Annotated in this window: 72 protein-coding genes and 1 pseudogene; 48 read left to right on the forward strand and 25 right to left on the reverse strand. The window is 73.0% G+C overall.

Features of this window, described 5'->3' with window-relative positions; translation table 11 throughout:
- Both ACIPYQ_RS34820 and ACIPYQ_RS34825 read left to right on the forward strand, forming a co-directional pair.
- Positions 1–331, forward strand: a 331-nt coding sequence (locus ACIPYQ_RS34820; protein ID WP_401258145.1) for a hypothetical protein, incomplete at its 5' end; no start/stop codon positions are given.
- Positions 313–1,158, forward strand: coding sequence for a hypothetical protein (locus tag ACIPYQ_RS34825; protein WP_401258146.1), 846 nt, complete (start codon positions 313–315; stop codon positions 1,156–1,158). The genes ACIPYQ_RS34820 and ACIPYQ_RS34825, both read left to right, overlap by 19 nt.
- A 71-nt stretch (positions 1,159–1,229) precedes the next feature.
- Here ACIPYQ_RS34825 and ACIPYQ_RS34830 read toward each other — a convergent pair whose 3' ends face one another.
- Positions 1,230–2,501, reverse strand: a complete 1,272-nt coding sequence (locus ACIPYQ_RS34830) for a DUF1015 domain-containing protein (protein ID WP_361769191.1) — start codon at positions 2,499–2,501, stop codon at positions 1,230–1,232.
- 113 nt (positions 2,502–2,614) lie between these two features.
- On the opposite strand from ACIPYQ_RS34830, the gene ACIPYQ_RS34835 reads away from it, so the two are divergent.
- Genes ACIPYQ_RS34835 through ACIPYQ_RS34850 form a run of 4 tightly spaced genes read left to right on the forward strand, consistent with a single transcriptional unit; the run spans position 2,615 to position 6,667 of the window.
- Positions 2,615–3,652: an HAD hydrolase-like protein gene (locus ACIPYQ_RS34835; protein ID WP_401258148.1), complete on the forward strand. Its 1,038-nt coding sequence runs from the start codon at positions 2,615–2,617 to the stop codon at positions 3,650–3,652.
- 50 nt (positions 3,653–3,702) lie between these two features.
- The gene (locus ACIPYQ_RS34840; protein WP_361769195.1) at positions 3,703–4,761 is read left to right on the forward strand and encodes an iron chelate uptake ABC transporter family permease subunit; all 1,059 of its coding nucleotides are present in this window, start codon (positions 3,703–3,705) and stop codon (positions 4,759–4,761) included.
- Between the two features lie 2 nt (positions 4,762–4,763).
- Complete coding sequence (locus ACIPYQ_RS34845; protein WP_401258288.1) at positions 4,764–5,837, forward strand: FecCD family ABC transporter permease; 1,074 nt, start codon at positions 4,764–4,766, stop codon at positions 5,835–5,837.
- A complete protein-coding gene (locus tag ACIPYQ_RS34850; protein ID WP_401258150.1) occupies positions 5,834–6,667 on the forward strand; it encodes an ABC transporter ATP-binding protein in 834 nt (277 codons plus the stop codon). The genes ACIPYQ_RS34845 and ACIPYQ_RS34850 overlap by 4 nt, the downstream gene beginning before the upstream one ends.
- A 171-nt stretch (positions 6,668–6,838) precedes the next feature.
- On the opposite strand, the gene ACIPYQ_RS34855 is transcribed toward ACIPYQ_RS34850, so the two are convergent.
- A complete protein-coding gene (locus tag ACIPYQ_RS34855) occupies positions 6,839–7,186 on the reverse strand; it encodes an SCP2 sterol-binding domain-containing protein (protein ID WP_361769199.1) in 348 nt (115 codons plus the stop codon).
- Positions 7,187–7,250: 64 nt separating this feature from the next.
- On the opposite strand from ACIPYQ_RS34855, the gene ACIPYQ_RS34860 reads away from it, so the two are divergent.
- The 5 genes from ACIPYQ_RS34860 to ACIPYQ_RS34880 all read left to right on the forward strand — a co-directional run bounded on the left by ACIPYQ_RS34860 (position 7,251) and on the right by ACIPYQ_RS34880 (position 12,478).
- Positions 7,251–7,511 (forward strand): hypothetical protein, encoded by a 261-nt coding sequence (locus ACIPYQ_RS34860; protein ID WP_351588206.1) that lies wholly within the window; start codon positions 7,251–7,253, stop codon positions 7,509–7,511.
- A gap of 7 nt (positions 7,512–7,518) precedes the next feature.
- Positions 7,519–8,334, forward strand: coding sequence for a TlyA family RNA methyltransferase (locus ACIPYQ_RS34865; protein WP_361769203.1), 816 nt, complete (start codon positions 7,519–7,521; stop codon positions 8,332–8,334).
- Complete coding sequence (locus ACIPYQ_RS34870; RefSeq protein ID WP_361769205.1) at positions 8,331–9,239, forward strand: NAD kinase; 909 nt, start codon at positions 8,331–8,333, stop codon at positions 9,237–9,239. Before ACIPYQ_RS34865 ends, ACIPYQ_RS34870 begins: the two co-directional genes overlap by 4 nt.
- Before the next feature lie 118 nt (positions 9,240–9,357).
- Positions 9,358–11,082 (forward strand): DNA repair protein RecN, encoded by a 1,725-nt coding sequence (recN, locus tag ACIPYQ_RS34875; RefSeq protein ID WP_362238508.1) that lies wholly within the window; start codon positions 9,358–9,360, stop codon positions 11,080–11,082.
- 265 nt (positions 11,083–11,347) lie between these two features.
- Positions 11,348–12,478 carry a glycosyltransferase family 4 protein gene (locus ACIPYQ_RS34880; RefSeq protein ID WP_401258153.1) on the forward strand — a complete coding sequence of 377 codons (1,131 nt, stop codon included), beginning with the start codon at positions 11,348–11,350 and terminating at the stop codon, positions 12,476–12,478.
- A 522-nt stretch (positions 12,479–13,000) separates the two neighbouring features.
- Here ACIPYQ_RS34880 and ACIPYQ_RS34885 read toward each other — a convergent pair.
- A complete protein-coding gene (locus tag ACIPYQ_RS34885; protein ID WP_401258154.1) occupies positions 13,001–14,626 on the reverse strand; it encodes a PucR family transcriptional regulator in 1,626 nt (541 codons plus the stop codon).
- A 184-nt stretch (positions 14,627–14,810) separates the two neighbouring features.
- Between ACIPYQ_RS34885 and ACIPYQ_RS34890 the strand changes: the two genes are divergently transcribed.
- Both ACIPYQ_RS34890 and ACIPYQ_RS34895 read left to right on the forward strand, forming a co-directional pair.
- A complete protein-coding gene (locus ACIPYQ_RS34890) occupies positions 14,811–16,388 on the forward strand; it encodes an APC family permease (protein ID WP_401258155.1) in 1,578 nt (525 codons plus the stop codon).
- A gap of 11 nt (positions 16,389–16,399) precedes the next feature.
- Entirely contained in the window at positions 16,400–18,031 is a 1,632-nt protein-coding gene (locus tag ACIPYQ_RS34895) for a flavin monoamine oxidase family protein (RefSeq protein ID WP_401258156.1), read from the forward strand.
- Between the two features lie 6 nt (positions 18,032–18,037).
- On the opposite strand, the gene ACIPYQ_RS34900 is transcribed toward ACIPYQ_RS34895, so the two are convergent.
- Both ACIPYQ_RS34900 and ACIPYQ_RS34905 read right to left on the reverse strand, forming a co-directional pair.
- Complete coding sequence (locus ACIPYQ_RS34900) at positions 18,038–19,420, reverse strand: FAD-binding protein (protein ID WP_401258157.1); 1,383 nt, start codon at positions 19,418–19,420, stop codon at positions 18,038–18,040.
- Positions 19,421–19,523: 103 nt separating this feature from the next.
- Positions 19,524–21,329, reverse strand: a complete 1,806-nt coding sequence (locus ACIPYQ_RS34905) for a glycoside hydrolase family 15 protein (protein ID WP_361769216.1) — start codon at positions 21,327–21,329, stop codon at positions 19,524–19,526.
- Positions 21,330–21,801: 472 nt separating this feature from the next.
- On the opposite strand from ACIPYQ_RS34905, the gene ACIPYQ_RS34910 reads away from it, so the two are divergent.
- The 14 genes and pseudogenes from ACIPYQ_RS34910 (at position 21,802) to ACIPYQ_RS34975 (ending at position 38,136) form a co-directional block, all read left to right on the forward strand.
- Positions 21,802–23,454 (forward strand): CTP synthase, encoded by a 1,653-nt coding sequence (locus ACIPYQ_RS34910; RefSeq protein ID WP_361769218.1) that lies wholly within the window; start codon positions 21,802–21,804, stop codon positions 23,452–23,454.
- A 76-nt stretch (positions 23,455–23,530) separates the two neighbouring features.
- Positions 23,531–24,181 (forward strand): NUDIX domain-containing protein, encoded by a 651-nt coding sequence (locus ACIPYQ_RS34915; RefSeq protein ID WP_401258159.1) that lies wholly within the window; start codon positions 23,531–23,533, stop codon positions 24,179–24,181.
- 482 nt (positions 24,182–24,663) lie between these two features.
- Positions 24,664–26,676 (forward strand): tetratricopeptide repeat protein, encoded by a 2,013-nt coding sequence (locus ACIPYQ_RS34920; protein WP_401258290.1) that lies wholly within the window; start codon positions 24,664–24,666, stop codon positions 26,674–26,676.
- 152 nt (positions 26,677–26,828) lie between these two features.
- A complete protein-coding gene (gene ald, locus ACIPYQ_RS34925) occupies positions 26,829–27,944 on the forward strand; it encodes an alanine dehydrogenase (RefSeq protein ID WP_361760342.1) in 1,116 nt (371 codons plus the stop codon).
- Between the two features lie 368 nt (positions 27,945–28,312).
- Positions 28,313–29,431 (forward strand): ParA family protein, encoded by a 1,119-nt coding sequence (locus tag ACIPYQ_RS34930; RefSeq protein ID WP_401258160.1) that lies wholly within the window; start codon positions 28,313–28,315, stop codon positions 29,429–29,431.
- Positions 29,416–29,955: a hypothetical protein gene (locus ACIPYQ_RS34935; protein WP_401258162.1), complete on the forward strand. Its 540-nt coding sequence runs from the start codon at positions 29,416–29,418 to the stop codon at positions 29,953–29,955. Before ACIPYQ_RS34930 ends, ACIPYQ_RS34935 begins: the two co-directional genes overlap by 16 nt.
- Positions 29,956–30,446: 491 nt before the next feature.
- A pseudogene (locus ACIPYQ_RS34940) lies at positions 30,447–31,810 on the forward strand (segregation/condensation protein A).
- A gap of 59 nt (positions 31,811–31,869) precedes the next feature.
- Positions 31,870–32,442, forward strand: a complete 573-nt coding sequence (scpB, locus tag ACIPYQ_RS34945; RefSeq protein ID WP_401258291.1) for an SMC-Scp complex subunit ScpB — start codon at positions 31,870–31,872, stop codon at positions 32,440–32,442.
- A complete protein-coding gene (locus ACIPYQ_RS34950) occupies positions 32,442–33,806 on the forward strand; it encodes a pseudouridine synthase (protein ID WP_401258163.1) in 1,365 nt (454 codons plus the stop codon). Before scpB ends, ACIPYQ_RS34950 begins: the two co-directional genes overlap by 1 nt.
- Positions 33,807–33,957: 151 nt before the next feature.
- On the forward strand, positions 33,958–34,566 hold the full coding sequence (gene pnuC, locus ACIPYQ_RS34955) for a nicotinamide riboside transporter PnuC (protein ID WP_401258165.1): 609 nt from the start codon (positions 33,958–33,960) through the stop codon (positions 34,564–34,566).
- Positions 34,563–35,642 (forward strand): AAA family ATPase, encoded by a 1,080-nt coding sequence (locus ACIPYQ_RS34960; protein WP_401258167.1) that lies wholly within the window; start codon positions 34,563–34,565, stop codon positions 35,640–35,642. The genes pnuC and ACIPYQ_RS34960 overlap by 4 nt, the downstream gene beginning before the upstream one ends.
- Positions 35,639–36,367 (forward strand): NUDIX domain-containing protein, encoded by a 729-nt coding sequence (locus tag ACIPYQ_RS34965; protein WP_361760324.1) that lies wholly within the window; start codon positions 35,639–35,641, stop codon positions 36,365–36,367. Before ACIPYQ_RS34960 ends, ACIPYQ_RS34965 begins: the two co-directional genes overlap by 4 nt.
- Positions 36,364–37,374, forward strand: a complete 1,011-nt coding sequence (locus ACIPYQ_RS34970; RefSeq protein WP_401258169.1) for an ADP-ribosylglycohydrolase family protein — start codon at positions 36,364–36,366, stop codon at positions 37,372–37,374. The genes ACIPYQ_RS34965 and ACIPYQ_RS34970 overlap by 4 nt, the downstream gene beginning before the upstream one ends.
- Before the next feature lie 3 nt (positions 37,375–37,377).
- The gene (locus tag ACIPYQ_RS34975) at positions 37,378–38,136 is read left to right on the forward strand and encodes a DNA polymerase beta superfamily protein (protein WP_361760318.1); all 759 of its coding nucleotides are present in this window, start codon (positions 37,378–37,380) and stop codon (positions 38,134–38,136) included.
- Here ACIPYQ_RS34975 and ACIPYQ_RS34980 read toward each other — a convergent pair.
- The 3 genes from ACIPYQ_RS34980 to ACIPYQ_RS34990 form a co-directional block, all read right to left on the reverse strand.
- Entirely contained in the window at positions 38,125–38,805 is a 681-nt protein-coding gene (locus ACIPYQ_RS34980; protein ID WP_361760315.1) for a DNA polymerase beta superfamily protein, read from the reverse strand. The genes ACIPYQ_RS34975 and ACIPYQ_RS34980 overlap by 12 nt on opposite strands.
- A 28-nt stretch (positions 38,806–38,833) precedes the next feature.
- The gene (locus ACIPYQ_RS34985; RefSeq protein ID WP_401258170.1) at positions 38,834–39,316 is read right to left on the reverse strand and encodes a Rieske (2Fe-2S) protein; all 483 of its coding nucleotides are present in this window, start codon (positions 39,314–39,316) and stop codon (positions 38,834–38,836) included.
- An 83-nt stretch (positions 39,317–39,399) separates the two neighbouring features.
- Positions 39,400–39,741 carry a DUF952 domain-containing protein gene (locus ACIPYQ_RS34990; protein ID WP_401258171.1) on the reverse strand — a complete coding sequence of 114 codons (342 nt, stop codon included), beginning with the start codon at positions 39,739–39,741 and terminating at the stop codon, positions 39,400–39,402.
- Between the two features lie 75 nt (positions 39,742–39,816).
- Here ACIPYQ_RS34990 and ACIPYQ_RS34995 point away from each other — a divergent pair, with 75 nt between their 5' ends.
- The 5 genes from ACIPYQ_RS34995 (at position 39,817) to der (ending at position 44,611) form a co-directional block, all read left to right on the forward strand.
- Positions 39,817–40,335 carry a YidB family protein gene (locus ACIPYQ_RS34995; RefSeq protein WP_401258173.1) on the forward strand — a complete coding sequence of 173 codons (519 nt, stop codon included), beginning with the start codon at positions 39,817–39,819 and terminating at the stop codon, positions 40,333–40,335.
- Between the two features lie 132 nt (positions 40,336–40,467).
- Positions 40,468–41,556 carry a prephenate dehydrogenase gene (locus ACIPYQ_RS35000; RefSeq protein WP_401258174.1) on the forward strand — a complete coding sequence of 363 codons (1,089 nt, stop codon included), beginning with the start codon at positions 40,468–40,470 and terminating at the stop codon, positions 41,554–41,556.
- A gap of 163 nt (positions 41,557–41,719) precedes the next feature.
- Positions 41,720–42,427, forward strand: coding sequence for a (d)CMP kinase (gene cmk / locus ACIPYQ_RS35005; RefSeq protein WP_361760300.1), 708 nt, complete (start codon positions 41,720–41,722; stop codon positions 42,425–42,427).
- A complete protein-coding gene (locus tag ACIPYQ_RS35010; protein ID WP_361760297.1) occupies positions 42,382–43,071 on the forward strand; it encodes a lysophospholipid acyltransferase family protein in 690 nt (229 codons plus the stop codon). Before cmk ends, ACIPYQ_RS35010 begins: the two co-directional genes overlap by 46 nt.
- Positions 43,072–43,147: 76 nt before the next feature.
- Positions 43,148–44,611, forward strand: coding sequence for a ribosome biogenesis GTPase Der (der, locus tag ACIPYQ_RS35015; protein WP_401258176.1), 1,464 nt, complete (start codon positions 43,148–43,150; stop codon positions 44,609–44,611).
- Positions 44,612–44,647: 36 nt separating this feature from the next.
- Here the strand turns inward: der and ACIPYQ_RS35020 are convergent, their stop codons facing one another.
- The gene (locus ACIPYQ_RS35020) at positions 44,648–45,016 is read right to left on the reverse strand and encodes a hypothetical protein (protein ID WP_401258178.1); all 369 of its coding nucleotides are present in this window, start codon (positions 45,014–45,016) and stop codon (positions 44,648–44,650) included.
- Positions 45,017–45,222: 206 nt separating this feature from the next.
- Positions 45,223–46,029 (reverse strand): hypothetical protein, encoded by an 807-nt coding sequence (locus tag ACIPYQ_RS35025; RefSeq protein WP_401258180.1) that lies wholly within the window; start codon positions 46,027–46,029, stop codon positions 45,223–45,225.
- Between the two features lie 297 nt (positions 46,030–46,326).
- On the opposite strand from ACIPYQ_RS35025, the gene ACIPYQ_RS35030 reads away from it, so the two are divergent.
- The 3 genes from ACIPYQ_RS35030 (at position 46,327) to ACIPYQ_RS35040 (ending at position 48,952) form a co-directional block, all read left to right on the forward strand.
- Positions 46,327–47,280 carry a transglycosylase family protein gene (locus tag ACIPYQ_RS35030; RefSeq protein ID WP_401258182.1) on the forward strand — a complete coding sequence of 318 codons (954 nt, stop codon included), beginning with the start codon at positions 46,327–46,329 and terminating at the stop codon, positions 47,278–47,280.
- Between the two features lie 101 nt (positions 47,281–47,381).
- Entirely contained in the window at positions 47,382–47,906 is a 525-nt protein-coding gene (locus tag ACIPYQ_RS35035) for a hypothetical protein (protein ID WP_362239666.1), read from the forward strand.
- 65 nt (positions 47,907–47,971) lie between these two features.
- Positions 47,972–48,952 (forward strand): helix-turn-helix transcriptional regulator, encoded by a 981-nt coding sequence (locus ACIPYQ_RS35040; RefSeq protein WP_401258183.1) that lies wholly within the window; start codon positions 47,972–47,974, stop codon positions 48,950–48,952.
- Positions 48,953–49,235: 283 nt separating this feature from the next.
- Here ACIPYQ_RS35040 and ACIPYQ_RS35045 read toward each other — a convergent pair whose 3' ends face one another.
- A complete protein-coding gene (locus ACIPYQ_RS35045) occupies positions 49,236–50,300 on the reverse strand; it encodes a phosphatase PAP2 family protein (protein ID WP_401258184.1) in 1,065 nt (354 codons plus the stop codon).
- A 249-nt stretch (positions 50,301–50,549) separates the two neighbouring features.
- Positions 50,550–51,665, reverse strand: coding sequence for a hypothetical protein (locus ACIPYQ_RS35050; RefSeq protein ID WP_401258186.1), 1,116 nt, complete (start codon positions 51,663–51,665; stop codon positions 50,550–50,552).
- Positions 51,666–51,947: 282 nt separating this feature from the next.
- Here ACIPYQ_RS35050 and ACIPYQ_RS35055 point away from each other — a divergent pair, with 282 nt between their 5' ends.
- Together ACIPYQ_RS35055 and ACIPYQ_RS35060 are read left to right on the forward strand one after the other, a co-directional pair.
- Complete coding sequence (locus ACIPYQ_RS35055) at positions 51,948–53,603, forward strand: MFS transporter (protein ID WP_401258187.1); 1,656 nt, start codon at positions 51,948–51,950, stop codon at positions 53,601–53,603.
- Positions 53,604–53,865: 262 nt separating this feature from the next.
- A complete protein-coding gene (locus ACIPYQ_RS35060) occupies positions 53,866–55,038 on the forward strand; it encodes an acyl-CoA dehydrogenase family protein (RefSeq protein WP_361760243.1) in 1,173 nt (390 codons plus the stop codon).
- Positions 55,039–55,047: 9 nt separating this feature from the next.
- Here ACIPYQ_RS35060 and ACIPYQ_RS35065 read toward each other — a convergent pair whose 3' ends face one another.
- A complete protein-coding gene (locus ACIPYQ_RS35065; protein WP_361760240.1) occupies positions 55,048–55,497 on the reverse strand; it encodes a cell division protein SepF in 450 nt (149 codons plus the stop codon).
- 285 nt (positions 55,498–55,782) lie between these two features.
- Between ACIPYQ_RS35065 and ACIPYQ_RS35070 the strand changes: the two genes are divergently transcribed.
- From ACIPYQ_RS35070 to ACIPYQ_RS35085, 4 genes are all read left to right on the forward strand, one after another.
- Positions 55,783–57,087, forward strand: coding sequence for a DUF5685 family protein (locus ACIPYQ_RS35070; protein ID WP_401258188.1), 1,305 nt, complete (start codon positions 55,783–55,785; stop codon positions 57,085–57,087).
- 77 nt (positions 57,088–57,164) lie between these two features.
- On the forward strand, positions 57,165–57,980 hold the full coding sequence (locus ACIPYQ_RS35075; RefSeq protein WP_401258190.1) for a DUF1684 domain-containing protein: 816 nt from the start codon (positions 57,165–57,167) through the stop codon (positions 57,978–57,980).
- Between the two features lie 135 nt (positions 57,981–58,115).
- Positions 58,116–59,003 carry a S1 family peptidase gene (locus ACIPYQ_RS35080; protein ID WP_401258192.1) on the forward strand — a complete coding sequence of 296 codons (888 nt, stop codon included), beginning with the start codon at positions 58,116–58,118 and terminating at the stop codon, positions 59,001–59,003.
- Positions 59,004–59,100: 97 nt separating this feature from the next.
- Positions 59,101–59,580, forward strand: a complete 480-nt coding sequence (locus ACIPYQ_RS35085) for a hypothetical protein (protein ID WP_361760228.1) — start codon at positions 59,101–59,103, stop codon at positions 59,578–59,580.
- A gap of 22 nt (positions 59,581–59,602) precedes the next feature.
- On the opposite strand, the gene ACIPYQ_RS35090 is transcribed toward ACIPYQ_RS35085, so the two are convergent.
- The 6 genes from ACIPYQ_RS35090 to fxsA form a co-directional block, all read right to left on the reverse strand.
- On the reverse strand, positions 59,603–60,499 hold the full coding sequence (locus tag ACIPYQ_RS35090) for a DUF4231 domain-containing protein (protein WP_401258194.1): 897 nt from the start codon (positions 60,497–60,499) through the stop codon (positions 59,603–59,605).
- 84 nt (positions 60,500–60,583) lie between these two features.
- A complete protein-coding gene (gene fxsT, locus ACIPYQ_RS35095; protein WP_401258196.1) occupies positions 60,584–64,576 on the reverse strand; it encodes an FxSxx-COOH system tetratricopeptide repeat protein in 3,993 nt (1,330 codons plus the stop codon).
- The gene (locus tag ACIPYQ_RS35100) at positions 64,560–65,942 is read right to left on the reverse strand and encodes a TIR-like protein FxsC (RefSeq protein ID WP_362236377.1); all 1,383 of its coding nucleotides are present in this window, start codon (positions 65,940–65,942) and stop codon (positions 64,560–64,562) included. The genes fxsT and ACIPYQ_RS35100 overlap by 17 nt, the downstream gene beginning before the upstream one ends.
- A 77-nt stretch (positions 65,943–66,019) precedes the next feature.
- Positions 66,020–66,862, reverse strand: a complete 843-nt coding sequence (locus tag ACIPYQ_RS35105; protein ID WP_401258198.1) for an aminoglycoside N(3)-acetyltransferase — start codon at positions 66,860–66,862, stop codon at positions 66,020–66,022.
- Positions 66,859–69,111, reverse strand: coding sequence for a radical SAM/SPASM protein FxsBH, inactivated beta-hydroxylase extension form (gene fxsBH / locus ACIPYQ_RS35110; RefSeq protein ID WP_401258199.1), 2,253 nt, complete (start codon positions 69,109–69,111; stop codon positions 66,859–66,861). Before fxsBH ends, ACIPYQ_RS35105 begins: the two co-directional genes overlap by 4 nt.
- A 29-nt stretch (positions 69,112–69,140) precedes the next feature.
- Entirely contained in the window at positions 69,141–69,305 is a 165-nt protein-coding gene (gene fxsA / locus ACIPYQ_RS35115; RefSeq protein WP_401258200.1) for an FxSxx-COOH cyclophane-containing RiPP peptide, read from the reverse strand.
- A gap of 314 nt (positions 69,306–69,619) precedes the next feature.
- On the opposite strand from fxsA, the gene ACIPYQ_RS35120 reads away from it, so the two are divergent.
- A complete protein-coding gene (locus tag ACIPYQ_RS35120) occupies positions 69,620–70,189 on the forward strand; it encodes an NADPH-dependent FMN reductase (protein ID WP_401258202.1) in 570 nt (189 codons plus the stop codon).
- Here ACIPYQ_RS35120 and ACIPYQ_RS35125 read toward each other — a convergent pair.
- Both ACIPYQ_RS35125 and ACIPYQ_RS35130 read right to left on the reverse strand, forming a co-directional pair.
- Positions 70,186–71,088, reverse strand: a complete 903-nt coding sequence (locus ACIPYQ_RS35125; RefSeq protein WP_361760209.1) for an alpha/beta hydrolase — start codon at positions 71,086–71,088, stop codon at positions 70,186–70,188. The genes ACIPYQ_RS35120 and ACIPYQ_RS35125 overlap by 4 nt on opposite strands.
- Before the next feature lie 343 nt (positions 71,089–71,431).
- Entirely contained in the window at positions 71,432–71,986 is a 555-nt protein-coding gene (locus tag ACIPYQ_RS35130; RefSeq protein ID WP_401258292.1) for a TetR/AcrR family transcriptional regulator, read from the reverse strand.
- A gap of 187 nt (positions 71,987–72,173) precedes the next feature.
- Between ACIPYQ_RS35130 and ACIPYQ_RS35135 the strand changes: the two genes are divergently transcribed.
- The 3 genes from ACIPYQ_RS35135 (at position 72,174) to ACIPYQ_RS35145 (ending at position 75,771) form a co-directional block, all read left to right on the forward strand.
- Entirely contained in the window at positions 72,174–73,562 is a 1,389-nt protein-coding gene (locus ACIPYQ_RS35135) for a cytosine permease (protein WP_361760206.1), read from the forward strand.
- Positions 73,563–73,641: 79 nt separating this feature from the next.
- Entirely contained in the window at positions 73,642–75,300 is a 1,659-nt protein-coding gene (locus ACIPYQ_RS35140; RefSeq protein ID WP_401258204.1) for an amidohydrolase, read from the forward strand.
- 54 nt (positions 75,301–75,354) lie between these two features.
- The gene (locus tag ACIPYQ_RS35145) at positions 75,355–75,771 is read left to right on the forward strand and encodes a hypothetical protein (protein ID WP_401258205.1); all 417 of its coding nucleotides are present in this window, start codon (positions 75,355–75,357) and stop codon (positions 75,769–75,771) included.
- Positions 75,772–76,383: 612 nt separating this feature from the next.
- On the opposite strand, the gene ACIPYQ_RS35150 is transcribed toward ACIPYQ_RS35145, so the two are convergent.
- Together ACIPYQ_RS35150 and ACIPYQ_RS35155 are read right to left on the reverse strand one after the other, a co-directional pair.
- Positions 76,384–77,568: an AAA family ATPase gene (locus ACIPYQ_RS35150; protein WP_361760197.1), complete on the reverse strand. Its 1,185-nt coding sequence runs from the start codon at positions 77,566–77,568 to the stop codon at positions 76,384–76,386.
- Positions 77,569–77,859: 291 nt separating this feature from the next.
- Positions 77,860–78,912 carry a DUF3533 domain-containing protein gene (locus ACIPYQ_RS35155; RefSeq protein WP_401258207.1) on the reverse strand — a complete coding sequence of 351 codons (1,053 nt, stop codon included), beginning with the start codon at positions 78,910–78,912 and terminating at the stop codon, positions 77,860–77,862.
- Between the two features lie 168 nt (positions 78,913–79,080).
- Here ACIPYQ_RS35155 and ACIPYQ_RS35160 point away from each other — a divergent pair, with 168 nt between their 5' ends.
- From ACIPYQ_RS35160 to ACIPYQ_RS35170, 3 genes are all read left to right on the forward strand, one after another.
- Positions 79,081–82,815 carry a DNA polymerase III subunit alpha gene (locus ACIPYQ_RS35160; RefSeq protein WP_401258208.1) on the forward strand — a complete coding sequence of 1,245 codons (3,735 nt, stop codon included), beginning with the start codon at positions 79,081–79,083 and terminating at the stop codon, positions 82,813–82,815.
- A 68-nt stretch (positions 82,816–82,883) separates the two neighbouring features.
- Positions 82,884–83,870 (forward strand): hypothetical protein, encoded by a 987-nt coding sequence (locus ACIPYQ_RS35165; RefSeq protein ID WP_401258294.1) that lies wholly within the window; start codon positions 82,884–82,886, stop codon positions 83,868–83,870.
- 158 nt (positions 83,871–84,028) lie between these two features.
- The gene (locus ACIPYQ_RS35170) at positions 84,029–84,889 is read left to right on the forward strand and encodes an esterase/lipase family protein (RefSeq protein ID WP_401258209.1); all 861 of its coding nucleotides are present in this window, start codon (positions 84,029–84,031) and stop codon (positions 84,887–84,889) included.
- A gap of 61 nt (positions 84,890–84,950) precedes the next feature.
- On the opposite strand, the gene ACIPYQ_RS35175 is transcribed toward ACIPYQ_RS35170, so the two are convergent.
- Entirely contained in the window at positions 84,951–86,012 is a 1,062-nt protein-coding gene (locus tag ACIPYQ_RS35175) for a lytic polysaccharide monooxygenase (protein ID WP_401258210.1), read from the reverse strand.
- 324 nt (positions 86,013–86,336) lie between these two features.
- The coding region (locus ACIPYQ_RS35180) for an FG-GAP-like repeat-containing protein (RefSeq protein ID WP_401258211.1) at positions 86,337–86,794 on the reverse strand (458 nt) is incomplete at its 5' end.

Genomic DNA, 86,794 nt, shown 5'->3' on the forward strand with positions numbered 1-86,794 from the left:
CGTCGCGATGACCGTGGTGGGGACCGTCCGTCCTACCCGCGTCGCGATGACCGTGGTGAGCGTCCCACCGGTGGTGGCGGCGGTTTCCGCCGTGACGACCGTGGTGGCGACCGTCCGTCGTACCCGCGTCGCGATGACCGCGGCGGCGACCGTGGCGGGTTCCGTGGTGGCCGTGACGATCGCGGTGGTGACCGTGGTGGCTACCGTGGTCGCGATGACCGTGGCGGCGACCGCGACTTCCGCTCCGACCGCGACCCGGTCAAGCGGCTTCCGATCGACGAGGACGTCACCGGCCTCGAGATTGACGCCGATGTGCGCCAGGAGCTGCTGAGCCTGCCCAAGGGTCTGGCCGAAGAGGTCTCGAAGAACCTGGTCATGGTCGCGCGCCTGATCGACGAGGACCCCGAGCAGGCGTACGCGTACTCGCGCATCGCCCTGCGGCTGGCCTCCCGTGTCGCCGCCGTCCGCGAGGCCGCCGGCTTCGCCGCGTACGCCACGCAGAAGTACAGCGAGGCCCTCGCCGAGTTCCGCGCCGCCAAGCGCATGACCGGCTCGGTCGAGCTGTGGCCCGTCATGGCCGACTGCGAGCGCGGCCTCGGCCGTCCGGAGCGGGCGCTGGCCATGGCCGGCGAGCCCGAGGTGCAGAAGCTGGACAAGGCCGGCCAGGTCGAGATGCGTCTGGTCGCGGCCGGTGCCCGGCGGGACCAGGGACAGCTCGAAGCGGCCATCGTGACGCTGCAGAGCCCGGAGCTGGCCTCCAGCTCCGTCCAGCCGTGGACCGCGCGCCTGCGGTACGCCTACGCCGACGCCCTGCTGGCGGCCGGTCGTGAGGACGAGGCGCGCGAGTGGTTCGGCAAGACGCTCGAAGCGGACAAGGACGGGGCCACCGACGCCTCGGACCGCCTCGCCGAGCTCGACGGTGTCGAGTTCGTCGACGCCGCGGTCGACCTGTCCGACGTCGATGTCGACGCTGACGCCGACCTCGAGGACGAGATCGACGACGAGGACGACGAGGACGAGGACGAGGCGGAGATCGCCGCGGCCGAGCGCGCCTCCGACGTCGCCGAGTACTACGACGAGGACGACGAGGAGTACGAGCCGCTGGAGCAGTCCGCGGCCGACGCCGACGCGCAGGACTCGGGCCGCGACAAGGCCTGAGGCAACGGTGAGTGAATGAGAAGGGCGGTACCCCCGGTGGGGTACCGCCCTTCTTCATGTCCGGAGGGGGTTCAGCCCAGGCCGCGCAGGACCAGGCCGGTGGCCGGTTTCGGTCCGAAGGAGGTGGACTTCCGGGGCATGGTGACGCCCTGGCGGGCCAGGTCCCGCACGACCTCCTCCCGTACGGGGTGCAGCAGGACGGCGGTGCCCCCGTGGCGTTCGGCCATGGCCACGGTGGACGCGGCGTCGTGGATGTACGTGATCTCCTCGGGGGCGTCAGGAACGTGCCAGAGCGCGTCGAGGAGGGTCGCGTGCAGGACGGTGGCGTCCAGCCGGCGCCAGGCCTCCGGGCGGTCGTGGCGGACCGTGCGGTCGAGGAGCGCCAGGTCGGGATCGGTGACCAGGTGGAAGGTGCCGTCACCGGTCAGGAGGAAGGCGTTGCCGCGCTCCGAGGCGTCCGCGAGGGCGTCCAGGGCCAGCGGGAGCGGCCCGTCGACCGTAGTGACGCGGAAGTGGCCGCCGAGGGCGGCGAGGGCGTCGGCGACCGGGAGGCGGCGCAGCATCCGGTGGATGGCGCGGACCTGGAGCGGGTAGCGGGCGGTGTCCACGAGGAGGACCAGGCCGAAGTCCCAGGCCGTCGGGGAGCCGTGCTCCTCCTGGAGGCGCAGGTAGGTCGCCCAGCGGTGGTGGCCGTCGGCGATGAGGGCCTGGCGGTGGCTGAGATCCGCCGTGACGGCGGCGAGCTCGGCCGGATCCGTGATGGCCCAGAGGCGGTGCTGGAAGCCGTCCTCGGTGGTGGTGGACAGCAGCGGCGCGCGCTGGGCGGTCCGCTCGACGACCGCGGCCGCGCCCGTGCCGGGGTCGTCGCCCCGGTAGGTGAGCAGGAGCGGTTCGAGATTGGCGGAGGTGGCCCGCATCAGGCCGGCCCGGTCGGTGACCACGTCGGGCATGACGTCCTCGTGGGGGAGGACGATCCCGGCGTCCGCGGTGGACAGGGCGAGGGCGCCGATGACGCCGCGCTGGAGCAGGCCGGCCTTGCGCTGCTCGTACACGTAGAGCGCGGGCTCGGGGTCGGCGCTGAGGATGCCCTCGGCGAGCCAGTCGTGCAGGGTGCGGGCGGCCTGTTCGTTGCGCGCGGCCGGGGTGCCGGCCTGCGGGAGGATCAGGCGGACGATGTTGTGCGGGTCGGCGGATTCGAGGTGGTCGACTCCGTCGGGGCGCACGACCACGTCGTACGGCGGGGACGTGACGGCCGCGAGGCTGCCGACACGCTCCGGGACGTAGCGCAGGCCATGGAACGGGATCAGTCGCAGCCCTTGGTCCGCGGTGCCAGGTGTGGTCATTGGTGCATGGTAAGTCGCGTCTCGCCATGCGGGATGATCGGGGCAGTGCAGAATCGGACAAGATCGATCTCCCCCGGCTGCCGCCGCGAGGGGCTCACAGAGGAGCGGAAGCGATGACCCGGCAGAGCAGGACCAGTCCCGCGGCGAGTGAGCAGAGTCTGCACCAGGCGTACGACACGGCCCTGCTGGACTTGGACGGGGTGGTGTACGCGGGCGGCGAGGCCATCGCGCACGCCGTGGAGTCCCTCGCCGTGGCCCGGGCCGACGGGATGCACCTCGCCTACGTCACCAACAACGCGCTGCGGACCCCGGACGCCGTCGCGGAGCACCTGAGCGAGATGGGCATCCCGACGGAGGCGGCCGAGGTCATCACCTCGGCGCAGGCGGTGGCCCGGCTGATCGCGGAGCAGGTGGAGCCGGCGTCGAAGGTGCTGGTGATCGGCGGGGAGGGGCTGCGGGTCGCGCTGCGCGAGCGCGGACTGGTGCCGGTGGACTCGGCGGATGAGGCGGGTCTGGCGGCGGTGGTGCAGGGGTACGGGGGGCCCGAACTGCCCTGGGGGCGGTTCGCGGAGGCCTCGTACGCGATCAACCGCGGGGTGCCGTGGTTCGCGTCGAACACCGACCTGACGATCCCCGGGGCGCGGGGGATCGGGCCGGGCAACGGGGCAGCCGTGGAGGTCGTACGGATCGCCACGGGCGCGGAGCCGCAGGTGGCGGGCAAGCCGCTGCCCCCGATGCACCGGGAGACGGTGCTGCGGACCGGGGCGGAGCGGCCGCTGGTGGTCGGGGACCGGCTGGACACCGACATCGAGGGCGCCTTCAACGGGGAGGTGGACTCGCTGCTGGTGCTGACCGGGGTGACGGACGCGGAGCAGCTGGTGCGGGCCGAGCCGAGGCACCGGCCCACGTACGTGGACCGGGACCTGCGCGGGTTGCTGACCGGGCAGCCGGAGGTGGAACCGGTCGCGGAGGGCTTCCACTGCGGAGGCTGGACCGCGGTCGCGCTGAACCGCGGCGTGCTGGAGCTGCGCGGGGAGGGCGGGGACCCGGTCGACGGGCTGCGGGCGCTGTGCGCGGCGGCCTGGACGGCCGCCGGGGACGGGGTCTGCACGCTGGACGCGGCGAAGGCGCTGGCCAGGCTGGGTCTTTAGGGCGCGAGGGGGGATCCGGCCGGGATGCAGGGTAGGTTAGCCTAACCTGCGTGTTGGTCGAGAGTCCCCCCGAATCCGAACCGAGCGCGGCGCCCGAACGGGCCGCCGCCGCCCGCCCGCGCCATGCCGCGCGCGCCGCCGGTCTGCTCGCCGCCCTCGTGGTGCTGGCGCTGATCGCCGTCGTGAGCATCGCCGTGGGCGCCAAGCAGATGCCACTCGACGAGGTCTGGCACGGCCTGTTCGCCTACGCGGGGACGACCTCCGACGTGGTGGTGCGGGACCTGCGCGTCCCGCGCACGCTCCTCGGCCTGATGGTCGGCCTCGGCCTCGGCCTGTCCGGTGCCGTGATGCAGGCGCTGACCCGCAACCCGCTGGCCGAGCCGGGCATCCTCGGCGTCAACGCCGGCGCCGCGGCCGCCGTGGTCTCCGCGATCAGCTTCTTCGGCGCGACGTCGATCCGTGAGTTCGTGTGGTGGGCCTTCCTCGGCGCCGCCGTCGTCTCGGTCGTCGTGTACGTGCTCGGAGGCAGCCGCAGCGCGACCCCGGTACGCCTCGCGCTCGCCGGTACGGCGGCCAGCGCGGCCCTGATCGGCTACATCAACGCCGTGCAGCTGATGGACAGCAAGGCGCTCGACAAGCTCCGCTTCTGGACGGTGGGTTCGCTGGCCTCGGCCAACATGGACACCGTCCGGCAGGTGGCCCCCTTCCTGATCGTCGGCGCGGTGCTCGCACTGTCGCTCGGCCGGCCGCTGAACGCGATGGCCATGGGCGACGACACGGCGCGGGCGCTCGGCGCGCACCTGACGCGCACCCGGATCGGCGCCATGGTCGCCATCACCCTGCTGTGCGGTGCGGCGACCGCCGCGTGCGGGCCCATCGTCTTCATCGGGCTGATGATCCCGCACCTCGTCCGGGCGTTCACCGGTCCCGACATGCGCTGGGTGCTCGCGTACTCGGCCGTCCTGTCACCCGCCCTGCTGCTCGGCGCCGACGTCGTCGGCCGTGTCGTCACCCGGCCCGCCGAACTGCAGGTCGGCGTCGTGACCGCGCTCATCGGCGGCCCAGTCTTCATCTACCTGGTTCGGCGCAAGAGGATGGCCCAGCTGTGACCGTGACCGCGACCGCGGACGACACCTCTCACAAGGGCCGGTCCGGGCCCCGTCCGCTGCACCTGCCCGGCGGGATCTCGCTGCGCGTCGAGGGGCGCGCGCTGGCCGTCGGGCTCCTGCTCGCCGCCGTGACGCTCGCGCTGGCCGTCCTGCTCATCGGCACCGGCGACTTCCAGATCGCACCGTGGGACGTCGTCCAGACCCTGCTGGGCAACGGCACCCCCGCCAACGACTTCATCGTCAACGACCTGCGGCTGCCGCGGGTCCTGGTCGCCCTGCTCGTCGGCGCCTCCCTCGGGATGGCCGGGGCGGTCTTCCAGTCGGTCTCCCGCAACCCGCTCGGCTCGCCGGACCTGCTCGGCTTCGGCTACGGCTCGGTGGTGGGCGCGCTCGTCGTCATCATCCTCTTCAAGGGCGATGCCAACGAGGTGGCCGTCGGCGCGCTGATCGGCGGCCTGCTGGCCGGAGCCGCCGTCTACCTGCTGGCGTACAAGCAGGGCATTCAGGGCTACCGGCTGGTGCTGGTCGGCATCGGCGCCTCCGCCATGCTCATCGCCGTGATCCAGTACCTGATCACGAAGGCCCAGATGATCGAGGCCACCCGCGCCACGGTCTGGCTGACCGGTTCGCTGGCCGGCCGCGACTGGGCGCAGGTGTGGCCGCTGCTCGCGGTCTGCGCGGTGCTCTTCCCGCTCGTCCTCGGGCAGGGCAGGGCCCTGCGGATGATGGAGATGGGCGACGACGCCGCGTACGCCCTCGGGGTGCGGGTCGAGCGGACGCGGCTGCTGCTGATGCTCGCGGCGATCCTGCTCACCACCGCGGCGAGCGCGGCGGCCGGGCCCATCAGCTTCGTCGCGCTGGCCGCGCCGCAGCTGGCCCGGCGGCTCACCCGCTCGCCCGGCGGGAACCTGCTGACGGCCGCGCTGATGGGCTCGGTGCTGCTGATGGTGTCCGACTGGGCCTCGCAGCGGGCCTTCGGCGCGGACCAGTTGCCGGTGGGCGTGGTGACCGGGCTGGTCGGCGGTGTCTACCTGCTCTGGCTGCTCGTCACCGAGCGCAAGGCGGGACGTATATGAACCTGATGAGGAGTACGCAAGTGCAGCGGCTGACCGCGGAGAACGTGACGCTCGGCTACGACCAGCGGGTCATCGCCGAGAACCTGTCGGTGGAGATCCCCGACAACTCCTTCACGGTGATCGTCGGCCCCAACGCCTGCGGCAAGTCCACGCTGCTGCGGGCCCTGTCGCGGATGCTGAAGCCGGCCGCCGGACGGGTGCTGCTGGACGGGCAGGTCATCGGCTCGATGCCGGCGAAGAAGGTCGCCAAGACCCTGGGGCTGCTCCCGCAGTCCTCGATCGCGCCGGACGGCATCACGGTGGCCGACCTGGTGGCGCGCGGCCGGTACCCGCACCAGGGGCTGCTGCGGCAGTGGTCGGCCGAGGACGAGCGGGTCGTGAACGAGTCGATGGCCTCGACCGGGGTCGCCGAACTCGCCGACCGGGCCGTCGACGAGCTGTCGGGCGGGCAGCGGCAGCGGGTGTGGATCGCGATGGCGCTGGCGCAGCAGACGCCGCTGCTGCTGCTCGACGAGCCGACGACGTACCTGGACATCCAGCACCAGATCGACGTGCTGGACCTGTGCGCGGAGCTGCACGAGAACCAGGGGCGGACGCTGGTCGCGGTGCTGCACGACCTGAACCACGCGGCCCGCTACGCGACGCACCTGATCGCGATGCGGGGCGGGAAGGTCGTGGCGGAGGGGCCGCCGGCGGAGGTGGTCACGGCGGAGCTGGTGGAGCAGGTGTTCGGCCTGAAGTGCCAGATCATCGACGATCCGGAGACGGGTACTCCGCTGGTGATTCCCGCGGCGCGGCGTTCCCGCGCGGGGGCCGACGCGGTGGTGTAGCGGGTGCGGCGCCGTTGCTCCCCCAGCTACCGCTGGGAGGTGCCCCCAGGGCTCCGCCCCGGACCCCGCTCCTCAAACGCCGGAGGGGCTGGATTGTGCGGGCGGGGCCGGATTGTCCCGGCGGGGCTGGATTGTGCCGGCGGGGCTGGATTGTGCCGGCGAGGCCGGAGATCAGAGCAGGCTCTTCAGGCGTAGGAGGTCGCGGAAGCCGGCTTCCAGTTTGACTCGGCCGGAGGCCCAGGCCTTGGCGAACTTGAGGTCGCCCGCGACCAGGGCGAGGAGGTCGTCGCCCGTCATCGCGAGGCGGATCTCGGCCTTCGAGGCCGGCGGGCCGGGGGCGACCGCGTCCACGCGGATGCTGCCTCCGTCGAGGCGGCCCGTGAACGTCTCGTCGAGGTCGGTGATGTGGCAGCTCAGGGAGCGGTCGAGCGCGGCCGCGCCGCGTACGCCGCCGTCGGCCCGGGCGAGATTGCCGGAGAGGGTGTCGAGTGCTTCGCGGCACTCCTGGATCGTAGCCATCGTGATCACGACCGTACCGCAGAGCCGTGCGTGGTCGCGGGGCGCTTCGGGGTAGCGTCGGGGCATGACCGACGAAGCCCAGGGCGCAGCAGAAGCCGACGGCGAAGCCTCCGCCGGGCCCGCGGGGCCCGTGGCGCTGGGCGTCGTACGCACTCCCACCGGACACGCCGGCGTGGACGCGCACCTGGCGCGGCTGGCGGATGCGGACCACCTCGCGGCGGACGGACACGTCGAGGTGTACGAGGATGTCCACCGGGGGCTGCGCGAGGCGCTGACGGCGCTGGACGCACCGCCCGTCCCTGGTCCGTACGAAAACAGGAGCTGAACCGAACGTGGCAGGAGTGGCACGCCGCCGCCTGGACGCCGAACTGGTACGCCGCAGCATGGCCCGCTCGCGCGAGCACGCCGCGCAGCTGATCGCCGCGGGCCGGGTGACCGTGGGCGGCACCACCGCGACGAAGGCCGCCACCCAGGTCGAGACGAGCGCGGCTCTGGTCGTCCTCAAGGACGACAGCGATCCCGACTACGTCTCGCGGGGCGGCCACAAACTCGCGGGCGCGCTGGCGGCCTTCCAGCCGCAGGGGCTGCGCGTGGAGGGCCGCCGCGCGCTGGACGCCGGGGCCTCCACGGGCGGGTTCACCGACGTGCTGCTGCGCGCGGGCGTCGCCCACGTGGTCGCCGTCGACGTCGGCTACGGGCAGCTCGCCTGGTCGCTGCAGAGCGACGACCGGGTGACGGTCAAGGACCGGACGAACGTGCGCGAGCTGACGGTCGAGCAGATCGACGGGGTCGCGGTGGACCTCGTCGTCGGTGACCTGTCCTTCATCTCCATCGGCCTGGTGCTGCCCGCGCTCGTACGGTGCTGCGCGCCCGACGCGGACCTGGTGCTGATGGTCAAGCCGCAGTTCGAGGTGGGCAAGGACCGGCTGGGCAGCGGCGGAGTGGTGCGCAGCCCGGAGCTCAGGGCGGAGGCCGTGCGCGAGGTCGCGGCGCAGGCGGCGAAGCTGGGGCTGGGCGTCGTCGGGGTGACGGCGAGTCCGCTGCCGGGGCCGTCGGGCAACGTCGAGTACTTTCTGTGGCTGAGGGCGGGGGCACCGGCACTCGACCCGGCGGATGTTGACCGTGCAGTGGCGGAGGGGCCGCAGTGACAGATTCAACGGGGGAACGCACCGTCTTCCTGCTCGCGCACACCGGGCGGCCAGCGGCCATCCGCAGCGCGGAGCTGGTCGTCAAGGGGCTGCTGCGCTGCGGGCTGGGCGTACGCGTCTTCGCGCACGAGGCGGTGGACCTGCCGCTGCCGCCCGAGGTGGAGCTCGTGACCGAGTCCACCCCGGGGGTGCTCGACGGGTGTGAGCTGCTGATCGTGCTGGGCGGGGACGGGACCCTGCTGCGGGGCGCGGAGTTCGCGCGCGCCTCGGGGGTGCCGATGCTGGGCGTCAACCTGGGCCGGGTGGGGTTCCTCGCCGAGGCCGAGCGCGACGACCTGGACAAGGTCGTGGACCGGGTGGTGTCGCGCTCGTACGAGGTCGAGGAGCGGATGACCCTCGACGTGGTCGTGCGCACGAACGGCGACGTGGTCCACCGGGACTGGGCGCTGAACGAGGCCGCGGTCCAGAAGGTGTCCCCGGAGCGGATGCTGGAAGTGGTCCTGGAGATCGACGGGCGCCCGGTGACCGGCTTCGGCTGTGACGGGATCGTCTGTGCGACTCCGACGGGCTCGACGGCCTACGCCTTCTCCGCGGGCGGGCCGGTGGTCTGGCCGGAGGTGGAGGCGCTGCTGATGGTGCCGATCAGCGCGCACGCGCTGTTCGCGAAGCCGCTGGTGACCTCGCCCACCTCGGTGCTGGCGGTGGAGGTGCAGGCCGGCACCCCGCACGGCGTGCTGTGGTGCGACGGCCGGCGGATGCTGGAGCTGCCGTCCGGGGCCCGTGTGGAGGTCCGGCGCGGGGCGGTGCCCGTGCGGCTCGCCCGGCTGCACCACGCGTCCTTCACGGACCGGCTCGTCGCGAAGTTCGCACTGCCCGTGTCCGGTTGGCGCGGGGCGCCCCACTAGCGCGTGTCCCGGCGTGTCGGTCTTCGCCCTTAATAGCACATCCGTTCGGAGAACTCGGGACGGGTGACGTCACATGGCACCGGTGAAACCTCGGTATCGTCGTCCCGTGCTTGAGGAGATGCGGATACGGTCGCTCGGGGTCATCGACGACGCGGTGGTCGAGCTGTCGCCCGGTTTCACCGCGGTGACCGGCGAGACCGGCGCGGGCAAGACGATGGTCGTCACCAGCCTCGGGCTGCTGCTCGGCGGTCGCGCCGACCCGGCCCTGGTGCGGATCGGGGCCAAGGCCGCGGTCGTCGAGGGCCGCATCGTCATGCGCCCCGGCGCGCCCGCCGCCGTACGCGCCGAGGAAGCCGGGGCGGAGCTCGACGACGGCGCCCTGCTGATCAGCCGGACCGTGTCCGCCGAAGGGCGCTCGCGCGCCCACGTCGGCGGCCGCTCCGTGCCCGTCGGCCTGCTCGGCGAGCTCGCGGACGACCTGGTCGCCGTCCACGGGCAGACCGACCAGCAGGGCCTGCTGCGCCCGGCCCGGCAGCGGCAGGCGCTCGACCGGTACGCCGGCGACGCCGTCGCCGTCCCGCTGGAGAAGTACGGCTCCGCCTACCGCAGGCTGCGCGCCGTCGCCGTCGAGCTGGAGGAGATCACCACCCGGGCCCGGGAACGGGCCCAGGAGGCGGACCTGCTGCGCTTCGGGCTGGACGAGATCGCGGCCGTGGAGCCGGTGGCCGGCGAGGACACCGAGCTGGCGGCCGAGGCCGAGCGGCTCGGGCACGCCGAATCGCTGGCCTCGGCTGCCCAGCTGGCCCACGCCGCGCTCGCCGGCAATCCCGAGGACCCGGAGGCCATCGACGCGAACATGCTCGTCGCCGGCGCCCACCGGGCCCTGGAATCCGTACGGTCGCACGACCCGGCGCTCGGCGCGCTCGCCGAGCGGATCGGGGAGCTGGGCATCCTGCTGTCCGACGTGGCCGGCGAGCTCGCGGGCTACGCCGACGACCTCGACGCCGACCCGCTGCGGCTGGCCGCGGTGGAGGAGCGGCGGGCGGCCCTGACCCAGCTGACCCGCAAGTACGGCTCCGACGGCACCGTGGACGCCGTACTGCAATGGGCCGAGCAGGGCGCGGCACGGCTGCTGGAACTGGACGGCGACGACGAGCGGATCACGGAGCTGACCGCCGAACGCGACGGACTGCGCTCCGAACTCTCGCTGCTGGCCCAGGCACTGACGGACGCCCGGGTGGAGGCGGCGACCCGCTTCGCCTCCGCCGTGACGGAGGAGCTGGCCTCGCTGGCGATGCCGCACGCCCGGGTGACCATCGACGTCCGGCAGGCCGAGGACCCCGAAGGGGTGGACGTGGACGGCCGCCCGGTCGCCTACGGACCTTCCGGCGCGGACGAGGTCGAACTGCTGCTGGCCCCGCACCCCGGCGCCCAGCCGCGGCCGATCGCCAAGGGTGCCTCGGGCGGTGAGCTGTCCCGGGTGATGCTCGCCGTGGAGGTCGTCTTCGCCGGCTCCGACCCGGTGCCGACCTACCTCTTCGACGAGGTCGACGCGGGAGTCGGCGGAAAGGCGGCCGTCGAGGTCGGCCGGCGCCTCGCGAAACTCGCCAAGTCGGCGCAGGTCGTGGTCGTCACGCACCTGCCCCAGGTGGCCGCCTTCGCCGACCGCCAGCTGCTCGTCGAGAAGACCAACGACGGGTCGGTCACCAGGAGCGGGGTCACCGTCCTGGAGGGCGAGGCCCGGATCCGCGAGCTGTCGCGCATGCTGGCGGGGCACGAGGACTCGGTCTCCGCGCGGGCACACGCCGAGGAACTGCTGGCGGCGGCGCGCGCGGACGCGTGAGCCGGCCCGGCGCGGCACGGACACAGGAGGGCCCGGCGCGCACCGCGCGGCGGGCCCTGCGCCGTGTCCGCCGCCGTTCCCGGGCGGCCGCGGCCCTCGCGGGCAGCCGCCGGGGTGACGCGACGCTAGGCCGTGTGGGTGAGGATGGCAGGCGTCCGGCGGTATCTCGTACGGGATCCGCACCCGTATGGTCCCGGAACGCGCGTGCGGACTGGCATCCTTGGCGACGTCTCTGACTCCCTCCCACACCCTGGAGCTTCGGCCCGTGAGCAGCTCCCCGGTCTCCACCTCCCTCCCGGCACAGCCCTACGGGCGCCAGCCGCTCCGCACCGTCCAGGTCCTCGGCGACGGCGCGGGCGCGGGCAGCTGCGCGCACGTACGGTCGCTCGCGACCGGGCTCGCCGCACGCGGCGTACGGGTCACGGTGTGCGCGCCCGTCCAGGCGGAGGGGGAGTACGACTTCACCGGCGCCGGGGCGCAGTTCGCGCCCGACGCCGTGAGCGTGCTGCGGGCCGCGTGCGCCGGAGCGGACGTCGTGCACGCCCACGGGGTGCGCGCCGGCATGCGCGCCGCGCTGGCCATACGGGGACGCCGGGTGCCGCTGGTGGTGAGCTGGCACGGCGACGGACCGGCGGCCGCGGGCGCGCTGGGACGGCTGAGCCGGATGCTGGAACGGCACGTGGCACGGGCCGCGGCCGTGGTCCTCGGCGCCTCCTCGGACCTGGTGGACCTCGCACGGCTGCGGGGCGCCCGGGACGCGCGGCTGTCGCCGGTGGCGGTACCGCCGTGCCCGGAGGGCCCGGACGGGCGGGGCGCGGCGGACCCGGGCAAGGTGCGGGCGGAACTCGGGGCGGTCGGACGGCCCTTGCTCATCACCGTCGGGAGCCTGGTCCCGCACCGCGGGTACTCCCTGCTGCTCGACGCGGCACGGGAGTGGCGGGCGCTGGACCCGGCCCCGCTGCTGGTGATCGCGGGCGAGGGGCCGCTACGGGCCGGACTGTCGCGGCGGATCGAGGCCGAGGGGCTCCCGGTACGGCTGCTGGGACGCCGCCGGGACGCGGCGCAGCTGCTGGCGGCGGCGGACCTGGCGGTGCTGCCGAGCCGGCGCGAGGCGCGGGCCCTGCTGGCGCAGGAGGCTCTGCGGGTGGGCGTGCCGCTGGTGGCCACGGCGGTGGGGGGCGTGCCGGAGCTGGTCGGGGAGGGCGCGGTCCTGGTCCCGCCGGGGGACGCGGCGGCACTCGCGTCGGCCGTGACCGGCCTGCTGGCGGATCCGGAGCGGAGGGCTGCGCTGGCCGTGGCGGGGCGGGTGCAGGCGGCGACGTGGCCGTCCGAGGACGACACTGTCGCGCAGGTCCTGTCCGTCTACGACGAACTGATGGAACGAGCCCGCCGCTAGCCTCCCGGCGGGGCCGCAGTCGCCTCCTGCGGCCCGTCTGCGGGGGCTCCGCCCCCGAGCCCCCGCGCCTCAAACGCCGGCGAGGCTGAAAGACCGGGGCTCCGCCCCGAACCCCGCGCCTCAAACGCCGGCGGGGCTGGGATTGCCCGGCGGGGCGGAAAGATCGGGGCTCCGCCCCGGACCCCGGTCCTCAAACGCCGGACGGGCTGAAAGATCGCCTCAAACGCCGGCGGGGCTGGAATGGCCCGGCGGGGCTGGATTTGGCGGAGCTGCGCTGAAAGGTGTCGCCCGGCGGGCTGGATTGGCGCGGAGCGGCAAGTTCAGCCTCGCCGGCGTTTGAGGCGCGGGCGCGGAGCGCCGTAGGGGGTCCGGGGCGGAGCCCCTGGGAACGGTGGAAGGGCGGGTAGGGGACAGCCCCCGCAGGGCCGCCTGCGCGTGCCGCCAAGGGGTCGACGGACAGAGTCCGGCGCAGCCGTCCGAAGCCCGGGAGGCGCCCCGGCGCCGAGCGGTGCGAGGAGGGCGTCAAGAAGGAGACGGGGCGTGGCGGCGGGCGCGGAGGGCCAGGCTCAGGGAGAGGACCGTCTCCGGGTCGTCCAGGTCCGTGCCCAGGAGTTCCGAGATGCGGGCCAGGCGGTTGTACAGGGTCTGGCGGTTGAGGTGGAGCTCGCGGGCCGTCTCCGCCTTGCGGCCCGCGTGGGCCAGGTACGTCTCCAGCGTGGGCAGCAGAGGGGGCCGCGACGTGGTGTCGTGGGTGCGGAGCGGGCCGATCGCCCGGTCCACGAAGGCCGCCAGGTCCGGGTGTTCGCGCAGCCGCCACAGGAGGAGGTCGATGTCCAGCCGCCGAGCGTCGTACCAGGGCCGGGCCGGCAGGCCGTGGGCCGCGGTGGCGGTCTCCGCGGCGTGCCGCAGGCCGGCCGAGGCGGCCGCCCAGCCGCCCGCGACGCCGACGACCACGGCCGGCGGCGCGGCGGCCCGGTCCAGGCCCGCGCGTTCGACGCCCGCCCGCAGCGCGGCCGAGACCCGGTCCGCCACCGCCGTGCGCTCCGACTCCGCCCGGAGGGACACGAGGAGGGGGACCCGGCCCTCGACCGGGCGGACGCCCAGCAGGACCGGCACGCCGACGGACGAGAGCTCCTCCAGGACCGCGCGGGCCAGGACGGCCCAGTTCCCGGACGGGCCGAGGTCCGAGGCGAGCCGCATGACCACCGGCAGCAGCGGCCCCGCGCCCGGCTTGAAGCCCAGGACGCGGGCCTGCGCCGGGGCGTCCTCCGCCGAGATGCGGCCCTCGGCCAGGTCCGTCAGGAAGTCGCCGCGGCCGCGCGCCGCCAGTTCCTCCTCCTGCCGTGCCTGCATCAGCACGACGGCGAGCACCCCGGCCGTGCGCTCCGCCGCCATCCGGTGCACCGGCAGCAGCGGCGCCGAGACCCCGACCAGGACGACACGGGCCCGGACCGATCCCGTGCCGTGGCCCCCGCCCGGTACGTCGACCACCACGGTGTTCGCCGACGGCTCGGCCTCGCGCTGGCCCCGTAGGCCCTCCCACACCTGCAGCGGGTCCGCGCCCGCGTCCCCGGCCGAGCTGCCCGCCGCGTACAGCAGCTGACCGTCGGGGGTCTCCAGGAAGACCGGGTTCCCGGTGAAGTCGGCCAGGATCCGCAGCACCTGCGGGATGCCACCACCGCCCAACAGGGCTTCCGTACAGCGCCGGTGGACCTCCTCGGCCCGCTGCAGGAGCGCGTAGTGGTGGTTGACGATCTCGGTGTGGACCTCCTCCGTGACAGTGACGAAGGGGACCTCCCGGTGGAGCTGGACCAGGGGCAGCCCCGCCGTGCGCGCGGTCTCCACGATCGTCGCCGGCAGCCGGGTGAAGCGCGGTCCAAGCTCCACCACCAGCGCGGCGATCCCGCGGTCCGCGAGGCGCCGTACGAAGGCGCGCTGCTCGGCGGGCCGGGTGCCCAGGCCGAGGCCGGTGGTCAGCAGCAGCTCGCCGCCCTTGAGCAGGGAGGCGATGTTCGGGACCTCGCCCGCGTGGACCCAGCGGACGGTGCGGCCGAGCCGGTCGGCGCAGGCCACCACCTCGGGCAGCCCGCTGCGCAGTCCCGGCAGCTCCAGTGCCCGCTGAACCGTGATCCCGCCCTGGTTGTCCATAGCGCGGGACGCTACCGGGCCGCATGTGCCGGGGACATCACCTGGCGGTTACAACGCCCGATCTGCCCCTCTTCTGGACCGACAACTCGTCTTCTCCGCAAGGGGATTATCGGACCGCGTGCCGATTGTGGTCTGCGTCACCCAGGTAGAGAGTGGCGGCCTCCCGACACAGGAAGAGGACTCCATGAGCAGAGGCACGACCAGCGGGGCGTCCCGGACGCCCGCGGCTCCGCAGGTGCAGCGACTCAAGGCCAACTCGGTCGGCCTCGTCGGCGTCGTCTTCATGGCCGTCGCCACCGCCGCCCCGATCACCGCCATGACGGGCAACCTGCCCATCGCCGTCGGCTTCGGCAACGGCACCGGAGCCCCGGCCGGATACCTCTTCGCCACCCTCGTCCTGACCGTCTTCGCGGTCGGCTACGTGGCGATGGCCAAGCGGATCACCGCCGCGGGGGCCTTCTACGGATACATCTCGCACGGCCTCGGCCGGATCGCGGGCATGGCCTCCGGCATGCTCGCCGTCCTCGCCTACATCGTCTTCGAGGCCTCGATCGTCGGCGTGTTCGCCTACTTCACGAAGACAACCGTCCACGACCAGCTGGGCGTCGACCTGCCCTGGATCGTCTACGCGGCCGCCATGCTGGCCGTCACCGCCGCCCTCGCGCACTTCGACATCAACCTCACCGCCAAGGCGCTCGGCGTGATGCTCGTCGCCGAGATCGCCGTGCTCTTCGCCGTGGCCACCGCCGTGCTGATCGCCGGCGGCGGACCGGAGGGGATCCCGCTCGAACCCGTCAACCCGAAGAACGCCTTCACCGGCACCTCAGCCGGCCTCGGCCTCTTCTTCGCCTTCTGGTCCTGGGTCGGCTTCGAGTCCACCGCCATGTACGGCGAGGAGTCCCGCGACCCCAAGCGGGTCATCCCCAAGGCCACCCTCATCTCCGTCGTCGGCGTCGGCCTCTTCTACATCTACGTCTCCTGGATGACCATCGCGGGCAACGGCCTGGCCGCGTCAGTCGAGCTGTCCGCGTCCGCCAGCCCACTCGACCTGTTCTTCGCCCCCACCCGGACCTTCATCGGCGCCTGGGCCGTGGACGCCTTCCAGTGGCTGCTGCTCACCGGCTCCTTCGCCTGCGGCATGGCCTTCCACCAGTGCGCCGCCCGGTACCTCTACGCCATCGGCCGCGAGGGCTTCCTGTCGCCGAAGCTCGGCCACACCCACCCCAAACACGGCTCCCCGTACCTCGCCTCGGTCGTGCAGACCGCCATCGCCACCGCGCTCGTCGCCGGCTTCTGGCTCACCGGGCAGGACCCGTACCTGCACCTCTACACGCTGCTCGCGATCCTCGGCACGATGGCGATCCTGATCGTCCAGACGCTGTGCTCCTTCGCCGTCATCGGCTACTTCCGCAAGAACCACCCCGAGGACCGGCACTGGTTCAAGACCTTCACCGCCCCGCTGCTCGGCGGCATCGGAATGACGGCCGTCGTGGTCCTGCTCGTCCTCAACATGGAGACCGCGGCCGGCAGCGCCGCCGGATCGATCTTCTTCAAGCTGATCCCGTGGATCGTCGGCGCGGTCTTCCTCGGCGGCCTCGGCCTCGGCTTCTGGCTCAAGGCGAAGGCCCCCGCGCGCTACGAGATCATCGGCCGGATCGTCCTGGAGGACGCCGCCGAGCGCCCCGGCGACGCCGACGGCCGGCCGGACCTGACCGTCCTGCCCGCACAGGGCAACCCCTCGTCCACCGCCGCGAACCTCTGAGGAGCCCCGCCATGGCCCGTACGCCCCTCATGCACGCCCTGCGCCGCCTCGCCGCCGAGCACGCCGCAGCAGCCCGCCTCGGCATGCCCGCCGCCGAGGTCCGCGGATCCACCCGCCGTGAACTCCTCGGGCGCGCCGCCGCCCTCGGCCTTGGCGCCGCCCTCGCCGGCTCCGCGGCCGGGGCCGCCCACGCCGCCGAGGCCACCCCCGACAAGAAGCCCGTCTCCCCGGCCCGCGTCGCCGTCATAGGCGCCGGCATCTCCGGCCTGACCGCCGCCCTCACCCTCAAGGACGCGGGCGTCGACTGCACCCTGTACGAGGCCGACCCGAGCCGCGTCGGCGGCCGGATGTGGACCCAGCGCGGCCACTGGGCGTACGGACAGACCTCCGAGATCGGCGGCGAGCTGATCGACACCAGCCACAAGAAGATCCTGGCGCTGTGCCGCCGCTTCGACATGCCCACCGAGGACTTCCTGGGCGGCGGCCCCAACGGGGCGGAGGAAGTGCTCTGGTTCAACGGGGAGTACTACTCCCGCACCCAGGCCGACGAGGACTTCAAGGCCGTCTACCAGGCCCTGCACCGGGACCTCTCCGACGCCGGCGAGGTCTCCTGGAACAGCAGCACGCCCGCCGGCACCGCCCTCGACAACATGACCCTGTACGAGTGGATCGAGAGCCGGATCCCCGGCGGCCACGGCTCGCAGCTCGGCCGCTTCATCGACGTGGCCTACAACGTCGAGTACGGCGCAGATACCAGCCGGCAGTCCGCGCTCGCCCTCGTCCTGCTGATGGGCTACCAGCCCAACCCGGGCAACTTCAACGTCTGGGGTCTGTCCAACGAGCGGTACCACATCACCGGCGGCAACGACCGGCTGCCGAACGCCATCGCCGCCGCCCTGCCCGCCGGCTCGATCGTGATGGGCCGTGAGCTGGTCGCCGTACGGGCCAACGCCGACGGCACCCAGACGCTGACCTTCAACGACTCCGGATCCGTGCGCACCACCGTCGCCGACCACACCATCCTGTGCCTGCCCCTGCCGATCCTCCAGCGCATCGACACCTCGCAGGCCGGGTTCGACCCGCTCATGCGGAACCTGCTGCGCGACGCCCGGATGGGCTACTGCACCAAGCTCAACATGCAGTTCACCGCCCGCCCCTGGCGCGGCACCGGCCCCTGGCCCGGCGTCTCCGCGGGCGACTGCTTCACCGACTCCGACGTCCAGCAGACCTGGGACACCACCAAGGTCCAGCCCGGCATGGGCGGCATCCTGCTCCAGTACGGCGGCGGCACCCTCGCCGGGTCGCTCACCCCCGCGACCCCCTTCGCCACCGAGACCGACCCGTACGTGCGCGCCCTCGCCGGCCGCATGCTGACCGGCATCGACGCCTTCTACCCGGGCACCAAGGCCGTCTGGACCGGCAAGGCCCAGCTCTCCGCCTGGCACCGCAACCCGTACGCGCTCGGCGCGTACTCGTACTGGCCGACCGGCTACCTGCACCGCTACGCCAAGTACGAGGGCACCGCCCAGGGCAACGTCCACATCGGCGGCGAGCACTGCAGCTACGACTTCCAAGGGTTCATGGAGGGCGGTGCGACCGAGGGCGAGAGGGCCGCGCGGGAGGTGATCGCCGCCCTCACCTGAGGGGCTTCAGGTCGGCCGGATGTTGTGGTTGAAGCGGAAGACGTTGTCCGGATCGTACTGCCGCTTCAGGTCGCCCAGCCGCTGCATGTTCGCGCTTCCGAGGCCGGAGACGACCCGGTCCCCGCCCTCGTCGCCGGTGAAGTTCAGGTACACCGCGCCGGTGCTCCACGGCTCCGCGTCGGCCCGGACGTCCTTGACCCACTGCCGGCACCTCTCGTCGTCGGCCGCGTCCTCCCAGATCCCGAACGGGTGCACCGCCCAGGGCGCGTCGCGGTACGGCACCGGGTAGTCCGCCGGGCCGGAGGCGATGGCGCCGCCCTGCGGGAAGACCAGGTGCTGGGTGCCGGTCGGCACCGGCATGGACTCGGCGCGGGCGCAGAAGGCGGTCACGAACTCGTCCGGGAGACCGGTGAGGTACTCCGCCGACCAGTAGTTCCGCATCCCCGGCGGGTCGTCGATCATGCACTGGAGGTCGGCGTAGGGGATGGCCGTGACGATCTCGGACTCGTGGGGGATCGCCAGCAGCGGCCGCGCCAGCTCGCGCATCTCCTCCTCCGGACCCGCGTACGTCAGCAGCGCGCCGGCCAGCAGCAGGCCGACCAGGTGCGGCGGTACGAACTCCTCGGGCGGGCCGGTGAGGTAGAGGGCGGCGCCGGAGGCCTCCGGCGGTCCGGCCTCGATGACCTCCCGGAACGCACGGACCACCTCGGGCCCGCGTTCGGGCAGGTACAGCACGAACGCGATCGACATGTGCGGCAGTTCGTGCAGGCGCAGGGTCAGCGAGGTGGCGATGCCGAAGTTCCCGCCGCCGCCGTGCAGCCCCCAGAACAGCTCGGGATGGTCCTCGGCGGTCGCGTGCAGCAGCTCGCCGTCCGCGGTGACCAGGTCCACGCCCAGCAGGTTGTCCACCGCCAGGCCGAACTTCCGGTCCAGCCAGCCGGTTCCGCCGCCCAGCACGAAGCCGCCGACGCCGGTGGTGGAGGCCCGGCCGCCGGTGGTCGCCAGCTCGTACGGCTGGCAGGCCCGGTCCAGGTGGCTCATCGTGGCCCCGCCCTCGACGTGCGCGGCCCTGGCCGCCGGGTGGACCGTCACCTCGTGCATCCGTCGCAGGTCCACGACGAGACCGCCGTCGTTGAGGGACATCCCCGCTACGCTGTGCCCGCCGCCGCGCACGGCGACGTGCAGGTCCAGGTCCCTCGCGAAACGCACGGCGGTCACCACGTCCGCCGCGCTCTCGCACTGGGCGATCACGGCGGGCCTGCGGTCGATCATCGCGTTGAAGACCGTCCGGGCCTCGTCGTACCCGGGGTCCTCCGGGGTGAACACGGCGCCGGACAGATCCTCGCGGAGCGCGGTCAGGGCCGCGCCCGCCTTCGAGAGGGGAGCCATGGCCGCCCCCTTCCACAGGAGGGCATAGGACCCTTCCAGCGTAGGGGGCGGGGATCAGCGGGGCGCGGCGAGCAGCCCGCGCCCCGTACGCCCGGGGAGGGGGCTAGCCCCCGTACGCCCCGCTCGCCGTCAGCCGCAGGGCCGTGTCGATCAGCGGAACGTGGCTGAAGGCCTGCGGGAAGTTCCCCACCTGCCGCTGGAGTCGCGGATCCCACTCCTCCGCCAGCAGACCCAGGTCGTTGCGGAGCGACAGCAGCCGCTCGAACAGCCGGCGCGCCTCGTCCACCCGGCCGATCATCGCCAGGTCGTCGGCCATCCAGAACGAGCAGGCCAGGAAGGCCCCCTCGTCGCCCTCCAGGCCGTCCACGCCGGCCTCCTCGCCCGCCGTCGGGTAGCGCAGGATGAAACCGTCGGGCGTGGACAGCTCGCGCTGGATCGCCTCGATGGTGCCGATGACCCGCTTGTCGTCCGGCGGCAGGAAGCCCATCTGCGGGATCAGCAGCAGGGAGGCGTCCAGCTCCTTCGACCCGTACGACTGGGTGAAGGTGTTGCGCTCCTTGTCGTAGCCCTTCTCGCACACGTCCTGGTGGATCTCGTCGCGCAGTTCGCGCCACCGCTCCAGCGGCCCGTCCGCGTCGCCGCTCTCGATCAGCTTGATCGTGCGGTCCACGGCCACCCAGGCCATCACCTTCGAGTGCACGAAGTGGCGGCGCGGGCCGCGCACCTCCCAGATGCCCTCGTCCGGCTGGTCCCAGTGGGTCTCCAGGTAGCGGATCAGCTTGAGCTGGAGCAGCGAGGCGTAGTCGCTGCGGGCGAGGCCCGTCATGTGGCCGAGGTGCAGGGCCTCGGTGACCTCGCCGTAGACGTCCAGCTGGAGCTGGCCCGCGGCGCCGTTGCCGACGCGGACCGGGCGGGAGTTCTCGTAGCCGGGCAGCCAGTCCAGTTCGGTCTCGCCGAGCTCCCGCTCGCCCGCGATCCCGTACATGATCTGCAGGTTCTCCGGGTCGCCGGCCACCGCGCGCAGCAGCCACTCGCGCCAGGCGCGGGCCTCCTCGCGGTAGCCGGTGCGCAGCAGCGAGGAGAGGGTGATGGCCGCGTCGCGCAGCCAGGTGTAGCGGTAGTCCCAGTTGCGGACCCCGCCGATCTCCTCCGGCAGGGAGGTGGTCGGCGCGGCGACGATCCCGCCCGTGGGCGCGTACGTGAGGGCCTTGAGGGTGATCAGGGAACGGACCACGGCCTCCCGGTAGGGCCCGTGGTACGTGCACTGCTCGACCCACTCGCGCCAGAAGTCGGTGGTCGAGTCCAGCGCGGCCTCGGCGTCCGGGGGATCCGGCGCGTCCTTGTGGGAGGGCTGCCAGCTGATGCAGAAGGCCATCCGGTCGCCGGGTCCGACCGTGAAGTCGGAGTACGTCGTCAGGTCCTTGCCGTACGTCTGGGCCTCGGTGTCCAGCCAGACCGAGTCGGGGCCGGCGACGGCGACGGTGCGCCCGTCGACCTTGTGCACCCAGGGCACGACCCGCCCGTAGCTGAAACGCATCCGCAGCGCCGAGCGCATAGGGACGCGCCCGCTGACGCCCTCCACGATGCGGACGAGCTGCGGCGCGTGGTCCTCGCGGGGCGGCATGAAGTCGATCACGCGGACCTTCCCGCGGGGCGTGTCCCACTCCGACTCCAGCACCAGCGAGTCACCGCGGTAGCGGCGGCGGTCGGCACGCGGGGCCTCGGAGCCGGCCGGATACGCCGGGCCGATCCGCCAGAACCCGTGATCCTCGGTGCCGAGAATGCTCGCGAACACGGCATGGGAGTCGAAGCGAGGCAGGCAGAGCCAGTCCACCGCCCCGTCCCGGCAGACCAGCGCCGCGGTCTGCATGTCCCCGATCAGTGCGTAATCCTCGATGCGCCCGGACACGTTGCATCTCCAGTCGAACGGCCACGTCCGCCCCGAAGGGCGCTTGCATTGCGCGGTTGCGCGGTCACCTGTGGGTGGGGATCTCCGCGTTGAGCCCATGATTCCGTATATCGGCTCGGTTAGGCCGTCTGACGGACTGCCCGGCGGTGATGTGTGCGATATCCGAGCAGGATATGACGGCACCCTAGTGATCTCCTTAAGCCGCGGAAGAATGGCGTTGGGCCGAACGGGTGACGAGGTGCCACGCCGGCCCGCCGCACTTCGGCGCCCTGCTACCAGCCGCTGACGCCGCGTGGCCGGAGGCGGACCGGCCCGGGCGCTGATAGGCTGGTACCCCGTGGACCGGTGGTCTGCCTGTGCGAATCAGGAGCCCCGAAACCGCAGCTTCGGCGCCCCCTGAGACCCTTCCGGATCGACGGTGGCCGGCGCCGGACGCACCTCACCTCGCGACCACGGGAGCCCCCTCTTGGCGATGCCGCCCAAATCCATGACGACCAAGCACATCTTCGTCACCGGGGGTGTCGCTTCCTCCCTCGGCAAGGGCCTGACGGCCTCCAGCCTGGGTGCGCTGCTGAAGGCGCGCGGTCTTCGGGTCACGATGCAGAAGCTCGACCCGTACCTGAACGTCGACCCCGGCACGATGAACCCGTTCCAGCACGGCGAGGTGTTCGTCACCAACGACGGCGCCGAGACCGACCTGGACATCGGCCACTACGAGCGCTTCCTCGACGTCGACCTCGACGGCTCGGCCAACGTCACCACCGGCCAGGTCTACTCGCAGGTCATCGCCAAGGAGCGGCGCGGCGAGTACCTCGGTGACACCGTGCAGGTCATCCCGCACATCACCAACGAGATCAAGCACCGCATCCGCCGCATGGCGACCGAGGACGTCGACGTCGTCATCACCGAGGTCGGCGGCACCGTCGGCGACATCGAGTCGCTGCCGTTCCTGGAGACCGTCCGCCAGGTCCGCCACGAGGTCGGCCGCGACAACGTCTTCGTCGTGCACATCTCGCTGCTTCCCTACATCGGCCCCTCCGGCGAGCTCAAGACCAAGCCGACCCAGCACTCGGTCGCGGCCCTGCGCAACATCGGCATCCAGCCCGACGCGATCGTGCTGCGCGCCGACCGCGAGGTCCCGACCTCGATCAAGCGCAAGATCTCGCTGATGTGCGACGTGGACGAGGCGGCCGTGGTCGCGGCCATCGACGCCAAGTCCATCTACGACATCCCGAAGGTGCTGCACACCGAGGGCCTGGACGCGTACGTCGTGCGCAAGCTCGACCTGCCCTTCCGCGACGTCGACTGGACGGTGTGGGAGGACCTGCTGGACCGCGTCCACAACCCCGACCACGAGGTCAAGGTCGCGCTCGTCGGCAAGTACATCGACCTGCCCGACGCCTACCTGTCGGTGACCGAGGCGCTGCGCGCCGGCGGTTTCGCCAACAAGGCCCGGGTCCAGATCAAGTGGGTCACCTCCGACGAGTGCAAGACCCCGGCCGGTGCCGCCGCGCAGCTGGCCGACGTGGACGCGATCTGCGTGCCCGGCGGCTTCGGCGACCGCGGTGTCAACGGCAAGGTCGGCGCGATCACCTTCGCCCGCGAGAACAAGATCCCGCTGCTCGGCCTCTGCCTGGGCCTGCAGTGCGTGGTCATCGAGGCCGCGCGCAACCTCGCGGGCATCGAGGACGCCAACTCCACCGAGTTCGACGCCTCCACCCCGCACCCGGTCATCTCGACCATGGAGGAGCAGCTGGCCTTCGTCGAGGGCGCGGGCGACCTGGGCGGCACCATGCGTCTGGGCATGTACCCGGCGAAGCTCGCCGAGGGCTCGATCGTCCGTGAGGTCTACGGCGACCAGGCGTACGTGGACGAGCGCCACCGGCACCGCTACGAGGTCAACAACTCCTACCGCGGCGAGCTGGAGAAGAAGGCCGGCCTGGTCTTCTCCGGCACCTCCCCGGACAACAAGCTCGTCGAGTACGTCGAGTACCCGCGCGAGGTGCACCCCTACCTGGTGGCCACCCAGGCCCACCCGGAGCTGCGCTCGCGCCCCACGCGCCCGCACCCGCTGTTCGCGGGCCTGGTCAAGGCGGCCGTGGAGCGGCAGCAGTCCGCGAAGTGAGGGCCTGACCGCATAACGTAGGCAGCCGGGGCACGGATCGTGCCCCGGCTGTCGCGTTCTCGGGAAGGTATCGGCCATGGCCATGGGCAACGACATCGGCAACGACATCGTGGACACACCGGAGTCGTGGGAGGTCGTCGCCTCGCGCACCCCGTTCGAGGGCGCGAAGACGTCCGTCAAGTCGGACCAGGTCCGGATGCCCGACCGTTCGGTGGTGCGCCGCGACTACCAGGTGCACCCGGGCTCGGTGTGCGTGCTCGCCCTCGACGAGCAGCAGCGGGTCCTGGTCCTGCGGCAGTTCCGCCACCCGGTGCGGCACCGGCTGTGGGAGCTGCCGGCCGGGCTCCTGGACGTGGCGGGGGAGAACCCGCTGCACGCGGCCCAGCGGGAGCTGTACGAGGAGGCGCACGTCAAGGCGGAGGACTGGCGCGTCCTGGCCGACTTCTTCACCTCCCCGGGAGGGTCGGACGAGGCGGTACGGGTCTTCCTGGCGCGGGACCTCGCGGACGCGGAGGGGGCGCGGTACGCGGTCTCCGACGAGGAGGCGGACATGGAACTCGCGCGGGTTCCTCTCGGGGACCTGGTGCGGGGGGTCCTCGCCGGTGAGCTGGGCAACCCGGGGCTGGTGACGGGGGTCCTGGCCGTTTCCGCTGCGCTGGCGGGGGAGGGGCTGGACGCGCTGCGCCCCGCCCTGGCCCCGTGGCGGGCCCGCCCGTACGAGGCATAGCCCGCACCCTGCGACGCCGCCGCGGGGGCGCCGCCCCCGAGCCCCGCGCCTCAATCGCCGGCGAGGCTGAAAGACCGGGGCTCCGCCCCGAACCCTCCCCCAGACTCCGTCCGGGGGGACCCCCAGTCCTCAAACGCCGGACGGGGTGAAAGATCGCCTCAAACGCCGGCGGGGCTGGATTTTCCAGCCCCGCCGGCGTTTGAGGCGCGGGCGCGGAGCGCCGTGATGTGAGCTCAGCCGGCGATGGAGGCGCGGGGTTCGGGGCTCGAGCCTCAGGTCTTCAGCCTCGCCGGCGTTTGAGGCGCGGGTCCGGGCGGCGCCCGGGGAACGGGGGAAGGGCGGGTAGGGGACGGCTTCGCGCAGCGGCGGGAAGCCGGTGAGGCGCCCCGGGGCCGAGGCGTGCGAGCGCTGCGTCGAAAAATGAGACCATCCGCTGATCCGATTGGGGGATTTGCCCGCCGCGCTCCACACGGGTCGTCGCTCTGCGTGAACTACGCTCGCCATCCGAAGGCAGGGAGAGGAGCGGATCCGTGACGGATTTCGTCGGGCGGCGGCGTGAGCTCAAGGAGCTGCGCGAGGACATCGCGCGGACCGGGCTCGACACCCTCTCCGGCCGGAAGGCCAAGGCGCCCCGGGCCAGGGTGCTGCTCGTCGCCGGGCGGCCCGGCTCCGGCCGGACGGCCCTCGCCGAGGAGTTCGTCCGCGAGGTCGCCGAGGAGTACCCCGACGGGGTGCTCCGGACCCGGCTCACCCGCCCCGGCGGGGACACGGTGGCCACCGAGCGCGCCGTCAGGGGCCTGCTGGAGGGGCTGGGACGGCCCACCCCGCCCGGCGCCGGCGAGGACGAGCTGAGCTCCGCCCTGCGCACCGCGCTCGACGGCCGCCGGGTGATCATCCTCGTCGACGACGCCGCCGATCCGCACCAGGTCGACGCCCTGCTCCCGGACACCCCCGAGTGCCTCGTCGTGGTCACCGCCGAGGGGCCCCTCACGGGGATCCCCGACGTGCGGCCCTGCACCCTCGGCGGGCTCGACACGCCTTCCGCCGTGGAGCTGCTCGTCCAGCACATCGGCGACACCCGGGTCACCGCCGACCCCCGGGCCGCCGACGCCCTCGCCGAGGAGTGCGGGGGCCAGCCCGCCGCGCTCGGCCTCGTCGGCGGATGGCTCGCCGCCCACCCCAAGGCCTCCGTCTCCGACGTGGCCAAGCAGCTGCACGAGATGCCGGCCAGTACCGGCGGCCCCCTCGCCCGGTGCTTCCGGCTCGTCTACGAGGCCCTGCCGCAGCCCGCCCAGCGGACCCTGCGGCTGCTGCCGCTGGCCCCCGCCGGCCTCGTCGACTCGCACACCGCCTCCGCCCTCGCCGGCTGCTCCGTGGCCGCGGCCCAGGCCACGCTGGACGATTTCGCCGGGCTGGGGCTCGTCCACCCGGCCCACGACGGGCTCTTCCTGCTGCCCGGCTGCCTCGCCCCCCTGCTGCAGTCCCTGCTGGAGGCCAAGGAGCGGCCGGCCGAGGTCCAGCTGGCCCGGGCCCGGATGCTGGAGCGCACCGTACGGCTGCTGCACTCCTGCCGGGCCATGGCCGCGACCGACGAGGAGGACGTGCGGGAGGTGCTGGACGGGCTGCCGCGCGCCCTGCGGTTCCCGGACCGGCGGGCCGCCGCCACCTGGCTGGACACCCGGCTGCCCGCGCTCGACGCGGCGGCCTCCCTGGCCGTGGCCGACGGGGAGCTGGACACCCTGGCCCGCCGGCTGGTCGCGGCCCTCGTACGGGCCCTGGCGGAGCACCGGGGCACGGCCGGGGCCGCCCCCGAGCTGTACGGGCTGCACCGGCTGGTCCTGGACGTGGCCGAGCGCCGGAACCTGCACCGGGAGCAGGCCGCCGCGCTGCTGAACCTGGCCGACCTGGACGCCGAGACCGGCCGGACCCAGGAGGCCCTGGAGCGCTACCGGGCCGCGCTGGACGCCGGAAGGGCGGCGAACGATCCCTACGCGACCGGCCGCGCGATGGAATCCGTAGGCGGCGCGTACCAGGAGCTGGCGGACTGGCACCGGGCCGCCGACTGGTTCGGCCGGGCGCTCTCCCAGGCCCTCGCGCGGGGGGAGCGCGCGGACGAGGCCCGGCTGTACGGGCGGCTCGGGAACGTGCACACGTACGCGGGCCGGTACGGGGACGCCCTGCGCAGCTGGCGGGCCGCCGCCGCGGGCTACCGGAAACTGGCCGATGTGCCGGGTCAGGCCAAGGCGTTGAGCGAGATGGCGCGGGTCCAGGAGTACGCCGGACGGCCCGAGGAATCGCTGCACACCTGCCGCGAGGCGGTGGAGCTCGCGCGCAAGGCCGGCGACCAGCGGCTTCAGGCCGCGCTGCAGGTCCGGCTGGCCGACACGCTCGACCGGCTGGGTGACCCCGCGGCCGCGAGGCTGCACCGCTCCGCAGCCGACAGATTGCTGGGAGACGACCCCGCAGCCTGCGAAATCCGCAGTGATATCGACTGAGATTATTTGTTTGCAAGGCTAGACAGCGCGTCGTCCTTCATTAGACTGGCTTCACCACGACATCCCGTGGTGCATCCCGTTGCGCGTTCTTGTGGGCGGGTATGTATGGAAGTGCCCCGAAAAATCCCCTGAGCCAAGGACCGTGATCGACGATGAAGGTCGGCATCCCCCGCGAGGTCAAGAACAACGAGTTCCGGGTCGCCATCACGCCCGCCGGCGTGCATGAGCTGGTCCGCAACGGCCACCAGGTCTTCATCGAGCAGAACGCCGGTGTCGGCTCCTCGATCACGGACGCCGAGTACGTCTCGGCCGGTGCGGAGATCCTCGGCACCGCCGACGAGGTCTGGGCCACCGCCGACCTGCTGCTGAAGGTCAAGGAGCCGATCGCGGAGGAGTACCACCGCCTCCGCAAGGACCAGACGCTCTTCACCTACCTGCACCTGGCGGCCTCCCGCGAGTGCACGGACGCCCTGCTGGAGTCCGGCACCACCGCCATCGCGTACGAGACGGTCGAGCTCGCGAACCGCGCGCTCCCGCTGCTCGCCCCGATGTCCGAGGTCGCGGGCCGGCTGGCCCCGCAGGTCGGCGCCTACCACCTGATGCGCTCGGCCGGCGGCCGCGGCGTCCTCCCGGGCGGTGTCCCCGGCACCCACGCCGGCGAGTGCGTGGTCATCGGCGGCGGCGTCTCCGGCTGGAACGCCGCGCAGATCGCCATCGGCATGGGCTTCCACGTGACCCTGCTCGACCGCGACATCAACAAGCTCCGCGAGGCCGACAAGATCTTCGGCACGAAGATCAAGACGATCGTCTCCAACGCCTTCGAGCTCGAGAAGGCCGTCGTCGAGGCCGACCTCGTCATCGGCGCGGTCCTGATCCCGGGTGCGAAGGCGCCGAAGCTGGTCACCAACGAGCTCGTCGCCAAGATGAAGCCCGGAAGTGTACTTGTCGACATTGCGATCGACCAGGGCGGCTGCTTCGAGGACTCCCGTCCGACCACTCACGCCGAGCCGACCTTCCAGGTCCACAACTCGGTCTTCTACTGCGTCGCCAACATGCCGGGCGCGGTGCCGAACACCTCCACCTACGCGCTGACGAACGCCACGCTGCCCTACATCGTGCAGCTCGCGAACCTCGGCTGGGTCGAGGCGCTGCGTCGTGACCCCGCGCTCGCGCTGGGCCTCAACACCCATGACGGTCAGGTCGTTTACGGTCCCGTTGCCGAGGCCCACGGCCTCGACACCCTCGAGCTGAGCACGCTGCTCGGCTGACGCGTCAACGACTGACGTCAATCTCACGTATCCGGCCGGACCTTGCCCGCAAGGTCCGGCCGGACGCGTTTGCGGCGTGCTCCGAGACCCCGCTCAACTCGCCTCGAACGTAACCCTTTAACCCTTTCGCGCACCCGCGAAACTTCGCAGCGACAGCTCGCACGCCCTTGACAGAGTGGTGTTCGGTTGCCGACACATCGTGCCGGGTCCGGCGGATTGTGTTGCCGCTGAGTGGTGACACGCCATAGAGTCGCCAACCGTCGGCATGGTGCCACGCTGACCTATCGATAAGTGTCCTGGTCACGTCCGAGGAGGTAAGACGACTTGTGAATGAGTCGACATTTGCCCCTGGGGGTGGTCGAGCAGGGATGCCCGAGCGGGGCCAAGGCCCTACCGGGCTCGAAGCCGTCGGCTCCGTCGCGGTACGCACCTTCGCAAACCACCAGCACATGACGACGCCCCAAAAGAGCATGGACGGCCTAGACGTGAACTCCAGGGCCGGCGACCTGAGCGGCGCAAAGCCCACTGGTTTCGCCGACTACGACAATGTGCCCGAAGGGCACTTCTACGACCCCGACGCGGAGTACGAACCGGACCCCGAGTACGCGGCCACCCTCGCCCCCGACGCTGCCCGCCAGCGTCGTGAGCGGATCGGCCCGACCGGACGCCCGCTCCCGTACTTCCCGATCCCGGGTCCGCTGACCGACCACGGTCCGGCGAAGATCATCGCGATGTGCAACCAGAAGGGCGGCGTGGGCAAGACCACGTCGACCATCAACCTGGGTGCCGCGCTCGCCGAGTACGGGCGCCGCGTGCTGCTCGTCGACTTCGACCCGCAGGGCGCACTGTCCGTGGGTCTCGGCGTGAACCCGATGGAGCTCGACCTGACGGTCTACAACCTGCTCATGGAGCGGGGCATGTCGGCCGACGAGGTGCTGCTCAAGACGGCGGTCCCCAACATGGACCTGCTGCCGAGCAACATCGACCTGTCCGCTGCGGAAGTGCAGTTGGTCAGCGAGGTCGCGCGCGAGTCCACCCTGCAGCGGGCCCTGAAGCCCCTGCTGGCCGACTACGACTACATCGTGATCGACTGTCAGCCCTCGCTCGGTCTGCTGACCGTGAACGCCCTGACGGCGGCTCACAAGGTCATCGTCCCGCTGGAGTGCGAGTTCTTCGCGCTGCGCGGCGTGGCGCTGCTGACCGAGACCATCGAGAAGGTGCAGGAGCGGCTCAACCCCGAGCTGGAGCTCGACGGCATCCTCGCCACGATGTACGACTCACGTACGGTGCACAGCCGTGAGGTGCTGGCGCGCGTCGTCGAGGCCTTCGACGACCACGTCTACCACACGGTCATCGGCCGTACGGTGCGCTTCCCGGAGACCACGGTCGCCGGTGAGCCGATCACGACGTACGCCTCCAACTCCGTCGGCGCCGCCGCCTACCGCCAGCTGGCCAGGGAGGTGCTCGCCCGGTGTCACGCCGAGTGAGTCTGCCCGGAGCCGACGAACTGTTCCGTACGACCGGGGGGATGGCGCTCCAGTCGTCCTCGCCGCGGCGCGGGGCCGAGGAGGCGCCCGTCGCCGAACACTCGGCCAGTTCGGCCGAGGGCACGGCGGGGGAGGGCCGCAGCCGGGAGGCTGAGGCCGGTACGGCGTCCGGCGGGCCCGTCGTGGGGCAGCCGCGGCGACCGCAGGAAGGTTCTGTCAGCCCCGCCGGCCCGGCCGGCGGGGCGGTCACCCCCCCGACCGGTGCGACCCGCCGGGGCAAGGGCCAGGGCCGCGGCGCGAACCGGCGGCCCAGCGGCCGCGAACGGCACGACGAGAAGATCACGGTCTACGTCTCCGCGGAGGAGCTCATGGACCTGGAGCACGCGCGGCTGGTGCTGCGCGGGGAGCACGGGCTCGCCGTCGACCGGGGCCGCATCGTCCGCGAGGCGGTGGCGGTGGTCCTCGCCGATCTCGAGTCCCGCGGCGACGCCAGCATCCTGGTCCGCCGCCTCCGCGGCCGCTAACCGGCCTCCGGGCCGCGCGGCCGGACGGCGAGGCCCGGCACCCCGCCGCGCGGCCGGCCGGCACAGTAGCCCCGTACGGGCCCCGGCCCTTCACCGTGAGCCCCGCCGCACCGCGCGGGACCTTCCATCCCGAGCACCGGCCGCTCTCCCCGACGCCGAAGCGCTGCGGCCCTCCACGGTGCGATGCGCCGCGTTGGACACCCTGCCCCGGCGGGACCTTCCAGTCACAGCGCCGGCGGCGTTCCAGGACGGGGAAGTCCTGACGCCCTCCGCGGTGCGATGCGCCGCACCGGACGCCGCGCCCCGGCGGGACTTCCCGGCCGCAGCACTAGGCTGCTCGTGGCGGTCACCCAGCCCGCCGCCGCTGCCCCTGCGCACCACCTGGACCGCGATGCCCTTCCCCGCCGAATCCGGCCGACCGCCCCGGCGACTGCTGGGCCGCGGCCCCGGCACCCACGACGCGGCCGACGGGGGAGCCCACCCCGAAGCCCCTGAGGCGCCCGCTACGGGGCCCACGACGGCGGAGCGCGCCCCGGAGCCCCGGCAGCCCCCCGGCCCCCCGCACGGCCCCACAGGCCCCCAGCAGGACCACCCCGGGGACGGCCTCCCAGCCGACATCCCCGCCGCAAGCACCCAGGCCGAGGCCGCCCCCACCGCCATCGGCCGGGCCGAGCCTGACGTCCCCGCTGCGCGGCACGCAGCGGTGGGGGGCGGCCCGGAGCCCCGGAAGACGTCCCGGCCCTCGGACGGCCCCGCAGAGCCGCAGCAGGACCACCTCGGGCCGGGGGAGGCCGACGCCGACGCGTCGTCGGCCGGCATCCCGGCCCGAGGTGGTCCTGCTACCGCGCTTCCCGCCGCAGGCGGCCCGACCGGGGCCGAGCACACATCGACCTCCGCCGGAGGCGACTCTGGCGGGGACGCCGCTGTTCCGGGCAGCCCGGCTGTGTCCGCGGAGGCTGCCGCCCCTGTCGTAGGCGGCGCGGGCGGGGCCGGGGGTGCCGTAGCCCCCGCCGCAGGCGGCTCGGACCGGGGTGGAGTGACTGCGGGCCCCGCCGGAGGCGATGGGCGGTTTACGTTGCGGCTTGAGAACTTTGAGGGGCCCTTTGACCTGCTGCTTCAGCTGATTTCGCGGCACAAGCTCGACGTCACCGAGGTGGCGCTGTCCAGGGTCACCGACGAGTTCATGGCCCACATCCGGGCCATGGGGCCGGACTGGGACCTCGACCAGACCACCGAGTTCCTCGTCGTCGCCGCCACCCTCCTCGATCTGAAGGCCGCCCGGCTGCTGCCGGCCGCCGAGGTCGAGGACGAGGGGGACCTCGCCCTCCTCGAAGCCCGGGACCTGCTCTTCGCGCGCCTGCTGCAGTACCGCGCGTACAAGCAGATCGCCGAGATCTTCGAACGGCGGGCCGAGGCCGAGGGGAGGCGGTACCCGAGGACCGTCGGGCTGGAGCCGCACCACGCGGACCTGCTGCCCGAGGTCGTCATCAGCATCGGGGCCGAAGGGTTCGCCCGGCTCGCCGTCAAGGCCATGCAGCCGAAGGCGAAGCCCCAGGTGTACGTGGACCACATCCACGCGCCCCTCGTCAGCGTGCGCGAGCAGGCCGGGCTCGTGGTGCGGATGCTGAAGGCGCGCGGGGAGGCCACCTTCCAGGAGCTCACCGAGGACGCCGGCGACACCCTCACCGTCGTCGCGCGCTTCCTGGCCCTCCTGGAGCTCTACCGGGAGAAGGCCGTGGTCCTCGACCAGGAGGAGGCCCTGCAGACCCTCACCGTGCGCTGGAGCGGCGGGGACGGCGACGGCATGCCGACGGTGACCGACGAGTTCGACCAGATCGTGGAGGCGAAGGATTGAGCAGCGAAGCGAGCGCGGTGGCCGCGCTGGAGCTGAAGCCGGCCCTGGAAGCCGTGCTCATGGTCGTGGACGAGCCCGCGACCGAGGCGCACCTCGCGAAGGTGCTGGAGCGGACCCCGCGCGAGGTCGCGCACGCGCTGCGCGAGCTCGCCGACGAGTACACGGCCGCGCGCCGGGGATTCGAGCTGCGGCTGGTCGCGGGCGGCTGGCGGTTCTACAGCCGGGCGGAGTACGCCCCGGCCGTAGAGGGCTTCGTACTGGACGGCCAGCAGGCCCGGCTCACCCAGGCGGCGCTGGAGACCCTGGCGGTCGTCGCGTACCGCCAGCCGGTGAGCCGGTCGCGGGTCTCGGCGGTGCGCGGAGTCAACTGCGACGGGGTCATGCGGACCCTCCTCCAGCGCGGTCTGGTGGAGGAGGCGGGGACGGAACCCGAAACAGGTGCGATCCTGTACAGGACGACGAACCACTTTTTGGAGCGGATGGGCCTACGAGGCCTGGACGAGCTCCCGGAGCTCGCGCCCTTCCTCCCCGAGGCGGACGCGATCGAAGCCGAGACGCAAGAAGGTGTGCCGTCGTTCGATCCGGACTCACCGGATACCGATGAAGACGACGACAAGACGACGGAACTTTGATGCGAAGCAGCGGCAACGGCAACGGTGGCGGCAACAGGAACAGCGGCGGCGGCGGTGGTGGCGGACGCGGCGGTAACCCCCGCGGCGGCTCCTCCTCCGGCGGCGGCAACTACCGCGGCGGTGGCTCCTCCGGCGGTGGCTCGCGCGGCGGCTCCTCCGGCGGTGGCGGCTCCCGAGGCGGCTCGTCCCGCGGAGGCTCCACCGGAGGCGGCGGCGGTTACCGCGGCGGCAGCTCCGGCGGCGGCTACCAGGGCGGTGGCGGCTACCAGGGCGGCGGCGGCTACCAGGGCGGCGGCTCCGACGCCCGCGACCGCGACCAGGCTCCGCCGCCGCGGATCCGCAACCCGCGCCCCGAGGAGCGCCGCTACGACGTGGGCCCCGAGGGCGAGCGCAGCGGTCGCAGCGGCCCCAAGGCCGGCGGCGGCGGTGCCCGTGGCGCTGCCGCGCGCGGTGGAGCCAAGGGCGGCCCCAAGACCTCCCGGACCCCCGGCATCGGCGGGGCCGGCGGCCCGCGCAGCGGCCCGGGCAGCCGCAGCGGCCAGTCCCGCCCGCGCGAGCTGGACGCGCGCATCGAGGAGCGCGTGCGCGACCGGTACGCCGACAAGCCCGTGATCAAGACCCCGAAGACCTTCCCGGGTGCCGAGGAGGAGGGCGAGCGTCTGCAGAAGGTGCTCGCCCGCGCCGGCATGGGTTCGCGCCGCGCCTGCGAGGAGCTCATCGAGCAGGCCCGCGTCGAGGTCAACGGCGAGATCGTGCTGGAGCAGGGCAAGCGCGTCCAGCCGAAGGACGAGATCAAGGTGGACGGCCTGACCGTCGCCACCCAGTCGTACCTGTTCTTCGCGCTGAACAAGCCCGCCGGTGTCGTCTCCACCATGGAGGACCCCGACGGCCGCCAGTGCCTGGGCGACTACGTCACCAACCGTGAGACGCGTCTCTTCCACGTCGGCCGGCTCGACACCGAGACCGAGGGCATCATCCTGCTCACCAACCACGGTGAGCTGGCCCACCGCCTCACGCACCCGAAGTACGGCGTGAAGAAGACCTACGTCGCCGCCATCACCGGCCCGCTGCCGCGCGAGATCGGCAAGCGCCTCAAGGACGGCATCGAGCTGGAGGACGGCTACGCCCGCGCCGACCACTTCCGCGTCGTCGACCAGGTCGGCAAGAACTACCTGGTCGAGGTCACCCTCCACGAGGGCCGCAAGCACATCGTCCGCCGCATGATGGCGGAGGCCGGCTTCCCGGTCGAGAAGCTCGTCCGGACCTCCTTCGGTCCGATCGAGCTGGGCGACCAGAAGTCCGGCTGGCTGCGCCGCCTGACCAACACCGAGGTCGGCATGCTGATGCGCGAGGTCGGCCTCTAGTCGGTACGCAGGCCGGTCGGTCGCCGTACAGGCGGCCGGCCCGGCCACGGAAAACCCGCGGTGCCCCAGGGCGCCGCGGGTTTCTGCTTGTCGGGGACCCCCACACCTGTTTATAGTCAACCTGACCATTAAAGGGAGTGAGGGGGTCGGCATGAGCTGGACCATGAGCTGGACCGAGGTGCTCGGTTTCGCCACCGGCGCCCTGTGCGTCTGGCTGGTCGCCCGGCAGCACGTCGCCAACTGGCCGATCGGCATCGCCAACAACGTCTTCTTCATCGTGCTCTTCGCCCAGGCCGGCCTCTACGCCGATGCCGGGCTGCAGATCGTCTTCATCGCCCTCGCCGCCTACGGCTGGTGGTCCTGGACCCACGGGGGTGGACCAGGATCCGCCGAGGCCCTGCCGGTGCGCCGCACCACGCGCACCGAATGGGCCGGGCTCGCCGCGGCGGGGGCGGTGGCGGTGCTCGGGCTCACGCTGCTGCTGAGCCGGGCCACCGACTCCACCGTCCCGTTCTGGGACGCGCTGACCACCGGGCTCTCGCTCGCAGCCACCTACGGGCAGTGCCGCAAGCTCGTCGAGTCCTGGTGGCTGTGGATCGCCGCCGACCTCGTCTACATCCCGCTCTACGCGCACAAGGGGCTCTACCTGACCTCCGCGCTCTACGTGGGCTTCCTCGCCCTGTGCGTGGCCGGACTCCTCGGCTGGCGGCGCACCCTGCCCGCGCGGGACGCCCGTACGGCGGCGGAGGCGACGGCATGAGGCGCCACGGGCACGGCCTGGTCCTCGGCAAGTTCTACCCGCCGCACGCCGGGCACCACCACCTCGTGCGCACCGCCCAGGACCAGTGCGAGCGGCTGACCGTGCTGGTGTGCGCGGCCTCGGTGGAGTCGGTCCCGCTCGCCGACCGGGTCGCCTGGATGCGCGAGGCGCACCCCGGGGCCGAGGTCGTCGGCGCGGTGGACGACATCCCCGTCGACCTGCACGACCCGCAGATCTGGGAGGCGCACATGGCGGTCTTCCGCCGCGCGGTCCCCGGGCGGGTGGACGCCGTGTTCACCTCGGAGGAGTACGGGAGCGAGCTCGCCCGGCGATTCGGCGCCGAGGAGGTCCTGGTGGACCGGGAGCGGACGCTGTTCCCGGTGTCCGGGACGGCGGTCCGCAAGGACCCGGCCGGCTCCTGGGAGTTCCTCGGGCCGGCCGTGCGCGCCGCGCTGACCCGGCGGGTCGTCGTCCTCGGCGCGGAGTCCACCGGGACCACCACGCTCTCGCAGGCCCTCGCGGACCACTACCGGCGGCGCGGCGGCGTCTGGGCCAAGACCGGCTGGGTCGCCGAGTACGGCCGCCGGTACAGCGAGGAGAAGCTGGCGGCGGCCCGCGCGGCCGACCCGGCGGCGTCCTGGGCGGACGTGTCCTTCACTTCGGAGGAGTTCCCGGTCATCGCGCGCCACCAGGACGCGGACGAGGAGCGGGCCGCCCGGCTCGGCTCCCCGGTGCTGTTCTGCGACACCGACTCCTTCGCGACCGGGATCTGGCACGAGCGGTACATGGGCGGCCGCAACCCCGAGGTCGAGCGCATCGCCGCCCTGACCCGACGGGACCTGTACCTGCTGACCGACCACGCCGACGTTCCCTTCGAGGACGACGGACTGCGGGACGGGGAGCACCTGCGGCCCTGGATGACCGGCCGGTTCCGGGCGGAACTGGAGCGCACCGGGAGGCGTTTCCTCGTCGTGCGCGGGGACCGGGCGGCCCGGCTGGAAACGGCCGCCCGGGCCGTGGACGAGCTGCTGGCCGAGGGCTGGCACTTCACCGACCCACTCCCGGAGAACCGATGACCGCCGGCTATGACCCCCACGCCTTCGAGCCGTTCGCGGTGACGGTCGACCTGGCCGTGTTCACCGTGCGCGACGCCGCCCTGCACGTGCTGCTGATCCGGCGCGGCCAGGAGCCGTACGCGGGGGCCTGGGCGCTGCCCGGGGGGTTCGTCCTGCCGCGGGAGTCCGCCGAGACCGCCGCCCGGCGCGAACTGGCCGAGGAGACCGGCCTGCCGGAGCGGGTGGTGGCGGCGCTCCACCTGGAGCAGCTGCGCACGTACAGCGAACCGGACAGGGACCCGCGGATGCGGGTGGTCTCGGTGGCCTTCACGGCCCTCGTCCCGGACCTGCCCGAGCCGGCGGCGGAGGGCGGCGGGGACGCGGCGCACGCCCGCTGGCTGCCGGTCGGGGAGGTCTCCGGCCTCGCCTTCGACCACGCCGTGATCCTGGCGGACGCACGCGAGCGGATCGGCTCGAAGCTGGAGTACACCTGCCTGGCCACCGGCTTCTGCCCGCCCGAGTTCACCCTCGGCGAGCTGCAGTCCGTCTACGAGACCGTCTGGAACACCGCCCTCGACCGCCCCAACTTCCGCCGCAAGGTCCTGACGACGCCCGGATTCGTCGAGGCCGTGCCGGGCGCCGCCCGGCTGACCGGCGGCCGCGGCAAACCGGCCGCCCTCTACCGGCCCGGCCCGGCGACCGCCCTCCATCCCCCTCTGCTCCGACCGGAAGGACCCACCCGATGACGAAGCGAGCCGCGACGGGCGCCCTGATAGGCCTCGCCCTGGGCGACGCCCTCGGCTTCCCGACCGAGTTCAACGACGTGCCCTCGATCCTGGCCAAGACGGGCCCCTGGCGGGAGATGGAGCTCCCCCGCCCGGCGATCGTCACGGACGACACCCAGATGACCCTCGCCCTCGCGCGCGGCATGCGCACCGCCACGGAGCGCGGCCCGATCGGCCCGCTGCGCCTGGCCCGCCCGGTCCGCGAGGAGTTCGTCGACTGGTACCACTCCCCGGAGAACAACCGGGCGCCGGGCAACACCTGCCTCAAGGCCTGCAGCCTCCTGAACCTGCCCGAACGGGACTGGCGGGACGCCAGCCAGGTCGGCTCCAAGGGCTGCGGCGCGAACATGCGCGTGGTCCCGGTCGGGCTGGTGCCGGGCTGGACGGACGAGGAACGGGCCGGCGCCGCCCAGCTCCAGTCCGCCCTCACCCACGGCCACCCGACGGCGCTCGCCGCCTCCGACCTGACGGCGCGGGCGGTGCACCTGCTGGCCGCGGGCACCGAGGTGACGGGCCTGGTCGGACGGCTGCGCTCGTACGCCCTGGAGAACCGCACCCGCTACCACGAGCGCTGGCTCGGCGACCTCTGGATGCGGACCCCCTCCGACGCGTCGCCGGAGTCCTTCATCGCGCGCGGCTGGGACGAGTGCCTGGCGGTCCTGGACCGGCTGGCGGCCGCCCTGCGGTCCCCCTCCCCGGAGACCGACCCCTGCCTGACCACCGGCGACGGCTGGATCGCCGAGGAGGCCCTCGCCACCGCCCTCCAGTGCTTCCTCCTCTTCCCCGACGAGCCCCTCCTGGCACTGCGCCGCGCGGCCTGCACGCGGGGCGACTCGGACTCCATCGCCTGCCTCGCCGGCGCCTTTGCCGGAGCCCACCTCGGCGCCGACGTCTGGCCCCGGGACTGGGAGGGCCGCATCGAGTACCGGGACGAACTCCTCGCCTTCGGAACCCTCTGGGATGCTTGATCCATGCTGGACGCACTGAGTCTCGACCTGACCCCCGTCGTGGCGGAGCAGCCCGATCCGCTGCTCTTCGCCACGGTGTCGGGTGCCCACCTGTACGGCTTCCCGTCCCGGGACTCCGACATCGACCTGCGGGGCGCCCACCTCCTGCCGGCGCAGGCCCTCCTCGGCCTGCGCGAACCGGAGGAGACCCGCACCCGCATGTGGGACCGGGACGACGTGGAGATGGACCTCGTCACGCACGACCTGCGCAAGTTCGTCCGCCTGATGCTGAACCGCAACGGCTACGTCCTGGAGCAGCTGCTCTCCCCGCTCGTGGTCCACACGACACCGGCGCACGAGGAGCTGATCGCGCTGGCCCCGGGCGTGCTGACCTCCCACCACGCCCACCACTACCGGGGGTTCGCCAACACGCAGTGGCGGCTCTTCGGGAAGGCCGCCGAACTCAAGCCGCTGCTCTACGCGTTCCGGGCGCTGCTCACCGGCATCCACCTGATGCGGTCGGGCGCGGTGCAGGCGCACCTGCCGACCCTGCTGGCCGAGGTGCCCGAGGCGCCCCCGTACCTCGCCGCCCTGATCGAGGCGAAGGTCGCCGCCGAGCACGGGGGCTACGAGGGCCCGGCCGTCGACGGGGTCCGCGCGGACTTCGAGGCGCTGCACGCGGTGCTGGACGCGGCGCAGTCCGCCTCCGCGCTGCCCGAGCACGGGACGGCGTACGACGCCCTCGACGCGTTCGTCGTACGGCGCCGGGTGCTACGCGACTGACGCGCGGCGGGCCCGGACCAGGAAGTCCTCGACCCGGGCGTGGTCCGGCTCCGCGGGCAGGGGAGTGGTGGCCAGGGCGGTCTCCGTCTCCTCCTGGAGGCGGGCCATCCAGGCGTCGACCTCGTCCCAGGTGAGCTCCCCGCGGCGGACGGCGAGCAGGCGGTCGCGGTGCGGGCCGGCGTCGATGGTCAGGCGGCCCGTGCGCAGCAGGTCGCGGCAGGACAGCAGCAGCCGCAGCAGGTGCATGGCGTGCTTCCAGCGCGGGGCGCCGTGGACGCGGACGTCGGCGAGGAGTTTGCCGCGCTGGGAGGCCGCGTACCGGCTGAAACTGGTGTGGGCCCGGCGGGAGAGGAAGGCCTCGCGCAGCGAGAGCAGTTCCTCGCCCACCGGCGTGAGCTCGTCCACCAGGGGGGAGTGCAGGCATTCAAGGATGTTCGGGTTGGCCCGCAGCGCGAGTTCGCAGAAGCGCTCCAGCTCCCAGGAGAACTCCTCGTCCCGCGGGCCCTCCACGTGCGTGGGGGGCTTCTCGAACCGCCAGAACAGCGGCGTCGGGGCGAGGTAGACACCGCGCCGGTCGGTGTCGCTCGCCTCCGTCGCCAGCCCGAACGCCCGGGACCCCATCACGCAGCGGTAGACCGTGTGGTCCCGTACCAGCGTCAGCTCGTCCATCCGGCGAGCGTAGGCGCCTGACCTGCCGCTACGCGAGCGAGATAGTGCCGTCCGGCGCGACCTTGATCTTCTTCTCCGCCAGTCCCTTCGTGGCCGGGCCCTTGGTCACCGCGCCATCGGCGATCGCGAACTTGCTGTCGTGGCAGGGGCAGTCGATGGTGCCGTCCGCCACCTTGTTCACCAGGCAGCCCTGGTGGGGGCAGACCGCCGTGAAGCAGCGGAAGGATCCGGCCGTGGGCTGGGTGATCACGAGCTTCTCCTTCTTGAGGACCGTGCCACCCCCCTTGGGCACGTCCGCCGTCTTGGCGAGGACCTCCTTGGCGGCCGAACCGGATTCCGGGGTGGCGGCGGTGGCGGCCGCGGAGGCGGCGGGCGCGGACGCCGAGCCGTTCGTCTCTGCGGCAGGGGTCTTCTCACCGTCACTGCCGCAGGCGGTGAGTGCACCGCCGGCCAGGGCGGCCGCGCCCGCCGCCAGTACCGTGCGCCGGGCGGTGTGCGTGGGGTCGCTCATGAGTCTCTCCTCGCGTTGTGGCCGGGAAGGGCGTGCAGCATCCTGGCCTGCGGCGAGCCTCAGGTGAAGCGTGCCGCGCCGTTTCACCGGCCCGGTTCCCACGGGGCCAGTGAGGCAGGACTGCCAGGTGTGCGTACGACCTCCCACACGTGGATCACGGCCTCCCGGTTCAGCGGGCCGTGAACATGTGGGTAGCGGACGCCCGATTCACCCTCCCGGCGGACCTCCGCGGTCAGGGCGTCCTCGTCGAGCTCCACCGCGAGCAACGTACCCGGCACCTCGCGGTAGTGCGCGTCGGCGATCGAGAGCGCCGTGGGGCGATCGGCCGAACAGTGCACGAAACCCTCCGACTCCAGCGAGGGCGGGGCGAACGGGAGCCCGGGCGCGGCGGCCCAGTCGGCGAGCGGGACGATGTGGAAGATCATGCCGATCGTTCTACCGCAGCGGCCGGGGCCCCGCGCATCCAGTGGCGGCATGAGGCGAGATGGGTGACATTGTCCGTGTCTCGAAGCCGGGTACGGCGCTCGTCGGCGCGGCCCGGTCCCTCTTCGAAAGGCAGGACCATGGCGGGTAACGACCTCGGCTCTCTTCTCGGCGGCCTCCTCGGGAGCGGCGGCGGCCAAGGCGGGAGCGGCGGCGGGGCGAACATCCTCGGCTCGCTGCTCGGCGCGCTCATGGGCGGCGGCGCCGGTGGCGCGGGCGGCGGCCAGGCGGCCGGCGGCAACCCCGCGAACAATCCGCTCGGCGGCCTGCTGGACATGCTGACCAAGTCGGGCCTCGCCGACCAGGCGCAGTCCTGGATCGGCACCGGCGAGAACCAGCCCGTCAGCGCCGACCAGATCAAGGAGGCGCTGCCGGACGGAGCCCTGCAGCAGGCCGCGGAGCAGGCCGGCATCTCCCCGGAGCAGGCCGCCGACGAGATCGCGCAGGTCCTGCCGCAAGCGGTCGACAAGCTGACCCCGCAGGGACAGGTCCCGTCCGGCTCGCTGGAGGACATCATCAGGGCCCAGGCGATCTGACCGCCGCGGACGACAGCCCGTCAGGGCCCGGCCACCGTCCCACCGGACGGACCGCCGGGCCCTCGTGCGTCCGCTCTGGCTACCCTGGCCAGGCAGTCCCGTCACCGTGCCGTACGCAACCCTGGAGCGCCCGTGAGAACCGCCGTCGTCATCGGAACCGGACTGATCGGCACCTCCGCGGCGCTCGCCCTGGCGGCGCGCGGGATCACCGTGCACCTCGCCGACCACGACCCGGACCGGGCCCGCACGGCGGCCGCCCTCGGGGCCGGCACCGACGAGGCCCCCCAGGGCCCGGTCGACCTCGCGATCGTCGCCGTACCGCCGGCCCACGTGGCGGCGACCCTGGCCGACCTGATCGGCCGCAAGGCGGCGCGGGCGTACGTGGACGTGGCCAGCGTCAAGGGCGGGCCGCGGCGGGAGCTGGCGGCGCTCGGCGTCGACGTCACCGCGTACATCGGGACGCACCCGATGGCGGGCAAGGAGCAGTCGGGACCGCTCGCCGCCACCGCGGACCTCTTCGAGGGCCGCCCATGGGTGCTGACCCCGACCCGGGACACCGAACACGAGGTGCTGAACCTCGCGCTGGAGCTGGTGGCCCTGTGCCGGGCCGTCCCCGTCGTGATGGACGCGGACGCGCACGACCGGGCGGTGGCGCTCGTCTCGCACACCCCGCAGCTGGTCTCCAGCATGGTCGCGGCCCGGCTGGAGGAGGCCGACGAGACGGCGGTCCGGCTGTGCGGGCAGGGCATAAGGGACGTGACCCGGATCGCGGCCTCCGACCCCCGGATGTGGGTCGAGATCCTCTCGGCCAACCCGGGACCGGTGGCCGACGTCCTCGCCGGGATCGCGGTCGACCTGGAGGAGACCGTGGAGGCGCTGCGGGGCCTCCAGTCGGCCGACGTGGAGAAGCGGCGGGGCGGCGCGGCGGGCATCGAGGACGTGCTGCGGCGCGGCAACGCGGGCCGCGTGCGGGTGCCGGGCAAGCACGGCGCGGCGCCCACGGTCTACGAGACGGTGGCCGTGCTCATCAGCGACCAGCCCGGAGAGCTGGCGCGGATCTTCGCCGATGCGGGGCGGGCGGGGGTCAACATCGAGGACGTGCGGATCGAGCACGCGACGGGGCAGCAGGCGGGTCTCGTGCAGCTGATGGTGGAGCCGCGGGCGGCGGCCGGCCTGACGGCCGAGCTGCGCGAACGGGGCTGGGCGCTGCGGCAGCAGTAGTGGTGCGGTGCGGTGCCGGGGCCCTGGAAAGTGCTGCGCCATGGCCGGGGCTGTGCCCCGGCCGGACAAGGCGGGGCCGGGAGCTGTCGGGGGCCGGTAACCTTGGGGAGGGGCGTTTTGCCGCGCCCGGACACGTACGCGCAACCAGGAAGGTGCCCGCACCGTGGAAACCGCAGCTCCGTCCGCCGTGATCGTCGCCATCGACGGTCCCTCCGGCACGGGCAAGTCCAGCACCTCCAAGGCCGTGGCCGCCAAGCTCGGGCTGCGCTACCTGGACACCGGTGCCCAGTACCGGGCCATCACCTGGTGGATGATCACCAACGGCGTCGACACCGACGACCCGCAGGCCATCGCCGTCGCCGCGGGCAAGCCCGGCATCGTCTCCGGCACCGACCCGGCCGCCCCCACCATCACGGTGGACGGCCTGGACGCCGCCGGGCCCATCCGGACCAAGGAGGTCACCTCCAAGGTCAGCGCCGTCAGCGCGGTCCCCGAGGTGCGCACCCTGATCACCGAGCTGCAGCGGTCCATCGCCGCCTCGGCCGCCCTGGAGGCCGAGGGGATCGTCGTCGAGGGCCGGGACATCGGCACCACCGTCCTGCCCGACGCCGACCTCAAGATCTTCCTGACCGCCTCCGCCGAGGCGCGTGCCGCCCGGCGCAGCGGAGAGCTCCGCGGCAAGGAGGCCACCGACCTGGCGGCCACCAAGGAGGCGCTGATCAAGCGCGACGCGGCCGACTCCGGCCGCAAGACCTCCCCGCTGGCCAAGGCCGGCGACGCCGTCGAGGTGGACACCACCGAGCTCACGCTCGACCAGGTGATCGAATGCGTCGTGACGCTGGTCGAGGAGAAGCGGGCGGGCCGCAAGTGAGCGAATCGCCCTCCCTCACGGGTGCGGCGGTCGGCAGGCGCATCGGCATCGGGCTCATGTACGGGCTGTGGAAGCCGCGCGTGCTGGGCGCCTGGAAGGTGCCCGCCTCCGGCCCCGTGATCCTCGCCGTGAACCACTCGCACAACATAGACGGCCCGATGGTCATGGGCACCGCGCCGCGCCCCCTGCACTTCCTGATCAAGAAGGAAGCGTACGTCGGCCCGCTCGGCCCCTTCCTCGACGGGATCGGGCAGGTCAAGGTCGACCGCACCGGCACCGACCGGACGGCGATAGGCCGCGCGCTGAAGGTGCTCGACAACGGAGGGGCCCTGGGGATCTTCCCCGAGGGCACCCGCGGCGAGGGCGACTTCGCCTCGCTGCGCGCGGGCCTCGCGTACTTCGCGGTCCGCAGCGGAGCGCCCATCGTGCCCGTGGCCGTCCTCGGCAGCGGCGAGAACCGCGGAAAGCTGATCCCGGGGCTGCCGCCATTCAAGAGCCGGGTCGACGTCGTCTTCGGCTCCGCCTTCGACGCCGGCGACGGCACGGGCCGGCGTACCCGTACCGCGCTCGACGAGGCCACCACACGCATCCAGGACCGGCTGACCGCCCACCTGGCCGACGCCAAGCGCCTCACCGGGCGCTGAGCGAGACTTGAAACCAGTAGTGGAACCGCGCTGCGCGGGTACCACCGACCACCACGAACGACGAGGAACGGACTTCATGAACGACCAGCACGACCACGGAGCACTTGGCGACGCCGAGTACGCGGAGTTCATGGAGCTCGCCGCGGAAGAGGGCTTCGACATCGAAGAGGTCGAAGGCGCGATCGAGGAGGCGGGCCACGGCCCGCTGCCCGTCCTCGCCGTCGTCGGCCGCCCGAACGTCGGCAAGTCGACCCTGGTGAACCGGATCATCGGCCGCCGCGAGGCGGTCGTCGAGGACAAGCCCGGCGTCACCCGCGACCGCGTCACGTACGAGGCCGAATGGGCCGGCCGGCGCTTCAAGGTCGTCGACACCGGCGGCTGGGAGCAGGACGTCCTCGGCATCGACGCCTCCGTCGCCGCCCAGGCCGAGTACGCCATCGAGGCCGCCGACGCGGTCGTCTTCGTCGTCGACTCCAAGGTCGGCGCCACCGACACCGACGAGGCCGTCGTCCGCCTGCTGCGCAGGGCGGGCAAGCCCGTCGTGCTGTGCGCCAACAAGGTGGACGGCCAGAGCGGCGAGGCCGACGCGGCCTCCCTGTGGTCGCTCGGCCTCGGCATGCCCCACCCGGTCTCCTCGCTGCACGGCCGCGGCACCGGCGACATGCTCGACGCCGTCCTGGAGGCCCTGCCCGAGGCCCCCGCGCAGACCTTCGGCGGCGCCGCCCCCGGCGGCCCGCGCCGCATCGCGCTGATCGGCCGCCCGAACGTCGGCAAGTCCTCGCTCCTGAACAAGGTGGCGAAGGAGGACCGCGTCGTCGTCAACGAGCTGGCCGGCACCACCCGCGACCCGGTCGACGAGCTGATCGAGCTCGGCGGCATCACCTGGAAGTTCGTCGACACCGCCGGCATCCGCAAGAAGGTCCACCTGCAGCAGGGCGCCGACTACTACGCCTCCCTGCGCACGGCCGCCGCCGTCGAGAAGGCGGAGGTGGCGGTCATCCTGATCGACACCACCGAGACGATCAGCGTCCAGGACCAGCGCATCATCACCATGGCCGTCGAGGCCGGCCGCGCGATCGTCATCGCCTACAACAAGTGGGACGAGCTCGACGAGGAGCGCCGCTACTACCTCGAGCGCGAGATCGAGACCGAGATGCAGCAGGTCGCCTGGGCGCCCCGGGTGAACGTCTCGGCGCTCACCGGCCGCCACATGGAGAAGCTGGTCCCGGCGATCGAGACCGCCCTCGCGGGCTGGGAGACGCGCGTCCCCACCGGCCGGCTGAACGCCTTCCTCGGTGAGGTCGTCGCCGCCCACCCGCACCCGATCCGTGGCGGCAAGCAGCCCCGCATCCTGTTCGGGACCCAGGCGGGCAGCAAGCCGCCGCGGTTCGTCCTCTTCGCCTCCGGCTTCCTGGAGCACGGCTACCGCCGCTTCATCGAGCGCCGTCTGCGCGAGGAGTTCGGCTTCGAGGGCACCCCGATCCACATCTCGGTGCGGGTGCGCGAGAAGCGCGGCGCCCAGTACAAGAAGAAGAAGTAGGGCGCGAGCAGTGGTGCGCGCAAGCGCTGTCCGGGGTCAGTAGCCCCGGCGCGGAGCGGGCGGCAGGGCCGCCGGGATGTGCGTCATCCCGGTCTGGTGCTGCCGCCCGCCGGCGTATCCGGAGCTGCCCGCGTACGAGTACGCCGGCTGCGGCTGCAGTTGCGGGGTGTACGAGGGCTGCCAGTCGTCGGTCCGCTGCCACGCGGAACCGTTCCAGCCGCTGCCGTACGAGCCGACGCCGGTGTAGGAGCTCCCGTAGGAGAAGGCCGTGAACCCGAGGTCCTCCTCGCCCGTACGGTCGCCCGGCAGGGCCCGGAAGGCACGCAGGTACTCCGAGTACAGCGTGTCGTAGATCGGGGTGTGCGAGACGGCCGGTGCGCTGTCCCGGTCGCGTGCGGGGCGCATCGCGGGGACGGTGCTCGGATAGGACGGGGCGCGGGAGGAGTCGTATGAATGCACGTATCAGCCAACGAAACCGACGGCTTGCGGATGCGGGGTGACGGGGGAGGAAACGCAGATCGCCGGGGGTGTGCGGGACGGACCGCACACCCCCGGCGCACGCCGCCGGGCCCCCTCGGCGGGGGCTGGCGGCCGTTCCGGGCCCGGCTGGATCAGGCGCCGGGCGTACCCGCCAGGGGCATCGCGGCGGCCACGAGCTTGCCCGCGGCGGCGGCCTTGTCCAGTGCGTCGCGCAGCAGGTCCTCGCGGGGCTGCTGGCCGATGGAGCCGACCGGGGCGGCGTAGATGAGCACGCGCTGGGTCTTCTGGACGGCGGTGCGCCAGCCGTCGGTGACCGACAGCGCCTGGTGCGCCTGCCACCAGGCGACCTGGCCGCCGCCCTCGGAGCCCGGCTGCAGTACGGCGTGCAGCTGGCCGGCGGCGAGCAGGACCGACCAGCCGCCCAGGAGGGCGGGGAGCTCGGCGGTGTCGGTGACCGGGATGAAGCCCTGCTCGATGAGGAGCGGCAGGAAGTCGTCGCCGGGGCCGTCGCTGCCGGGGCGGGCGATCGGCGCGGTCGGCTCGACGACCAGGGCGGGGTGCAGCTCGCCGCCGATCAGGATGAGGCCGCTGGTGATGCCGAGGACGGCCTGGCCGCCGGGGACGTTCTGGGGGGCGGTGCCGTCGGTGCCGGGCGCGGGGCTGTCGCCGGTGATGCTGCGGACGGCGCCCTGGAGCTGCTCCTCCGAGACGGACACGACCTGCGAGGGGATGCAGGTGGCGTGGGCGAAGGCGAGGACGGCGGTCTCCTCGCCGACGAACAGCACCGTGCTGGTGCGGTCGTTCTCGGGGTCGCCGGGGGTGCGGCAGGAAGTGCAGTCGTAACTGCGCGGCGCGTCCTCGCCGACGAGCAGCCTGTCGGCTTCTTCGTCACCGATCTCGGCACGTACCTCATCACTGACGTCGAGCATGCGCGGCACGGGGTGGCTCCTCGGCATAGGTGCGGGGCCGGGGGACTCCCGGCTCGCCGGGCTCAACGGACGAGCGGTGGCCGGGGTCACGCCATTGGAGGGAACGGAATCGAACCTGGCCCCCGGAAGAGTGAACCGTCCGACTGGAGCGTTGTTTTCGTGCCAACTGTTTTCTGGTTGTGCTCAGTTGGCGGCCAGGTATGGCCGTTTGGGGCAGGGTTGGCGGGTCGGCCGACCGGGTGGGGTGCGGTGACCCGCCGCGTGGCGGGCCGGAGGGGGCCGCCGGGGGCTGCGTAGCGTGACCCGATGCCCAACCTCCGGATCCGCCGGGCCGCCGTCCTCGGCGTCGCCGCTGCCGCCGCCGTGCTGGTGCTCGTACCTCCCTGCGGCCCGGCGGCCGCGGCTCCGCCACCGCCCGCGCCCGGACCGGCGGGAGCGGCGCACCCCGGCTCGCCGGGGGTGATCGGCAGCGGGCCGGGGGACTGCGGACCGGGCGGAGAGTGGCCCTGGGACTGCGTGGCCGACTGCGAGAGCGGCGGGCGGTGGGCGGTCAACACCGGCAACGGGTTCTACGGCGGGCTGCAGTTCTGGCAGCCGACCTGGGAGGAGTACGGGGGGCTGGCGTTCGCCCCGCGGGCCGACCTGGCGACCCGCGGACAGCAGATCAGGGTCGCGGAGGACCTCCTCGGCTCGCAGGGGTGGAACGCGTGGCCGGTGTGCTCGAAGCGGTACGGGCTGGCGGGGCGGATGCACGCGGTGCGGGCCGGGGACACGCTGGTGTCGATCGCGCACAAGCACCGGGTGCGGGGCGGGTGGCGGGCGCTGTACGAGGCGAACCGGCAGCTGATCGGTCCGCGACCGGAGGCGATCGCGGTGGGCATGCTCCTGACGGTCCCCGAACAGGCTCCGGAGCCGGAGGCGAAGCCGAGTCCGGATCCCCGGCCGGAGCCTGAGCCGAGTCCGGAGCCGGCGCCGCAGCCCGAGCCGAGTCCGGAGCCTGACGTGAGTTCGGAGGAGAAGCCGAAACCACGGCCGGTGCCGGAGCCGGAAACGAAGCCGAGGCCGGAAACGAAACCGGGTCCGGTGCCGCGGCCGGAGGCGGAGGCGGAACCGAGTCCGGAGCGGGAAACGAGCCCGGAGACGAATCCGAGACCGGAAGCGCGGCCGGAGCCTGGGGGCGGGGTGGCCCCCGCGGGGGCAGGCGCCTTGTTGCCCGCCGCGACGGCGCCCGCTCCCGCCGGGGCTTCGGAGCGCGGCTGAGCGGCGCACCGACGGGGCCGCGCGTTGCGGGATGTCCTGAGGGCGCTGACCCTGGAAGCACCGAGCCGAACGGCTCGCTCGGGGCTCCGGTGGTGAGTCAGATGGTCCAGAGCAGACACCCTCGGGCCGCGGCCTGCGCGGCGGCCGCAGTCCTGCTGGCCGTACCGGCCGTCGCGGGATGGTCCTCGGCCTCCGGGCCGGCCGAACGGGGAGCCCTTGGCCCGCCGGCGGCCGTGGCCCCCGCCGTGCCGGCCGTGGACGGCCCGGCGGACCCCGAGGCGGCCAAGGCGCAGATCGAGAAGAACTGGGCCGCCTTCTTCGACCCGGAGACCCCCGTCAAGGAGAAGGCCGAGCTGCTGCAGCACGGTGAGATGATCGCCATGCTGCTGGGCCTCTTCGGGACCGATCCCGACAGCCCCGACACCGCGGTGGAGATCTCGGACATCACCTTCACCTCGCCCACCGAGGCCAAGGTGACGTACGACCTGCTGGTCAGCGGCGTCCCGGCGCTGGAGGACAGCAAGGGGGTCGCGGTGCTCGACGACGGGGTCTGGAAGGTGTCGCTGAAGAGCCTGTGCGGGCTGCTCGAGCTCGGCGGTGACGCCGCCCCGACGCCGCCCTGCTGAGACCCCGCCGCCCGGCCCGCTCCCGCCCGGCTCCGCGTCCCGGGCTCCGCTGGCAGACTCGGGGAATGCTCGACACCTCCGCACGGCTGCTGCGCCTCCTGTCCCTGTTGCAGGCCCACCGCGAATGGACCGGGGCCGGTCTCGCGGAGCGCCTCGGGGTCACCCCGCGCACGGTCCGGCGCGACGTGGACCGGCTGCGGGAGCTGGGGTACCCGGTGAACGCCAGCCCCGGGACCGGCGGCGGCTACCAGCTGGGGGCGGGGGCCGAGCTGCCACCGCTGCTGCTGGACGACGACGAGGCGGTGGCCGTCGCCGTCGGGCTGCGGACCGCCGCGGGGAACGGGGTCGAGGGGATCGGGGAGGCCTCCGTGCGCGCCCTCGCGAAGCTGGAGCAGGTGCTGCCCTCGCGGCTGCGGCGCCGGGTCTCCGCACTCAACGCGTTCACCGTGCCGATGCTGCGCGGGGCCGAGCGGTCCACCGTGGACGCCTCGGTGCTGACCGAGCTGGCCTCCGTGTGCCGCGACGGCGAGCGGCTGCGCTTCGGCTACCGGGACCACGAGGGCAACGTCAGCCGCCGCACCGTCGAGCCGCACCGGCTGGTCTGCACCGAGCGGCGCTGGTACCTGGTCGCCTGGGACCTGGACCGGGACGCGTGGCGGACCTTCCGCGCCGACCGGATCGAGCCCAGACCGCCGCACGGACCACGGTTCACCCCGCGTCCGCCGCCCGCCGAGGACCTTGCCGCGTACGTCTCCCAGGGCGTGTCGCAGCGGGTGTACGCCGCCCGCGCGGTGGTGCGGCTGAAGGTTTCGGCGCAGGAGGCGGGACGGATCGTCGGGCCGAGCGACGGAGTCCTGGAACCGCTCGACGGGCAGAGCTGTCTGCTGCGGACCGGCGGGGTGAACCTGGACGTTCTGGTGATTCACATCATGCTGCTCGACTGTGAGTTCGAAGTGGTCGAGCCGCCGGAGCTGACGGACCGGATCAGGGCGGCGCGGGATCTCCTGGGGAGGGCCGTGGAGCCAGGAGAAGTGAAGGAAATGTAGCGGACCTGAGGGGGATTCAGCTGGTCTGGTCCATGAGGGCCGTGGCAATGTCCGACACGAATTCCGGGCCGCTCGACGGAAATTCCAAAGTCCTTGCACGTCGGGCGTGTCGCGGTTCGGAAAACAATTTGCGGCTGTAGATATTCTGTGACACAAGCGTGACCCGGGACGGACGAACGTCCGGGCGCGGCGCTGACGAACGGCGAAGGCGGGCCCGGTCGGTGAGACCGGGCCCGCCTTCGTGGCGCGGGGTGAGGTGGTGCGTACCGCCCCGCGGTGGGCGTCAGCCGCCGGCGATCGGGCGGGCGGCCGCCCCCCGGGTCGCGGCCCGCTCGGTGTGCGCCGGGCGGCGGCTGCCGACCGGGGTGACCGGGGTCCGCTCGGAGCGGATCAGGTGCGGCCGGGCCACGGCCGGGTGCGCGGCGGGCCGGGGCGCCGGGGAGTGCGGCGCGGCGGCACCGGCCGCGGCGGGGACCGGGAGCGGCTCCTGGGCGACGGGGCCGTCGACGCGCTGCAGCTGCCACTTGCCGCCCGCGGAGAGCAGCGGGAGGAGCGCGGAGACGACCGGCGCGGGCATCCGTCCGGTCTCGGCGCGGCGGCGCAGCAGCTCGCGCAGGTCGAAGACGTAGGCCTCGCTCCGGGCGATGAGCGGCTCGAACCAGGGCAGGGCCAGCAGGATCAGCAGGCCCGCGGACCAGCCGAGCAGAACGTCGCTGACCCAGTGCGTGCCGAGGTACACGGTGGTGGCGCCGACGCTCAGCGAGACGACCGCGGACACCACGGACAGCACTCGCCGGGTGACCACGGTGGAGGCCAGGTAGGCCAGGATCCCCCAGGTCACGACGGCGTTGGCGGTGTGGCCGGAAGGAAATATATCGCCGCCCGCGAAGAGTTCGGCGGATCCGATCTCCGTGGCGTAGTGCGGACCGAGCCGGCCGAGGCCGAGCTTGACGGACCCGACGGTGACGTTGAGCAGGAGCAGTGCCACGCCGAGGGTGATCAGCGGGCGGAGCGTGTGCTGGCGCCAGCAGCGCCAGCCGAGCCAGGCGGCGACCATGACCGCGGTGGGTCCGCGCTGGCCGAGCACGACGAGGTAGTCGAGGAAGGCGTGTACCTGCGGCCACTGTTCGTAGGGCCGGAAGAACATGATCTGCCAGTCGAGGCGGACCAGCCACGAAGTGGTCAGTACGGCCACCACGATTGCGAGATAGAAGACGAGGGTCGATCCCAGGAGTACGACGCGGTGCCGGCTCATCTGCGGGGTTTGCAGATGAGCCGGTCGCTCTGGTTCCCGGTCCAGCCGGGCGAACACCCGCTCCAGACGGGTCAGGATTTGGTCGGTACGCACTCAATCGACGTTACCGCGCGTCGCTGCTCGGCCCGGGCGAATCGCGGGCTTTGTGATGACCATGTGATGTGGAGTTGGTCTCACGCGGTGCTTAATTCGCGGTATTTCGGCAGTGGTTGGAACCCGGGTGATCCACTGTCCCGGCAATTGTTTCGGCTACTTACCCGAACTTTATTGCCGCAGGTCATTTCTTTTGCTGAAAGATGGATGGGAATGATTCATTCCGTTATGTGCGGGCTCCGGACGGCTCTAGGGAGGCCCCGACCCGTTCAGCCAGAACGCCCCGTAGAGCGCCGAGACCAGGGCCGCCGCGCCCAGCACCAGGGCGGCCCGCCGGGTCCGCCACCCGGCCAGCGCCAGCGCCGGCGGCAGCATCAGCGGGAAGGCCGGCAGCAACAGCCGGGGCTTGGAGCCGAAGTACCCGGACGCGCACAGCGCCAGCGCCACCACGATCCCGCAGTACACGAGCAGCGGCGCCGGCTGCCGCTGCCGCACGCACGTCGCGTACAGCCACAGCACCAGCACCACCCCCGCGATCAGCCCCACCCCGGCGGGGAAGGCGGACGAGGCCAGCTTCGCGCCGACGAACCGGGCGAAGGCCCAGCCCCCGTCGAACCCGTTGCCCCAGCCGCCCTGCACGTCCAGGTAGCCGAGCAGCCCGTTCCCGGTGCGCGCGCCGACCCATAGCACGTACGCCGCCGCTCCCAGCGGGGCCAGCAGCGCGCCCGCCGCCATCCGCCACGACCGCTCACCGCGGCGCCAGGCGAGAACGGCCGCCACCCACACCGCCGCGACCACCGCCGCACCGACCGGGCGGGTCAGCCCCGCACCCGCCGCGAGCAGCCCCGCCGTCAGCCACCGGCCGCGCAAGGCCCCGTACAGCGCCCAGGCGGCCAGCGCCGTGAACAGCGACTCGCTGTACGCCATCGACTGCACGATCCCGACGGGCAGCGCCGCCCAGGCCCCGACCGCGAACACCCCGGCCCGGCGGCCGTGGAGCAGATCGGCCACCGCGAAGATCCCCCAGGCCGCGGCGAGCCCGGCGACCGCCGACACCACCAGGCCCGCGGAGCCGTACGACAGTCCGGTCGCCGCCGACACCAGCCGCTCCAGCCACGGCAGCAGCGGGAAGAACGCCAGGTTCGAGTGGACGTCCCCGTTCGGGAGGACCACCGCGTACCCGTACCCCTCCGCGGCGATGCGGGCGTACCAGAGCGAGTCCCAGCGGGCCGACAGCAGCGTGTGCGGGCTGCTGCCGGCCACCGCGCCCCACACCGCGAGCACGGTCAGCCCCAGCAGCCGGACCGCCGCGAAGACGGCCAGCGCGGGCGCGGCCCGGCGAAATCCAAGATCTTTCACGGGCATGATTATCGGTGGCGCCGCGCCCTGTCCGGGTCGGCGACCACGGGCCGTGAGCGCACGTGTACACGGGGGAGGATCGGGGGGTGGGCGAGTGGTGTACGCCACACCGGGGCCGTCGCCGGGATGAGAGCTTGGCCACGTGTCGTACGGACGAACTCGCGTACGCTGACCGTTCACTCGCGTGTCGATGCCGGACCCCGTTGGACGCCGCACAGCGCACCACCCCCCGTGGCTCCACAAGACGCTGGTCCGCCGAGCGCGAGGGATCACCTGGGAGGTACATGCATGTCGGGGACGAACGCGGCCGGGGCCAGGACCCCTTCCCCCTGGCAGCGGCTCAGCGCGGCCTCCGGCGGTGCCAACCGCTGGGTCGTCCTGGCGGTTCTCTGCGTCAGCCTGGTCCTCGTCGCACTCGACGCGACCATCCTGCACGTGGCCGTCCCCTCCGTCACCGAGGACCTGCGCCCCGGCCCGATCGAACTCCTCTGGATCGTCGACGCCTACCCGCTGGTCTGCGCCTCGCTGCTCATCCTCTTCGGCACCCTCGGTGACCGGGTCGGCCGCCGCCGCATCCTCCTCCTCGGCTACGGGCTCTTCGGCGTCGCCTCCGCGATAGCGGCCCTCGCCGACAACGCCCAGGTCCTCATCGCCGCCCGCGCCCTGCTCGGCATCGGCGGCGCGATGATCATGCCCGCCACCCTGTCGATCCTGCGCCAGGTCTTCCCCGACCGGCGCGAGCGGGCCCTGGCCATCGGCATCTGGACCGCCGTCGCCGCCGTCGGCGCCGCGAGCGGTCCGGTGCTCGGCGGCTTCCTCGTCCAGCACTTCTGGTGGGGCTCGGTCTTCCTCATCAACATCCCGCTGATGGCGCTGATCCTTCCGCTCGGACGCTGGCTGCTGCCCGAATCGCGCGGCGCCGCGGACGGGCCGTGGGACGTGGCCGGCGCGCTGATGGCCGCCGCCGGCGTCCTCGGCTCGGTGCTCGGCATCAAGCGGCTCGGCGCCGAACGCCACCTCCTCGACGCGCAGGCCGTGGTCCCGCTGCTGCTCGGCGCGGTGCTGCTCGTCCTGTTCGTACGGCGGCAGAAGCGGCGGACGCACCCGCTGATCGACATGCGGATGTTCTCCCGCGCCGCCTTCTCCACATCGGTGGCCTGCATCGTGCTCGCCATGCTGGCCCTCGTCGGCCTGGAGCTGATCGCCGTCCAGTACCTCCAGCTGGTGCTGGAACTCAGCCCGCTGGAGACGGGCCTGCGGCTGCTGCCGCTGACCTTCGCCGCCATGGCCGCGGGCGCCACCGGTTCGTACACGCTGAACCGGGTCGGGCCGCGCACGATGGTCTCGCTGGGCTTCCTGCTGACCGCCTTCGCCGTGCTGCTGCTGACCCTGATGGGCCAGCAGGACCGGCCCCTGCTGCTGACCGTCGGCTTCATCCTGCTCGGCTTCGGACTGCAGACCACGCTCTTCGCCGCGTACGAGTCGATGCTGAGCGAGGCCCCGGCGGCCACCGCGGGCGGCGCGGCCTCGATCGGCGAGACCTCGTACCAGCTGGGCGCGGGCATCGGCATCGCGCTGCTGGGCAGCGTGATGAACGCGGCGTACCGGCCGGGGCTCGAGGGCGTGCCGGGGGTTTCGGCGGCGGACGCGGCGGGCGCGGCGAACTCGCTCGGCGAGGCCTATCAGATCGCCGCGCACCTCGGGGGGCCGGCGGGGGCCGCGCTGTACGCGGCGGCGCGGCACTCGTTCGTGCACGGGCTGCACGTCACTCTCGTGGTGAGCGCGGGGCTGTTGCTCGCGGGGGCGGCGATGGCGTTGAGGCTGCCGCGGGCCATGGAGTGCGGAGCCGCGGAGGGCGGGGCGGCGGAGGGTGCTGTGCGGTTGCCCGCGCAGGCCAAGGGTGAGTCGTGCGGGGCGCCCGCGTCGGTCGAGCACGCGGGCTGATCGCCGTTGCGGGGGCGCTGCCCCCGAGCCCCCGCGCCTCAAACGCCGGCGGGGCTGGATGGTGTGGGCGAGGCTGGAGTGGTGCGGCGGGGCTGAAGATCGGGGCTCCGCCCCGGACCCCGCGCCTCAAACGCCGGCGGGGCTGGATTGTGCCGGCGGGGCTGTACAAGCGGGGCTGGATTTGGGGGGCGGGGGCTAATAGCGTCGGCTGGGCGCAAAAACTTGCGTTGCTAGGTTCTTCTTCAGGCCGCCGGGAGGCCCCGTGTCCGCGTTCCTGCCCCATGATCCGCTCGGGCTCGACGAGCTCCTCGGGCCCGAGGACCTCGCCGTGCGGGACACCGTACGGAGTTGGGCCGCCGACCGGGTGCTGCCGCACATCGCCCAGTGGTACGAGGACGGCGAGCTGCCCGGGATCCGGGAGCTGGCCCGGGAGCTCGGGTCCATCGGCGCGCTCGGCATGTCCCTGGAGGGGTACGGGTGCGCGGGCGCCAGCGCCGTGCAGTACGGCCTCGCCTGTCTGGAGCTGGAGGCCGCCGACTCCGGCATCCGCTCGCTGGTCTCCGTCCAGGGCTCGCTGGCCATGTACGCGATCTGGAAGTACGGCTCCGAGGAGCAGAAGCAGCGCTGGCTGCCCGGGATGGCGGCCGGCGAGCTGATCGGCTGCTTCGGGCTGACCGAGCCCGACGTGGGCTCGGACCCCGCCGCGATGCGCACGTACGCCAAGCGCGACGGCACGGACTGGGTGCTCAACGGCCGCAAGATGTGGATCACCAACGGGTCGGTGGCCGCCGTGGCCGTGGTGTGGGCGCAGACCGACGAGGGGATCCGCGGATTCGCGGTCCCGACGGACACCGCCGGGTTCTCCGCACCGGAGATCAAGCACAAGTGGTCCCTGCGGGCCAGCGTGACCAGTGAACTCGTCATGGACGACGTGCGGCTGCCGGCCGATGCCGTGCTGCCGTCGGTGAAGGGGCTCAAGGGGCCGCTCGGCTGTCTCAGCCACGCGCGCTACGGGATCATCTGGGGGTCCATGGGCGCGGCCCGCGCCAGTTTCGAGGCGGCGCTCGACTACGCGAGGACGCGGGAGCAGTTCGGCAAGCCGATCGGCGGCTTCCAGCTCACCCAGGCCAAACTGGCGGACATGGCCCTCGAACTCCACAAGGGCATCCTGCTCGCCCACCACCTGGGCCGGCGGATGGACGCGGGAACCCTGCGGCCGGAGCAGATCAGCTTCGGCAAGCTCAACAACGTCCGCGAGGCCATCGACATCTGCCGTACCGCGCGGACCATCCTCGGTGCCAACGGGATCTCGCTCGAATACCCCGTCATGCGGCACGCCACGAACCTCGAATCGGTCCTCACCTACGAGGGCACCGTGGAGATGCACCAGCTGGTGCTGGGCAAGGCGCTCACCGGGCTCGACGCCTTCCGGTGAGTGCCCTGCCTAGCTCTGGTTGAAGAAGTCGCGCGAGCGGCCGCCGGACTCGCCGCTCACGATCTGGGTGTCGGCCGGGGTCAGCAGGAAGACCCTGGTCGCCACCCGCTCGATCGAACCGCGCAGCCCGAAGGTCAGGCCGGCCGCGAAGTCGACCACGCGCTTCGCGTCGCCCGGGTCCATCGAGGACAGGTTGACGATGACCGGGACCCCGTCGCGGAACAGCTCGCCGATGCCGCGCGCGTCACGGAAGCCGTCCGGGGTGACCGTCGCGATCCGGCGGCCGTGCTCCACGGCCGACTCGGAGGCCACCTTCACCCGCGGGTCGGTGACCCACTGCTCACCGGGGCCGGCCACCGAACCCTGGGCGGCCTCCGCGTAGTCGTCGTCGTAGTAGCGCTCGTCGTCGCTGTCCTCCACGAGACCCAGCCAGGCACTCGCCTTGCGCACCGAACCCATGGACTGCCTCCTTTCACCGCGGTCAGTCTGTCTTCTCTCCGCTGCCCCTATGCTCGTCCATGATGCTGACAACGCGCCAAGTGGATAGCCGCCGCGCAGAGGTTTCGTGACGGTACTGGTGCAGAACATCCGTTGCACGCTCAAGGATCCTGGTGGCTACCACTGCTGACTGAGTGAAAATACGACCACTGCCGCCGTGCGGGTGAGCGATGGGGACGTTCGAGTGAACGACACGGCTCGCTACGATGCCCGGCAGGTACGCGTACGACACACGGGGGAAGCAGCTTGTTCGGCATCGTCAGACCTTGCACGCACCGGCTGGGGGAGCGGTTCAAGGCGGAGTGGATGGCCCATCTGTGCGGGCTGTGTCTGGCACTTCGGGGAGACCACGGTCAGTTCGCCCGGATCGTCACGAACTATGACGGCTTGCTCGTCTCCGTTCTGACGGAGGCTCAGTCCGGCACCGCGCCCGAGGCCCGCCGCACCGCGGGACCCTGCCCGCTGCGCGGGATGCGCACCGCCTCGGTCGCCCAGGGCGAGGGCGCGCGGCTCGCCGCCGCCGTCTCGCTCGTGCTCGCCTCCGCCAAGGTGCGCGACCACGTGGCGGACCGGGACGGGCTGTTGGCCCGCGCACCCATCGCTGCGGCCGCGCGCAGGGTGGCCCGCGGCTGGGACCGCGCCGGCGCCCGCACGGGGGCCTCGCTCGGCTTCGACACGGCGGTGCTCGTCGATGCCGTGGACCGGCAGGCGGGCATCGAGACGCTGGCGGGCCCCGGCACGCCCGTGCTCGTGGTGACCGAGCCGACGGAGACCGCGACGGCCGCCGCCTTCGCCCATACCGCGCAGCTGGCCGGACGGCCAGGCAACGCCCCCGCGCTGGCCGAGGCGGGCCGTTACTTCGGGCGGCTCGCGCACCTGCTGGACGCGGTGGAGGACCAGCGCGCCGACGCCGAGGCGGGCGCCTGGAACCCGCTCACCGCCACCGGGACCTCGCTCGCCGAGGCCCGTCGGCTCTGCGACGACGCCCTGCACGGGATCAGGCTCGCGCTGCGCGAGGTCGAGTTCACGGACGCGGGGCTCGCCCACCGGCTGCTCGTGCACGAGCTGCGCACCTCGGTGGACCGGGCCTTCGGGACCGGCAGCTGCGCCCACACGGCGACCGCCTCCGCCGGGCAGGGCGGCAACCCCTACGGGGGCCAGCCCTACGGCGGCCAGGGCCAGAACCCGTACGGCCAGAACCCGTACGGCGGGGCCCCGTACGGCGGGACTCCGTACGGCGGCGGAGCGGGTGGTCCCGGGATGCCGCCCACGGGCCCGGGCGGTTTCGGCGGTGCCCCGCCGCCGCAGCGGCCCCGCCGCGGACTGCTCGCCGGCTGTGCGGTCGCCCTCGGGCTGTTCTGCACCTGCCAGATGTGCTGCACCGAGCACGAAGGCCCCTGGTCCCGGAAGAAGCGGGACCCGTGGTGCGACGCCTGTGACTGCTGCGACTGCTGCAACGGCACGAACGGCTCCAGCGGCGGTGGTGGCGGGAGCGGCGGCGGCGGTGGCGACGGCTGCTGCAGCTGTGACTGCTGCGGCTGCGACTGCTGAGTCCCCTTCAGATCGGACAGGTCCGGACGGCGTACGAGGGGATTCCCGCCCGGACCCGCGTGGAAGGGGTGAGCGGGATGAGTGACGACGCAGACGATCCGCAGGCCGCCTGGCGGGCATGGCACGACGGCAGGGCCACGGCCGTGTCCGCCCCCTACGGACCCCTCGCACTGACGGGCACCTACTGGCTCGCCGACTACCCGGAAGGTCGAATTCCGGCCGTCCCGGGACTCTGGCGCGCGACCGACGGCGGTCTGGCGCTCACCGCCACCGCCGAGGACGCCCTGCGCCTCGACGGCGAGCCCTTCACCGGTGACGCCGTACTCGCCGCCGACGGGGCCCCGCCCGCGCACTCCCGGCTCTCCGCCGGGGAGGCGCGCCTCGTGGTGATCCGCCGCGAAGGGCAGTGGGCGGTACGCGTCTTCGACCCCGCCTCCGAGGCCCGCCGGGCCTTCGCGGGCGTCGAGGCCACCCCGTACGACCCCGCCTTCGCACCGCGCGGGCGTTTCCGGCCCTACCCCGAGGACCGAAGGGTCCAGGTGGAGAACGCCGACGGGCGGGCCCGCGGGCTCGGCCTCGGCGGGGAACTCACCTTCCCCTTCCAGGGTGCCGAACACACCCTCCAGGTCGCCGTGGACGAGGACGACGGCAGCCTCTGGGCCGTGTTCGGCGATGACACCGGCGGGCGGTCCAGCTACCGCTTCCGCTTCCTGAAGCCCGGCATACCGGACGCAGGCGGGGCGATCACCGTGGATTTCAACCGGTCGCTGCTGCCCCCCTGCGCCTTCGCGGACCACTTCATCCGTCCGTTTCCGCCGCCCGGGAACACGCTGCCCTTCGGGGTGGCGGCGGGCGAGCGGAGGCTGAAAGCCGCTCTTGCGACCGGTATCTGACGACAGGACACTCCCGACAGCGCTTGTCAGGGGCACGGCCAAAGTTCATGCGCCCGCCGTGCCCCCGGCTGCGCCTCACGGGCCCAGGCACCCCCACATCCGCCGGGCCCCCGACCCTCTCCAGGAGGACGAGAAGTGAGGATCAAGCGCATGACCCGTACCAGGCTGCTCGCGGCGGCCACCGGCCTGGCCGCCGCCGCAGCGTTCGCCGTCCCCACGGCGGCGAGCGCGGACCCCCAGGACGGCGGCGGATTCAGCGCCGACCGGCTCGCGTCGGCCAGCGCATCCGTGCTGCGCGCCAACGTCGGAGGCACCGCCTGGCACACCGACACCGCCACCGGAACCCTCGTGGTCACCGCCGACTCCACCGTCTCCGCCGCCGCCATCGAAAGAATCAAGCGCGAGGCCGGAGCGGACGCCGGAGCGCTGCGCATCGAGCGCACCCCCGGCAAGCTCACCAAACTGGCCTCCGGCGGCGACGCGATCTACGCCAACAGCTGGCGCTGCTCGCTCGGCTTCAACGTGCGCAGCGGCGCCAACTACTACGCCCTGACCGCCGGTCACTGCACCGACGGCGCCGGCACCTGGTGGACCAACTCCGCCCGCACCACCGTGCTCGGCTCCACCACCGGCTCCAGCTTCCCGACCAACGACTACGGCCTCATCAAGTACGCGAGCAACACGCCGGTTCCCCCGGGGACCGTCGGCAGCCAGGACATCACCAGCGCCGTGAACGCCACGGTCAACATGTCCGTGACCCGGCGCGGCTCCACCACCGGCATCCACAGCGGCCGGGTCACCGGCCTCAACGCCACCGTGAACTACGGCGGCGGCGACATCGTCTACGGCATGATCCGCACCAACGTCTGCGCCGAGCCCGGCGACAGCGGCGGCCCGCTCTACTCGGGCACCCGCGCCGTCGGCCTCACCTCCGGCGGCAGCGGGAACTGCTCCTCGGGCGGCACGACCTTCTTCCAGCCCGTGGTCGAGGCCCTCAACGCCTACGGGGTCAGCGTCTACTGACGGTGCCTCACGCGCCCCCGTCGCACCCCTGGACGTCCTCCCGCCTTCTGGGAGGATGTCCAGGGGTGCGTGTCCGCCGGGGGAGGCAGGTTTCTGCATGAAACGAATCGGCGTGACCGGACACCGGTCCATTCCGGATGCGGTGCTCGGCCATGTGGAGAACGGCCTGCGCGCCGTACTGGGCGGCCACGACGGGCCGCTGGAGGCGTTCTCCAGTCTCGCCGAGGGGGCGGACCAGCTGTTCGCCGCCATCGCGCTCGAATGCGGCGCGGGACTGACCGTGGTGATCCCCAGCGGGGACTACGAGGACGGCTTCGAGGGAGCCGAGGCCCTGGCCCGCTACCGCCGGCTCAAGCGCCGCGCCACGCAGGAGATCAGGATGGACTTCGCCCGCTCCACGGACGAGGCCTACTACGCCGCCGGCACCTACATCGCCGACTCCTGCGACCGCCTCGTCGCCGTCTGGGACGGGCAGCCCGCCCGCGGGCACGGCGGCACCGGCGAGATCGTCGCCTACGCGCGGGCGCTCGGCAAGCCGGTCACCGTCATCTGGCGCGAGGGCGTGTCCCGGGACTGAGCCACGCCCCCACCGGTTCTGCTCAACTGCTGTGCCGGGCCAGCCAGTCGGTGTGCTGCGGGGAGACGTACCGTTCGGTCTCGTACACCGACGAAGGCCACTGCGACTCGGTGATGGTCGTCTGCATCACGACCATCATCGCCGCCAGGTCCTGCTCGATCAGGGTGTGCGCCTCGATCAGCGGATGATGGCGGCGCACCTCGTTCCAGGCGATTCCGGCCGCCGCCGCCGCGCTCAGCAGCGCGGTCAGCCTCGGACCCGGCCCCGACCCGAACGACCCCAGCAGCGCGAACAGCAGCGCCAGGCAGGTCAGCAGCACGATCGTCCACGACCACAGGTTCGTCGCCCGCCGGGACACCTCCGTGCGCCGCCGGTACCAGTTGCGCTGCTCGATCAGCCGGTCCCGGACGTACGTCTCGCGCCGCGCCTGGTAGTCCATCCCGCGCAGCCGCTGCATCGCGCCGGTGATCTCCCCGCCCTCCGGTACCGTCCCGGCCGTCCGCGGATCCTCCCAGCCCATCTTCCGCAGCTCGGCCAGACCCGCCTCCAGCCGGGTCCGGTACGTCTCCTCGGGTGCGCCGACCTCGCTGCCGAACGGCGCCCCGTGCACGGCGTACCGCCAGGCCAGGGACTTGATGAACTCCGCCGCGCTGCGGTTGAGCTGCCACTGCGGGCGCGCCCGGCGCCGGGTCGCCCGCATGCCCACGCCCAGCACCCCCGCGTACGCGAGCACGCTCAGCAGCCCGAAGAGGTGCATCGAGCCCAGCTTCGGCCCCGCGGGCAGCGCGGCGGCCCCCGCGGCGGCCACGAGCAGCACCAGCTGGGCGCGGGTGGCCTGCGTGGACTCCCGCTGCCGGGAGATGGCCGCCTGGTCGGTGTGGTGGAAGAGGGCCGGCAGGTCCTCGTTTCGGAAAGTCATGCTGTCGGTCACAGCGCCCCCCTGCTGTCGGGTGGCGGGCGGCGGCGGCCCGCGGTCGCGGGGCCCCCGCCGCCCTCCGTGGAATCACACGGCGAGAGGCTCCAGATCGCGGTGGATCCGCCGCTCGTCACGGGCGTACCGGGTCAGGCTGTGGTCCTCGCCGAGGAGCCGGCTCAGCTCGGACACCGCCTCCGCCCGCAGCCGGGCCGCCTCTTCCTTGCGGCCCAGCGAGTCCAGGCTGACCGCCATGTTGGAGCCGGCCGCGAGGGTCTCGGGATGGTGCCCCCCGAGCGCCTCGCGCAGCCGCATCACGGCGAGCCGCTCCAGCTCCAGGGCGCCTTCCGGATCGCCCAGATCGGCCCGGGCGTTGGCCAGGTTGAGGTGGGCGAAGACCGTGTGCGGATGGTTGTCGCCGAGGACGTCCCGCATCAGCCGGATCGTCTGCCGCAGCATCGTCTCCGCCGTGTCCGCCGCGCCCGTGCCCCAGTGGAAGACCGCCAGGTTGTTGACGGCCGCCAGGGTGTACGGGTGCCGCTCGCCCGGCACCTTCATGTACTCGTCCACCACCTCCTGCGCCAGGTCCCGCGCCCCGCCCGGGTCCCCGGTCGCGAAGAGGTCCGAGGCCAGGTTCAGCTCGCAGGACAGCAGGTCCGGGTTGACCGAGGTGTACTTGGCCCGGTAGCGGGCCCGGGTGGCCGTGGTCAGCCGGAGCGCGTCCTCCAGCTGGCCCGCCCGGCGCAGCGACACCGCCAGGTTCTTCGCGGCCGACAGGGTGCCGGGGAAGGCCCGCCCCAGCGTCCGCTTGTAGGTCTCGTAGGTCCGGCTGAGCAGTTGCACCGAGTCCTCGTACCGGCCCACCTCGCGCAGGTCGCGGGCGAGGTTCTGCGCGGAGGACAGGGTGTACGGGTGCTCCGGTCCGAGCACCTCCGTGCGCAGGTCGTGCACCTCCTGGTCGATCTCACGGGCTCTGGTGTACTGGCCCACCAGCCGCAGGTTCAGCGCCAGGTTGTTCGCGGCGGCCAGCGTGCGCGGGTGCGCCTCGTGGAAGATCTGGCTGAAGCCCTCGTGGGCGTCGGTCGCCAGCTCCATCGCCTGCGCGTAGTCGCCGAGCGCGCCCAGGGTGTTGGCGAGACCGCTCATGGTCATGTACGTGTGCGGGTGCGAGGGGCCCAGCACGGCCCGCTGGCGCTCCAGGGTGACCTCGTCCAGCTCCTTCGCCTCCACGAACCGCCCCTGCGAACGCAGGATGTTCGACAGGTGGAAGCGCAGGTACAGGTACTGCAGGTCGTCGTTGCCCAGCATCTCCTTCCAGGCTTCGCGCAGCTCCTCGCCGAGCTGGTAGGCGGCCTTGAAGTCGCCGCGCTTCCACAGGTAGCGGACGCGGTCGATCAGCAGCCGGCGGGTCTCCGGCTCCTTGCAGTACCGGGCCTCGGACGGGGTCAGGTGCGACCAGATGGTGTTGAACCGCGGCCAGGTCTCCGGGTTGTCGATCGGCTCGTCGTCGTCCGGCCGGGCGCCGGCCAGGATCCGGTGGACGGCGTGCCGGGCCTCCCGCTGCTCCTCCTCGGTCAGCTGGGCCCGGATCACGGCCTGGACCAGCCGGTGCACCTGGATGCTGTTGCTGACCTGGTCGACCTTGGCCAGCGCGAACCGGCCGATCTCCCGGATCACCCGGCCGAGGACCAGCTTCTCCTGGAGGGAGGAGTCGTAGGGCTTGAGGGCGTCGATCATCTCCTTGCTGTAGAGCAGGTTCGCGGAGATCGGCTCGGGCGCGAGGAAGGCGCACAGCTGGAGCAGCCGGACCGCGGCCGGGGAGCGGGACTGCAGCCGCTCTATGGAGATGTTCCAGGTGGCGGCCACCGGCTCCGGATAGCCGGGCGGCTGGTTCAGGGCCAGGACGCTCGCGGCCTGCTGGGCCAGCTGCTCGATGTACGTGGCCACCGGGGTCGCGGTCTCCGCGATCCAGGCACCCGCCTGCTCGACGGCCAGCGGCAGGTCGCCCACCGCCACCGCCACCTGCTCGGCGTCGTCCTTGCTGAGCCCCGGGGCCCGGCGCTGGAGGTGCTCGATGGACTCCTCGCGCAGGAACACGTCCACCGGGAGCGCGTCCCCGTACTGCGACCAGGACTGGTTGCGGGAGGTCACCAGCACGTGGCCCGGGCCGCCCGGCGGGAAGAACCGCTTGAGCGTCTCGGGATCGTCCGCGTTGTCGAAGACCAGCAGCCAGCGCGAGGAGGGCACCCCGCGCCGCAGCAGGTCGATCGCCTCCTGGGAGGCGGCCGCCATGTCCTCGCCGGTCTGCGCACCCAGGCGTACGGCCAGCTCGGCGAGGGCCGCGACCACGTCGTCGGTCTGCTCCGAGGAGATCCACCACACCAGGTCGTAGTCGGCCATGAACCGGTGCACGTACTCCAGTGCCACCTGGGTCTTGCCGACGCCGCCGAGCCCGAACAGGGTCTGCGGCTGCGGCAGCACCACGGCCATGCCGCCGCCGAGCTGGTCGCGCATCCGCTCCAGCACGATGCTGCGCCCGGTGAACCCGGGATTGCGGGGCGGCGCGTTCCAGATCTTCGGGACGGTTCCCGGGAAGCGGGGGCCGGGCTGGGAGGCGCTGGCGACGCTGTCGGGCAGCGCCATCGGCCGCTCCACCGCGCGCAGCAGGGCGGCGGTGGCGTGCACCTCGTCGAGGCGGAAGAGGTCCACCGGGTTGCGGTCGATGTAGGGCGTGGAGAGCCGCACGTCGCCCACCCTCAGCGGCACCAGCTGGCGGCGGCCCCCGGTCGGGTCCTCGGCCGCGGCCCGCTCCCACACGTCCACGGCCCGGGCGGACTTCAGGTAGGCCGTGGAGAGCAGCACCACGGTCCGGGCGGCGGTGTCGATGCTGATGCCCGTTCCGCCGCCGAGGGTGTCCCCGGAGCCGGCGGTCACCGGAACGCGCTCCGCGGAGACGTCCTTGGGCACGACCCGGAAGCCGGCCCGGGTGAGCACCGATTCGATCCAGTCGGCCCACATGCGGTTCTCGGCGACGTAGGAGAGGAACAGGTCGGCGGGCAGGGCCGGGCGGCGCCGGGTGAAGGCGTCCCTGATCCGCAGGCGGACCTCCTCGCCGATGACCGGCATGGAGGTGATCTCGCCTTCGGTGACCACCGTGGTGAGCCGTTCGAAGGCGGAGAGCAGGGAGTTGGTGAGCCCGGCCTCGTCGCCGAAGGTGGCCAGGGTCTCCTCGTAGGCGTAGTAGGGCCGGTACGGGATCTCCACCGCGCCCCAGTACGACGTGAGCTCGTCCCCGACCAGCCCGTTCGGGAAGCGGTCGAACTTGATGCGGGCCAGCGCCCGGCCCGCGTCGGCCTTCTCCTTCTCGCCCTCGTCGATGCGCATGGGGACGGGATAGATCTTGATGCCGCGGTCGTTGAACCGCTCGTCGATCTGGCGGGCCACGGACGCGGCGCCGTCGATGGACTGGTCGGAGAGGGTGAAGCAGTCGACGAGGATGTCCGGGAGGTGCACCGTGCAGATGTCCGCGATGTCGGACAGGCCGGTGCGGCTGTCGATCAGGACGTAGTCGTAGTTCCTCTTCATGTCGTCGCGTAAGGCGTCGAAGAAGAGGCCGCCGCCGAGCCGGTCGTAGAAGTTGTCCCAGTCGAAGGTGGAGACGGTCGCGGAGTACTCGCGGTTCTGCCGGCCCGCGGAGACGAAGTCCAGGGTGCCGCCGTCCGGGAACTCCCAGCCGAGGGTCTCCGGGGTCAGCGAGACGGCGTGCGGCTGTATCCGCGCGTAGTCCTTGTGCCAGTCGTCGGCGCGCTGCACCGGACTGGTCGCGGCCCAGGCGTACTCGCTGATCAGGTCGATGACCCCGGTGGTGGCCCCGAGCGTGGAGGGGTCCAGGAAGGGGTGGAAGAAGCGGTGCAGGCCCGGGGCCTCCAGGTCCCAGTCCACGGCGAGGACCCGCTTGCCGTTGGCCGCCAGGATCCAGGCGGTGTTGGCCAGCGCCATGGTGCGGCCCGTGCCGCCCTTGTACGAGTAGAAGGTGACGATGCGTCCGTCACGGGTGTCCCTGCTGTCACGACTCGCTGTCATCCGCGTCCCCCCGGTCGGTGTCGTTGCTGTCGTTGCCGTCGATGTGGGCGTCGTACGCGTCGTAGGCGTCGGGCGGGAAGGGAGCCGCGGGCGGTGCGGGCGGCTCGCTCATCCCCATCGGCCCGAGCAGTCGCGGGCGTTCGGTGTGCGTGTTGCCGGCCGGCAGGTAGACCTGGGCGTGTCTGAGGAACTGCTGGGCGGCGGCCTCGACCACCTGGGGCAGGATCTGTCCGAGGGTCTCCATGTTGGCCACGCCGTTGGCGGCGGCCCGGCAGGCGGCCCGGCCCTGGCCCATCTTGACGGGCAGGGTCTCCTCCAGCCGCCGTGCCAGCTCGGCCTCCTTCGCGCGGCTCTGGTGGTCGTAGCGGTTCCACGGCACGACCACGTTGATCCACGGGCGGGACTCCTGGTCGAAGGCGGCCAGGCGCTGGCGGCGGTGCTCGTCCTCCACCACCCAGCGGTCGACGATCAGGATCTCCGGCCGGGTCGGCGGCTGCTTGCTGTCGAAGTGCCCGGCCTCGTCGTCGAAGGAGGACATGGTGGTCTGGTAGTTGAGGTTCTTGATCACGTCCTCGGCGACGTACGCGATCGGGCGCTGGGACACCGGATGGTACGGATTCCAGTCCAGGGCGCTCTCCCCGTAGTACTCCGGGCTCCGGCCGTCCGGCAGGTCGTGCCGGGAGCCGGCCGCCACGGTCACGTGGAGGGTGCGGGCGGGGCCGCCGCCGGCGCCGCCGACGCTGCCGGAGGGGCCGAAGGCGCTGGGCACCACCCGGTAGTCCATGGGGCGGACGGGATCGAGACGGACGGTCTCGGCGACCCGGACGATGCGCCGGGCCAGTTCGTAGACGGCCCGCTCGTACTGCTCGGCGTATCCGCGCAGTTTGATCAGCCCGTACAGCCCGTCGGTGACGTAGCGCTCGCCGAAGGTGTTGTGGTTGAACTGCAACCGCTCGGCGGGGCCGGGCAGTTGGGAAGGCGGGACCGGCACCCATAACGCGGGCACGATGGCCTCGGCGCGCTCGTTGCTCGCCGCGCCGTGCTGGATCGCGCGGTGCGCGAAGGCGAACCACTCCTTGCCGCACATCTCACTGGCGAAGTACCGCGGCGAGAACAGGGGCACGAAGACCCGGCAGGTGGCGAGCGCCGCCCCGAGCCGTTCCGACCAGCCCTCGCCGCTGCGTATCTCCCGGTCCATGAACCCGGCCTCGGCGCCGGCGGGCAGATCCGTCAGCGCCATGACGTGGCCGCAGAGATCGCGGAAGAGGCGCTCCACCCACATGTCAGGGTCGGGCCCCCCGGCCCCGAATCTCGGTGTATGCGCATAACTGAGAAAAAAATACGGCTGCACTGATGCGGGCAACACGCCCCCCGTCCCGAAGCTGCGAGCGAAGAAACATCATTCCGGAGCTGCTTCGCCACATCCCCTCATCGTTCAGTCAATCAGCGTCTGTTTTCGGTCATCCACTCAAGGGCGTGGTCGACGGCGTCCGGGAGGGAGAAGAGCATGGTCGCCGCCCCTCCCACCCGCCCCCTGCGCACCCGGGAATCCGGGAACGTCCTGCCGATCTCCGCGAAATCGCCGTCGTCCAGCGCGACGTCCTCGTATGCCGTCCACGCCCCTTCCCGCCGGCTCCCTTGCCGCCCCGGAAGGTTCACCTTCACCACACACTCGTACATGCGCAAGGGGGGCTTCGGAATTCGGTACTCCGCGAGATGGAAAGCCGTGCAGACCGAAAACCCCACATTGATCATGAGTACCTGACCGCCCTCCCAGCACAACTTCCCCAGCGGCGACTCCTCACCCAGGTGGCTTTCGATGCGGTGCCCGGCGCAGAGCCGCTCCGCGTCCGCGCCGAGGGCGGCGAAGGAGGTCTGCGGGTGAGCGCTGCGCGCGGCGCCCGGCGCGGTGCGGACGGCCTCGGCGAGCGAGCCCATGCCCTGGCTCGGGGTGCTCGCCGGGTCGAAGGCGGGCATCCGCTCGCGGAAGGCCCGCACCCCGGACCCGTCCAGGCCGTTGATCCGCTCCAGATGGGCGCTGGAGGTCTTGGAGTTCTCCGGGGTGAACGCGGGGACCACCAGGGTGCCGCGCGGACCGAGCACCCCCGTGAGAGCGTCGCGCAGCTGCTCGGCGCGCAGGCCGGTCCCGCCGAGGGCGGCGTGCACCATGAGCCGCATCCCGGGGCGGACGCCCAGCAGCCGCAGCTGCACGGCCAGCTGGAGGGCGCCGACGGCCCGGACCGGGCCGACGCCGGACGGGGCCGGGGGCCGGGGCGGGGCGCTCACGCGCCGACCGCCTTCAGTTCGTAGCGGAGCTCCGCGACGAGGCGCTTGCCGGTGGTGGTCAGCTCGGCCGCCTCCGAGAGGCGGTCCAGCGCCCGGTGGATGCGGTCCGAGCCGCCCGGCTCGGGCGCCGCGGTGGCCCGCCGGTACGCCTCCACCGCCACCCGCTCGTGCACGTCGGCCAGCAGCCGCGACACCGGGACCGGACGCTCACGCCACGGCGAGGGGTGCTGCCACTCCCCGTCCAGCGCGTACAGGTCGGCCACCTCGGTCAGGGCCCGCAGCCGGGTCCGCCGCCGCCCGGTCAGCAGCGCGAGCGCGGTCTCCCGCGCCCCCGCCGCGTACGGCACCCCGAGCGCCCCCGGCCCGTGCCGGCCCGCCTCGCCCCAGCCGCCGGCCCGCGGGCCGCCCGCCAGCGGGGTCAGGGTGGTCAGCCCGGCGGCCGCCGCCCGGGCGAACTCAGGCACCGCCTTGTGCAGCAGCGCCCACGCCCGGTCCAGCCTGCCCCGCCACTCCTCGGCCTCGCCGGTGCCGAGCCGGAGCCTGGGCGGGCGGGGGAAGCAGTTGCGGTACGGGTCGAGGTCCTCCAGCGCCACCGGTGCCGCGTCCGGCCCGGGCGACCAGGTGCGTACGGGCTGCCAGCGCGCGTCCCCCGCCGCGGGCCCGAAGCGGTGCTCGGCGCGCCCGTCCCGTACGGCGTACCCCTCGTCGGTGACGTGCAGCGCGGCCCGGCCCTCCGTACCGGGCTCCCCGAGCCGCAGCAGCCCCAGCGTCGGCAGGTACACCTCGCCGTCCCGGTAGGCCACCTCGGCCGGCAGGTCCAGCCCGCCGCGCAGGACGGCCGCGACGGCCAGCGCGGTCAGCCTGCGCGCCGCTTCCGGACCGTCCTGCCGGCCCTCCCGGGCGGCGTCCAGGGCCGCCAGCACCCAGGTACGGGTGAACGGGTGGTCCAGTACGGCGTCCAGCGCGTCCGCGCCCGCCTCCCCGGCCTGCTCCACGGCGGCCAGCAGCTCCCAGGCGCGCGCCCAGCCGGGCTCGGCGCCGAGGTCCGCGTGCAGCCGGGCCAGCAGGATCCGGGTCAGCTCCTCCTGGGAACGGGCGAGTTCGGCCGGGTCGGAGAGCTGCGGCGCGGTCTCCCGCACGGCCGTGCGGCCCTCGACCCCGTCCACGAGCTCGCGCAGGTCGGTGCAGTAGACGGAGGGGTTGTCGAAGCCGTTGCGGTCGCGGTAGCGGTGGGTGTAGAGCCCGCCGCCGCACGAACGTACGACGGGGCAGCGGCGGCACGAGTCGCTGACGCCCGCGAGGCCCAGCTGCCGGGCGCGTACCCCGGGATGGGCCGCGACCTGGTCAAACGCGTGGTCGAAGACGTTGAACCCGGTGGCGGCGGCCCCCTCGAAGGCGCTCTTCAGGGAGTCCACCTGTTCCAGGGTCCCGTCGGTCTCGACGACGACGAGGTCCGTGGGCGCGAGACCGAGCGACTCGGTGAGGCTGGGGCCGCCGCGCAGGGTGGAGAGCAGGGACTCGAAGAGCCGTACGGGCACCGGGCGGCCGAGGCGCTCCCAGTGGTCGAAGATCCGCAGGAGCCAGCGCGCGTACGCGTCGGGGGCGTCGTCCGGGCGGACCGGAGGGGTCTCCCAGGTGGCGTGCGGGAGGAGGAAGTCCACGCGGGGCGGCTCGAGTTCGACGAGCGCGTCCAGGACGGCCACCGGGTCGTTGGCCACGTCCACGGTGCAGAGCAGGCCCTGGTAGAGGTGGCGGTAGGGCTCAGAGCGGAGCAGCGCGACGGCGGCCAGGACCAGCGGGTGGCTCGTACGGCCGTCCGCGAAGCGGCGGTGGCGGTCGTTGGCGGCGCGGTCCCCGTCCAGGGAGATGCCGACCCGGACGCCGAACTCGTCGAAGAGGTCGAGGTAACGGGTGCTGAGCTGCAGGCCGTTGGTGTGGATCCGCAGGTCGAGGGCGGCGGTTCCGGTGAGCGCCCGGCTGAACTCCTCGCACACGAGGCGGAGCCGGGCCGTGCCCGCCAACAGGGGTTCCCCTCCATGGAGAATCACCGTGACGGAGGGGAGTGCATGGTCACGGGCATGTTCGGCGAGCCTGGACGCGGTATGCGAAATTACCTCGGGGGAGATCACTTTCGGCCGGGCTCGCCAGCTCTGATCTGCGTGTTCGTAGACATAGCAATGATCACAAGCAAGATCGCATCTGCTGTGAACTTTCAGGACGATCTCGCGAAATGCGATCAGGCCGGTCATTCCACCAGTCTAGAGCGCTTACTTCGGTGTCAGAGCGCGGAGTTGAAGATCGGTGCCTGAACCGGACGACCGGATTCAGCCGGCAGCACGCGACCGAGCGTCGCCGCCGCGGAGGCGGTGTGCACGTCGATCTTGGCGAGCGGGATCCGGCGGGCCTTGACCGTGCTGGTCGGGGGGGTTGCGGAAGTGTTCACGACACCGTCCTTGGGGAAGCCATGTGGAATGGGCATGTGAATGACAACAGCGACATGCTGCCGTCAAGCGTGGACTTTACTCGGCCACACCCCATTGGCAACCGAGACATGACGCCTGGTCAACCGTTCTATAGCAAGCTCGGCGTATTTCTCGTCGCGCCTTATTCGGCCGTTCGCCGGACGGCAAGATCCTTTTCTTCCGGCGGCGGCCCCGGACCGGGACCCGGCCGGGGCCGCACCCGGCTCCGGCCGGGGTGCGCGAGCGCCGGAACCCGTCGCTGACCTGGGCCGACCCGCCTCGGTAGGTTGGGGGCATGACCACGCCGCCCCTGATCCTCCTGCTGTCCGGAAGTCTGCGTGCCGGTTCCTCCAACGAGGCGGTGCTGCGCACCGCGCAGGCCGTCGCCGCCGAGACCCCCGCCCGCGTGCGCACCGTCCTGTACGAAGGGCTGGGGACGCTGCCGCACTTCAACCCCGATGACGACACGGCCCCGTTGCCCGCTCCGGTGGCCGGGCTGCGCGCGGCGATCGCCGCGGCGGACGCGATCCTGGTCTGCACCCCGGAGTACGCGGGTACCCTGCCGGGATCGTTCAAGAACCTCCTGGACTGGACGGTCGGCGGTACCGAGATCAGCGACAAGCCCGTGGCCTGGGTGAACGCCGCCGCCCCGGGCCGTGGCGGGGGCGCGGAGGCCACGCTGCGCACGGTACTCGGCTACACCGGCGCCGCGGTCGTGGAGGAGGCCTGCGTGCGGATCCCGGTGACCGGGGGGATGTCCGGCCGGGACGGGACAATCGCCGACCCGGAGGTCCGGGCGCGCATCGGCGAGGTGCTCGGCGTACTGGCCGGCCGGGACCGCCAGGGCGGCCCGAACGGCGCCTAGGCGGGCTGTTGTTCGCTCAGGGGTGGGATGGGCAGGTCGCGCAGCAGCCAGTTCAGTGCGTCGGGCAGCGCGCGGAAGGCCGCGAAGTGCGCGGCGGCCGGCTCGATGGCGGTCGTGGCCCCCGGGATGCGGCGGGCCAGCCAGCGGGAATGGCCCACGGGGGAGAACACGTCGAGCTCCCCGTGCCAGATCAGCACCGGGCAGCGGATGTCGGCCGGGTCGAAGCCCCAGGGGCGGCTGAAGGCGAGGACGTCGTCGATCCAGCCGTACGCCGAATGGCGCAGCCCCTCGCGGTAGTTCCGCAGCAGCATCGACCGCAGGCCCGCGTCCGAGACGATCATGCGGTCGTTGTCGGTCAGCTCCCGGCGCAGCTCGTCCAGCAGCCGGCCGGGGTCCTTGCGGATGCCGTCGGCGCGCGGGATCAGCCGGGCCGCGAGCTCCTCGGGGTCGGTGGTGGCGGTGGTGTACTCCTTGACGTTCGACGCGGCCATCCCGGCGAACCAGTCCAGGTCCTCCGCGTCCCGGGGGGCCAGGCCGACCATGGCCGCGGTCCGGGTGACCCGGTCCGGGAGCAGGGCGGCGCAGGCGAGGGCTCCGGCGGCGCCGCCGGAGCGGCCGGCCACCGCGAAGGTGTCCAGGCCGAGGGCGTCGGCGATGGCGGCCACGTCGTGGGCCACGTCGGCGACGGTGCGGCCCGGGTGGCGGTCGGAGCCGCCGTAGCCGGGTCTGTCGTAGGCGATGAGCTGCATGCGGCGCTGGTAGAGGACCATGCCCCGGGGGGCCGGGCCCAGGCGGCTGCCGGGCATGCCGTGGAGCAGGAAGACGGGCTTGCCGTCGGGATCGCCCCAGCGCTCCACGGCCAGAGCACGTCCGTCCGCTGTGCGCACCTGATTGCGCACGCGCTCCCTCCTTCACGATCGGTGCGAGTCGTCACCGAGATTGTGCTCGCTGGGGGAGGAGCGCGGTAGGGCGCACTTCGTGCGAAATTCTTGTGAAGGGCTTCACGAGCCTTCGGACGCCTTTGGTCCCCTGGTATATGCCCAGGTCAAGTAGGGGGTCTTGGGGGCGTGAACGGGCGTGAACAGGCGTAAGGGTCCTTGGGCCTGCCCGGAAAGGGCTTTTTTCGGCACGGACGCTTCCGCTTTTGCGTGTCGAATTGCGGCACCAGGATGAGACATCGGGGGAAAACCCGGTCGCGGTCCGGTCCGTTTCGAAATGAAGGAGTCGGATGCGCCGGGCCCGCTACGGCGCGGGGATCAGCAGGGCGGCCGCCGAGCGGGCCTGCCGCAGAGCCCGGGCCCGGTCCGCGCCGCGCTGGCCCAGGACGACCCGGGTGCTCAGACCGTCCAGCAGGGCGAGCAGCTCCGAGGCCCGTCCGGGTACGTCCATGGGCGCGAAGCGGCCCTGCTCCACGCCCTTGGCGAGAAGCGCCTCCAGGTCCCGCTGCCAGCTCTCGTCGATCTCCTCCTGGGCGGCCTTCAGCGGCTCGTTGGACGCGGTACGGGCCCACAGCTCGATCCAGAGCGTCCAGCGCGGGTCGCGCGGGCCCTCGGGGAGGTAGAGCTCCAGGTACTGGTCGAGCTTGCGCGCGGCCGTCACCCTGCGGCCCAGCAGGGCCCGGCGCTCGCCGGTGAGCTGCTCCTCGCTCCAGCGCAGGGCCTCCAGCAGGAGCCGGTCCTTGCTGCCGAAGTAGTACAGGATGTGGCCGCCGCTGGTGCCGAGCCGCTCGGCCAGCGCCGACATGGTGAGCGACGCGAGGCCGTCCTCCGCGATCGCCGCCATGGCCTCTTCCAGCATCCGCTCCTGGGCGATCCGCCCGTCGCGCCGCCGCGCCGCCCCCGTTCCCGCTCGCGTCACCGGTCCCGCCCTCCGTCTCACCTGGCCCGACCTTATCCCGGACGGGGTCTTGACGCGGGTGGGGTCCCGCCCTCATCTTGAATGCCATTCAAGAACTTAGAACGGCGTTCAAGATCAGAGGTGCAGTATGGCGCAGCAGACGGCCGACGTCGACGAGGTCTTCCGGGTCGAGACGCACGGGATCGACCCCATCCCCGACGCGGAGCGCCACGGCAGTGCCAAGGACCTCTTCTGGCTCTGGTTCGGCTCCAACCTCACCTTCACCTACGTGATCAACGGCGCCCTCGCCGTCGCCTTCGGGCTCTCCTTCTGGCAGGCCACCGCCGTGGTCGTGATCGGCGGACTGTCCTTCTTCGCCATCAGCGCCGCCGGACTCAGCGGCATCCGCACCGGCACCGCCACCCTCGTCATCTCCCGCGCCGCCTTCGGCGTCCGCGGCAACTTCCCGGCCGGCGTCCTCAACTGGGTGGTGAGCATCGGCTACACCATCGTCAACACCGTGGTCGGCACCCTCGCCCTGGAGGTCTTCTTCGCCGAGATCGGCTGGCAGGGCGGCACGGCCGGCCGCGCCGTCGCCCTGCTCGTCACCCTCGCGCTGACCTTCGCCGTCGCCATGTGGGGCCACGCCACCGTGCAGTTCGCCGAACGCTGGATGGCCTACGTCCTGGCCGCGGGCTTCGGCGTCCTGCTGCTCTTCGTCCTCCCCGGCGCCGACACCGCCGCCGCGGCCACCGCCCCCGGACTGTCCGGCTGGAGCCTCGCCTTCGTGGTCATGTTCGCCGGGCCGTTCTCGTACGTGCCGATGCCCGCCGACTACACCCGCTACCTGCCCCGGACCACCTCGCTGCGGTCCATCACGTGGATGGGCGCGCTCGGCGGCTTCGTCTCCTCCGTGGCCCTCGGCGTCGCCGGCGTCGCCGCCGCCACCCAGACCGACATGACCGACGCGGTCGCCGGGGCCGAGAGCCTGCTGCCCGGCTGGTTCCAGCCGCTGTTCCTGGCCCTCGTACTCGGCGGCTCCGTCACCAACTCGATCATCACGCTCTACTCCTCCAGCCTGAACCTCCAGGTCCTCGGCATCCCGTGGAGCCGCGCCCGGGCCATCGTCATCAGCGCCGCCGTCACCGCCGTCGGCTCGCTGGCCGCCCTCTTCCTCACCGACTTCACCACCTCCCTGCTCTCCTTCCTCTCCCTCCTGATCATCGTCTTCGCCCCCTGGGGCGGGGTCTTCCTCGCCGACATGCTGCTGCGCCGCTGCCGCTACGACTCCGACGCACTGCACGCGGGCAGTGCCGGCGCCTACTGGTACCGCTCCGGCTACCACCCGGCGGGCGTGGCCGCCCTGCTCGCCGGCATGACCTTCGCCGCCCTGACCTGCGACTCCGAACTGTGGACCGGACCGCTGGTGGCACCGCTCGGCGGCGCCGACCTCACCCTCCTCGGGTCGGTCGTCTCCGGACTCGCCTACTGGGCCCTCACCCGGCGCCGGGTACCGGCGTACGCCCCGGCCGCCTGACCGGCCACCCGTCCCGCCCCGGCTGCCCGCCCCGCCCGGCCGCCCGCACGACACGTCACGCGCAATGGAGCACCCTCACATGGCACGCCACCCCTTCCCCGCCGACCTGCTGCTCACCGGAGCCCGCATCCACACCGTGGACCCGGACCTGCCCGAGGCCGAGGCCCTCGCCGTGTACGACGGCCGGATCGTCTGGCTCGGCCCGGACCACGAGGCCGCCGCCTGGGCCGGCCCGGACACCGAGCGGATCGACGCGGGCGGGAAGCTCGTGCTCCCCGGCTTCATCGACGCCCACAACCACGTCCGGCTCGGCTCGGACGACGCCTGCGTGCAGCTCGCCGGGGTCCGCACCCTGGAGGGCATCCACGAGCGGATCCTGGCCTGGCGGGAGGCCAACCCGGACGCGGAGTGGGTCGAGGCCGAGGCCTTCGACTACTCCGCGATCCCGGACGGCCGGATGCCGTGCGCCGCCGACCTGGACCCCGTCACCGGGGACATCCCCGCGATCGTGCTCTCGTACGACGTGCACACGGCCTGGCTGAACACGGCGGCCATGCGGCGGCTGGAAGTCTCGCGGGACCGCACGGACCTCCCCTTCGGCACCGCGGCGGTGGACCCGCAGACCGGCGAACCCACCGGATTCGTCAAGGACTTCGCCGTCAAGGGGCTCTCGCGCGACGGCCACCGGGCGCTGCGCGACCTGGGCGTCCCGTGGGCCTCGCCGGACCGGCAGTACGGGCGGCTCGCCAAGAGCCTCGACGACGCGATCGGCTTCGGCATCACCACGGTGGTCGAGCCGCAGAACTCCCTCGACGACCTCGCCCTCTACGAGCGGGCCCGGGCGGAGGGAAGGCTGCGCTCGCGGATCGTCGCCGCCCTGTTCCACCCGCGGGGCACCACCGAAGAGGAACTCGACGCCTTCGCGGCGGCCGCCCGCGCGTACGCGGGGGAGCGGCTGCGGGTCGGCCCGCTCAAGCTCTACATCGACGACGTGGTGGAGCCGCGCACGGCCGCCCTGCTGGAGCCGTACGCGGGCTGCGGCCACCACCGGGGCGAGACCTTCTTCCCGGCCGAGGAGTTCGCCGAGCTGCTGGCGAAGCTGGACGCACGCGGCTTCCAGTGCTTCGTCCACGCCACCGGCGACCGGGGCATCCGGACCGTCCTTGACGCGGTGGAGCACGCCCGCTCGGCCAACGGCCCCCGCGACGCCCGCCACCAGGTGGTCCACGTGGAGTGCCTGGACCCCGAGGACGTGCCGCGCTTCGCGGAGCTGGGCGTGGTCGCGTGCATGCAGCCCAGGCACTGCGCACCGGAGATCGCGGGCCCGGGCCAGGACTGGGCGGAGAACGTCGGCGAGGGCCGCTGGCACAAGGCCTGGCCGATGCGCAGCCTGCACGAGGCCGGGGCGGTGCTGGCGTTCTCCAGCGACTGGAACGTGGCGGAGATGGACCCGATGGTCGGCATCTACACGGCGGTGACGCGCCGCCCCCTGTCCGGCGCGGGCCCGGCCTGGCAGCCGGCCGAGACGGTGGACGTGGCCACGGCCGTGTACGGCTACACGATGGGCTCCGCCCACGCCAACTTCCTCGACCAGGAACGCGGTTCGCTCACCGTGGGCAAGGCGGCGGACTTCGTGGTCCTCTCCCGCGACATCCTCGCGGTCCCGGCCGACGAGATCCCGGGCACGGTGGCCGAAACGGTGGTGGTGGCGGGCGAAGTGGTCCACCGGACCGCCTGAGTTCTGCCTAGGCTGATCCCTCACGGGCGCTCCGCCCGGGGAGAGGTGGGGGACGTGGTCACGCTCGTCGAGTTCGCAGCGCTCGCAGTCGTCGCCCTGCTGGCCGGAACCCTGGCCCGCAGGACGGTGGCCCGCCGGGCGGCCGGGCGCACCGCGGCCGCCTCGGGCGGCGCCGTGGTGGCCGTCCCCTGCCAGGCACGGTGGCGGCAGGGGCCGCGGCGGCGGTTCTTCGGCTACGGAAAGCTGGGCGTCGGCGCGGACGGCACGGGCGCGGTCTTCAAGGCCCCGCTGCGCGGCGCGGTCCCGCTGCCGGTGGGCGGCCGGGCGGCCGTCCGGGCGAGCCTGCGGCCGGGCATGCGGGTGCTGGAGTACCGGGCCCCGGACGGCCAGCGCATCGACTTCCAGGTCTACGACGCCGAGACCGAACGCGCGGCCCGCCTCCTCGGCGCCCCGCCCCCGACGGCCGACTGACCGACCGGGGCTCCGCCCCCGAGCCCGCGCGCCTCAAACGCCGGCGAGGCTGAAAGACCGGGGCTCCGCCCCGCACCCCGCTCCTCAAACGCCGGAGGGGCTGGAGGGGTGCGGCCGGATTGGCTGGCGCGGCTCAAAGATCGGGGCTCCGCCCCGGACCCCGCCGGGCTCCGCCCGGACCCGCTCCTCAAACGCCGGAGGGGCTGGAATTGTGCGGCGAGGCTGGATGGTGCGGCCGGCCGAAAGGCCGCAGGGGCTGGAGTAGCAGCCCGGCCGGTTGGGCCAGGGGCGGGTGTGTGCAGGGGCGCTCCCCGCAGGGCGTCGAACACAAGGTGCCCCGGCCCGCCGACCCCCCCGACACGTTCGACGCCCGAGGAGACGCCCCGGAACACACCCGGCCCAGGCCGCGCCGCCGAAGCCCGCGCCCCGGCCGGCCAGGCCACCGGCACGCCCGGCCCCACCCCTCCGACCCCGCCCGAGCGGCGCAGCCAACCGGCCCGGCCCGGGCCGCACCGATCCGCCGGCCTCCGCATCGCCCCCGGCCGGCCAGGCCATCGGCGCGCCCGGCCCTACCCGCACCGGCTCCCGCATCCCGGCCGGCCAGGCCACAGGCTAGCGCTGGGGCCAGTACCAGAGGGGTTCGTCGAGGGGACCCTCGCGGCCTGCCACCTCGGTCCGGCCGAACTCCTTGACCAGGGTGATGGTCTCCAGGTCCACCCGGTGCCGGCGGGTACCGGCCTCCAGGGCCTCGGCCAGCGGCGCCGCGTGGGTGACCACCACCGTCTGGGTGTCCCGGCTCACCGTGAGGATCAGATCGGCGAGCGGGTCCAGCAGGTCCGGGTGGAGGCTGGTCTCCGGCTCGTTGAGCACCATCAGCGCGGGCGGCCGCGGGGTCAGCAGGGCCGCCGTCCACAGCAGGTAGCGCAGGGTGCCGTCGGAGAGTTCGGCCGCACCCAGCGGGCGCAGCAGGCCGTGCTGGTGGAGTTCCAGCTCGAAGCGGCCGTCGCGGTCGGTGACGGAGACCCGGCTGCCGGGGAAGGCCGCCGAGACCGCCTCGTCCAGCGCGGCGTGGTCCCCGATCTCGCGGATCGTCTGGAGCGCGGCCGGCAGGTCCGAGCCGTCGGCGCTGAGCACCGGCGTACGGGTGCCGACCCGCGGGATCCGGGCGGGCGCCTCCGCGTCGGTGCGGACGTGGTCGTAGAACCGCCAGGACCGGATCAGGTCGCGCAGGGCGAGGAGGTCCGGGGCCAGCTGGGGGTCCGCGAGCTCGCTGAGCATGGAGTCGTACGGGCGCAGGGCGTTCTGCGTACGGTGCCAGCCTCCGTCCGCGGTGCGCGTGCGCACCGCCGGCCCCGCACGGTCCGAGAGGAGCGCGGCCGGGCGCAGGACCGGGCCCGCCCACGTGCACTCGCGCTTGATCTCCGGATCGAGGGCGAAGAGGGAGTCGGGGACCGGGGCCGGGTGCCCGAAGTCCACCGCGTAGCCGAACTCGTCGCCCGCGAAGCCCAGACGGAGGCTGACCGGCTCGCTGCGGACCGTGCCTTGCAGCGGCTGGTGGCCCTCGCGCACGGCACGGGCGAGCTTCTCCGGCCCGGCCCACAGGGTGGAGGGCAGTCCGCCCTCCCGGGCCAGCGCCGCGACCGCCCCGCCGCGTGCGGAGTCGGCGAGCAGGCGCAGTGAGCGGTAGAGGCTGGACTTGCCCGTGCCGTTGGCCCCCGTCACGACGGTGAGCCGGCCCAGGGGGACGATCAGTTTGCGCAGGGAGCGGTAGTTCTCGACGGCGAGGGTGGTAATCACACCCCGATCATGCCGTGTGCCCTGCGGGCGGCTCGGCGGTGTTGTGGCTCGGGCCGTGCGGTGTTCCCTGCGGGGTGCTCGGCCTGCGCCGCGTCCCCTGCGGGCGGCTCGGAGGGGCGAGGCGGTGCCCCGCGCGAGGGTCTCCTCGGCTCGCGCCTGCGGGCAGGGTCCGGCTGTGCGGCCTGGGTTGCGCGCTCGTCCTGCGGGGACCCTCCCGCGCGTCCGCACCCCGCGGCCCGGCCTGTGCCGACGAGCCCGTACATACAAGCCCCGCCGAGCGCCCCGCAGGGGTCAGGCCGGGCCCGGCCGGTCCTTGCGGGACACCGCGCAGGCCAGGGTGACCGCCGAACCGACCACCGCCCAGGCGGCCAGCACCAGGAGCGGTCCGCCCGCGCCGTTGCCCCGGAAGTACGTGATGGAGCGCGCCGCGTACGTACCGGCGCCCGGTGGCAGGGCCGGGCCGATGGTGCTCCAGAACGGCGGCAGCAGCGGGTAGGGGTAGGCGCCGCCGGCGCTCGGGTTGCCGAGCACCACGACCAGCAGGATCGCGAGGCCGATGCCGATCACGCCCGCCACCCCCTGGAAGGCGAGGGTGATCGCGCCGACCGCGAAGACGACCAGGGTGCCCAGCCCCCACAGGCCCCAGATGCTGCCGGGCAGCGCGCCCAGGATCGGGCCCGCGATGACCGTGCCGAGGAGCCCGGCGGCGATCGCGTACACGAGCAGCGCGCCGAGCCGGATGACGGCGCGGTGTCCGTTCGCGGGCCGGGCGCCGGCGCTGATCGCGAGGATCGCGGCGCACAGGTAGCCGCCCACGCACCAGCCGATCACCAGGTAGAAGGAGCTCAGGCCGCGGCTGTCGCCCTTGCCGGCCGGGGCCACGTCGGTGACCCGCAGGGTCCGGCCCTGGGTCTTCTCGACGAAGCCGACGATCTCTTCCACGGCCTGGGACAGCGAGGCGCCGGCGCCGGAGGCGACCAGCAGCCGGTCGGTCTTGCCGGCCGGGTCGACGATCAGCGCGGCGTCGACGTCCCGGTGTCTGACCTGGTCGAGCGCCGCGGCCTCGTCCTTGACCACGCTGGGGTCGAGCGGTTGGCCCGGCAGGGCGCCGAGCTGCTTCGCGGTCTGCTGGGCCACCGGCGCGAGGGGAGCGGCCACGGCGATCGGGATCTCGCTGGGCTTCGGATGGTGGAAGGCCCCGATGTACGAGGTGATGAAGGCGAGCTGGAGGGCCAGCACCCCCAGGACCAGCAGGGCTGCCCGGGTGGTCACGGCGTCCTTGAACTCGGCGAGGAAGCCTGTGGGGGACGGGCCTGCGTCGGCGCTCTCGGTGGGCTGGGTCATGTTCCACACGCTCGGCGTACGAGGGGCGGGGCGCAGCAGGGGAAGGCCGAACGGATGACCTGGACGACCCCTCAGGCGATCGAACAGATGTTTCGCACGGATATTCGAATTGCTCTATGGTGGGGGGTGGGGGAGGAGGTGTTCAACGAGCGAAGCAGGAGGCCGCGGGTGCCTGGTTTTACGCATCTGCACACCGTTTCGGGGTTCTCCATGCGCTACGGGGGCTCGCACCCCGAACGGCTGGCGGAACGTGCCGCCGAGCGGGGCATGGACGCCCTCGCCCTGACCGACCGCGACACCCTCGCGGGCGCGGTGCGGTTCGCGAAGGCGTGCGCGAAGGCGGGGATCCGGCCGCTGTTCGGAGTGGACCTGGCCGTGTCGCCTGCGGCGGGCTCGGCGGGCTCGGCGGGCTCGGCGGGTTCGGCGGGCTCGGCGGGTTCGGGCGGACCCGGTACGGGTGGGGGCGGCCGGACGGGGTCGGCCGGGTCGGGGGGCTCGGCCGGCTCCCGTTCGGGCGGCCCGTACGAGGCCTCGTACCGGCGGCGCACCCCCATCAAAGGTGGGGCCTTCCTCGACGAGTCCGCCGCGCGAGCCGTCTTCCTGGCCCGCGACGGGGCCGCCGGGTGGTCCGAGCTGTGCCGGATGACCACGGCCGCGCACGCTGGTTCCTTCGGGGGTGCGGCCGGGACCGCAGGGGAGGCCGCCGCAGGCGCGTGGGCCGGGTCCGGCTTCCGCGGCGCGGACTACGCCGGTGCCGGGCCCGCCCGGTTCGCGCCTTCCTCGCGGGACGCGGAACGGCAGCCGGTGCTGCCCTGGCCGGCCCTGCGCGGAGAGGGCGTCTTCGTCCTCCTCGGGCCCGGCTCCGAGGTGGGGCGGGCGCTCGCCGCGGGCCGCCCCGACCGGGCCGCCCGGCTGCTCGCGCCCTGGCGGGAGATCTACGGCGACTCCCTGCGCCTGGAGGCCGTCCACCACGGCCGCACCGGCACCGGGCCCGGCTCACTCCGGCTGGCCGCCCGTACCGTCGGCTTCGCCGCCGAACAGGGCGTCCGGGCCGTGCTCACGAACGCCGTCCGCTACGCCGACCCCGGCCAGGGCCCGGTCGCCGACATCCTCGACGCGGCCCGCCGCCTGGTCCCCATCGACCCCCGCGGGCCCCTCGACACCGGCGAACGCTGGCTCAAGGCGCCGGCCGCCATGGCCGAGGCCGCCGACCGCATCGCCCAGGCCGCCGGCCTGCGCCCCGCCGACGCCAGACGCCTGCTCGCGGAGACCTCCCGTACCGCCGAGGCCTGCTCCGTGGACCCCGAGGACGACCTCGGCATGGGCTCCGTGCACTTCCCCGAGGCCCGGCTCGTCGGCGCCGCCCACCGCAGCGCCCAGCGCGTCCTCGCCTCCCGGGCCTCGGCGGGCATGGTGCTGCGCGGGTACGCGGACGACCGCGCGTACTGGGAGCGGATGCACCACGAGCTCGACATCATCGCCTACCACGGTTTCGCCTCGTACTTCCTGACGGTCGCTCAAGTGGTCGATGACGTACGGGAGATGGGAATCCGGGTGGCTGCCCGCGGCTCGGGCGCCGGCTCCCTCGTCAACCACCTGCTCGGCATCGCGCACGCCGACCCCGTCGCGCACGGGCTGCTGATGGAACGCTTCCTGTCCACACGCCGGCGCGTGCTGCCCGACATCGACATCGACGTGGAGTCCGCCCGCCGGCTGGAGGTCTACCGGCGCATCATCGACCGGTTCGGCACCGAGCGCGTGGCCACCGTCTCCATGCCCGAGACCTACCGCGTCCGGCACGCCGTCCGCGACGTCGGCGCCGCCCTGTCCATGGACCCGGCCGTCATCGACCGGCTCGCCAAGGCCTTCCCGCACATCCGGGCCCGCGACGCCCGCGCCGCGCTGGCGGAACTCCCCGAACTGCGCGACGTACGGGGGGAGTCGCACGGGCGGCTGTGGGAGCTCGTCGAATCCCTGGACGCGCTGCCGCGCGGGATCGCCATGCACCCGTGCGGGGTGCTGCTCTCCGACGCCTCCCTGCTCGCCCGTACGCCCGTGGTGCCCACCAGCGGCGAGGGCTTCCCCATGTCCCAGTTCGACAAGGACGACGTGGAGGAGCTCGGGCTGCTCAAACTGGACGTGCTGGGCGTACGGATGCAGTCCGCGATGGCGCACGCCGTCGCGGAGATCCGGCGCGGCGCGGGGGAGGAGCTCGACCTGGACGACCCGGCGCAGGTGCCGCCGGGGGACCGGGCCACGTACGAGCTGATCCGCTCGGCCGAGACGCTGGGCTGCTTCCAGATCGAATCGCCGGGCCAGCGCGACCTGGTGGGACGGCTGCAGCCGTCGACCTTCCACGACCTGGTCGTCGACATCTCCCTCTTCCGCCCGGGGCCGGTGGCCGCCGACATGGTGCGGCCCTTCATCGAGGCCCGGCACGGGCGGGCACCGGTCCGCTTCCCGCACCCGGACCTGGCGGACGCGCTGCGCGAGACGTACGGGGTGGTGGTCTTCCACGAGCAGATCATCGAGATCGTGCACGTCATGACCGGCTGCGGGCGGGACGAGGCGGACCGGGTGCGGCGCGGCCTGTCCGACCCGCAGTCGCAGGCGCGGATCAAGGTCTGGTTCGCGGCGAAGGCGGGCGGGCGCGGCTATCCGGTGGAGGTGATCGCGCGGACCTGGGAGATCGTCGAGGCCTTCGGCAGCTACGGCTTCTGCAAGGCGCACGCGGTGGCCTTCGCGGTGCCCACGTACCAGTCGGCGTGGCTGAAGGCGCACCATCCGGCGGCCTTCTACGCCGGGCTGCTGACCCACGATCCGGGGATGTACCCGAAGCGGCTGCTGCTGGCGGACGCGCGGAGGCGGGGCGTACCGGTGCTGCCGCTGGACGTGAACCGGTCGGCGGCCGCCCATCGTATCGAACTGGTGTCCGATGTCGAGGGAGTGTGGGGGCTGCGGCTCGGGCTGTCCGACGTCCACGGCATCAGCGGGGCCGAGGCCGGCCGGATCGAGGACGGACAGCCGTACGCCTCCTTGCGCGACTTCTGGGACCGGGCGCACCCGGGGCGCCCGGTCGCCGAACGACTGGCACAGGTGGGGGCGTTGGACGCCTTCGGCACCAACCGGCGTGACCTGCTGCTGCACTTGACCGAACTGCACGGCGCGCAGCGGGCGGCCGGGGTCCGCGGTCCCCAACTACCCCTGGAGGGCGGCCGGTCCACGGCATCCGTCGGACTGCCCGACCTCACCGAGGCGGAACGGCTCAGCGCCGAGCTGGGCGTCCTCGGCATGGACGCCTCGCGGCACCTGATGGGGGACCACCACGCCTTCCTGGCCGAGCTGGGGGTGGTCCCGGCGCGCCGGCTGCAGGACACCGCGCACGGGCAGACCGTACTGGTCGCGGGGGCCAAGGCGGCCACCCAGACCCCGCCGATCCGGTCCGGGAAGCGGGTCATCTTCACCACGCTGGACGACGGGACGGGCCTGGTCGACCTGGCCTTCTTCGACGACAGCCACGAGCGGTGCGCGCACACCGTCTTCCACTCCTTCCTGCTGCTGGTACGCGGGGTCGTGCAGCGGCGGGGCCCGCAGAGCCTGAGCGTGGTCGGGGCGGCGGCGTGGAACCTGGCGGAGCTCGCGGAACTGCGGGCGGCGGGCGGCCTGGACGCGGTGGCGGCACGCCTGGCGGCCGAGCCGGTCGCCTCCGGCGGCGGAGGCGGTGACGGCGGCGGCGGTCGTGGTGGCGACGGTGCGGCGGAGGAACATGAACAGCTCCCCGAGCGCCGGATCCGCATGTCCACGGGGTACGAGATGAACCCGTGGGCCGACCTCCAGCCCCCGGGCACCGGCCCCGCGACCGGCCGCAAGCTGTGGCACTCCAGCCCGGGGAGCGCGGGATGACCACCGGCCGGGTGACGGATGTGGGGGCAGGAGCCCACGCGGCCCCGGTGCCGGCCGGCCGGGTCGTGATGTGCCTGCGGCTGCACCCCGCGGGCGGGGGACCGCTCGGGGCCGAGGCGTACGCCGGGGTGCTCGCGCTGCTCGGCGGGATCACCCCGGCCGTGCAGGCCCTGGCGCCCGACAGCGCCCTCGCCGATGTCCGGGGCGCGCTGCGGTACTTCGGCTGCGACGTCCGCCGGCTGGCCGCCGTGATCCGGGTCCGGGCCCTCGCCCTGTACGGCGTGGACGCTGCCGTCGGCGTGGCCGGCAACCCCATGCTGGCCCGGGCGGCGGCCCGTGAGGCCCGGCCCGGGGGGACCCTGGTGATCCCCGACGAGCCCGCCGCCGTACGGGAGTTCCTGGCGGGCAAGCCCGTCACCGTGCTCGACGGGATCGGCCCCAGGGCGGCCCGCACCCTGTGCTCCTACGGCCTCGACTCCGTCGGCCGGGTCGCCGAGGCCCCGCCCGCCGCCCTGCGGCGGATCCTCGGGGCCCGGCTCGGCCGCGAGGTGCACGAACGCGCCCTCGGCATCGACCGGACCCCCGTCCGGCCGGGCGCGGCCGCCCGCACCATCGCCGCCGAGCGGCTCTTCGACCGGGACGAGCTGGACCCCGTACGGCACCGGCGGGCCCTGCTCTCGCTGACGGAGGAGCTCGGCGCGAAGCTTCGTACACAAGGACCGGGCCGGGGGCAGGTCTGCCGGGCCCTCTCGCTCACCGTCCGCTGCGCCGACCGCACCACGCTCACCCGCACCCGCACCCTGGCCGAACCCACCGCGCACTCGGCGGCCCTGACCGCCGCGGCCTACGCCCTCTACGAGGGCCTCGGCCTGCAACGGGCCCGGGTCCGCGCGCTGTCCCTCCGGGCCGAGGGCCTGACCCCGGCCGAACGGGCCGTGCGGCAGCTCAGTTTCGACCCCGAGGACGAGAAGGCCCGCCGGCTGGAAGCCGTCACGGACCGGGTCCGCGCACGCTTCGGACCGCAGGCCATCGCCCGTGGCTCGCTCGCCGCCTGACGGACGATCGGGACGACACGCGAGTTTTTACCGACGCGTAACTTCCCTGTGTTGCTACTCACCCGTAATTTAGCGGCAGCAGCGCCCCCTTGTGATCCGGATCACGGGACGAACCCCCACGCCCCATCCCCTTGAGTCGAACGCAAGGAGATCACACGATGCTGCCCTGGAGACGTCTGCTCCGCCCGCTGGTCGTCCTCGCCCTCACCGCCGCCGCACTCGTCGCCCCCACCGGCGCAGCGCAGGCCGCGTCCGCCCCCAGCAGCGGCTGGAACAACTGGTCCTGCAAGCCGTCCGCCGCGCACCCGCGCCCCGTCGTCCTCGTCCACGGAACCTTCGGCAATTCCTGGGACAACTGGCTCGGCCTCGCGCCGTACCTGGTGCACCGCGGGTACTGCGTCTACTCCCTCGACTACGGCCAACTCCCCGGCGTGCCCCTCTTCAACGGGCTCGGCCCCATCGACAAGTCCGCCGGACAGCTCGACGTCTTCGTCGACAAGGTCCTCGCCGCCACCGGCTCCGCCAAGACCGACATCATCGGGCACTCGCAGGGCGGCATGATGCCGCGCTACTACCTGAAGTTCCTCGGCGGTGACGAGAAGGTCAACGCCCTGGTGGGGCTCGCCCCCGACAACCACGGCACCACCCTGCTGGGCTTCACCAAGCTCCTGCCGTACTTCCCCGGGGCCGAGGACCTGATCAGCAGCGCCACCCCCGGCCTCGCCGACCAGATCGCCGGATCCGCCTTCCTGCAGAAGCTCAACGCGGGCGGGGACACCGTGCCCGGAGTGAAGTACACGGTGATCGCCACCAAGTACGACGAGGTGGTGACGCCGTACCGGAGCGGCTTCCTCGACGGGCCGAACGTACGCAACGTCGTGCTCCAGGACCTGTGCTTCCTGGACCTCTCGGAGCACGTGGCCATCGGGCTCACCGACCGGATCGCCTGGCACGAGGCGGTCAACGCCCTCGACCCGGCGCACGCCGAACGGACCACCTGCGCCTCCGTCTTCGACTGACGGGTGGCGGGGGCGGCCCGCGGCGTTCACCGGTTCACGACTTCACTGCTCCGCCGGTGGACTAGCGGCCGTGGCGGCCCGCCGTCGTCGCACGGCGGCGGGCCACTCCGAACAGCACGGCCGCACCGACGGCCAGGGCGCCGGCCCCGGCGATCGCGATCGCCGGGGTGGCGCCGTTGCCGCCCGTCTCCGCGAGGTTGCGGCCGGACGGGGTCTGCGAGGGCACCGGGACGGCGGCGGCGTCGGTGCTGCCGTTCGTCTTCGGGTCGTTGTCGCCGTGGCCGTTGTGCTCGACGGTGGACTTGTCCGCACCGGCGGCGATCTGCTGGTCCGTCGGGGCCGAAGGCTTGTCGGACGGCTTGGACTCGGTGCCGGTACCGGGCTTGGCACTCGTGGACGCGGACGCGGACGCAGACGCCCCGGTGCTGGGCTTGGTGCTCGGCGCTGTGCCACCACCCCCATTGCCGCCACCCCCGTTGTCCTTGCCGAAGACCACGTCAGAACAGGTGTAGAAGGCCTCCGGGCTGTCGGAGCGCTGCCAGATGCTGTAGATCAGGTGGCGGCCGGACTTGTTCGGGACGGTCCCCGAGAAGACGTAGTCGCCGTTCTGCATGCCGGGGTCGGTGACCTTCGCGAACGGGGCGGCCTCCAGGTCGGACCACTTCAGCGGCTTCGACGGGTCGTACCCGTCCTTCGTCACGTACAGCTCGAAGGAACCCTTGTGCGGGGCCGTGCCCTTGTAGCGGAAGGTGTGCGCACCGGCGGTCATCGGGCTGGCCGGCCAGTCGGCCCGGGCCAGGTCCAGCCCCTGGTACTTGTCGTTGCCGGCCGAGCACAGCTGGCCGTTCGGGATCAACGCCTGGTGGTTCCCGGCCGCGTTGGCGATGTTCACCGCGTTCCAGTCGTAGAACGCCTGCGTCCCGCTGGACGCCACGGCCGCCTTGCAGGCCGCCGACTTCGGCGCCTCCGGCCCCTCCGCGTAGCACGCCGCGACCCGGCTGACCGGGTCCGTCATCGAGCCGTGCGCCACCGCGGGAGCGGCGGCGTACGCGGCCAGCGCCAGCGGGGCGATACCGGCGGAGGCGATACGGGTCAGCGTCACGGAACGGCGGCGTACGGACATGGGTGGATCTCCTTCGGGCACAAGGCAGGGGTCGCGCCAGCGGAACCGGAAGCGGGTCCAGCGGCGCCGCCCCCCGGCGGCGCCACACCGGCCCTTCCTGTCCTGGCCCGGCCAAGCTAGCCCCCCGCACCACGCCTTTCGCCTGCTCCGACCCCCAGGAGCGGATCTTTAGGGTCCTCTTAAGGTCGAGGTAAGAAGGGCCTCAGGAACCGGCATTGTGGAACCCCCGCACCCCAAGGGCCCGAAACCGACCTGTCCCGCCTCGGCGCCGAGGGGCGCCCGAGGCGGGACACAGGGGTGGTTGCACCGGGTCAGGCTTGAGGGTCAGGGCAGCTGGATGGCGTTCCAGTCCCAGTTGGCGTTGGCGGGGGTGGCGTAGCTGCTGGTGAAGGGCTGGATGAGTCCGGCGTTGTTGGCGAGGCCGGTGTACATCTTCATGGTGCCGTCGGACTGGCGGTACATCATGCCCATGTCGGTGCGGTGGTCGCCGTTGAAGTCGCCGGTGATGAGCTTCATGGCGTTGCGGTCCCAGCCGCCGCTGGCGGGGACGGTGTAGCCGGCGGTGTATTCGCCGAAGCCTCCGTCGGTCTTGGCGAGGGAGCTGTAGAAGCCGATGGAGCCGTCGGCGTGGTGGTAGACCATGACGGCGTCGGTGCGGCCGTCGCCGTTGACGTCGCCGGAGTGGAGCTGGATGGCGTTCCAGTCCCAGTTGGCGTTGGCGGGGGTGGCGTAGCTGCTGGTGAAGGGCTGGATGAGTCCGGCGTTGTTGGCGAGGCCGGTGT

It is taken from the genome of Streptomyces sp. NPDC090045 (assembly GCF_044747975.1).
In the GTDB taxonomy this organism is placed as follows: Bacteria; Actinomycetota; Actinomycetes; order Streptomycetales; family Streptomycetaceae; genus Streptomyces.

What these genes read in the sequence shown, in the direction of transcription:
- ACIPYQ_RS34830 (WP_361769191.1), bottom strand. Translation starts at nt 2,501, where the DNA reads ATGACCACACCTGGCACCGCGGACCAAGGGCTGCGACTGATCCCGTTC.
- ACIPYQ_RS34835 (WP_401258148.1), top strand. Translation starts at nt 2,615, where the DNA reads ATGACCCGGCAGAGCAGGACCAGTCCCGCGGCGAGTGAGCAGAGTCTG.
- ACIPYQ_RS34850 (WP_401258150.1), top strand. Translation starts at nt 5,834, where the DNA reads ATGAACCTGATGAGGAGTACGCAAGTGCAGCGGCTGACCGCGGAGAAC.
- ACIPYQ_RS34855 (WP_361769199.1), bottom strand. Translation starts at nt 7,186, where the DNA reads ATGGCTACGATCCAGGAGTGCCGCGAAGCACTCGACACCCTCTCCGGC.
- ACIPYQ_RS34860 (WP_351588206.1), top strand. Translation starts at nt 7,251, where the DNA reads ATGACCGACGAAGCCCAGGGCGCAGCAGAAGCCGACGGCGAAGCCTCC.
- recN (WP_362238508.1), top strand. Translation starts at nt 9,358, where the DNA reads ATGCGGATACGGTCGCTCGGGGTCATCGACGACGCGGTGGTCGAGCTG.
- ACIPYQ_RS34885 (WP_401258154.1), bottom strand. Translation starts at nt 14,626, where the DNA reads ATGGACAACCAGGGCGGGATCACGGTTCAGCGGGCACTGGAGCTGCCG.
- ACIPYQ_RS34890 (WP_401258155.1), top strand. Translation starts at nt 14,811, where the DNA reads ATGAGCAGAGGCACGACCAGCGGGGCGTCCCGGACGCCCGCGGCTCCG.
- ACIPYQ_RS34895 (WP_401258156.1), top strand. Translation starts at nt 16,400, where the DNA reads ATGGCCCGTACGCCCCTCATGCACGCCCTGCGCCGCCTCGCCGCCGAG.
- ACIPYQ_RS34900 (WP_401258157.1), bottom strand. Translation starts at nt 19,420, where the DNA reads ATGGCTCCCCTCTCGAAGGCGGGCGCGGCCCTGACCGCGCTCCGCGAG.
- ACIPYQ_RS34910 (WP_361769218.1), top strand. Translation starts at nt 21,802, where the DNA reads ATGCCGCCCAAATCCATGACGACCAAGCACATCTTCGTCACCGGGGGT.
- ACIPYQ_RS34915 (WP_401258159.1), top strand. Translation starts at nt 23,531, where the DNA reads ATGGCCATGGGCAACGACATCGGCAACGACATCGTGGACACACCGGAG.
- ald (WP_361760342.1), top strand. Translation starts at nt 26,829, where the DNA reads ATGAAGGTCGGCATCCCCCGCGAGGTCAAGAACAACGAGTTCCGGGTC.
- ACIPYQ_RS34930 (WP_401258160.1), top strand. Translation starts at nt 28,313, where the DNA reads ATGCCCGAGCGGGGCCAAGGCCCTACCGGGCTCGAAGCCGTCGGCTCC.
- scpB (WP_401258291.1), top strand. Translation starts at nt 31,870, where the DNA reads ATGGTCGTGGACGAGCCCGCGACCGAGGCGCACCTCGCGAAGGTGCTG.
- ACIPYQ_RS34950 (WP_401258163.1), top strand. Translation starts at nt 32,442, where the DNA reads ATGCGAAGCAGCGGCAACGGCAACGGTGGCGGCAACAGGAACAGCGGC.
- pnuC (WP_401258165.1), top strand. Translation starts at nt 33,958, where the DNA reads ATGAGCTGGACCATGAGCTGGACCGAGGTGCTCGGTTTCGCCACCGGC.
- ACIPYQ_RS34960 (WP_401258167.1), top strand. Translation starts at nt 34,563, where the DNA reads ATGAGGCGCCACGGGCACGGCCTGGTCCTCGGCAAGTTCTACCCGCCG.
- ACIPYQ_RS34965 (WP_361760324.1), top strand. Translation starts at nt 35,639, where the DNA reads ATGACCGCCGGCTATGACCCCCACGCCTTCGAGCCGTTCGCGGTGACG.
- ACIPYQ_RS34970 (WP_401258169.1), top strand. Translation starts at nt 36,364, where the DNA reads ATGACGAAGCGAGCCGCGACGGGCGCCCTGATAGGCCTCGCCCTGGGC.
- ACIPYQ_RS34975 (WP_361760318.1), top strand. Translation starts at nt 37,378, where the DNA reads ATGCTGGACGCACTGAGTCTCGACCTGACCCCCGTCGTGGCGGAGCAG.
- ACIPYQ_RS34980 (WP_361760315.1), bottom strand. Translation starts at nt 38,805, where the DNA reads ATGGACGAGCTGACGCTGGTACGGGACCACACGGTCTACCGCTGCGTG.
- ACIPYQ_RS34985 (WP_401258170.1), bottom strand. Translation starts at nt 39,316, where the DNA reads ATGAGCGACCCCACGCACACCGCCCGGCGCACGGTACTGGCGGCGGGC.
- ACIPYQ_RS34990 (WP_401258171.1), bottom strand. Translation starts at nt 39,741, where the DNA reads ATGATCTTCCACATCGTCCCGCTCGCCGACTGGGCCGCCGCGCCCGGG.
- ACIPYQ_RS35010 (WP_361760297.1), top strand. Translation starts at nt 42,382, where the DNA reads ATGCGTCGTGACGCTGGTCGAGGAGAAGCGGGCGGGCCGCAAGTGAGC.
- der (WP_401258176.1), top strand. Translation starts at nt 43,148, where the DNA reads ATGAACGACCAGCACGACCACGGAGCACTTGGCGACGCCGAGTACGCG.
- ACIPYQ_RS35020 (WP_401258178.1), bottom strand. Translation starts at nt 45,016, where the DNA reads ATGCGCCCCGCACGCGACCGGGACAGCGCACCGGCCGTCTCGCACACC.
- ACIPYQ_RS35030 (WP_401258182.1), top strand. Translation starts at nt 46,327, where the DNA reads ATGCCCAACCTCCGGATCCGCCGGGCCGCCGTCCTCGGCGTCGCCGCT.
- ACIPYQ_RS35035 (WP_362239666.1), top strand. Translation starts at nt 47,382, where the DNA reads ATGGTCCAGAGCAGACACCCTCGGGCCGCGGCCTGCGCGGCGGCCGCA.
- ACIPYQ_RS35040 (WP_401258183.1), top strand. Translation starts at nt 47,972, where the DNA reads ATGCTCGACACCTCCGCACGGCTGCTGCGCCTCCTGTCCCTGTTGCAG.
- ACIPYQ_RS35050 (WP_401258186.1), bottom strand. Translation starts at nt 51,665, where the DNA reads ATGCCCGTGAAAGATCTTGGATTTCGCCGGGCCGCGCCCGCGCTGGCC.
- ACIPYQ_RS35055 (WP_401258187.1), top strand. Translation starts at nt 51,948, where the DNA reads ATGTCGGGGACGAACGCGGCCGGGGCCAGGACCCCTTCCCCCTGGCAG.
- ACIPYQ_RS35065 (WP_361760240.1), bottom strand. Translation starts at nt 55,497, where the DNA reads ATGGGTTCGGTGCGCAAGGCGAGTGCCTGGCTGGGTCTCGTGGAGGAC.
- ACIPYQ_RS35075 (WP_401258190.1), top strand. Translation starts at nt 57,165, where the DNA reads ATGAGTGACGACGCAGACGATCCGCAGGCCGCCTGGCGGGCATGGCAC.
- ACIPYQ_RS35085 (WP_361760228.1), top strand. Translation starts at nt 59,101, where the DNA reads ATGAAACGAATCGGCGTGACCGGACACCGGTCCATTCCGGATGCGGTG.
- ACIPYQ_RS35090 (WP_401258194.1), bottom strand. Translation starts at nt 60,499, where the DNA reads ATGACTTTCCGAAACGAGGACCTGCCGGCCCTCTTCCACCACACCGAC.
- fxsT (WP_401258196.1), bottom strand. Translation starts at nt 64,576, where the DNA reads ATGACAGCGAGTCGTGACAGCAGGGACACCCGTGACGGACGCATCGTC.
- fxsBH (WP_401258199.1), bottom strand. Translation starts at nt 69,111, where the DNA reads ATGACCGGCCTGATCGCATTTCGCGAGATCGTCCTGAAAGTTCACAGC.
- ACIPYQ_RS35120 (WP_401258202.1), top strand. Translation starts at nt 69,620, where the DNA reads ATGACCACGCCGCCCCTGATCCTCCTGCTGTCCGGAAGTCTGCGTGCC.
- ACIPYQ_RS35130 (WP_401258292.1), bottom strand. Translation starts at nt 71,986, where the DNA reads ATGCTGGAAGAGGCCATGGCGGCGATCGCGGAGGACGGCCTCGCGTCG.
- ACIPYQ_RS35135 (WP_361760206.1), top strand. Translation starts at nt 72,174, where the DNA reads ATGGCGCAGCAGACGGCCGACGTCGACGAGGTCTTCCGGGTCGAGACG.
- ACIPYQ_RS35140 (WP_401258204.1), top strand. Translation starts at nt 73,642, where the DNA reads ATGGCACGCCACCCCTTCCCCGCCGACCTGCTGCTCACCGGAGCCCGC.
- ACIPYQ_RS35155 (WP_401258207.1), bottom strand. Translation starts at nt 78,912, where the DNA reads ATGACCCAGCCCACCGAGAGCGCCGACGCAGGCCCGTCCCCCACAGGC.
- ACIPYQ_RS35165 (WP_401258294.1), top strand. Translation starts at nt 82,884, where the DNA reads ATGTGCCTGCGGCTGCACCCCGCGGGCGGGGGACCGCTCGGGGCCGAG.
- ACIPYQ_RS35170 (WP_401258209.1), top strand. Translation starts at nt 84,029, where the DNA reads ATGCTGCCCTGGAGACGTCTGCTCCGCCCGCTGGTCGTCCTCGCCCTC.
- ACIPYQ_RS35175 (WP_401258210.1), bottom strand. Translation starts at nt 86,012, where the DNA reads ATGTCCGTACGCCGCCGTTCCGTGACGCTGACCCGTATCGCCTCCGCC.